This window comes from Shimia aestuarii, assembly GCF_900114635.1.
Taxonomy (GTDB): Bacteria; Pseudomonadota; Alphaproteobacteria; order Rhodobacterales; family Rhodobacteraceae; genus Shimia; species Shimia aestuarii.
Genome location: NZ_FOTQ01000001.1, coordinates 998,666 through 1,110,507, shown reverse-complemented (window position 1 = coordinate 1,110,507; position 111,842 = coordinate 998,666). Strand labels below are relative to the sequence as shown.

Annotated in this window: 111 protein-coding genes and 1 riboswitch (2 of these 112 running past the window's edge); of the genes, 55 read left to right on the top strand and 56 right to left on the bottom strand. The window is 61.5% G+C overall.

Annotated features, from left to right (window positions below):
• The 3 genes in view from thiB to thiQ are tightly spaced (each overlapping or abutting the next) and all read left to right on the top strand, a layout consistent with a single transcriptional unit that may run on beyond the window.
• A protein-coding gene (gene thiB / locus BMZ35_RS05590) for a thiamine ABC transporter substrate binding subunit (protein ID WP_093091664.1) crosses the window boundary here: on the top strand, positions 1-373 show its 3' portion. The gene continues 605 nt to the left of window position 1, outside the view; 373 of the gene's 978 nt are visible here — the last part of the coding sequence; its start codon lies off the left edge, out of view; it ends in the stop codon at positions 371-373.
• Positions 349-1,902 carry a thiamine/thiamine pyrophosphate ABC transporter permease ThiP gene (locus BMZ35_RS05585; protein ID WP_093091662.1) on the top strand — a complete coding sequence of 518 codons (1,554 nt, stop codon included), beginning with the start codon at positions 349-351 and terminating at the stop codon, positions 1,900-1,902. The genes thiB and BMZ35_RS05585 overlap by 25 nt, the downstream gene beginning before the upstream one ends.
• Complete coding sequence (gene thiQ, locus BMZ35_RS05580; RefSeq protein ID WP_093091660.1) at positions 1,889-2,581, top strand: thiamine ABC transporter ATP-binding protein; 693 nt, start codon at positions 1,889-1,891, stop codon at positions 2,579-2,581. Before BMZ35_RS05585 ends, thiQ begins: the two co-directional genes overlap by 14 nt.
• Here the strand turns inward: thiQ and BMZ35_RS05575 are convergent.
• A complete protein-coding gene (locus BMZ35_RS05575; protein WP_093091658.1) occupies positions 2,573-4,636 on the bottom strand; it encodes an FAD-dependent oxidoreductase in 2,064 nt (687 codons plus the stop codon). The genes thiQ and BMZ35_RS05575 overlap by 9 nt on opposite strands.
• 81 nt (positions 4,637-4,717) lie before the next feature.
• Here BMZ35_RS05575 and BMZ35_RS05570 point away from each other — a divergent pair, with 81 nt between their 5' ends.
• The gene (locus BMZ35_RS05570) at positions 4,718-5,503 is read left to right on the top strand and encodes an enoyl-CoA hydratase-related protein (RefSeq protein ID WP_093091656.1); all 786 of its coding nucleotides are present in this window, start codon (positions 4,718-4,720) and stop codon (positions 5,501-5,503) included.
• Positions 5,504-5,592: 89 nt separating this feature from the next.
• On the opposite strand, the gene BMZ35_RS05565 is transcribed toward BMZ35_RS05570, so the two are convergent.
• The 11 genes from BMZ35_RS05565 to BMZ35_RS20875 form a co-directional block, all read right to left on the bottom strand.
• Entirely contained in the window at positions 5,593-6,510 is a 918-nt protein-coding gene (locus BMZ35_RS05565) for a helix-turn-helix transcriptional regulator (RefSeq protein ID WP_093091654.1), read from the bottom strand.
• Between the two features lie 96 nt (positions 6,511-6,606).
• Positions 6,607-7,053: an acyl-CoA thioesterase gene (locus BMZ35_RS05560; protein WP_093091652.1), complete on the bottom strand. Its 447-nt coding sequence runs from the start codon at positions 7,051-7,053 to the stop codon at positions 6,607-6,609.
• A 2-nt stretch (positions 7,054-7,055) separates the two neighbouring features.
• Positions 7,056-8,243, bottom strand: coding sequence for a benzoyl-CoA 2,3-epoxidase subunit BoxA (gene boxA, locus BMZ35_RS05555; RefSeq protein ID WP_093091650.1), 1,188 nt, complete (start codon positions 8,241-8,243; stop codon positions 7,056-7,058).
• Between the two features lie 67 nt (positions 8,244-8,310).
• A complete protein-coding gene (locus tag BMZ35_RS20880) occupies positions 8,311-8,481 on the bottom strand; it encodes a hypothetical protein (protein ID WP_165610007.1) in 171 nt (56 codons plus the stop codon).
• Positions 8,482-8,535: 54 nt separating this feature from the next.
• A complete protein-coding gene (gene boxB, locus BMZ35_RS05550; RefSeq protein WP_093091648.1) occupies positions 8,536-9,987 on the bottom strand; it encodes a benzoyl-CoA 2,3-epoxidase subunit BoxB in 1,452 nt (483 codons plus the stop codon).
• 106 nt (positions 9,988-10,093) lie between these two features.
• A complete protein-coding gene (boxC, locus tag BMZ35_RS05545; protein ID WP_093091646.1) occupies positions 10,094-11,755 on the bottom strand; it encodes a 2,3-epoxybenzoyl-CoA dihydrolase in 1,662 nt (553 codons plus the stop codon).
• A 157-nt stretch (positions 11,756-11,912) separates the two neighbouring features.
• A complete protein-coding gene (locus tag BMZ35_RS05540; RefSeq protein WP_093091644.1) occupies positions 11,913-12,347 on the bottom strand; it encodes a DUF309 domain-containing protein in 435 nt (144 codons plus the stop codon).
• Positions 12,344-13,168: an alpha/beta fold hydrolase gene (locus BMZ35_RS05535; RefSeq protein WP_093091642.1), complete on the bottom strand. Its 825-nt coding sequence runs from the start codon at positions 13,166-13,168 to the stop codon at positions 12,344-12,346. Before BMZ35_RS05535 ends, BMZ35_RS05540 begins: the two co-directional genes overlap by 4 nt.
• Complete coding sequence (locus BMZ35_RS05530) at positions 13,165-14,703, bottom strand: benzoate-CoA ligase family protein (RefSeq protein ID WP_093091640.1); 1,539 nt, start codon at positions 14,701-14,703, stop codon at positions 13,165-13,167. Before BMZ35_RS05530 ends, BMZ35_RS05535 begins: the two co-directional genes overlap by 4 nt.
• A 295-nt stretch (positions 14,704-14,998) precedes the next feature.
• Positions 14,999-16,042: a TRAP transporter substrate-binding protein gene (locus tag BMZ35_RS05525; protein WP_093091638.1), complete on the bottom strand. Its 1,044-nt coding sequence runs from the start codon at positions 16,040-16,042 to the stop codon at positions 14,999-15,001.
• 39 nt (positions 16,043-16,081) lie between these two features.
• Positions 16,082-16,324, bottom strand: coding sequence for a hypothetical protein (locus BMZ35_RS20875; RefSeq protein WP_093091636.1), 243 nt, complete (start codon positions 16,322-16,324; stop codon positions 16,082-16,084).
• 522 nt (positions 16,325-16,846) lie between these two features.
• Between BMZ35_RS20875 and BMZ35_RS05515 the strand changes: the two genes are divergently transcribed.
• Complete coding sequence (locus tag BMZ35_RS05515) at positions 16,847-18,223, top strand: multicopper oxidase family protein (RefSeq protein ID WP_093091634.1); 1,377 nt, start codon at positions 16,847-16,849, stop codon at positions 18,221-18,223.
• 3 nt (positions 18,224-18,226) lie between these two features.
• Here the strand turns inward: BMZ35_RS05515 and BMZ35_RS05510 are convergent, their stop codons facing one another.
• The 3 genes from BMZ35_RS05510 to BMZ35_RS05500 all read right to left on the bottom strand — a co-directional run bounded on the left by BMZ35_RS05510 (position 18,227) and on the right by BMZ35_RS05500 (position 22,555).
• Positions 18,227-19,177 (bottom strand): GlxA family transcriptional regulator, encoded by a 951-nt coding sequence (locus BMZ35_RS05510; RefSeq protein WP_093091632.1) that lies wholly within the window; start codon positions 19,175-19,177, stop codon positions 18,227-18,229.
• An 86-nt stretch (positions 19,178-19,263) separates the two neighbouring features.
• Entirely contained in the window at positions 19,264-20,811 is a 1,548-nt protein-coding gene (locus tag BMZ35_RS05505) for a trimethylamine methyltransferase family protein (RefSeq protein ID WP_093091630.1), read from the bottom strand.
• Positions 20,812-20,911: 100 nt separating this feature from the next.
• Positions 20,912-22,555, bottom strand: a complete 1,644-nt coding sequence (locus BMZ35_RS05500) for a glucosamine inositolphosphorylceramide transferase family protein (protein WP_093091628.1) — start codon at positions 22,553-22,555, stop codon at positions 20,912-20,914.
• Between the two features lie 56 nt (positions 22,556-22,611).
• Here BMZ35_RS05500 and BMZ35_RS05495 point away from each other — a divergent pair, with 56 nt between their 5' ends.
• Genes BMZ35_RS05495 through BMZ35_RS05485 form a run of 3 tightly spaced genes read left to right on the top strand, consistent with a single transcriptional unit; the run spans position 22,612 to position 26,136 of the window.
• Positions 22,612-23,616: a hypothetical protein gene (locus tag BMZ35_RS05495; protein ID WP_131814332.1), complete on the top strand. Its 1,005-nt coding sequence runs from the start codon at positions 22,612-22,614 to the stop codon at positions 23,614-23,616.
• 7 nt (positions 23,617-23,623) lie between these two features.
• A complete protein-coding gene (locus tag BMZ35_RS05490; protein ID WP_165610006.1) occupies positions 23,624-25,381 on the top strand; it encodes a cyclic peptide export ABC transporter in 1,758 nt (585 codons plus the stop codon).
• Complete coding sequence (locus BMZ35_RS05485) at positions 25,378-26,136, top strand: Frag1/DRAM/Sfk1 family protein (protein ID WP_093091622.1); 759 nt, start codon at positions 25,378-25,380, stop codon at positions 26,134-26,136. The genes BMZ35_RS05490 and BMZ35_RS05485 overlap by 4 nt, the downstream gene beginning before the upstream one ends.
• Here the strand turns inward: BMZ35_RS05485 and BMZ35_RS05480 are convergent.
• Complete coding sequence (locus BMZ35_RS05480) at positions 26,121-26,729, bottom strand: CDP-alcohol phosphatidyltransferase family protein (protein ID WP_093091620.1); 609 nt, start codon at positions 26,727-26,729, stop codon at positions 26,121-26,123. The genes BMZ35_RS05485 and BMZ35_RS05480 overlap by 16 nt on opposite strands.
• A complete protein-coding gene (locus BMZ35_RS05475) occupies positions 26,726-28,360 on the bottom strand; it encodes a xylulokinase (protein WP_165610005.1) in 1,635 nt (544 codons plus the stop codon). The genes BMZ35_RS05480 and BMZ35_RS05475 overlap by 4 nt, the downstream gene beginning before the upstream one ends.
• A 78-nt stretch (positions 28,361-28,438) precedes the next feature.
• Between BMZ35_RS05475 and BMZ35_RS05470 the strand changes: the two genes are divergently transcribed.
• Positions 28,439-29,416 (top strand): hypothetical protein, encoded by a 978-nt coding sequence (locus tag BMZ35_RS05470; RefSeq protein WP_131814331.1) that lies wholly within the window; start codon positions 28,439-28,441, stop codon positions 29,414-29,416.
• Here BMZ35_RS05470 and BMZ35_RS05465 read toward each other — a convergent pair.
• Positions 29,413-30,522: a glycosyltransferase family 4 protein gene (locus tag BMZ35_RS05465; RefSeq protein ID WP_093091614.1), complete on the bottom strand. Its 1,110-nt coding sequence runs from the start codon at positions 30,520-30,522 to the stop codon at positions 29,413-29,415. The genes BMZ35_RS05470 and BMZ35_RS05465 overlap by 4 nt on opposite strands.
• Complete coding sequence (locus BMZ35_RS05460) at positions 30,519-31,181, bottom strand: CDP-alcohol phosphatidyltransferase family protein (RefSeq protein ID WP_093091612.1); 663 nt, start codon at positions 31,179-31,181, stop codon at positions 30,519-30,521. The genes BMZ35_RS05465 and BMZ35_RS05460 overlap by 4 nt, the downstream gene beginning before the upstream one ends.
• Positions 31,182-31,269: 88 nt before the next feature.
• Here BMZ35_RS05460 and BMZ35_RS05455 point away from each other — a divergent pair, with 88 nt between their 5' ends.
• Positions 31,270-32,022: a phosphocholine cytidylyltransferase family protein gene (locus BMZ35_RS05455; RefSeq protein ID WP_093091610.1), complete on the top strand. Its 753-nt coding sequence runs from the start codon at positions 31,270-31,272 to the stop codon at positions 32,020-32,022.
• Positions 32,023-32,026: 4 nt separating this feature from the next.
• On the opposite strand, the gene BMZ35_RS05450 is transcribed toward BMZ35_RS05455, so the two are convergent.
• The 8 genes from BMZ35_RS05450 to BMZ35_RS05415 all read right to left on the bottom strand — a co-directional run bounded on the left by BMZ35_RS05450 (position 32,027) and on the right by BMZ35_RS05415 (position 39,647).
• A complete protein-coding gene (locus BMZ35_RS05450; protein ID WP_093091609.1) occupies positions 32,027-33,157 on the bottom strand; it encodes an LptF/LptG family permease in 1,131 nt (376 codons plus the stop codon).
• Positions 33,154-34,269 carry an LptF/LptG family permease gene (locus BMZ35_RS05445; protein ID WP_093091607.1) on the bottom strand — a complete coding sequence of 372 codons (1,116 nt, stop codon included), beginning with the start codon at positions 34,267-34,269 and terminating at the stop codon, positions 33,154-33,156. The genes BMZ35_RS05450 and BMZ35_RS05445 overlap by 4 nt, the downstream gene beginning before the upstream one ends.
• A 39-nt stretch (positions 34,270-34,308) precedes the next feature.
• On the bottom strand, positions 34,309-35,193 hold the full coding sequence (locus BMZ35_RS05440) for a phosphatidate cytidylyltransferase (RefSeq protein ID WP_093091604.1): 885 nt from the start codon (positions 35,191-35,193) through the stop codon (positions 34,309-34,311).
• Positions 35,190-35,984: an SDR family oxidoreductase gene (locus BMZ35_RS05435; protein WP_093091602.1), complete on the bottom strand. Its 795-nt coding sequence runs from the start codon at positions 35,982-35,984 to the stop codon at positions 35,190-35,192. Before BMZ35_RS05435 ends, BMZ35_RS05440 begins: the two co-directional genes overlap by 4 nt.
• A complete protein-coding gene (locus BMZ35_RS05430) occupies positions 35,984-37,105 on the bottom strand; it encodes an inositol-3-phosphate synthase (protein ID WP_093091600.1) in 1,122 nt (373 codons plus the stop codon). Before BMZ35_RS05430 ends, BMZ35_RS05435 begins: the two co-directional genes overlap by 1 nt.
• Positions 37,102-37,734 (bottom strand): DUF4833 domain-containing protein, encoded by a 633-nt coding sequence (locus BMZ35_RS05425; protein ID WP_093091598.1) that lies wholly within the window; start codon positions 37,732-37,734, stop codon positions 37,102-37,104. The genes BMZ35_RS05430 and BMZ35_RS05425 overlap by 4 nt, the downstream gene beginning before the upstream one ends.
• 4 nt (positions 37,735-37,738) lie before the next feature.
• Entirely contained in the window at positions 37,739-38,965 is a 1,227-nt protein-coding gene (locus BMZ35_RS05420; RefSeq protein ID WP_093091596.1) for an aminotransferase class I/II-fold pyridoxal phosphate-dependent enzyme, read from the bottom strand.
• Between the two features lie 190 nt (positions 38,966-39,155).
• Positions 39,156-39,647, bottom strand: a complete 492-nt coding sequence (locus BMZ35_RS05415; protein WP_093091594.1) for a class I SAM-dependent methyltransferase — start codon at positions 39,645-39,647, stop codon at positions 39,156-39,158.
• 229 nt (positions 39,648-39,876) lie between these two features.
• On the opposite strand from BMZ35_RS05415, the gene BMZ35_RS05410 reads away from it, so the two are divergent.
• Genes BMZ35_RS05410 through BMZ35_RS05395 form a run of 4 tightly spaced genes read left to right on the top strand, consistent with a single transcriptional unit; the run spans position 39,877 to position 45,726 of the window.
• Positions 39,877-41,655 (top strand): ABC transporter ATP-binding protein, encoded by a 1,779-nt coding sequence (locus tag BMZ35_RS05410; protein WP_093091592.1) that lies wholly within the window; start codon positions 39,877-39,879, stop codon positions 41,653-41,655.
• Positions 41,648-43,540, top strand: a complete 1,893-nt coding sequence (locus tag BMZ35_RS05405) for an ABC transporter substrate-binding protein (protein ID WP_093091590.1) — start codon at positions 41,648-41,650, stop codon at positions 43,538-43,540. Before BMZ35_RS05410 ends, BMZ35_RS05405 begins: the two co-directional genes overlap by 8 nt.
• A gap of 9 nt (positions 43,541-43,549) precedes the next feature.
• Entirely contained in the window at positions 43,550-44,578 is a 1,029-nt protein-coding gene (locus BMZ35_RS05400) for an ABC transporter permease (protein WP_093091588.1), read from the top strand.
• Positions 44,575-45,726, top strand: a complete 1,152-nt coding sequence (locus BMZ35_RS05395) for an ABC transporter permease (protein WP_093091586.1) — start codon at positions 44,575-44,577, stop codon at positions 45,724-45,726. Before BMZ35_RS05400 ends, BMZ35_RS05395 begins: the two co-directional genes overlap by 4 nt.
• Before the next feature lie 229 nt (positions 45,727-45,955).
• Here BMZ35_RS05395 and BMZ35_RS05390 read toward each other — a convergent pair whose 3' ends face one another.
• Positions 45,956-48,319 carry a mechanosensitive ion channel family protein gene (locus BMZ35_RS05390; protein ID WP_093092598.1) on the bottom strand — a complete coding sequence of 788 codons (2,364 nt, stop codon included), beginning with the start codon at positions 48,317-48,319 and terminating at the stop codon, positions 45,956-45,958.
• Between the two features lie 232 nt (positions 48,320-48,551).
• Between BMZ35_RS05390 and BMZ35_RS05385 the strand changes: the two genes are divergently transcribed.
• Genes BMZ35_RS05385 through BMZ35_RS05350 form a run of 8 tightly spaced genes read left to right on the top strand, consistent with a single transcriptional unit; the run spans position 48,552 to position 55,462 of the window.
• Complete coding sequence (locus BMZ35_RS05385) at positions 48,552-48,944, top strand: UDP binding domain-containing protein (RefSeq protein ID WP_093091584.1); 393 nt, start codon at positions 48,552-48,554, stop codon at positions 48,942-48,944.
• A gap of 32 nt (positions 48,945-48,976) precedes the next feature.
• Positions 48,977-50,200 (top strand): glycosyltransferase family protein, encoded by a 1,224-nt coding sequence (locus BMZ35_RS05380; protein ID WP_242654697.1) that lies wholly within the window; start codon positions 48,977-48,979, stop codon positions 50,198-50,200.
• The gene (locus BMZ35_RS05375; RefSeq protein WP_093091582.1) at positions 50,197-51,438 is read left to right on the top strand and encodes a glycosyltransferase; all 1,242 of its coding nucleotides are present in this window, start codon (positions 50,197-50,199) and stop codon (positions 51,436-51,438) included. Before BMZ35_RS05380 ends, BMZ35_RS05375 begins: the two co-directional genes overlap by 4 nt.
• Complete coding sequence (locus BMZ35_RS05370; RefSeq protein ID WP_207502904.1) at positions 51,438-52,514, top strand: glycosyltransferase family 4 protein; 1,077 nt, start codon at positions 51,438-51,440, stop codon at positions 52,512-52,514. The genes BMZ35_RS05375 and BMZ35_RS05370 overlap by 1 nt, the downstream gene beginning before the upstream one ends.
• Positions 52,511-53,098, top strand: coding sequence for a histidine phosphatase family protein (locus BMZ35_RS05365; protein ID WP_093091580.1), 588 nt, complete (start codon positions 52,511-52,513; stop codon positions 53,096-53,098). Before BMZ35_RS05370 ends, BMZ35_RS05365 begins: the two co-directional genes overlap by 4 nt.
• Positions 53,095-54,237, top strand: a complete 1,143-nt coding sequence (locus BMZ35_RS05360) for a glycosyltransferase family protein (protein ID WP_093091578.1) — start codon at positions 53,095-53,097, stop codon at positions 54,235-54,237. Before BMZ35_RS05365 ends, BMZ35_RS05360 begins: the two co-directional genes overlap by 4 nt.
• Positions 54,234-54,989 (top strand): polysaccharide deacetylase family protein, encoded by a 756-nt coding sequence (locus tag BMZ35_RS05355; protein WP_093091576.1) that lies wholly within the window; start codon positions 54,234-54,236, stop codon positions 54,987-54,989. The genes BMZ35_RS05360 and BMZ35_RS05355 overlap by 4 nt, the downstream gene beginning before the upstream one ends.
• On the top strand, positions 54,986-55,462 hold the full coding sequence (locus tag BMZ35_RS05350) for a class I SAM-dependent methyltransferase (RefSeq protein ID WP_093091574.1): 477 nt from the start codon (positions 54,986-54,988) through the stop codon (positions 55,460-55,462). The genes BMZ35_RS05355 and BMZ35_RS05350 overlap by 4 nt, the downstream gene beginning before the upstream one ends.
• 33 nt (positions 55,463-55,495) lie before the next feature.
• On the opposite strand, the gene BMZ35_RS05345 is transcribed toward BMZ35_RS05350, so the two are convergent.
• On the bottom strand, positions 55,496-57,151 hold the full coding sequence (locus tag BMZ35_RS05345; protein WP_093092592.1) for a U32 family peptidase C-terminal domain-containing protein: 1,656 nt from the start codon (positions 57,149-57,151) through the stop codon (positions 55,496-55,498).
• A 378-nt stretch (positions 57,152-57,529) separates the two neighbouring features.
• Between BMZ35_RS05345 and BMZ35_RS05335 the strand changes: the two genes are divergently transcribed.
• The 3 genes from BMZ35_RS05335 (at position 57,530) to kynU (ending at position 60,569) form a co-directional block, all read left to right on the top strand.
• Positions 57,530-58,288 (top strand): SDR family NAD(P)-dependent oxidoreductase, encoded by a 759-nt coding sequence (locus BMZ35_RS05335; protein ID WP_093091570.1) that lies wholly within the window; start codon positions 57,530-57,532, stop codon positions 58,286-58,288.
• Between the two features lie 245 nt (positions 58,289-58,533).
• Positions 58,534-59,373, top strand: coding sequence for a tryptophan 2,3-dioxygenase (locus BMZ35_RS05330; RefSeq protein WP_093091568.1), 840 nt, complete (start codon positions 58,534-58,536; stop codon positions 59,371-59,373).
• 2 nt (positions 59,374-59,375) lie between these two features.
• The gene (kynU, locus tag BMZ35_RS05325; RefSeq protein ID WP_093091566.1) at positions 59,376-60,569 is read left to right on the top strand and encodes a kynureninase; all 1,194 of its coding nucleotides are present in this window, start codon (positions 59,376-59,378) and stop codon (positions 60,567-60,569) included.
• 101 nt (positions 60,570-60,670) lie between these two features.
• On the opposite strand, the gene BMZ35_RS05320 is transcribed toward kynU, so the two are convergent.
• Positions 60,671-61,780, bottom strand: a complete 1,110-nt coding sequence (locus tag BMZ35_RS05320; RefSeq protein WP_093091564.1) for a porin — start codon at positions 61,778-61,780, stop codon at positions 60,671-60,673.
• A 211-nt stretch (positions 61,781-61,991) separates the two neighbouring features.
• Between BMZ35_RS05320 and BMZ35_RS05315 the strand changes: the two genes are divergently transcribed.
• From BMZ35_RS05315 to BMZ35_RS05305, 3 genes are all read left to right on the top strand, one after another.
• The gene (locus tag BMZ35_RS05315; RefSeq protein ID WP_093091562.1) at positions 61,992-63,248 is read left to right on the top strand and encodes an aminotransferase class V-fold PLP-dependent enzyme; all 1,257 of its coding nucleotides are present in this window, start codon (positions 61,992-61,994) and stop codon (positions 63,246-63,248) included.
• Positions 63,249-63,356: 108 nt separating this feature from the next.
• Complete coding sequence (locus tag BMZ35_RS05310; RefSeq protein ID WP_207502902.1) at positions 63,357-64,913, top strand: PhoX family protein; 1,557 nt, start codon at positions 63,357-63,359, stop codon at positions 64,911-64,913.
• Positions 64,914-64,990: 77 nt separating this feature from the next.
• Entirely contained in the window at positions 64,991-66,613 is a 1,623-nt protein-coding gene (locus BMZ35_RS05305; RefSeq protein WP_131814330.1) for a hypothetical protein, read from the top strand.
• A gap of 72 nt (positions 66,614-66,685) precedes the next feature.
• Here the strand turns inward: BMZ35_RS05305 and BMZ35_RS05300 are convergent, their stop codons facing one another.
• Both BMZ35_RS05300 and BMZ35_RS05295 read right to left on the bottom strand, forming a co-directional pair.
• Positions 66,686-67,372, bottom strand: a complete 687-nt coding sequence (locus BMZ35_RS05300; protein WP_093091556.1) for a CbtA family protein — start codon at positions 67,370-67,372, stop codon at positions 66,686-66,688.
• Positions 67,373-67,393: 21 nt separating this feature from the next.
• Entirely contained in the window at positions 67,394-67,564 is a 171-nt protein-coding gene (locus tag BMZ35_RS05295) for a CbtB domain-containing protein (protein ID WP_093091554.1), read from the bottom strand.
• 39 nt (positions 67,565-67,603) lie between these two features.
• Positions 67,604-67,815, bottom strand: a riboswitch (cobalamin riboswitch).
• A gap of 201 nt (positions 67,816-68,016) precedes the next feature.
• Between BMZ35_RS05295 and smc the strand changes: the two genes are divergently transcribed.
• Both smc and BMZ35_RS05285 read left to right on the top strand, forming a co-directional pair.
• Positions 68,017-71,472 carry a chromosome segregation protein SMC gene (smc, locus tag BMZ35_RS05290; protein WP_093091552.1) on the top strand — a complete coding sequence of 1,152 codons (3,456 nt, stop codon included), beginning with the start codon at positions 68,017-68,019 and terminating at the stop codon, positions 71,470-71,472.
• Between the two features lie 144 nt (positions 71,473-71,616).
• Positions 71,617-71,967: a hypothetical protein gene (locus tag BMZ35_RS05285; protein WP_093091550.1), complete on the top strand. Its 351-nt coding sequence runs from the start codon at positions 71,617-71,619 to the stop codon at positions 71,965-71,967.
• A gap of 3 nt (positions 71,968-71,970) precedes the next feature.
• On the opposite strand, the gene BMZ35_RS05280 is transcribed toward BMZ35_RS05285, so the two are convergent.
• Genes BMZ35_RS05280 through BMZ35_RS05270 form a run of 3 tightly spaced genes read right to left on the bottom strand, consistent with a single transcriptional unit; the run spans position 71,971 to position 75,068 of the window.
• Positions 71,971-73,140 carry a lytic murein transglycosylase gene (locus tag BMZ35_RS05280; RefSeq protein ID WP_093091548.1) on the bottom strand — a complete coding sequence of 390 codons (1,170 nt, stop codon included), beginning with the start codon at positions 73,138-73,140 and terminating at the stop codon, positions 71,971-71,973.
• Between the two features lie 60 nt (positions 73,141-73,200).
• On the bottom strand, positions 73,201-74,109 hold the full coding sequence (gene cbiB / locus BMZ35_RS05275; RefSeq protein WP_093091546.1) for an adenosylcobinamide-phosphate synthase CbiB: 909 nt from the start codon (positions 74,107-74,109) through the stop codon (positions 73,201-73,203).
• On the bottom strand, positions 74,106-75,068 hold the full coding sequence (locus tag BMZ35_RS05270) for a threonine-phosphate decarboxylase (RefSeq protein ID WP_093091544.1): 963 nt from the start codon (positions 75,066-75,068) through the stop codon (positions 74,106-74,108). Before BMZ35_RS05270 ends, cbiB begins: the two co-directional genes overlap by 4 nt.
• A 169-nt stretch (positions 75,069-75,237) precedes the next feature.
• Here BMZ35_RS05270 and BMZ35_RS05265 point away from each other — a divergent pair, with 169 nt between their 5' ends.
• On the top strand, positions 75,238-75,624 hold the full coding sequence (locus tag BMZ35_RS05265) for a hypothetical protein (RefSeq protein ID WP_093091542.1): 387 nt from the start codon (positions 75,238-75,240) through the stop codon (positions 75,622-75,624).
• Here BMZ35_RS05265 and BMZ35_RS05260 read toward each other — a convergent pair.
• Positions 75,612-76,601, bottom strand: a complete 990-nt coding sequence (locus BMZ35_RS05260; RefSeq protein WP_093091540.1) for a glutathione S-transferase family protein — start codon at positions 76,599-76,601, stop codon at positions 75,612-75,614. The genes BMZ35_RS05265 and BMZ35_RS05260 overlap by 13 nt on opposite strands.
• 170 nt (positions 76,602-76,771) lie before the next feature.
• On the opposite strand from BMZ35_RS05260, the gene BMZ35_RS05255 reads away from it, so the two are divergent.
• Positions 76,772-77,122, top strand: a complete 351-nt coding sequence (locus tag BMZ35_RS05255; protein WP_093091538.1) for a hypothetical protein — start codon at positions 76,772-76,774, stop codon at positions 77,120-77,122.
• Between the two features lie 131 nt (positions 77,123-77,253).
• On the opposite strand, the gene BMZ35_RS05250 is transcribed toward BMZ35_RS05255, so the two are convergent.
• Positions 77,254-78,426 carry a MalY/PatB family protein gene (locus BMZ35_RS05250; RefSeq protein WP_093091536.1) on the bottom strand — a complete coding sequence of 391 codons (1,173 nt, stop codon included), beginning with the start codon at positions 78,424-78,426 and terminating at the stop codon, positions 77,254-77,256.
• Between the two features lie 101 nt (positions 78,427-78,527).
• Here BMZ35_RS05250 and def (BMZ35_RS05245) point away from each other — a divergent pair, with 101 nt between their 5' ends.
• From def (BMZ35_RS05245) to BMZ35_RS05215, 7 genes are all read left to right on the top strand, one after another.
• Positions 78,528-79,040, top strand: a complete 513-nt coding sequence (gene def / locus BMZ35_RS05245; RefSeq protein ID WP_093092590.1) for a peptide deformylase — start codon at positions 78,528-78,530, stop codon at positions 79,038-79,040.
• Positions 79,037-79,531 (top strand): peptide deformylase, encoded by a 495-nt coding sequence (gene def / locus BMZ35_RS05240; protein WP_093091534.1) that lies wholly within the window; start codon positions 79,037-79,039, stop codon positions 79,529-79,531. The genes def (BMZ35_RS05245) and def (BMZ35_RS05240) overlap by 4 nt, the downstream gene beginning before the upstream one ends.
• Positions 79,528-80,022, top strand: coding sequence for a peptide deformylase (gene def, locus BMZ35_RS05235; protein WP_093091532.1), 495 nt, complete (start codon positions 79,528-79,530; stop codon positions 80,020-80,022). Before def (BMZ35_RS05240) ends, def (BMZ35_RS05235) begins: the two co-directional genes overlap by 4 nt.
• Positions 80,019-80,924: a methionyl-tRNA formyltransferase gene (gene fmt / locus BMZ35_RS05230; protein WP_093091530.1), complete on the top strand. Its 906-nt coding sequence runs from the start codon at positions 80,019-80,021 to the stop codon at positions 80,922-80,924. Before def (BMZ35_RS05235) ends, fmt begins: the two co-directional genes overlap by 4 nt.
• Before the next feature lie 9 nt (positions 80,925-80,933).
• The gene (locus BMZ35_RS05225) at positions 80,934-81,170 is read left to right on the top strand and encodes a hypothetical protein (protein ID WP_093091528.1); all 237 of its coding nucleotides are present in this window, start codon (positions 80,934-80,936) and stop codon (positions 81,168-81,170) included.
• A 110-nt stretch (positions 81,171-81,280) separates the two neighbouring features.
• Positions 81,281-82,306, top strand: coding sequence for a glycosyltransferase family 2 protein (locus tag BMZ35_RS05220; RefSeq protein WP_093091526.1), 1,026 nt, complete (start codon positions 81,281-81,283; stop codon positions 82,304-82,306).
• 34 nt (positions 82,307-82,340) lie between these two features.
• Entirely contained in the window at positions 82,341-83,102 is a 762-nt protein-coding gene (locus BMZ35_RS05215) for a class I SAM-dependent methyltransferase (RefSeq protein ID WP_093091524.1), read from the top strand.
• A 3-nt stretch (positions 83,103-83,105) separates the two neighbouring features.
• Here BMZ35_RS05215 and rnhA read toward each other — a convergent pair whose 3' ends face one another.
• The 5 genes from rnhA to ispH are packed head-to-tail and all read right to left on the bottom strand — an operon-like array spanning position 83,106 to position 86,170.
• The gene (gene rnhA, locus BMZ35_RS05210) at positions 83,106-83,552 is read right to left on the bottom strand and encodes a ribonuclease HI (RefSeq protein ID WP_093091522.1); all 447 of its coding nucleotides are present in this window, start codon (positions 83,550-83,552) and stop codon (positions 83,106-83,108) included.
• A complete protein-coding gene (locus tag BMZ35_RS05205; protein ID WP_093091520.1) occupies positions 83,545-84,132 on the bottom strand; it encodes a class I SAM-dependent methyltransferase in 588 nt (195 codons plus the stop codon). The genes rnhA and BMZ35_RS05205 overlap by 8 nt, the downstream gene beginning before the upstream one ends.
• Positions 84,129-84,743, bottom strand: a complete 615-nt coding sequence (locus BMZ35_RS05200) for a LysE family translocator (protein WP_093091518.1) — start codon at positions 84,741-84,743, stop codon at positions 84,129-84,131. The genes BMZ35_RS05205 and BMZ35_RS05200 overlap by 4 nt, the downstream gene beginning before the upstream one ends.
• 24 nt (positions 84,744-84,767) lie before the next feature.
• Positions 84,768-85,220, bottom strand: coding sequence for a DUF3429 domain-containing protein (locus tag BMZ35_RS05195; protein WP_093091516.1), 453 nt, complete (start codon positions 85,218-85,220; stop codon positions 84,768-84,770).
• Positions 85,217-86,170, bottom strand: coding sequence for a 4-hydroxy-3-methylbut-2-enyl diphosphate reductase (gene ispH, locus BMZ35_RS05190; RefSeq protein ID WP_093091514.1), 954 nt, complete (start codon positions 86,168-86,170; stop codon positions 85,217-85,219). The genes BMZ35_RS05195 and ispH overlap by 4 nt, the downstream gene beginning before the upstream one ends.
• 119 nt (positions 86,171-86,289) lie before the next feature.
• On the opposite strand from ispH, the gene BMZ35_RS05185 reads away from it, so the two are divergent.
• On the top strand, positions 86,290-86,730 hold the full coding sequence (locus BMZ35_RS05185) for a c-type cytochrome (protein ID WP_093091512.1): 441 nt from the start codon (positions 86,290-86,292) through the stop codon (positions 86,728-86,730).
• A gap of 56 nt (positions 86,731-86,786) precedes the next feature.
• On the opposite strand, the gene BMZ35_RS05180 is transcribed toward BMZ35_RS05185, so the two are convergent.
• Complete coding sequence (locus BMZ35_RS05180) at positions 86,787-87,362, bottom strand: LabA-like NYN domain-containing protein (RefSeq protein ID WP_093091510.1); 576 nt, start codon at positions 87,360-87,362, stop codon at positions 86,787-86,789.
• 152 nt (positions 87,363-87,514) lie between these two features.
• Between BMZ35_RS05180 and folK the strand changes: the two genes are divergently transcribed.
• From folK to era, 9 genes are all read left to right on the top strand, one after another.
• On the top strand, positions 87,515-88,075 hold the full coding sequence (folK, locus tag BMZ35_RS05175) for a 2-amino-4-hydroxy-6-hydroxymethyldihydropteridine diphosphokinase (protein ID WP_093091508.1): 561 nt from the start codon (positions 87,515-87,517) through the stop codon (positions 88,073-88,075).
• A 75-nt stretch (positions 88,076-88,150) separates the two neighbouring features.
• Positions 88,151-88,504: a DNA-directed RNA polymerase subunit omega gene (gene rpoZ, locus BMZ35_RS05170; protein ID WP_093091506.1), complete on the top strand. Its 354-nt coding sequence runs from the start codon at positions 88,151-88,153 to the stop codon at positions 88,502-88,504.
• A gap of 29 nt (positions 88,505-88,533) precedes the next feature.
• A complete protein-coding gene (locus tag BMZ35_RS05165) occupies positions 88,534-90,669 on the top strand; it encodes a RelA/SpoT family protein (protein ID WP_093091504.1) in 2,136 nt (711 codons plus the stop codon).
• A 21-nt stretch (positions 90,670-90,690) separates the two neighbouring features.
• Positions 90,691-91,359 (top strand): DUF2062 domain-containing protein, encoded by a 669-nt coding sequence (locus BMZ35_RS05160; protein WP_093091502.1) that lies wholly within the window; start codon positions 90,691-90,693, stop codon positions 91,357-91,359.
• Positions 91,360-91,434: 75 nt separating this feature from the next.
• The gene (locus BMZ35_RS05155; protein WP_093091500.1) at positions 91,435-92,184 is read left to right on the top strand and encodes a pyridoxine 5'-phosphate synthase; all 750 of its coding nucleotides are present in this window, start codon (positions 91,435-91,437) and stop codon (positions 92,182-92,184) included.
• 7 nt (positions 92,185-92,191) lie between these two features.
• Positions 92,192-92,605, top strand: a complete 414-nt coding sequence (gene acpS / locus BMZ35_RS05150; RefSeq protein ID WP_093091498.1) for a holo-ACP synthase — start codon at positions 92,192-92,194, stop codon at positions 92,603-92,605.
• A 55-nt stretch (positions 92,606-92,660) separates the two neighbouring features.
• The gene (gene lepB, locus BMZ35_RS05145; RefSeq protein ID WP_093091496.1) at positions 92,661-93,500 is read left to right on the top strand and encodes a signal peptidase I; all 840 of its coding nucleotides are present in this window, start codon (positions 92,661-92,663) and stop codon (positions 93,498-93,500) included.
• On the top strand, positions 93,497-94,177 hold the full coding sequence (rnc, locus tag BMZ35_RS05140) for a ribonuclease III (RefSeq protein WP_093091494.1): 681 nt from the start codon (positions 93,497-93,499) through the stop codon (positions 94,175-94,177). Before lepB ends, rnc begins: the two co-directional genes overlap by 4 nt.
• Positions 94,178-94,290: 113 nt before the next feature.
• Entirely contained in the window at positions 94,291-95,199 is a 909-nt protein-coding gene (gene era, locus BMZ35_RS05135; RefSeq protein WP_093091492.1) for a GTPase Era, read from the top strand.
• Here the strand turns inward: era and BMZ35_RS05130 are convergent.
• A complete protein-coding gene (locus tag BMZ35_RS05130; protein ID WP_093091490.1) occupies positions 95,180-95,368 on the bottom strand; it encodes a hypothetical protein in 189 nt (62 codons plus the stop codon). The two genes, era and BMZ35_RS05130, sit on opposite strands and share 20 nt — an antisense overlap.
• 70 nt (positions 95,369-95,438) lie before the next feature.
• Here BMZ35_RS05130 and BMZ35_RS05125 point away from each other — a divergent pair, with 70 nt between their 5' ends.
• Positions 95,439-95,768, top strand: a complete 330-nt coding sequence (locus tag BMZ35_RS05125; protein ID WP_093092588.1) for a DUF1491 family protein — start codon at positions 95,439-95,441, stop codon at positions 95,766-95,768.
• Positions 95,769-95,819: 51 nt separating this feature from the next.
• On the top strand, positions 95,820-96,548 hold the full coding sequence (gene recO, locus BMZ35_RS05120; RefSeq protein WP_093091488.1) for a DNA repair protein RecO: 729 nt from the start codon (positions 95,820-95,822) through the stop codon (positions 96,546-96,548).
• On the opposite strand, the gene BMZ35_RS05115 is transcribed toward recO, so the two are convergent.
• From BMZ35_RS05115 to BMZ35_RS05105, 3 genes are all read right to left on the bottom strand, one after another.
• Entirely contained in the window at positions 96,526-96,924 is a 399-nt protein-coding gene (locus BMZ35_RS05115) for an META domain-containing protein (protein WP_093091486.1), read from the bottom strand. The two genes, recO and BMZ35_RS05115, sit on opposite strands and share 23 nt — an antisense overlap.
• A gap of 3 nt (positions 96,925-96,927) precedes the next feature.
• Complete coding sequence (locus BMZ35_RS05110; RefSeq protein WP_093092586.1) at positions 96,928-97,482, bottom strand: TetR/AcrR family transcriptional regulator; 555 nt, start codon at positions 97,480-97,482, stop codon at positions 96,928-96,930.
• Positions 97,483-97,823: 341 nt separating this feature from the next.
• On the bottom strand, positions 97,824-99,512 hold the full coding sequence (locus BMZ35_RS05105) for an acyl-CoA dehydrogenase family protein (protein WP_093091484.1): 1,689 nt from the start codon (positions 99,510-99,512) through the stop codon (positions 97,824-97,826).
• Positions 99,513-99,655: 143 nt separating this feature from the next.
• Here BMZ35_RS05105 and BMZ35_RS05100 point away from each other — a divergent pair, with 143 nt between their 5' ends.
• A complete protein-coding gene (locus BMZ35_RS05100; RefSeq protein WP_093091482.1) occupies positions 99,656-100,423 on the top strand; it encodes a sulfite exporter TauE/SafE family protein in 768 nt (255 codons plus the stop codon).
• A 66-nt stretch (positions 100,424-100,489) separates the two neighbouring features.
• On the top strand, positions 100,490-101,569 hold the full coding sequence (locus BMZ35_RS05095) for an AI-2E family transporter (RefSeq protein ID WP_131814329.1): 1,080 nt from the start codon (positions 100,490-100,492) through the stop codon (positions 101,567-101,569).
• Between the two features lie 8 nt (positions 101,570-101,577).
• Here BMZ35_RS05095 and BMZ35_RS05090 read toward each other — a convergent pair whose 3' ends face one another.
• From BMZ35_RS05090 to BMZ35_RS05050, 9 genes are all read right to left on the bottom strand, one after another.
• On the bottom strand, positions 101,578-102,087 hold the full coding sequence (locus BMZ35_RS05090) for a DUF2478 domain-containing protein (RefSeq protein WP_093091478.1): 510 nt from the start codon (positions 102,085-102,087) through the stop codon (positions 101,578-101,580).
• Positions 102,088-102,118: 31 nt separating this feature from the next.
• Positions 102,119-102,565 (bottom strand): potassium channel family protein, encoded by a 447-nt coding sequence (locus tag BMZ35_RS05085; RefSeq protein ID WP_093091476.1) that lies wholly within the window; start codon positions 102,563-102,565, stop codon positions 102,119-102,121.
• Positions 102,566-102,634: 69 nt separating this feature from the next.
• Positions 102,635-103,867 carry a Tm-1-like ATP-binding domain-containing protein gene (locus tag BMZ35_RS05080; protein ID WP_093091474.1) on the bottom strand — a complete coding sequence of 411 codons (1,233 nt, stop codon included), beginning with the start codon at positions 103,865-103,867 and terminating at the stop codon, positions 102,635-102,637.
• Positions 103,864-104,802: a phosphotransferase enzyme family protein gene (locus tag BMZ35_RS05075; RefSeq protein WP_093091472.1), complete on the bottom strand. Its 939-nt coding sequence runs from the start codon at positions 104,800-104,802 to the stop codon at positions 103,864-103,866. The genes BMZ35_RS05080 and BMZ35_RS05075 overlap by 4 nt, the downstream gene beginning before the upstream one ends.
• Complete coding sequence (locus BMZ35_RS05070; protein WP_093091470.1) at positions 104,799-106,091, bottom strand: aspartate aminotransferase family protein; 1,293 nt, start codon at positions 106,089-106,091, stop codon at positions 104,799-104,801. The genes BMZ35_RS05075 and BMZ35_RS05070 overlap by 4 nt, the downstream gene beginning before the upstream one ends.
• On the bottom strand, positions 106,088-107,455 hold the full coding sequence (locus tag BMZ35_RS05065; protein ID WP_093092584.1) for an aldehyde dehydrogenase: 1,368 nt from the start codon (positions 107,453-107,455) through the stop codon (positions 106,088-106,090). Before BMZ35_RS05065 ends, BMZ35_RS05070 begins: the two co-directional genes overlap by 4 nt.
• A complete protein-coding gene (locus BMZ35_RS05060) occupies positions 107,437-109,056 on the bottom strand; it encodes a tripartite tricarboxylate transporter permease (protein WP_093091468.1) in 1,620 nt (539 codons plus the stop codon). The genes BMZ35_RS05065 and BMZ35_RS05060 overlap by 19 nt, the downstream gene beginning before the upstream one ends.
• Before the next feature lie 9 nt (positions 109,057-109,065).
• Positions 109,066-109,596 carry a tripartite tricarboxylate transporter TctB family protein gene (locus BMZ35_RS05055; protein WP_093091466.1) on the bottom strand — a complete coding sequence of 177 codons (531 nt, stop codon included), beginning with the start codon at positions 109,594-109,596 and terminating at the stop codon, positions 109,066-109,068.
• A gap of 65 nt (positions 109,597-109,661) precedes the next feature.
• Positions 109,662-110,603, bottom strand: coding sequence for a tripartite tricarboxylate transporter substrate-binding protein (locus tag BMZ35_RS05050; RefSeq protein WP_093091464.1), 942 nt, complete (start codon positions 110,601-110,603; stop codon positions 109,662-109,664).
• Positions 110,604-110,774: 171 nt separating this feature from the next.
• Between BMZ35_RS05050 and BMZ35_RS05045 the strand changes: the two genes are divergently transcribed.
• Both BMZ35_RS05045 and BMZ35_RS05040 read left to right on the top strand, forming a co-directional pair.
• Positions 110,775-111,578 (top strand): IclR family transcriptional regulator, encoded by an 804-nt coding sequence (locus BMZ35_RS05045; RefSeq protein ID WP_093091462.1) that lies wholly within the window; start codon positions 110,775-110,777, stop codon positions 111,576-111,578.
• Positions 111,579-111,593: 15 nt separating this feature from the next.
• Positions 111,594-111,842 carry the start of an aminotransferase class III-fold pyridoxal phosphate-dependent enzyme gene (locus BMZ35_RS05040; RefSeq protein ID WP_093091460.1) on the top strand. The gene runs 1,110 nt beyond the window's last position, so only the first 249 of its 1,359 coding nucleotides appear in the window; the start codon lies at positions 111,594-111,596; its stop codon lies beyond the right edge, outside the window.

Here is a 111,842-nt window from a genome sequence, read left to right as displayed (position 1 = left end):
AGGCGAAGCCGACATGGTGCTGTCTTACACCACCTCGCCCGCCTATCATCTGATTGCCGAGGAAGACGCCTCCAAGGATGCGGTGAAGTTCGACGAAGGCCATTACATGCAGATCGAAGTGGCCGGCAAGCTGGCCAATACCGATCAGCCGGAACTGGCGGATCAGTTTCTGGCCTTCATGGTGTCGGACGCGTTCCAGTCGATCATTCCGACCACGAACTGGATGTACCCGGCCGTAACCCCGGCCGAGGGGCTGCCCAAAGGGTTTGAAACGCTTGTTGTCCCGGACAAGGGTCTGCTCGTGGCCTCTGACAAGGTGCAGGACATCCGCGAAGAAGCGCTGGCAGAATGGCTGAGCGCGCTGACGCAGTAACGTGCTGGCCCGGCAGGATCGCGGCGGCTTTGGTCGCCGTGCTCGTGCTGGGCACGCTGCTGGCCGTGGCCTTGCGGGCCGAGGCCGGGCGCGGGCTTGGCCCCGCCGAATGGTCTGCGATCCGCTTCACGCTGTTGCAGGCCACGCTCTCCGCCCTGATCAGCGCCGGGCTTGCCATTCCCGTGGCCCGCGCGCTGGCGCGGCGGCGGTTTTTCGGGCGGCGCCTGTTGATCACGCTCCTGGGCGCGCCCTTCATCCTGCCGGTGATCGTTGCGGTCATGGGGCTGATCGCGGTTTTTGGCCGCTCGGGACTGGTGAACGTCGTCCTGCGCTGGCTGGGCTGGCCCGAAGTCAGCGTCTATGGCCTGCATGGCGTGGTGCTGGCGCATGTGTTCTTCAACCTGCCGCTGGCCACGCGGCTGATCCTGCAGGGCTGGCAGGATATCCCTGCCGAACGCTTCCGGTTGGCCGCGCAACTGGGCTTTGGACCGCGTGATGTGTTTCGCACGCTGGAACGACCCATGCTGGCCCGCGTGCTTCCCGGCGCGGCGGCGGTGATCTTTGCAATCTGCCTGTCGAGCTTTGCCGTGGCGCTGACTCTTGGCGGTGGCCCCAAGGCGACCACCGTGGAACTCGCCATCTATCAGGCCTTCCGGTTTGATTTCGATCTGGGGCGGGCCGCGCTTTTGGCCTGTGTTCAGATCGTGCTGGTCGGCATGGCGGCGGTATTGGCGCTGCGCCTGTCGGGGCGCGACAGTTTCGGGGCGGGCATGGATCGCGCCTTGCGCCGTTGGGATGCGGAAACCCGTGCGCTTCGTATTGTCGATACGCTGTGGATCGCGCTGGCCGCATTGTTTCTTGTGTTACCGATCGCGCTTGTGTTGCTCGATGGATTGCCGGGGCTGGCCCAACTGCCGCTGTCGGTCTGGCGCGCGGCCGGGGTATCGCTGATCGTGGCGCTTGGCTCGACGGCGCTGATGCTGTGTCTTGCCCTACCGATCTGCCTCGCCGCCGCTTCTGGCCGGGGGCGGCTTGAAGCGGTGGGCTTGCTGGGAATTGCCGCCTCGCCTCTGGTCATTGGCACCGGGCTGTTCATCGTGATCTACCCGATTGCCGATCCGTTCCGTCTTGCCTTTCCGGTCACGGCGGTGGTGAACGCGGTAATGGCGCTGCCCTTTGCGTTGCGGATCATGGTGCCGCCCGTGCGCGACGTGGTGCAGGGGTATGGGCGGTTGAGCGCGACGCTGAACCTGCGCGGGGTGCCATGGGTGCGGATCGTGCTTTTGCCCCGTATCCGGGGCAGTCTTGGCTTTGCCTGTGGTCTGACGGCGGCGATGTCGATGGGGGACCTTGGCGTGATCGCGCTTTTTGCCGATCCCGAGACCGCCACTCTGCCGCTGCAGATGTATCGCCTGATGGGGGCCTACCGGATCGAAGCGGCGGCAGGCGCGGCGGTTTTGTTGCTTGCTCTGAGCTTTGGCCTGTTTTGGCTGTTTGACAAGGGAGGGCGCGGCCATGCTGACGCTTGAGGGGATTTCCATCGTTCAGGGTGACTTCCGCCTGTCCGCCGATTTTTCGGTAGAAGACAGCACCCGCGTGGCCGTGATCGGACCATCCGGGGCAGGCAAGTCGACGCTGTTGTCGCTGATCGCCGGTTTTTTGGAGCCGGTCGCTGGACGAGTGCTTTGGAACGATGAGGACATCACGGCAACGGCCCCGGGCGCGCGCCCGGCGGCGATGCTGTTTCAGGACAACAACCTGTTTCCGCACCTCTCAGCGGCGCAGAATGTCGGGCTTGGCCTGCGCCCCGATCTGCGGCTGAGCGGTGAAGACACCCGGCGGGTGGAAGAGGCGCTCGCCCGTGTTGGGCTGGCGGGGTATGGCGCACGCAAACCCTCTGCTTTGTCAGGAGGTCAACAAAGCCGGGTCGCATTGGCACGCGTGCTGGTGCAGGACCGCCCGTTGGTGTTGCTGGATGAGCCGTTCTCGGCGCTTGGCCCGGCACTCAAGGCAGAAATGCTCGACCTTTTGGCCGAGCTTCTCGACGAGACGGGCGCCACACTCCTCATGGTCAGCCATGACCCCGAGGATGCGCGGCGCGTGGCGCAACGGACCATTCTTGTGGCCGACGGCGCGGCGCTTGCTCCGCAAGACACCGCACCACTGCTTGATAATCCGCCCCCCGCGCTCAAGGCGTATCTAGGCTGAGCTTGCCTCGGCAAAGGAGATGCCGCGCTCGACACAGTCGCGGATCAGCGGACTGACTGTCCATGCCACGGGGTCATTTGCAGACAGGGCTTCGATGCCTTGCAGAACCGTTTTTGGCCCCAACACATCCGCGTAATGCATCAGCCCGCCGCGCCAGCGCGGGAAGCCATAGCCAAACAGCGTCACCAGATCGACATCGCGCGCCGATTGGGCAACGCCCTCGTGGATGATGTCGGCTGCTTCGTTGATCATCGCCAGAACCAGCGTGCGGCTGATTTCTTCTGCGCCGATCTCGCGCCGTTTCACGCCCGCCACTGCCGACTCTGCCGCGATGATCTCGGCCACCTTGGGATCGACCGTCTGACCATCGGAATAGTCATACCAACCGCTGCCGGTCTTGCGCCCCAGCCGCCCGGCCTCGACCATCTTGTCGCCAATCGCCACATAGCGCCGGTTGGGATCGCGGGTCGCGTCCTGGCGGCGGCGGTTGGCAAAGGCGATGTCCAGACCCGACAGGTCCTGAGCCTCGTAAGGGCCCATGGCATAGCCGAACCCGCGCATCGCGGCGTCCACGTCCTGAGGCAGCGCGCCATCCAGCAGCAGCGAATCCGCCGCCTCGCGATAGCGGGCGAGAATGCGGTTGCCGATAAACCCGTCACAGACTCCGGCCAGCACCGGCACTTTGCGCAACCGCTTGGCGAGATCAAACCCCAGCGCCAGAGCAGCGTCGGACGTGGCCTTGCCATTCACGATCTCCAGCAGCTTCATGATATGCGCCGGGGCAAAGAAATGCAGGCCGACCATGCGCGTCGGGTCTTCAAGAACGGCGGCGATTTCGTCGACATCAAGATACGATGTGTTGGTCGCCAGCACCGCGTCGGGGGCCATCACCGCCTGCAGCTTGGTAAAGACGTCTTTCTTGACCTCCATACTTTCAAACGCCGCCTCGATGGCCAGTTGGGCATCCGCTGCCTGTCCGTAATCATCGCTGCAGACCAGCCGCGCGCGGCGGTCTTCGGCGTTGGCGTCGTTGATCAGCCCGCGCTTGAGGCTGGCGGCGATGATCTTTTTCACATTGGCCTGCGCGCGTTCCACCCCTTCGGCGCTGGTCTCCAGAACCGTGACCCGCAGCCCGGCGTTCAGGAGCGCATAGGCGATGCCCGCGCCCATCGTGCCGCCACCGACAACCGCGACATGCGTCAGTTCCGGTGTGGGAACGGCCTTGAGACGCTCAGGCGCCTTGGCGGCGCGTTCGGCAAAGAACGCGTGGCGCAGGGCGCGTGCCTGATCGCCCTGGCGCAGGTCGAGGAACGTGGCCCGTTCCTTGAGCATGGCGGTCTCGAACGGTTCCGAGCAACTCGCGGCGATCAGGTCAATCGCCCGCTGCGGTGCGATCTGCTGCGCGGTCTTTTTCGAGGCGTTGACACGCGCGGCATTCACTGCGTTCGCGTCCATCTCCGGCCCCGGAAGATCAGCCAGCGCGGGCAGGGTGGTGAGCAGCTCGGCATTTACCTCTTCTGCGGCAAAGTTCACGTCTTCGGCGACTTCGTGCACAAGGCCAATTTCAAGGGCGCGTGCCGCGTTCACCGGTTTGCCCGTCGAAATCATCTGCAACGCGGTGTCCAATCCCACAAGACGCGGCAGGCGCTGGGTGCCGCCCGCGCCGGGGATCACACCCAGCGTCACTTCGGGCAGACCGATCAGCGCGCCGGGGGCCGCGATCCGGTAATGGCAGCCCAGCACCAGCTCGCATCCCCCGCCAAGTGCCACGCCATCCACGGCGGCAATCCACGGCACGTCGCATTGCTCCATGCGGCGGATCACGTCGGGCAGGTGCGGCGGCATGGGTGCGGCATCGAATTCACGTGCATCCGCGCCGGCGGCGAATGCGCGGCCCTTGCCGCTCAGGATCACCCGGTCCAGATGCGCCTCTTCGGCGATCCAATCAAGGGCATCCATCAACCCCTGCCGAATGCTCAGACCAATGGCATTGACCGGGGGGTTGTCCAGCTCGACATAGGCAACCGGGCCTTCGCGGCGAAATGTTACAGACATGCGCGCTCCTGTGGATTTCTGTAATTTGTGCTTTTTAATGCACAAAACGTGCTATATCGCAATCACCAAAAGGAGACGCCCATGACTGACCCCGTGCTGATGTCCTTAAGTGACGGAATCGCAACCATCACCCTGAACCGCCCGGAGCGCCTGAACGCGATCACGCGCGACCTGATCCTGATGCTGCGGGACAAGATCGACACGGCAGCGGCGGATGATTCGGTGCGGGTGGTCTGCCTGACCGGGGCGGGGCGGGGCTTTTGCGCGGGGCAGGATCTCTCGGAACGCGACCCGCGCGGACGCAGCGAACCTTTCGACCTCGAAGCCATTCAGGCCGAACTTTATCACCCCATCGTGCGGGCGATTGCCAATATGCCCAAGCCCGTGGTGGCCAGCGTGAACGGGGTCGCGGCGGGGGCCGGGTCGGGGCTGGCGCTGGCCTGTGATATCGTGATCGCAGGGCAATCGGCCAAGTTCATCCAGTCTTTTTCCAAGGTCGGCCTGTCGGTAGATGCCGGAGGTGGCCTCGCGCTGCTGCGCAGTCTCGGAATGCCCCGCGCCAAGGCGGCGCTGATGCTGGCCGAAGCGATCCCGGCAGACGATGCCGCCGATCTGGGCATGATCTGGAAATCGGTGCCGGATGAGGCGCTTCAGGCCGAAACCGAAGTTGTCGTGAGAAAACTCGCTTCCACCCCCCGCACGGCGCTGGCCTGCATCAAACAGGCGATGGCCGCCGCCGCCACGGCGCCCGGTCTCGGGGATTATCTCAAACAGGAAGCCGCCCTGCAGGGGATCGCCGGGTCACATCCCGACTACGGCGAAGGCGTTCTGTCCTTCCTCGAAAAGCGCAAACCGAACTTCGAATAAGGCGCTCCGGCCCCCTCTTTCTTTTTCCGGAAATACCCTGGGGGTGAATTGGGCCGCAGGACCAAGAGGGGGCAACGCCCCCTTGCATCCTATCCCAGGAACCCTTCGCTCTCGATCAGGGCCAAGAGGTCGCCCAGCGACTGTTCGAAATTGCGCCCCGTGGTATCCAGCCGCGCTTCGGCCCGGTCATACAGCGCCTCGCGGCTGACAAGCAGGGACCGCAATTGCTCCATGGCTTCGGGATTCCCGGCCATGGGCCGATCATCGCCCTGCGCCTGCACCCGGTTCATATGTTCTTCGGGGCTCGCCTTGACCCAGACAGTGTGGAAATTGCTCAGGAGCGTGTTGTAGGTCATCGGCTCGGCCACGATGCCGCCCGCCACGGCAAGGATGACCGAGTCATGTGTGGCGATCACCCGCTGCAACGCTTGGCTTTCGAGCTTGCGATAGCCTTCCTGACCATAAAGCGCCATCACCTCGGACACGGGCATGCCGCTGTGATCCTCGATCTCGCGGTTGAGTTCGAGGAACGGCAGGTCCAGCTTTTCACCCGCCGCCCGACCAAGCGTAGATTTGCCCGCCCCGCGCAATCCCAGCAGGCAGATGCGATGCGCCTTTTGCAATCCCGGTTCCGAGGGGCCAAGCATGCCCAGCACCGCCTGCTGCGTCGCCCGGTCGGCGGATTGAAACAGGGTGGCAACCTTTACCGAATCCGAAGTCCAGGGATCTTCCTCTCCGACAAACCATTCGATCCGGTGGTCGAGCGCAATCGCAACGCGTTCCAGAAGGCCAATCGAGATATTCCCGGCCCCGGCCTCGAGCTGTGCAAGGTAGCGCGGGCTGACGCCTGAGCGTTCCGAGAGCACGCGGCGCGGAATGCCCTTGCGTTCCCGCGCCTTGCGTACACGGTCGCCGACACGGACAATCAGCTGCTGCACGGCCCGGTCAATCGAGGACAATTGCTCGACGGGTTGCGTATCGCCCCTGAAATTCGTGATTTCCGCCATCGGACCACGCCTGTTGTGTATTTTAATGCAAAAATTAGCGCGGATTGGACGAGTGATCAATTGTTTAAGCGTGAACCAGCTGCAAAAGCTGCAATATCATGCTCCGACCGGACGCAGGAGCGGTTCGACAATTGTGCGAATATCGCTTGGGACGGGTTGCTTGGAGAAGCTGTCCGCCACGATGAACACACATACAAACTCTCCGGAGAAACACAAGACGCCATCCTGCCGCCCCAACACGCGAAAGCGGATGGAGCTGTTGCCGAGATCGATCGGATCGACCTGGCATATCAGCCGATGGCGCGGGGTGATCGGGGCGCTGAAATCCAGCGACATGTGAACGAAGGGGGTGCCGACATTGCGGTCCAGCTCCATCTGGAACCAGCCATCGCCGCCAAGGTGGGTCTCCCACCAGGCGTTGATCGCATCCAGCGCAAACCAGGGGATGCGCGCTGTATAGGCGATCTTTGCGGGATCGCAATCGCCCCATGTCACCCGGATTTCGTGTTCGAAATGCGGATGCCCGCCCGTCGTTCCGTCCATGCTCAGTAAGTCTCCACGTGATAGCGGCCTTCGTTGCGCATCACGTCGCGCAAGGCCGCCCATGGCGTGCCGATGCTCTCGGCGATGTTGGTCAGCGCCTTCTCGACCCCTTCCTCCATGCCGCGCAAGCCGCAGATGTAGATGTGTGTCTTGGGGTCGGCCAGAAGCTCGGCCACGGATTCCTCCTCGGCCATCATCCGGTCCTGCACGTATTCCTTGGGCTGGTCGGGCAGGCGGGAAAATACCATGTGCGTTTTCAGCAGCGACTCGGGCAGCTTCTTGAGCGGGCCGAAATAGGGCAGTTCCTCGGGCGAGCGGGCACCAAAGAACATGGTCATGCCGCCCGATTTGTTGCCCACGGTGCGCGCGCGCCGTTGGGTAAAGGCGCGCATCGGGGCCGAGCCGGTGCCGGTGCACACCATGAGCAGGCGTGCCTCGGGATCGTCCGGCATCAGGAAGGTCGAGCCGAAGGGACCCGTGACTTGCACTTCGTCGCCCGGTTTGAGGTCGCAGATGAAATTCGACGCGACCCCATGTTCTTCGCGTTTCACGGTCAGGGAAACGTTGCCGTAGTTTGGGCGTTCGCCATCACGCGGGCTCGACACGGAATAGAGGCGGGGCAGGTGTGGGTTGCCGTTCTCGTCCGTGCCGGGGGGGATGACGCCGATGGTCTGACCCTCAAGTACCGGAAAGGTTTGGCCATCGACATTCAGGATCACCAGCCGGATATCGGTTTCGGCCCCGGATGCGGTCAGGCGGAAATTGCCCTGAACGGTCGCGGTGGCGGGCTTGCCGATCGTGTACATGTTGATGGTCGGTTTGGCGGCGCTTTCGGGTGCGCGCGCCTTGCCGCCTGCGCCCTTGTGCGCGTCGTCGAGCAAAGCGGCAATCGCCGGGTCCAGCGCCTCGGCACCGCCATCGGCGCCTTCGCCGATCTCGGCCTGTTCGGGCAGTTCGTCCCAGCCATACTGGTCCTCAAGGGAATAGGGCGTCTCCACGACGCGCCATTCGTCGATCGAGCCGGTCGGGCAGACGGGGATGCAATCCAGGCAGAATTCGCAGCTGTCCGGATCCACCACGACATTGTTGTCGTCATGCTGGATGGCGCCGACGGGGCATGTCATCTCGCAGGTGTAACAGCGGATGCAGATTTCCGGGTCGATCAGATGTTGTTTGAGAGGCTGGTTCACGAGAGGCGCTCCAGTTCAAAGGAAAGTGTCATTTGAGGTGAAAGGCGGGAAAGGGGCGCCGAAGCGATCAGCCATCCCTGCCTTTGAGCACCATGTCGGGCAAGACCAGAACTTCGATCAGTTCCTGGCAAAGCCCCTTGCATTCCGTGCAGTCCACGCAGCGCATCGGGCTTTCCATCAGCTTTTGTCCGATGGCTTCGACGCGCGGGGCGTGTCCGATATTGCGATCGATTCTCATGTTGTCACCCTACATCGGAAAGGCGGGCGGGGATAGCCCCGCCCGGTCGGGACATTACGCCATGTGCAGTTTGACGTATTCGAAATCACCCGGCTTGTTGTCGATGCCGACTTTGGGCGGGTTGATCCAGCCGGCATATTTGCCCGGCTCGGTCACGGGTTTCATCAGCGACTGGATGAAATCGCCATCCGCGTGGGTGGGCAGCCACTTGGGCAGGCCCGCATCATATTCCGCGCCGCTGACAACCTTGCCATCCGGGTCGAAATTGTGCCCGGCGAAGACGCCGATCTTGCGGTTGAAGCTTTCGTGCGGAAGCTTGAGTTCGAACTCGATCCCCGCCTTGGCGATGATCTTGTTCCAACGGCCCACGCCACCCGCCGCGTCACGGGTATAATCGTCGCGCAGACGCATGTTGATCGCGGTCAGGGCAGGCACTTCGCGCTGTACCGCCTGGCCATCGACCATGTCCCAGACGACATAGGTGTCGTTGGTCAGCATGTGGTCGTCGTCGATGCGGTTTTCCTGATAACGGCCCTTGATCCCGGCGTTGAACGCGTTGGCAGCGTTGGTCGAAACTTCCTGACCAAACAGGTCGAGGCTCAGCGTGTAGTGCAGGTTGAGCTTCTTCTGGATGGTCGGCAGGTCGATGACACCCAGATCGCGGATCTTGTTGGTGTCGTAGGGGTCGGTGATGCCGTTTTCGTTCATCACCTGACAGGTGCGCTCGATGGTGCGGCCCACGCCGGTTTCGCCCACGAACATGTGGTGCGCTTCCTCGGTCAGCATGAAGCGGCAGGTGCGGCTGAGCGGGTCAAAGCCCGACTGTGCCAGCGATTCCAGCTGCATTTTGCCGTCGCGGTCGGTGAAATAGGTGAACATGAAGAACGACAGCCAATCGGGGGTCTCTTCGTTGAAGGCACCCAGCATGCGCGGGGCTTCTTCGGAACCCGATGAGCGGCGCAGCATGTCGTCGGCTTCTTCACGGCCATCGCGGCCAAAGTACTTCTGCAGCAGGTAAACCATCGCCCAGAGGTGACGGCCCTCTTCCACGTTCACCTGGAAGAGGTTGCGCATGTCATAAAGCGACGGGGCGGTCAGGCCCAGGAAACGCTGCTGTTCGACCGAACCCGGCTCGGTGTCGCCCTGAATGACGATCAGGCGTTTCATCAGGTTGCGGTATTCACCCGGCACTTCCTGCCACGCGGGCTGACCCTTGTGTTCGCCACAGGGAATGGTGCGCCCGTCGACTTGCGGCGCCAGAAGGACGCCCCAGCGGTATTCGGGCATCTTCACATAGTCGAACTTGGCCCAGCCTTTAGGGTCCACGCTCACGGCGGTGCGCAGGTAGACCATGGATTCCTGGAATTTCTGCGGGATCAGGTCATTCCACCAGTTGATGTAACCGGGGTGCCATTTCTCAAGCGCCTTCAGCACTTTCTTGTCCGACGACAGGCCGACATTGTTCGGGATCTGCGTGTCGTAGCTTACGTTGATCAAATCAAGCATTGGGTTTCCTCCGTTGTGCCGGCATCCGCGCGGCCTGCGTCTTGTCATCGGTACCGACATTCGCCGGGGTCCGTAGGCCGGGCCTTAGCCCGGCATCTGCGTCACGTTATACACGTTCCATGTTGTATTTGCCGCGCACCCCCGTGCCATAGCGCTGCAGCGCGCCTTCAGCCCCGACGGCGTTCGGACGGTTGAAGATCCAGTTCTGCCAAGCGGTCAGGCGGCCAAAGATACGGGTTTCCATGGTTTCCGGCCCGGCAAAGCGCAGGTTGGCCTCCATGCCGGTCATCGCGTCCGGGCTGAAGCTGGCGCGTTCTTCCATGAAGATGCGGATCTCGTCTTCCCAGTCGATATCGTCGAGGATTTCGGTCACCAGCCCCAGTTCGTCGGCGTCTTCGGCTTCCAAAGCCTCGCCGATCGCTGCTTTTGCCTTTTCCACACTTTCGGGTTCGCCAAGGAAGCGGGTTTCCAGCCGGGTCAGGTCATTGCCCATCGGCATGCGGCCAAAGTTGGCCTCGCTCAGCGTGACGGTCGCCAGCGGGCGATTATCACCCTCGAACTCGTCTTCCATCATGTAGGAGCGGTCCACCGAGAACAGCAGTTCCGCGAGGATACCGGCAAAGCACGACCCGTGCTCGACCAGCGCCACCATCGAGCGTGAGGTCACATCGACCCGCTTCAGTATGCGCTTCCAGTAATGTAGGACTTCGTTGGCCAGCCAGTGATCGGCATTGTTCAGCAGCAGGGCTTCGTGTGCGAGGAATTTCTCGGGATCGCCCTGCGTGCGCAGCACCAGCAGGCCGAGTTCCATTTCATTGAGCCGCAGGTGCAGGAAGGCATCATCCAGCTCGCGCGCCAGACGCAGCATGTAGGCCTGTGCGCCTTGCTCGGTGAAGGCGGCCATGTCCGCCGGGGCATCCTCTTCGGGGCCATGCAGGGTGATCGTTGCCGTGCGCGCGTCGCGGTCGACGGCCACCTCTACCAGCGAATAGGTGACGCTTCCGTCTGCGCCAATCTCGCGCTGCAGGGGGGTCAGCTCGATACCTTTTTCAACGTCGGCCTTGGTCGATGCCGCGGCAAATTCCTTGGCGCGCTCTTCGACGGCGGCGTCGAACTTGGCGTTCGAGATTACCTCGTCCACAAGGCGCCAGTCCTGGGCGCGCTTGCCGCGCACTCCTTCTTCGATGGTGCAGAAGATATCCGCGCGGTCCCGGCGCACCTTGCGCTTGTCGGTCACACGGGTCAGCCCGCCGGTGCCCGGCAGCACCGCCAGGAGCGGCACCTCTGGCAGCGCCACCGAGGACGCGCTGTCATCGGTCAGCATGATGTGGTTGCAGGCCAGCGCCAGCTCGTACCCGCCCCCGGCGCAGGCGCCCTTGACGGCGGCCACGTATTTCTGGCCCGAGTCCGCTTCGGCGGCCTCAAAGGTATTGCGGGTTTCGTTGGTGAACTTGCAGAAGTTGACCTTGTGGCTGTGTGCCGCGCCGCCCAGCATACGGATGTTCGCGCCAGCACAGAACACCTTTTCCTTGCCGGACTTCATCACCACGACCTTGACCTCGGGGTGTTCGAACCGCATCCGCTGCACGACATCGGCAAGTTCAATATCCACGCCCAGATCGTAGGAGTTGAGCTTGAGCTGGTACCCGTCGAACAGACCGGCGTTTTCATCCACATCCATGATCAGGTTGGCCACGGGGCCGTCATATTCAACCCGCCAGTGGCGATACTTGGAGGGGTCCGTCTGAAAGTCGATCAGCTTGGTCATGTCGCGTTTCCTCGTGCCTTTTGATGTATGCACGATAATGCCTATTTTGCTGTTGGTAAACCCCGTTAGTGCACAATAGTGCGCCAATTTGGCGGATTTCAACCTACATTTTCGTGAGTATTGGTCAAAATCAGCGAATAATATGCACTATAGTGCATCATATTGCTTGGGGGAGCCTGTGCAGTGCCGAACGCCACAGTGCTTCGATCTCCGAGTCGTTCAATCCGAGAATCGCTTTGCCCGGGTGGCCGCGCGCCCCGGCCAGCAAATCCTGTGCAATGGCTTCGAGCCGCGCCACGGCCTTGTCGCGCTTCATCCGCCGCTTCAAACCGGCATTGGCCATTTGGATCAGACCCTGCACAATCCGCCGTTCCGCGCTTTCCTCAGGCAAGGCGATCCAGATCGGTTCAAGCAGTTCATGGGCTTCCCAAAAATACCCGTCTCTGATGAAGGCAAGGGCCAGACCCCACCGGTCTGACCCTTTTATGTCGTCGATATCGAAGCCGAACCTGTCAAAAAGCCCGTCCGCGTGGCGCGGTGTTTGCCCCGGCACATAGGCATGGGGCGGGCGCCAGGCCGGCGGGGGCGTCATGCGGTTTCCACCTCTGCCGCTTCGATCCGCACCAACCGTGCCACGAACTCGGCGACCGCGGCCATCACCTGTTCCGGCTGATCTTGGTGGGGGGCGTGGCGACACTCCGCGAGAACCAGCGTGTCCACCGGCGCATAGGAGCGGGTCTCGACCTCTTCCACCTGCGCTAGCGTTCCGTATTGATCCATCTCACCCTGAATGACGAGTGTCGGAATGCGCAGGTAGTCGATTACCTCGCTCACGTCCCAATCCTGAAACGCGGGGTTCAGCCACGCATCATTCCACCCGCGAAACGCGTTGTCCGGGTTGGCGTGATACTTGCCCATCTTGGTGCGCAAGTCGGTGCTTTCATAGGCGACCTTGGCATCGGCAATTTCGGCCAGCCCCATGGGTTCGGTAAAGAAATGCGGGGCCATCAAAATCAGGCCGCGCACGCGGAAATCCTCGACCCGCCCGGCGTATTCGGCGGCAATAGTCGCCCCGTCCGAGTGGCCCAGCAGGATGAACTGCCCTGCACCGATTGCGTTCAATACTTCTGGCAGAACCCCGGTTGCTTCGCGGCTCATGTAATCGACCGGCCGGGGGAGGTCTGCGGGGTCCGACTGGCCATAACCCGCGCGCGAAAAGGCAAAGACCGGCAGGCCGGTTGCCTTGCTTAGCGCTTCGGGAAAGTTGCGCCAAAGTGCGACGCAGCCCAGCCCTTCATGCAGCATCACGATCACCGGGCCGTCCTTGGGCTCTGGTCCCCATGCCGCCCACTCCAGCGTTTTGCCGCCCGCCGTCAAGCGCCCCGAGCCGGTCTTCCAGTCCAGCGCGGTCATGCGCTGTCCCGCAGTTTGAAACGCTGGATCTTGCCCGTGGCTGTCTTGGGAAGCTCTTCGACAAAGGAGACCCAGCGCGGGTATTTCCACATGCCGATCTTGTCCTTGACGAAATCCTTGAGCGCCTGCCCATCCGGGGCGGTGGCGCCTTCCTTCATCACGATGAAAGCTGCGGGTTTGACAAGGTCCTCATCGTCCCGGCGTGCCACCACCGCGGCTTCCAGTACACCCGGAAACTCGATCAGCGCCTGTTCCACTTCGAACGGGCTGACCCAGATGCCCGAGACCTTGAACATGTCATCCGTTCGCCCGCAATAAATATACCGCCCCTCGGCGTCGCGTTCGTACTTGTCCCCGGTGCGGGTCCAGTGGCCTTCGAAGGTCGACTGGCTTTTGTGGCGGCGGTTCCAGTAACCCTCGGCGCTGGACGGGCCGCGCACGAGAAGTTCGCCAACTTCGCCCTCGGGCACGTCTTCGTCATGCTCGTCCACAAGGCGGACCTCATAGCCCGGCACAGCGCGCCCCGAAGTGCCATAGGCAATGTCGCCGGGACGGTTGGAGAGGAAGATATGCAGCATTTCGGTCGAACCGACGCCGTCGATGATCTCGCAACCCCAGAGTTTTTCCCAGCGCTCGCCGATCTCGCGGGGCAGGGCTTCGCCCGCGCTGGTGCTGATGCGGATGGCGTGATCCGGTGCATCACCCTTGGCCTCCTGTTCGGCGACCACCGCCGCGAATAGCGTCGGAACGCCACAGAAAACCGAGGGTTTTTCACGGGCCATGATCTCGAACACCCCGTCCGGCGTAGGGCGGCCCCCAAAGATGACCGTGGTGGCGCCGACGGACATCGGAAAGGACATGGCGTTGCCCAGCCCGTAGGCAAAAAACATCTTGGCGACCGAAAACACGGTGTCGTCTTCGCGGATGCCAAGCACCTGCGCGCCAAATGTATCGGCGGTGGCCTTGAGGCTGGAATGCACGTGGCGCACCCCCTTGGGCGTGCCGGTGGAGCCGGAGGAGTACAGCCAGAACGCCAACTCATCGCCATGTGCGTCGACCGTTTCGATGGGTTCCGCGCCCTTGGTGAAGGTGGTGTAGCTTTCAGTCCCTTCGGGGGCGTCGCCGATCACCAGAACCGCGCGCAACGCGGTGTTGTCGGCGATGGCCGGCTTCACGGTTTCCCAGAGTTGTTCCGACACCACGAGGATCGAGGCACGGCTGTCGCTCAGGATGGCTTCGTAGACCGGGGCCGACAACAGGGTATTGAGCGGCACCGGAATAGCCCCGGCTTTCATCGCGCCCCAGAAGACTACCGGGAATTCGATCTGGTCGCGCACGATCATCGCGATACGCTCTTCGCGCCGTACGCCATGACGGAGCAGCGCCCCGCCAAACCGCGCGGTTTCTTCTGCCAATTGTCCATAGGTCAGGCTGCGCCGTGCCCCGTCCGCTTCGCGAAAGGCAACCTTGTCCGCGCGTCCCTCGCTGATATGGCGGTCGACGAAATAGACCGCCGCGTTCTCGTTTCCTGACATGTCCTGTCCTCCCTCGCGCTTGGGTCGGCGCACCGTCCTCCTCGGTGCGCCGACTCGCCTATGCTTAATAGTGCACAAATGATCGCGGATTTGTAGCAAAATTTTGCCAAGATAGGCAAAATAATGCATCAAATGGCGTTGAGTGGTCGATTGAGGCCGGGAAAAGGCCTGTGCGAGTGGGCTTGCCCCGCGAATTGGAATTCGCGGGGCCGGGTGTTTTCAGGTGTCTTGAGCGAACACGAAAAAGGGCCGCAGCAGATGCTGCGGCCCCTTCAACAGGTGATCCGTATTCGGATTACATGTTGTTCTTCTTGTACTCTTCCATCAGCGCGCGCGCTTCGTCGATCATGGCCTGACCGTCAAGACCGCGCTTCGCCATGTCGGCGATCCAGGTGTCATAGATCGGCTGAACAACGGTTTTCCACTCCTGCGCATCGGCTTCGGAGACGGTGATGATGTTGTTGCCGCGGGCAACAGCCGCTTCACGCGCCGGGCCGTCCGAGTCGGCCTGGGTGCCACCGGCGAAGACCGAGAAGTCCAGACCCGAGTTCTTGTCGATTGCTGCTTTCAGATCGTCAGGCAGCGAATCGTAGCGGGGCTTGTTCATCGCCAGAACGAAGGTCAGGTTGTAGAGCGCTGGGCCTTCAAACTCGGTGTGGTTGTCCACCAGTTCCGGCACTTTCAGAGCGGCGGTCACTTCCCACGGAATGGTGGTGCCGTCGATCACGCCCTTGGAGAGACCTTCCGGCACGGCCGGAACCGGCATGCCCACCGGGGTTGCCCCGGTCAGAGTCAGCAGTTCGTTCACGAGGCGCGAACCGCCACGGATTTTCATGCCTTCCAGATCAGACGGTTTGGCAACCGGCTTGTTGGTGTGGAACATGCCCGGACCGTGTACCCAGGTTCCCAGGATGTGCACGTTCTTGAACTCGGTGTCCTTCATGTTCGCATCGAACATCTTCCAATAGGCATAGGACGCGGCGCGCGCATCTTCCACCATGAAGGGCAGTTCGAAAACTTCGGTCGACGGGTAACGACCGGGGGTGTAGCCCACAACCGTCCAAACGATGTCAGCCACGCCGTCAATCGCCTGATCCATCAGCTCTGGCGGTTTGCCGCCAAGCTGCATCGAGGGGTAGCGTTCGATCTTGATCTTGCCACCCGAGTCCTTTTCGACAGCGTCAGCCCAGACGTCCAGCACCAGCTTCGGTACGTTTGCCTGCGGCGGCAGGAACTGGTGCATGCGCAGGGTCACGTCCTGTGCCATGGCCGCGCCAGCGGTCAGCGCCGCGGCAGCCACGCCGCCGATGAGATTGAGAATTGTTCTGCGAGTGGTCATGTCTACCTCCCAAATGACCTTTGGCACTATAATGCCAAATTATTGCATGGTGTGCATAATAATGCCTAGCGTCACAATGCCAAGAACTATTTTACCGAGCGACACCGTGCCGATCCCCATTTCAAGGATGTCCACCTTAGCCTTTTTCTGAATTCTGCAAACGGGTTGTGCAGCATTCCAATCCCCTGAACGCAAATTCAATGAACAGGGGGGCTTCCAAGTGGAAACTTTTCCGTGGAAATCGGTAGTATTCGTGCTCCGTATTAGATGTTCGCGCATCATTGTTGCCAGACTTTTTCAAACCAGCAAAATGTAACCATCAAGGGCTAAATGTGCAGGAATCAGTAACATTTTGCACCATTGCCAATTTTGGGGCGGCCACATTGCCTGCCGCCCCCCGTTTTCCGGCGTGCTCTCCGGTGCATTGCGCTGCATTGCAACACATCGTCCAAACCATGTTCCGGCTTGAGCCTGCGCATTATCGTGCACGGTCGTCGGGACTGTGCCGCCGGTGGGCCATCGGCTCGAGCCAGCGGTGCCAGCATGCGGTTGGCATCGGCGGGATCCGGCGGGTGCACGGCCTCTTCGGTGCGACAAACCGCCTGTGGTCGGGCAAGGATCCCGAGGCAGAATCACCGCTTTGGTCTCTGACACTGTTGTCAAAAGAATCGAATCAAAGGCCGCCCTGTCGATTTTGTTCCGAAACGACCCCGCCACGGCTCCTGACACGGATTGTTGTATGGTTCCCCGGTCCATGTGCGGCTACCTTCGCGCTTGGATGTGTTGATTTCTCGAGGGATGCCAATGACTACACTCACTCGCCGGACCATTCTCAAGGGCGCTGCCGCAACGGCACTCCTCCCCGCCATGCTGCGGGCCAATCCCGGGGAAACCCTGCTTCGGGCGGGAGCCGCCAATGTGCAGCTTGTCGAGGCAGAATACCCCGCAACGCAGGTCTGGGGGTTCAACGACTCGGTGCCCGGACCGACGATCCGCGCCCCGCAAGGTGCGCAGACCCTCCTGCGTTTGCGCAACGATCTCGACCAGGCGACGGCGGTGCACTGGCACGGGCTGCGGATCGACAATGCCATGGACGGGGTGCCGGGCATGACGCAGGACGCGGTGCCAAGGGGCGGAGAATTCCTTTATGATCTGACCCTGCGCGATGCGGGCACGTATTGGTATCATTCCCACAACCGCTCCATGGAGCAGGTGGCGCGCGGGTTGTATGGCGTCATGGTGGTAGACGAACCCGAAGCGCCCGAGGTGGACCGCGATCTGACGGTGGTTCTGGAGGACTGGCGGCTCACATCCGAGGCGCAGGTGTCGGATGATTTCGACAACATGCATGATCTGAGCCATGCCGGGCGCATGGGCAACTTTATCCAGGCCGTGATTGATCCCGCTCCAACCGAATTTGCCCCCAACGAAAGGCTGCGGCTGCGGCTGATCAACGTGGCGACGGACCGGATCATGCCCGTTTCATTGCGCGGCGTCGAAGGCTGGATTGTTGCGCGTGACGGGATGCCGCTGCGCACGCCTGAGCCGCTCGAGATGGTGGTGCTCGGTCCGGCGGAGCGGGTGGACCTCATCGTTGATGTGACGGCCGAAACCGGCGGCGAGGTATTGGTCGTGTTTCATCAACGCGACACGGGTTACGTTCTCAACGAATACCCGGTCACGGGCCCGGGGACAGAGTCGCGCCGCCCCATGCTCCAGCCATTGCCACCCAACCCGATTGCCAACCTGACCTCCACAGATGATGCACGCAAAGTGCCGCTCTTGATGCAGGGCGGGGCCATGGGGGGGCTTCAAGAGGGGCGCTACAAGGGCAAGACCCTCTCGATGCGCGAGCTTGTGGCCGAGGGGCAGCTCTGGACCCTGAACGGTGAGGCCGGGTTGCCCGAAACACCGTTGATCGAGGTTTCACGCGGCGAAACCGTTGTGTTGTCGATGGGCAACGATACGGCTTTTCCCCACGCGATGCATATGCATGGCACCCATTTTCAGGAAGTTCTGGAGGATGGCACGTTCGGGCCGCACAAGGATACGGTGCTCGTCAATCCCGGCGAGGCGCGGGATTTTGCCTTTGTCGCGGACAATCCTGGCAAATGGCTGATCCATTGTCACATGCTGTCGCATCAGACGGCGGGCATGAAAACATGGTTCCGCGTGACCTGAAAGTCAGCTCAGCTTGGCCTGCTGCGCGGTGGGCGTGATGCCGAACTTCGTTCGATAGACACGCGCGAAATGTCCGGGGCTTTCAAAGCCGCAGGCCAGCGCTACTTCGGTCACGCTTTGATCCGTTTGCACCAGCAGGTTGCGGGCCCGTTGCAGGCGCAGGTCCATCAGGTATTTCTTGGGCGAGCAGTTCAGATGTCGCCCGAACAGGCGTTCCAGTTGACGTGCGGAGATGCCGATCTCTTCGGCGATGAACGATGGAGATTTCGGACGTTCGATACAGTCAGTCATGATCTGGATCGCCTTCACGAGATGTGGGTTGCGCATCCCGTGGCGTGATTGCAGGGAAACACGCTGTTCAGCTGATCCCTCGCGCACGGCGTTGTAGACCATCTGGTCCGCCACGGCGATGGCAAGGTCCGCGCCATGGGTTTCCTCGATCAGGTGAAGCATCAGATCCGCTGTCGCCGTTCCTCCCGACGCGGTTGTGATCGCTTCATCGGCGACAAACACGCTGCTGACAAGGTTCACCCCCGGAAAGTCTTCCATGAACCCGTCATGGAAATCCCAGTGGATCGCTGCGCGCATGCCCTCCAGCATCCCGGCCTTGGCCAGAAGATAGGCGGCGGAACACAAGGCGCCCAGTTTGGCCCCGCGCGCCCGTTCGCGGCGCATCGTGTTAAGGAGTTCCGCGTCCACGTGTTTGTGCACATGGATGCCGGACAGGGCGAACACCCGGTCACAGGCCGGCAGGTCGCGAAAGGTGCAATCCACCAGCGTCACGATCCCGTTCGATGCCGTGGCGCTTCCGCCTTCCTTGCTTGCCAGAACCCATTCATAAAGCGTCTTTCCGGCGATGAGGTTGGCAATGCGCAACGGTTCGATCGCGCAGGAAAACGCGATGTGCGTGAATTCGGGCACCAGGAGAAAGGCAAAGCGTTCGGGACGGTCCATGGGCGGCGGGTCTCGTGATCAGGCGCAGCGTGTCTGGCGACTTTGCGCGCCCGAATCTGATTTGGCAATCGCTGCTTGCGTCCGCTTCAAAAGTCCTGGTTCAGGGCGTCTGCCGCCGGGATTTCCCGTTCGCGCCGCGCAATGTAGTCCCGGAGCGCCTCGTCCCTGGCAGGATCCAGCAGAGGCTCTTCGTAGGCGTTGAGCAGATTGCGCGCATGGGTCAGCGCCCGTTCGGTGATTTCGACCGACCCTTCCGCGATCCATTGCTCGATCGAATTGTTGTCGAACATCTCGGGCATGAAGAACGCGGTTTGGAAATTCTCTTGTGTGTGCGGATGGCCAAGGTAATGCCCGCCCGGCCCGACATCCGGCACCGCGGCAAGCGCTTCTTCAAAATCGGCCCAGTTCACGCCCTCGGCCATGCGATAGGCCATCGCGCATTGCTCGGCATCGACGATGAACTTGGCGACCGAGCAATGCATGCCCGCTTCGTTCCACCCGGCGGAATGCCAGATGTAATTGGCGCCTGCATGCATCACCGCCGAAAGCGTGGTGGCGCTTTCGTATCCGGCCTGCGCGTCAAAGGTCTTGGCCCCGCCCAGCGTGTTCGACGTGCGCCACGGCACGCCGTAATGCCGCGCCATCTGGCCGATCATGAAATTCATGAGGGAGATCTCGGGCGTCCCGGCCATCGGCGCACCCGACTTCATGCTAACGGTCGACAGGTAATGCCCGTAAATCGCAGGCGCGCCCCTGCGGATCACCTGTGTATAGGCCAGCGCGCTCAGCGCTTCGGCATTGAGCTGTGCCACCGAGGCGGCGACAGAGGCAGGCGTATTGGCGCCGCCAAGCACGAAAGGCGAGCACAGCACCGGCTGGTTGCGGCGGCAAAAGGCACGCATCGCCCCGAGCATGGTCTCATCCCAGACAAGGGGACTGTTGCCGTTGCAGTTTCCGGTGGTGACGGGGTGCTCTTCCATAAACTCTTCGCCGAACAGGATAGCGCACATGTCCAGAACATCTTCGGCGTTCTTCGGGCTGGTGGTCATGCCCATGAAGGTCTTGTCCGAATACTTCATCGAAGAATAGGTAATGCGCAGGTGTCGCTGGCTGATCGGGTGATCATATGGCTCGACAATGTGATGGGCGCTGGAATGCAGGGCGGGCATCATGTGGCTCAGCTTGTGGAACATCGCCAGATCGTCCAGCGTCGGGTTGCGGCGCACATCGTCCAGATCGCGCAGGAACGGCGCGCCGGTCATCGGCACGAACATCGCATGCCGCCCGCCAAGCCGCACATTGTTGGCCGGGTTGCGCGCTTGATAGGTGAAATCCGACGGGATCGTCGCGATCAGCTCGCGCACCAGTCCACGATCAAGGAAAACGGTCTCACCCTCGACCCGTGCCCCGGCCTTGCGCCAATCGGCCAGCGCGATGTCATCGCGAAACACCACGCCGACATTTTCCAGAATATCCATCGAGGCCGCGTCGATCCATTCGACCTGCGCACCGTCCATGATTTCGCAGAGCGGCAGGGTATTGGTCAGACCAGGCAGCATCGTAAAATCATAGGCCGAACGCGCAGCACGACGGGCGGAGCGGCCGCCGGAACGGCGGCGGGAATCAAGAGCCATGAGGCATCTCCCGTTGAATGGAACGCCTTCAGCTTAGATCGGTGTTTCGCCGCTTTACTGACCGGAAACCGAACTGGGTTTGCAGGAAACGACGCCGCTGTCAGTGGCGTGTGCGCCGGTCCCAGACGATCCGCGTGCCGAGCTGTGCCATGTGATGCACGCCTTCGCCACGCGTCATCTCAAGGTGGGGCGGGGTCTCGATCACCTCTTCTTCGAAATGCTCGGGCGTCAGCGTCATCGCGCGCAGTTCCATGCCCTGACCATAATACTCGCGGCTCGATTGCACGGGTCTTATCAACTTGCCTTGCCATTCGAACACGGCCCCGGCATTGCGCCCAGTACCATGGCGCGCCGTGATTTCGCGCCCCTTTGCGTTGACAGGATGCGCCTTCCAATCGCCGTCAATCGGGTCATCCGTGTGGAAAATCGCCAGCGCGCGGTAAGCCCCGCCCGAAAACGGCGATTCCATCGACGTGATCAACCACCAGCGCCCACCATGTTCGAAAATCACGCTGTCCGCAGCGTTCACGCCGGTCAGGATCGAGCGGTGCAATCGCCAACCATCCGGGAAGGAGGTGCATTCATAAAGGTCCAGCCGCCCATTCTTGCAGGTCTCGGGCAGCATCCATAGCCGCCCGTCATAGCGGAACAGGAAGGGAAAGGATGCATGCACCCCCGGATCAAGGATCGGGACCGCCTTGCGATTACCGTGTAGCGGGATCGCGGCCAGCGTGGCGCGATCCTTCCAATAGTTCAGGTCTTCGACAAACACCCACGTCTCGCCGTTGTCTTCGATCGGAAACGGGTCGGCATAATAGTGGCCAAACGGGCAGGGGAGTTCCTCTGGCGCGCCCGCACCATCCCGCGTCATGACCACGAATTTCTCCCCCCACATGCGCCAGAAGGGATCGTGATCAAGATGGAACGCATCCAGCCGGTGCAGGAACTGGTCCACGATCTTGGAAATACGATAACGCGCCCTGATCCACGGGTCCTGCCAAAGCGGTGCATCCGGTTTGACCTTGTTGCGCGTTGACAGGAACCGCACCGGGCGGCCAGAGGAGATATCGACGTCCTCCTCTGGGAGCACGATCTCGCCCTTGCAAACCCGATCAGCAACCAGCGCGTTCAGCACCGCCTGATCGTGCATGTGCCGCTCGATGGACTCTTTCGGGCGCATGATCTCGGGCTGCTCGGCCAGCGCGCACCAGCGTTGCATGATCTCGCGCATCTCGGGATTGCCTGCATCCACGCCAACCAGCCCCGAAACGCATTCCCGCGTCCCCCATGTCCAGCGCGGCACATTCAGAGCCTCAAGAACCTTGGGATCGCACCGTTCCTGCAACGGGGCCTGTCCGCGCAAAAGATAAAGCCCATGCGCGCGGATATGGGCCAGCATCCCGTCGGGCGCCCGATGGGGCAGGTTGGCGCTGTCCATCCAGATCACCGGGCCGTCTGCGGCCTCGACCACCTCCCACATGATCTGCGGTTTCCACGCATAGCTGCCCTCGGCTGGCACGTAATGGCCGGGCAGGGCGGCAAGATCGAGCGTGCGGAACGTGACCCAGTCAAACTGCGTTTCAAGCATTTCGCGCTGCTCGGCGCGCATACCAAGGTCGTAGGCGATCCACGTCATGCCGCGGTTCCAGCCCTTGCGCGCCACCGCTCGCAAAAGCTGATACAAGGTCCGGGCATAGGTTGCATCCGCGCCCGTCACAAAAATTGCATCATTCGACCTTTGCATCACGGCGCACCCGGGGTTATTTGCACGTACAAGCATTTAACCGGGCCGGACCGGGAATGACCAGATTTCATTCCGGGTCAGAGCAAGCCGGGGCGACAAGGGGCAAGGTATTGATTTTTATCGCGGCAATCGTGGTGGCGCTGGGACTGGCCTATTGGCTGCATCACCTCTTTGAAGGGGAGCGTTTGTTGCCCGACCTTCTGCGCGAACGCCGCCTTTCGCGCCTGTCACTGCAGGAACTGGACCTGCGCTGGCAGGCGAACGAGACGTCGGACCTCATCGTGTCGCTGACCACCATCCCCAGCCGAATCTCTCGGTTGGAAACGGTGCTCAAGGGGCTGATCGACCAGTCGCGCCCGCCAAAAAAGATCGTGCTGAACGTGCCGGATGAATCTCTGCGCGAGGACGAACCTTATGTAATCCCCGAGGCGCTGAGCGGTCTGGCCTTTCTCGAAATTCGCAGGGGACGTGACTGGGGGCCGGCGACAAAGCTGATCCCGACCCTTCTGGATGCCGCGCCCGATCAGGTGATCGTGGTGGTGGATGATGATCGCATCTATCCGCGCGACTTTCTGGAGACGTTCGAAAAAGGCATGGCGGATCATCCCAACACGGCGCTGACCATGGCCGGTTGGGTGGTGCCCGAGGACTATCTGGACCGTCCGACCACCATCCTGAGCAACATCCTGCAGAAGCCTTCCGCCCCGGTGCGCGGCCATCGCCAGCGTCGTTTGTTTCCCGTTGACGTGTTCATGGGCGTTTTCGGCTATGCGGTGCAGCCCCGGTTCTTTGACCTCGAGGAGCTGACCGATTTCTCGGACACGCCGCGCGCCGCGTTTCTGGCGGATGACGTGCGCTCCAGCGCCCTGTGCCACGCGCCGCGCCGGGTGCTGCCTTGCAAGGGGCTGAGCTTTCTGCCCAAGGCCGATGCGGTGCATTACAAGGCCACCGCGCTGGGCAACCTGAACCGGGGCAACGGCGCGCTCGAGGATCGCAACAATTCCAAGGCCATCCGCCACTATGCCGACCGTTGGCAGGTCGGCGGCCCGGCCAAAAGGTGACTGGCACATGGCAGGCAAACCCGATAGCGTTCCGGCCATGACGTCCGAGGGTAACGTGTCGATCGAACTCAGGAAAATTCCCGGACCGGAAGAGCGCGGCCTCAAAGCCCTGTTCCGGCGCCGCATGACCGTGATCCGGTTCCTGACAGTCACCAGCGGCGTGGCCCGCGACCCGATCGTGCTTCTGACCCTGCTTGCCAGTATCAGCCGCTCGGGCATGATCTTTGCCATCAATGAAACCGCCCAGAATTTCGACGAGGGATTTGGCTGGAGCATCTGGCTTTTGATCGTGTCGGCGCTGACGATGCTCGTCGCCAGCTATTACCAACGACTGCGCGCCTTTGGCATCATTACCCGGATCATGGCCCGGCTGCGGATGCGCATGGCGCATCAACTGCTGCGGGCCAATGTCGATTTCCTGAGTTCCAGCCCGCGGGGCGAAGTCTATTCCGCGGCCACCCGCGAGGTCGGGGAACTTTCCGGCGCCGTGATCAACGTGATTGAGGCGATCGAGGCCGTGGTTGTCCTGCTCATTGCCGTGCCCTACCTGTTCTATGTGTCCTGGGCGGCCGGTCTTGCAGCGGTTTTCGCCGTCGTGATCGGCATCGCAGGGTATCTCCTTCTTGACCTGCCGGCGCGGCGCCACAACGCCAGCGCGTCCCAGACCTTTGCCAATTACTGCGACCGCATCGGGGACATGCTTTCGGGCTGGCGCGAATTGCGCCAGCGCCAGACCCGCCGTGAAGCGATTGAAGGCGTCACGATGCAGGCGATTTCGGACAATGTGGACAGCCATCGGAAGTCGGAAACGCTTTATTCCGCAAGCACGCTGGTGGGGCAATCCGCCATCGTGCTGTTGCTGTGTTTCGTGGTGATCGCCATTCCGCTGCTTCAGGGTGGGGACACGACCACGATGTTCCAGGTGCTGACCATCGTGTTCCTGACAAACGGTCCCATCGAACAGATGTTCAACATGATGCCCCGCCTGTCACGCGCCGAGAACGCCTATTACAAGATCCAGAATGTCGAGGAACGGCTGTCCGCAGCCCAGTCCAACGTTCTGTTCGGGGGCGGAGCAGTGCCGGACCGTTTTGAACGGATCGAACTGCGTGATGTGCAGGCCACGATCCGTGAACCCGGGAAACCGGATGCCGAACCCTTTCATCTCGGGCCGGTCAACCTTGCCTTTGAACCCGGTGAAACCGTGTTCATCTGCGGTGGTAACGGTTCAGGCAAGACCACGCTTCTCTCTCTGATCACCGGGTTGCGGCACCCGGACAAGGGCGAAATCCTGCTCGATGGGCAGGCGCTTGATGACGAGACCACGTCAGGCTATCGCGAGTTGTTCTGCGGTGTGTTCAGCGGATTTCACCTGTTTGACCGAGCCTATGGCATGGATGAAGGGGAGTTGGCGGAACTTGACCGACGGATTACGCAGCTGGGCCTGTCCGAGCGGGTCAAGCTTCGCGAAGACCGCTTTTCCTCGACCTCGTTGTCGGCCGGGCAAAGCCGTCGTCTTGCCTTGGCCGTGGCATTGGCGGAACAGCGCCCGATCATTGTGCTGGATGAATTCGCCGCCGATCAGGACCCGGCCAACCGGGCGTTCTTTTACGATGTGCTGGTGCCGGAACTGGCGGCCACCGGACAGCTTGTTCTGGCCATCACCCATGATGACCACCAGTTCGGCAAGTGTGACCGCCTGATCAAGATGGAAGGCGGGCGTGTGGTGTCGGATGAACGTCAGACCCGAAAGGCCGCATCATGACGTCCCTGCCGCTGCCCGCGCGCCGAGACAGTCTGCTTCTCTGGGTGGCCATCACCTGCAATCTGCTGGTCGTGACCATGGTGAACCAACAGATCTATACCTCGCGCTGGGCCTTTGCCGAGCTGCGCCCTGACTATATCGCGCATTCGCCCCCCACGATCAGCCGCGCGCTTGAAGAGCCGTCCGTCGGCGATCCGTTTGCGATCTGGATGCTGATCTGCGCCCCGGCGCTGTTCCTGTCCATCCTTTTGTTCACCAGCTATTTCCGCAACCGCCTTGCACGACAGCCCGGTGTCGATCCGCGCCAGCTGAAATGGATCACGGTTTTTTCCGTCGCGATTGTCGGCCTTCAGGCACTGGCCTCGACGGGCATGATCATGCTTAGCCAGTTCCGCTTTCCCGATCACCATGAAATGCACATGGTGGGCAGCTACCTGTTCTTCTTTTCACAGGCAGGGGTGGTGTTTGTCGGCTCGCACCTGTCGAACCTGCATGACAGAGTGGACGACGCGCAGCGGGTTCTTCCACGTTCGAGTTGCCGTTTCCGGCGATATTACGTGCTGGTGCCTTATACCCTGTCGGTGCTGTATCTGGGGCTGTTCATCGTTAAGGGGATCGACCTTTCGCCGTGGAATGACCTGCTTTATCACGCCTATGTCACGACTGAGCTGATCCTGATCTCGTCGTTCCTGTTCTTTTTGTTGAGCTGGGTATCGGATTGCCTGGCGACGCTGCGCGGTTACCGCCCGTCCTGATCCACCTGTCGCAACAACCCGGTCGCGCGCCGCGCGCGTTGCAACGCCGTGACATGGGACAGGATTGCGAACCCGGCAAGGCCGACCCAGATCACCCAAGCGCCCAGAACCCCGGCAAGGATCAGCATCGCGCAGAGGTAAATCACCCGCTCCAGCCGTTCGAAGAAATCGGGCCAGTCCTCGTTGCTGATCTTGATCTCGATGGCGGTGCGCGCCTTGGCATAAGAGGTGATCACGCTGCCCGAGAAACAGGCCAGCGCCAGCGGCCATTGGTCATAAACATGTGCAATCGTCGCCAGCACGGCGAGTTCCTGGTAGCGGTCGACCATGGCGTCGAAATAGCCCCCCGCCATCGAGCGCATGTCGCGCCGCCGTGCCACGGCCCCGTCCAGCGCGTCAAAGGCAAAGGCGACGGCAAGGCTCAGCCCGTAGATCAGTGGTGAGCCATGCAGCAGGAACGCACCCGACGCAAGCAGGATCAGGACCAGCCCGGCGAATGTCACCTGGTTCGGGGTCATTCCTGCCTTGACCAGCGGTGTCGACATGGATTCCCAGATCGGGTCGATCTTTGCTTTCAACAGCCCGTCAATCATGGCTCAAACGTCCCTTGTTCATCCCCGTGCCCACCGTTGCGCCGATAGCTGCGCACGATGTCCGGGCGTATCCGGTTCAGCCGCTCCGCGCGGAGTGCCATCAGGTCGACCCGGACCGGGTCGGGTGTATAGATCGCGTTGGCGCGCTGGCCAAGGCGGGCCGCGGCCTGCGTGGCGCTGTCGGCCCAGCCCATGACCGGCGCGGCCAGTGTGGCGGCCCCCAGCATCCCGGCATGGCGCGCCTCGCCCACGCGCACCTCGCGGTCAAGCGCATCGGCGAGCATCTGAGCAAAGGCCGGCGTGGCCGCCGCCCCCCCGACCAGCGAAACCGGCCCCCGCCGGTCTGCGCCTCGCTGGCGCGACACAAGGCCAAAGGCCCAGCGCAGGTTTTGCACGACGCCCTCCACGGCGGCGCGGCGCAGGGCATCCGTATCGTGATGCAGCCCGAGCCCGTGAAACGTGCCGCGCAGGCGGCGATCATCCACCGGGACCCGTTCCCCTGTCATCCAGGGCAGGAACATCGGGTCATCCGCCATGAGCGGGCCCATCGTTTGCAGCGCGTCCTGCATGTCGCCCCCGGTGTTTTCGACCACCCATTGCATGGCCGATCCGGCGTTTTCCTGTGAAGCGATCAGCAGCGGGCGATAATCAAGCCCCGAGGTGATCGTGGCAAAGGCATGTGGCACGCTGAGCCGTCGGCCCGGAAAGAACCCGGCGATCCATGCGCTTGTCGCCACGCTGATATGCAGCGCGCCGTCTTCGACTTCGCCCGCCCCCAGCGCGGCCGCGGTGACGTCAATCGTGCCGCCAAGAACATCCACATCGCGGTCCAGCCCAAGTTCGCCCGCCGCTTTTTTGGTCAGGCCACCAACGCATGCCTCGCCCTGTACGATGGGCGGCATCCGCTCGATCGGCACACCCACCATCTTGCACAGGCGTTCGGACCAGCCTTCGCGCCCGCGCCGGGTGTCCATCACCCATGTCAGGTTGGCGGATTCAGCGCAGGAGGTGATTTCCCCTGTCGCCCGCGCCACCAGCCAGTCACGCGCATCCAACAGCCAGCGTGTCCGTGCCCAGATCTCGGGTTCGTTCTCGCGCACCCAGACAAATTTGGCTGTCGGGTCCATGCCATTCTTGGCCGGGGCGCCGTTGGCCAATGCAAGCCAGATCAACCCCTTGTCGGCGCGATACCCATGAACGCTTGGAAATCCTCCAATCAACTTGTTGCCGACCGCCGCGCCGCGCTTGTCCATCCAGGTCAGGCAGGGGCGCAGGGGCGTGCCGTTCTCATCTGCACAGATCACGCTGCAGACCTGGCTGCAGAAAACGATGGCGCCGACGCGTTTCCTGAGATCAGGCAATTCCCTGTGAAGCGCAGCGACCGCGCGGGTAAACCCGGCCCACCAATCCTCGGGGTTCTGTTCGGCAAACCCGTTGCCTCCCAGCGCAAGTGGATAGGTTTCGGTCACGCGCGCAAGAATGTTCAGATCGCTGTCGACCACCCCGACCTTGACGCCCGAAGTGCCGAAATCCGCCGAAATCACCAGATCGCCATTGGCCAAGATGTCGTTCCCAATTGATGCCTGCCCACCGCCGAAAAAGGTCCTTGGCGGTGCTGTCCGGTCTGGCATGGTTCTCCCTGCCATTGCAACGGGACATTGCGGTGTTATTCGCTTGCCCCGGCGGCGGATGGGCGCAAATATGCAGAAATGACTGGTACGACCCCTCAATCTCCCTCAAATCCGGGCGAAAAAACCGACGTGGTGATCATGTGGGTCGATGACCAGTTCGATGGCTATCAGGCGCAATTGGCGCAATATGCGCGCACCACGCATGACACCAACCCCAACCGCACCCGCGACAATCTCGAACTGCTGCGCTATTGCCTGCGGTCGCTGGATGCGCACCTGCCCGAGATGCGCCATCTCTACCTTTTCACGCAGCGCCCGCAGGTGCCCCCATGGCTGAACGCCGAGCACCCGGATCTGCGGCTGGTGCATCATGACGCGGTCATGGACCCGGCCATTCAGCCGACCTTCAATTCCTTTTCGATCATGTCCCATGTGCATCTTTTGCCCGGATTGAGTGACCAGTACCTGTTTTTCGAAGATGACATGATGCTGGCGCGTCCCGGCCTGATGCAGGCCATGCAGCGCGACGGCATGCCGATCTCGTTTTTCAAGCAGAAGACGACAAAGAACGCCGATGCGCTTGATCCGGTCAAGGATGGACCGTGGAACCATGCGCTTGCCAATGCCAACCGGGTGCTCAACGACACGTGGGGAGACAAGCCGCGCGCCTATGCGATTCATGGTCCGCGCCTGTTCGACAAATCCGCCGTTGCCGGGTTGGTCGAGCAGTTTTCCGAAGATTTCGCCAAGACCCGCGCCACCCGCTTTCGCGACGGATCAAACCTGCCGCTGGAGTATTTCTATCCGCACGCCATGGTCGAACAGGGCGCGGCCGTGCCCTGCACGCCCGAGGAATCGGCGGCGATGGAAGGGTATGCCTCGCTGGAAAACGTGCTGCCATGGACATGGTTCCAGCTCTGGAACATGAAGCGCCGCGCGCCGTTCTGCTACACGCTGAACGACAGCTTTGGTCCTCGTCCCAACAAGCGGGTGGAACGATTGGTGCGGCGCTGGCTGGAGCGCGAGTTCCCGGCACCTTCACGGTTCGAGCGTTAACCGAGCGCCTCTGCCAAAAGCTGCTCATAGGCCGGTCCGACCGTGCGCACGTCGAATCGCTGTGCCTGGCTGAGCGCCCAGCGGCGCATCTGGGCAAGGCGCGCAGGGTTTTCGGCCATGTCCAGTATCTTGCGGGACAGTGCCCAGGTCTCTCCCGGAGGCACCAGCAACTCTTGTCCGGGGCCGCTTAGCACAGTGGCGTAGCCCGCATTTGCCGCTGCAATCGGCACGGTCCCCGCCGCCATCGCCTCGGCCAGAACTAGGCCGAAACTCTCGCCATGCAGGGCGGGTGCAATGAACAGGTCGGCCCCCGCCACAAGCGCGTGCGCGCCCGCCTGATCGGGAGGTGGGCAAAAGGTGACGCCGCCAATGTTGGAATGCTTGATCTGGTTGCGCAACAACCCCTCTTCGGGACCGGCTCCGGCCACGATCAGCTCTGCGTCGGGGCGCTCCTCATGCACGCGCTTCCAGGCTTCAAGCAGTACCGCCACGCCCTTACGCTCTTCAAGCCGCCCCATGTAGACCGCGCGCAGACCCTGTGCCAGCGGCGCTGCCTCTCCTGCGGCGCGCCATGCCGATAGATCCACCGCGGGTGGCAGGATGCGGGGCAGGGGGGCGACCTTGTTTGCCGCCCACTGGTCCTGCGGCGCTTTTGACGGCACGATCACCGTCTTAAGCCGCTTGTTGAAGTAATGCGCGCTGCGGCGCAGGAACCATGCCAGCGGGTCAAGCCCGGGTTTGGCGGGCAAGGTGGCGTGAAAAGTAGCAATTGCCGGGAGATCCAGTGCCTTCCAGACCTGCCAGGGCATCATGGGAGTCCATGGGGTGTGCAGGTGCACGACCTCGGCGCCCCAGTTGCGCAGCTCCTGAGCGCAGGTCGCCACCTCGTCGCGCCGCGCGCGGCTGATCTCGAAGCGGGTGCCGTGCACCGCGATATTGCGGAAATTGCCAAGGGTCTTCAGACCGGGCAGGTCGGCATGACCCGGGGGTGCCACGATTCGGACCTCGTGCCCCTGTTCTCGCAACCATGTGCTCAGGTCACGGATATGGCTCTGGACCCCGCCGGGCCGGTTCATGGCATAAGGTGTGATCTGGACAATTTTCATTCGATGACCCGCTTCAGCGCAAATACCACGTCCCCGATGCTGTAAATCAGGACCGCGATGACCGCGGCCGGCATCAGGGAACCGGACAGCAGACACAAGGGGATAAGCCCGCTCAACCCGTCAAGAAACCAAGTGGCGCTCCAGAAACGCGGTAGCGCGGAGGGCGCATCGGTCTCGGGGGCGCGGTCGTTGCAGACGCGGGCAAACAGGCGCAGCCAGGCCGCGGCGAAACCGATCATGGTCCAGAAGGTGCCGCCCTCGGCCATCCGGTCCGCCAGAATCCCCATGGAGGCGTAAAGAACGCCCCAGGTGAACATGTCGAGCAGGAAGTCGTACCGCGCCCCGGCGGCGGAACTCTGGCCACTGGCCCGCGCCATGGCTCCGTCCGCACAGTCCAGCGCGAAGATCAGAAGCGCCAGCGCGCAGGCCACGATCCCGGCCACGGACAACGGCAGGAACAGCGCGCTCAGCGGCAACAGTGCCACCGGGATCAACATCAGGCTCGTGACGCGGGTCGGGGTCAGCGGGATCAAGAGAAACAGCCAGGCCATGATCATGCCGGGCCAGCGGTAGAGCAGGAACACGGACCAGTTGGTGTGCCGCTCTTCGCGCGTTGTTTCACGGTTGCTTTCAAACACATGTCGCAGGGAATAGCGCATAGGACGGGTGCTCTTTTGCCTTCTTGCGGTTGGGGCGGACCTCACTTAGGGTCCGCCCCGTTCTTAGAGGGTTTTGAAAGCGGACAACATGGCTGATTTGAGCGCACTTATCCTTGCCGCTGGGCGCGGTGTTCGCATGGGACCGCGGGGCCGCCTGACCCCCAAGGGGTTGTTGGCAATTGACGGCGTGCCGTTGGTGGCGCGCTCGGTTGCGCTCTTGCAGGGGCGCGGGATTAAGTCCGTGCGGATCGTTACCGGGCATCTCGAAGACCAGTATCGCGCCGCGTTTGACGGCCATGCCGGGGTCGAGCTGATCCACAACCCGCTTTATGATCAGACCGGCAGCCTGCAATCGCTGATGACCGGGCTTGAAGGACTGGACGGGCATGTGGTGCTGCTTGAATCGGATGTGATCTACGAAGCGCGCGCCCTGTCACCCGTGGCCGCCGGGGAAACACGCCTGATCGTGTCGGGCGAGACCAACGCCACGGACGAGGTCTATGTCTGGTCGCGTCCCGGTGTGAACGGAACTCCGGCCTTTGACACAATGTCCAAGAACATCAACGCCCAGCCCCAGCCGCATTTTGGCGAGCTGATGGGCATCACCTGTTTCGCCGCGCCCGAGGTTGCGCGCCTGCGCGACGCGGGGAAGGCGGTGCTGGCGCAGGACCCCAAGGCGGATTACGAAGAAGCGGTGATCGAACTTGCGCGGGAAACGGACATCGAGGCGGTCCTTCTCGACGATCTGGCATGGACCGAGATCGACAACGAGACCATGTTCGCCCGCGCGATGAATACCGTTTGGCCCATTATCCTTGAACGGGACGGACAGGGCGGCTGACCCTCTATCGTCGCCGGATCTGCAGATAGCCTGCCTGCCGCAATTGCAGCAGCACGGCGAGAAGCACGGCGACCACCATCGGACCAAGCGCCGCCGGATAGGGCGGCAGGCGTCCGAAACTGCCCAAGGCCCAGAACACCTTGACCGACACCAGCGTGACATAGCCCAGCGTCGCCACCAGCAAGAGCCGGAACGGTGCCAGCCGCCGGACCTGTCGCGCGGCCATCGCAAGCGACATCCCCAAAAGTGCAAACACACCGGGCAGGAAAAACGCCGTGTAGCGAATGGCCAGTTCGGTCGCGGCGTCATCCGCCGCATCTGTGCCTTTGAGCCGGGCCACCTGTTTGAGCGCGCTGACCGGAACGTAATGCGCGCCAACCCCGTACCACTTCACTCGCTCCTGATTGAGCGGAAAGGCCAATTCCATCTCGTCCAGCACGGTTGTGGCATTGCCGATTCCCGCCGCCCGATCCCACAGTGTCACTCCCTGCAGGACCCAGATGCCATCCCGCGCCGTTGGCTCTGCGGCCTCGGCAGTCATCACTCGCGTCAGCGCGGGTTGATCAATGCCTTCGAACAGGTGCAGGTCGCGCAGCCCCGGTTCGCCGCCGCGCGTCACTTCGGCGCGGAGCGCGCGTCCGCCGTCCACGAACCAGCGGTGGCTGAGGTGCGTCTTGGAAAAGCGTGCGCCATAGCTGCCCAGCTCAAGCGCGACTTGTTGCTGGACCGCCCAGGGACGCAGCCAGGTCTGAAACGTGCCCTGCACGGCGCCGGTCAACAGCCCGGTGATCAGCAGTGCCCCCAATGTCAGCGACGGCCCCGACCCTGCGGCTGAGAGGACAACATCCTCCATGCGCTGATGGCGCAGCACTGTCGCCACGCCCGCACCGATCAGGGCCGCCATGCCCAGAAGCCGGGTGATGATATCCGCGGCGCGGTAGCCCGCATAGGGAAACAGCAGACGCCAAAGCGGTGTGTCGGTGTCATCGGCTCGCGTGCGGATCTGTTCCAGCGTATCGGTCAGGTCGATGGTCAGCGCGATGATCAGCAGCGTAAAGAGGACAAACCCGATCGCCACGAGATAGGCGCGCACCATCGCCCGCACGGCCAGCCCGGTATGTGCCCGCCAGTTCATGCGCCGCGCCCCTGCGGGATCATCAGAGTTTCCCCGCGATAGGCGAGATAGGCCAGCGGCGGTGCGAGATAGACGACAAAGGACAACAGCGCCGTGAGCGCAAGCCCGATATCCGCGCTGATGCCAACCACAACCGCGCGCGCCATGACATCCCCGCTCATCAGCAGGACCGCCGCCAGCGGCAGGGCCACGAATCGTGCCAGACCGCCCCCTCCGGCCACCACCGCCGCAAGCGCCAGCAAAGCGGCCGTCGGCACCATCAATGCCCGCGCCATGACCCGCGCAAGGCGCGGCGTTTCCTCGGTCGAGATGTCAAGTATGCGTTCCGCCCGGCTGCGTTCGCGTTTGGGCGGTGAGGTCACATCGGACATGCCAAAGGCAAAATCGGCGGAGCGGACGGCAAAGGTACTGATCGACCGCATCGGGCGTGCCGGGGCGGGATAGGCGCCTTCATAGGCGGACAGATCCTCGAGCTCGATCTTGCGCTGACCTGTGTCGTCCGGGTCGGTCACGACCCAGTTGCGCGCTTGCATGGCCCGCCACCGTCCGTCCACATCCGGCTGAAAGATGAACAGCTGACCATGCCGGGTCAGGCTGTCGGGCGGCGGGGTGGCGATGAAGGTCACGTCGCGGATGGTTTGCAGGCTTTCCAGAGGGCCGGCGTGTTCAATTCGCGATACGATATGATCACGGCGCAGTTCAGCCATCTTGATCCGGCTGGCATAGCGCGCCATGGGCGACAGAAAGCCGGCGGTGGCAAAGCTGACCGCGCCGCCCAGAAGGCCCAGGATCAGAACCAGTTGCACGATCCGGCTCCAACGCACGCCGGCCGAGGCGAGGATTACCAGCTCACCACGGCTCCGGGCATCCGACACCACGAAATAGACTGCGATCAACACGCCGATCGCCAATGCAAGATCGGCAATCCGGGGCATCCGCAATACCAGCAGCACCCCGACATCCGCCGCCATCGCGTCATTGCGAAGGGCCTCTTCCATCAGGGTCGTGAAACTCTCGGCCAGAAAAATGGCCTCCACCGCCGCAAGGATCAGCAACAGGCGGATCAAGATCGGCAGACCCAGAATGTGAAAGAGCGATGCGAACAGTCTCATGGCGCGAGTGTCCCCGTTGCAGCCATCCCAGACAACCCGTTACAGCAGGGTCAGGACGAAATGCAGCGCCACCAGCCCGCCGCCCGCGGCGATCCAGCTGTCCAGCGAGTCCAGAACGCCGCCTTGGCGGCGCAGCACCACCGGGTAATCCTTGACCCCGGCCATCCGCTTGAGCCGCGACGCGGCCAGATCCCCCGCGATGGCCAGAACGGCCACCATGGCGGCGGCCCCAACAGACAGGGTCAGCGGCAGCGACAGCATCGGCGCGACCAGCGCGGTGATCAGGCACAGGCTCACTGCCCCGCCGATGAGACCCTCGACCGTCTTGTTGGGTGAAAGCACCGGAAACGCCTTGCGCCGGCCAAAAAGCTTGCCCGACAAGAGCGCAAAACTGTCGAAAATCTCGACCATGGCATAGGCGGCAAACATCGTCACCCGCAGCTCGGGCTGTACTGTGCCATACGCCAGAAGCGTCATTGGCAGAACCGGGAAGACCATGAGGTCCACGATCCGGCGCGCGGCGCTGTCCGCGCCCTGCGCCATCAGCAGGCGCAGCAGCAGCAGCGGCCACAAACCCGCCATCGCCACGGCGGCCCAGGGCTCGACCATGGCTGCAAGGCAAAGCCCGAGCGCCAGAACGGCCATGCCTTTTGCGGCCATCCCCGCGCCAAGCCGTACCGTGCCCGCCTCATACCCGGCCCGCAACGCGACCAGCACCATCAGCACCACGACCCCCACAGTGCCAGCAAGGGCGGCACCGATCAGGATCGCTGCGATCAGCGTCGCGCTGGTGAACACCTTGAGAAGCTCGGCCCCCGTGGCACGGGTTCCGGGAAACAGCCAGACAAGGCCAAGCAGGACATAGCCCATGACCAAAAGCCCAGCCGCCGCCAGCGCCACCTGTTCAATCGACAAACCGCTCATGGGCCGTACTTGCGGATGATGCGCCGCTGATGCCAGCGCAGGAGAGGCGCGATCAGGCTCGTGAACCAGTGCAGCCCCGCCATCTGGAAACCGGGCGCGACGACCGGACGGCGGCGGGCCATGCCCTTGAGCATGCGAACGGCCACGGCGTCAGCGGTCCACAATCCGCCCCCTTCCGAGATTTTCACGGTGGCGGCGGGCTTGGTTTTCATTTCCTCTTCGAGCATCGGCGTGTCCGTATCGGGTGGATAACAGATCGTGACGCCGATCTTCTGCGCCTCAAGTTCGAGGTGCAGGATTTCCGCCAAAGCGCGTAGCGCGAATTTGGACGGCGCATAGGCGCCATAGCCGTAGATCCCGAAAAACGCCGCCCCCGACGAGACCAGCCCGATCTGGCCCCCACCGGCGGCGGCCATGGGCTCGGTCAGGGCGCGCACGAAATAGAGCGCACCGAAATAGTTCACGGCCATCTGCCGTTCATGCACGTCGAGGCTCTGGTCGCTGAACAACCCCGGCTGCGCGATCCCGGCGCTGGCAATCGCCACCTCGGGCGCGCCAAGTGCCGCGACGGCTTCACCCACCGCCGCCGTGATCGCGGCGCGGTCGCTGACATCAACAGGAAATTCGCGCACATCGCAGGTTGGCGCGACGTTCAGAATGGCCAAACGCGCCGCCGAAAGCTTGCTCGGGTCGCGTGCAAACAGCGCGATGTCGTGGCCTTTTTGCGCCAACCGGATCGCAGCGGCCAAACCAATGCCGCTGGACCCGCCGGTGATAAAGGCCGGGCGCATCAGGCGCCCGCCTCGCCCCCTTGGGCGAAATTCAGGATCACGTCATGGGCGTCGGTGTCTTCGATCTGTTCGGGCGGATGCTTGAACAGAAACGCGCTTGCGTCGGCGATGGGGCCGGCCATGGCGCGATCCTGCGCAATCTTGGCCAGTCTGATCGCGACCAGCGCCTCGGCGGCCGCGTTCGGGCTGTCCTCGACATCGAGACGTACTTCGATATTGGTGCGCGCCCCGCCGAACAGGCGGCCTTCCATGCGGACATAGGCGACCTTGCGGTCATTGAGCCACGGCACGTAATCGGAGGGACCAATGCGGATATCATCGTCCTGCAGGCGATTGTTGAGCACGGCCTGCACCGCTTCGGTCTTGCTCTCTCGCTTGTTGGTCAGGCGCTCCTGTTCGGTCATGTTCAGGAAGTCGGTGTTGCCCCCGACGTTAAGCTGATAGGTGCGGTCGATCTCGACGCCGCGCATCTTGGCCAGGTTGGCAAGCGTGCGGTGCACGATGGTCGCGCCGAACTGCGCCTTGAAATCGTCGCCAAGGATCGGCACGCCCGCGGCGCGGAATTTCTCGGCCCAGACCGGGTGCGAGGCGATGAAGACCGGAATGCCGTTCACAACGGCCACGCCCGCTTCCAGCGCGCATTCGACATAGAATTCCACGGCTTTCTGCGACCCGACGGGAAGGAAGATGATCATCACTTCCGCCTTGAGGTTGCGCAGCGTGTCGACCACCTCGGCCTGGCTCATCGCCGGTTCCGGCGACAGGCGGAACGACCGGTCCTCGGGGTTCTGCAGCATGTGCCAAGCAACCCCGTCGAGATCTGGCCCGCGATAGATTTGCGCGGTCTGATCATCGAGCTTGGTATAGAATTTCTCGGTGCAGTTGGGCTGGGCAAAGGCGGCCTCGCCAAGCGGCTTGCCGACCTTGCGCAGGTCAACATCAAAGCCCCCGACCAGTTCGATATCCTGCGGGCGATAACCGCCCAGATCGGGAAAGCTTACACCAACAGCGTCATCGCCCATGGCCTTGCAGTAGGATACGCCTTGAATCAGCGAGCTGGCACAGTTGCCAACACCCACGATCACGGTGCGGATGGGCGTAGGCGTCGTCTGAGAAGTCATTCGTGGTATTCTCCACCGGAAACGGCAATCAAGTGTGTGACATAACGGCCCGTTGCCGGATCCGTCGTATAAAGGCGCAGGCGCTCGACCCGGGGCAGAACACCGCCTTCATCAAGATCGAGAAACCCATAGATCAGCTCAAAATCACGATTGTTGCGCCGTGTCCATAGCGTGGCCTGAAAAGGTCCGGTCTGGCGCAGCTCGAGCGTCTCGTTGCGCATCGCGTTAAAGGAAACGACAAAGTCCCGCCCGTTGGCATGGCGCCGCGTGCGGACGCCGTATCCGAAGACACGTTCATACCAGCGCAGGGCCATGGTTTGCCCCTGTTCCTCGTAGCGGCGCCAATAGCCGACAATCGGTCGGCGCGCGTTCAGCATGCCGTCGGCATCGAACTTCGCGGCATAGACTACGGTATTGGCGTTCATCGTGCGTTGAACAAAAAACAGCTGGTAGCGGTCCTTGGGGTGCGGAAATCCCTTTTTTGCGACCGGCAGCTGGCTTGTCGTCTTGCTTTCGCCCCAGATCAGGCGAGGCTTTGCCTCGACCTCTTGCGGCACCAGCGCGCTCAACACCCATGTCAGGCCCAGAAACAGGGCCAATGACAATGAGAGGTGACGCAACCGGGGCATGCCGTTACTCCGCGCTCAGGCGAGCCCGCGCCGCATGGGCGCCGCCAGAGGCCTCGATCACGGCGTTGATCACCCGGTCGATGTCGGCCTCGGTGTGGCTTGCGGAAATGAAGAACCGGATACGCGGCAGATCCTTGGGAACGCCGATCTGGATGACGGGCGGGGCATATATCCCCTGATCCATCAGCTTCTTGGCAACTTGCAGGCATTCCATCGGCGTATCGAACATGATCGGCACAACCGCTTCACCCACGGCTGTTCCTGTGTTCAACCCGGCCTCGCGCGCCTTGTTCAGGAACATGACGGAGTTTTCGCGCAGGCGTGTGACCCGCTCGGGTTCGCGGCGCAGAATGCGCAGCGCCTGGTGCGAGCTGGCCACCGTCGCCGGTTGAAGGCCGACCGAATAGATAAAGCCCTGCACGCCGAAACGCATGACGTCGATCGCCGCCTTGTTGCCCGCGACAAACCCGCCAGCCGAGGCAAAGCTCTTGGAAAGCGTGCCCACCGACAATTCGATCCGCTCGGGGTCAACACCGAAATGCTCGCACGAACCGCGCCCCGTCGCGCCCAGCACACCATAGGAATGTGCCTCGTCCAGAAGAAGCCAGGCGTCGTGGCGTTCCTTGATCTCCAGAAGCTTCGGCAGGTCGGTGATGTCCCCGTCCATCGAGAACAGCCCCTCGGTACAGATCATCACCCGCGTATAGTTGCCGCGCTTTTCCTGCAGCAGCGCATCAAGTGCATCAAGGTCGTTATGCGGATAGGATACGACATCCGCCCGAACCCCCTGTGCACCCACCATGATCGAGTTATGCGCCAACTCGTCCACCACGATCAGGTCCTTGTGGTGCATGAAAAGCCCAATGACGCTCACATTGGTCAGATAGCCCGAGATCATCGTCATGACCCCGCCCACGCCAAGGAACTCGGCCATTTCCTCTTCAAAGGCGCGGTGCGCCATGCGTTCGCCCCCCACCAGACGCGACGCGCCCGCGCCGGTGCCGTGCCGATCGATGGCGGCCTTGGCGGCCTCGGTGGTCTCCGGGTGGTGCATCAGGCCAAGATAGTCGTAATGGGCCATCGACAGATAACCGTCGGGCCACTGGTCGCTCATGTCCTCGAGCATGTCCGTGGCAACGAAATACGGGTTGTCCTCTTCGATCAGGAAGCCACCGCCAAGGCGAAAAAACCGCTCGGTGAATTTCAAGAAGCTTGAGGTCTTGCTTTCCATGTACGTCCCCGTTCCGGAGTATTCAATCAATCTGGTGCGCGTGATCTGGTTCGCGCTCAATCGAACTGCCAAAAAACCCGCTAATTGCGGCAATCCCTAATCCGTTGCCGCGCGAATATGAAGTCCCAAGTGGCGGGAGGCCATAAAATTCATCGGCGTCAGGGGCAAAAACACCCGTTTTCCCACAAAGTCACTTATCTTTGCGATAGACGAAACACCGCCCTTCAACCGCGCCCGGCGGGGTTGGCAACTCGGTCAGGGTGTCAAAGTACATCCGGTCCGACGACACCATGAGCCCGCCCACGGCCAGCATCGGTTCGATGAGTGGTGAGATTTCGCGCGCGAAGCGGTCGTTTTTCTCAAGGTTGTGGCCGCCAAGATCGGCGTGGATCAGGCTGGCCGTCGCGCCAAACCGCTCCAGCGCCGCCGGAAGCGTTTCACGCACGTCGCCAAGAATGGTCATCTCTGGTTCTGGTGTCGAGGCCGGGTTGGATTCAACCTTGCGCTCGAACACGTAAATCGGTCGCCCCGACATGATTTCGCGCATGTGATCAAAGGTGCGCCCGTTGCCAAGGCCAAGCTCGAAAACCGGGCCGTCCATGTCCCCTGTCTGTTCAGCGGCATAGTTTAGGCAGGCGCGCTGTGACACCATTCTGTTGATAAAAACGTCCAGACGGCTCATGCGGGTCTCCTGATTTGCGGTCTTCAATCTCCTAGACCAGTTCCCGACCGGATGTCACCCCTACGTGGGTCCGACAAATCACCTCTGATCAAAAGTCATCAAACTGTCGCGCCCTTGCGTCCATCCGGGTGCTAGAAGCTTGCGACAAAGCGGATAATCATGTTCACTCGCAAAAAAGCGTCCACCTGCTTGTCAGGGCGAATATCCGGGCGCGTCAGGGGAAATTGGTGTGACCGCATTATTGACTGTTGAAAACCTGACCATCGGCTTTGATAACGCCGCACCTGTCGTGGACGATGTCAGTTTTTCGGTGAAACCCGGCGAGACGCTCGCGCTGGTTGGGGAAAGCGGCTCGGGCAAGACGTTGAGTTGTCGCGCGGCGCTGCGCATCCTGCCTGCGGCGGCCCAGGTGCGGTCGGGCAAGGTGTTGTTTGCCGGACCCGAGGGCGCGACCCCCATCGACCTGATGCAGCGTAGCGAACGGCAGATGTGCCGGGTGCGCGGCGAACGCATCTCGATGATCTTTCAAGAGCCGATGCGCTCCCTTTCGCCACTGCACAAGATCGGCAATCAGGTGACCGAGGTGCTGCGCCTGCACAAGCACATGGGCAAGGGCGAACAGCTCAAGCGCGTACTGGCCATGTTCGAACGGGTCGGCTTCAAAGACCCGGAGCGTGTGTACAACAGCTATCCTTTCGAGTTGTCTGGCGGGATGCGTCAGCGGGCCATGATCGCAATGGCCATGGTGGGCCGACCCGAACTGGTGATCGCCGACGAACCGACAACCGCGCTGGATGTGACCACGCAGGCGCAGGTGCTGGGTCTGATCAAGGACCTTCAGCAGGAATACGGCATGGCCGTGATCCTCGTGACTCATGACCTCGGGGTTGTGGCGAACATGGCCGACAGCGTGGTGGTGATGAACCGGGGCCGCGTGATGGAATCCGGCCCCGCGCCGTTGGTGTTGAGTGATCCCAAGCATGGCTATACCCGCGATCTGATGGCCGCCGCGCCCGAGATCCCGGCAACCCCGGTCGACAAGGGCAAGGAGACCGAGCGCGACTACATCCTCGAAATGCGCGATGTTTCCAAGACCTTCACGCTCAAGGGGTCGTCGCCGTGGAAGCCCAAGACAGTTGTTCACGCGGTGCGTGGCATCGAATTCGGTGTCGAGCGCGGCAAGACCCTTGCAGTCGTCGGTGAATCCGGCTCGGGCAAAACCACATGCGCCCGTATGGCGCTGGGCGCGGAACGTGCCGATCCCGGCGCGTCGATCCTGTTCCGCTCGGAAAAAGGCGCCGAACCTGTGGACCTGCAAAAGCTGAACAATGTCGAACGGCTTGCGTTCCAGCGCAAGGCGCAGATGGTGTTTCAGGATCCCTATTCCACGCTCAATCCCCGGATGCGGGTCAAGGATGCGCTGATGGAGCCGATGGAGATCCACGGCATCGGCAACACGTCCGAACGCATGGATCGCGCCGCCGAAATGCTGCGCTGGGTCGGGCTGTCCCAGAACATGCTGACCCGCTATCCGCACGCCTTTTCCGGCGGCCAGCGACAACGTCTTTCGATCGCGCGCGCCCTGATGCTGGGGCCGACGTTCCTTGTTTGTGACGAACCCACTTCGGCGCTCGATGTGTCGGTGCAGGAACAGGTGCTGACCCTGCTCGAAGAAATCCGCGACCGGCTCAACCTCAGCTACCTGTTCATTTCCCACGACCTTGCCGTCGTGGCGCGGATCGCCGACGAAGTTGCGGTGATGCGTTCGGGGTTGGTGGTCGAGCAGGGGCCGCCGGATCAATTGTTCTATAACCCCCAACACCCCTACACCAAGGCGCTGATCGCGGCTCAACCAGAGCCGGACATCAATCGCCCGATCAACCTCAGGATCGTGGCGCAGGGTGCCGGGGAACCCTCAACCTGGCCGGACGCGTTCCGCTTCGACGGTCTTGACGCGCCGCCGCTTACCGAGACGGGGCCAGGGCACAAGGTACGTTGCCATGTTTAAGAAACATCTCTTTGCCATTGCCATGTCGCTGTCCGCCACGCTGGCCGGGGCGACCGAGGTGCAGGAAAGCGCCTTCTGGAAAGCCGAGGTCGATCTTGGCAATCTGCCACCCGTCGCGGACCGCGTTCCGTCTGAACCGCTCATGGTCGATCTTGAGCGCAAGGGGCGCAGTTTTGGCCAGCAGGGCGGCACCCTGCGCACCATGGTCACGCGGGCCAAGGATGTGCGCCAGATGGTCGTCTACGGTTATGCCCGCCTCGTGGGTTATGATGCCCGCTACGAGATCGTACCAGATATTCTCCGGGCCATCGACATCGAGGATGACCGCAAGTTCACCATGCACCTGCGCGCGGGTCATCGCTGGTCGGACGGCCACCCGTTCACCTCCGAGGATTTCCGCTACTGGTGGGAGGATGTCGCCAACAACGAACTCCTGTCGCCCTCCGGCCCGGTCGATTTCCTGCGGGTTGAGGGCGAATTGCCCACCGTGACCTTCCCCGACGAAACCACCATCATCTATGAATGGTCCAAGCCGAACCCGCAATTCCTGCAATCCCTGGCCGAGGCGCGCCCGCCCTTCATCTATCGCCCGGCGCATTTTCTCAAGAAGCTGCACGCCAAATACGCCAACGAGGAAGAGCTTGACGAGCTGCTCTACGAGGCACGCGTGCGCAGCTGGCCCGCGCTGCACAATCGCAGCGACAACATGTACAAGTTCGACAACCCGGATCTGCCCACACTGCAACCGTGGATGCTGGCCACCAAGGACGGCAAGAGCCGCTTTCTTTTCGTGCGTAACCCCTATTATCACCGGGTCGACACCAACGGCGTTCACCTGCCCTATGTCGATGTCGTGGAAATGCAGGTCGTCGCGCCGGGACTGGTTGCCGCCAAGGCCAACGCAGGCGAAGTGGACCTTCAGGCGCGCGGGCTTGACTTCAAGGATACCGCGATCCTCAAGAAGGGCGAGGCCAACGGAAATTACACCACCCATCTCTGGGGCAACGGCACCGCCTCGCAAATCGCGATCTACCTCAACCTGAACTACAACGATGACGGCTGGCGCGAGATGATGCGCGATGTGCGCCTGCGCCGTGCCCTGTCGCTGGCGATCAACCGCAAGATCATCAACAAGGGGCTGTATTTCGGCCTCGCCAAGGAAGGCGCGATGACCGTGCTTCCGATCAGCCCCTTCTACAAGGAAGAAAACCGCAAGGCATGGGCAGATTACGATGTCGATCAGGCCAACGCGATCCTCGACGAAATGGGCCTGACTGAACGGGACAAGGACGGTTATCGCAAGCTGCCTGACGGGCGCCCGATGTGGATCGTGGTCGAAACTGCCGGTGAGCGGCAAGAGGTCGAAAACGCGCTCCAGATCATTATCGACAACTGGAAAGACATCGGGATCAAGCTGATCATGCGCCCGCTGGAACGCGATATTCTGCGCAACCGTGTCTATTCGGGGAACACCATGGCGGCGGTCTGGTTCGGCTGGGACAACGGCATCCCCCAGACCTACACATCGCCCTCCTACGTCGCCCCGCATCACCAGGAGTTCTTTGCCTGGCCGAAATGGGGGCAGTACCACCAGACCAACGGTGATGCGGGAGAGCCGCCCGACATGCCCGCTGCGATCCGGCTGAACGAACTGGCTGAAGCGTGGAACCGCGCCTATACCGCCGTCGAACGCGGGCAGGCATGGCAGGAGATGATCAACATCCACGCCGATCAGCTCTTTGCCATCGGTATCCTGAACTCCGCGCCCCAGCCGGTTGTTGTCTCAAACCGCCTGAAAAACGTGCCGGAAAAGGCAATCTGGGCGTGGTCGCCCGGCGCCCATTTCGGCATGCACCGCCCCGACGAATTCTATTTTGAGGACTAGGAACGAATAATGGCCATCCTGCGCTTTGCCATCTTCCGGTTCTTCACGATGCTGGCCACGTTGCTGGTGGTGTCGGTGATGATCTTCATCATCATCAACCTGCCGCCGGGGGATTACCTCTCCAACCAGATCAACGAACTGCGCGCCACCGGGCAATCCAACGGCATCGCCAAGGCGGAATTCCTGCGCACCGAGTATTCGCTCGATCAACCCTTGTGGAAGCAATACATGATCTGGATGGGCTTCATGCCCGGCCCGCACGGGTTTTTGGGCATTATTCAGGGCGAGTTTGGCTGGTCCTTCGAGTTTGACAAACCCGTGGCCGATCTTGTTGGCGGCGCGCTCTGGATGACCGTGCTGGTCAACCTTGCCGCCGTGCTCTTCATCTATGCCATCGCCCTGCCGCTGGGCGTGATCGCGGCAGCGCGTTCCAAGACTTGGATCGACTATACCTCGGCCTTTGTCGGCTATCTTGGCCTTGCCACGCCCAACTTCCTCTTGGCGCTGATCCTGTTCTATTACGGAAACCGCTATCTCAACCTGCCCATCGGCGGGCTGATGGACCCGAAATTCGAAGGCGAACCGATGTCGTTTGAGAAGATGAAATCGGTGCTGATCCACCTGATCATTCCGACCTTCGTGATCGGCACCTCCGGTGCGGCGGCCATGATGCAGCGCCTGCGCGCCAACCTCTTGGACGAGCTGGGTAAACCCTATGTGGAAACCGCCCGTGCCAAGGGGATGCGCGAAAGCGCGATGTTGGTCAAATACCCGCTGCGCGTTGCCTTCAACCCCTTCGTGGCCGACATCGGCACGCTGCTGCCTTCGCTGGTCTCCGGCTCGGTTCTGGTCTCGGTGGTGCTGGGCCTGCAAACCATCGGCCCCGTGCTGCTCACCGCGCTGAAATCACAGGACCTGTTCCTGTCGGCCTTCGTGCTGATGTTCGTGGCGCTTCTGACCCTGATCGGCACGCTGGTGTCTGACATCCTGCTGGCGCTGCTTGATCCCCGTATCCGCTTTGGAGGGCGTGAGAAATGACCATGACCCCCGACGGACGCTATGTTGACGACCAGCCCTATGAGCGCGACATTGGCGCAGAGGCGCGCCATGCCGATCTCGACATGTCCAATACGCGGCTTTTGTGGTTGCGCTTCAAGCAGCACAAGCTGGGGCTTATTTCGGCCCTGTTCCTTCTGCTCAGCTACCTGATGCTGCCTGTGGCGGGCTTCATCTCGCCCTACACGCCCAACGAGCGGCAGGAAGACTACCTCTACCACCCGCCGCAATGGATTCACTTCTTTCATGAAGGCAAGTTCATCGGACCGCATGTCTACGAGACAACAGCCCAGATGAACCTTGAAGAATTCGCGTGGGAATACGTGGCCGATGAAAGCAAACCCGCCAGGCTCGAATTCTTCTGCAAAGGCGGGCAATACCGCCTCGCCGGGCTGATCAAGACCGACACACACCTGTTCTGCGCCCCAGAAGGCGCCACCGTCTTCCTCTGGGGATCCGACCGATTGGGGCGCGACGTGTTCAGTCGCATCATGTACGGCGCGCAACTGTCGCTCACCGTGGGTCTCGTGGGCATCACCGTGTCTTTCGTGATCGGCATCGTGCTGGGGTCGATCGCGGGGTATTTCGGGGGCTTCCTAGACTGGATCATCAACCGCGTGATCGAAATCCTGCGTTCCCTGCCGGAATTGCCGCTCTGGCTTGCGCTTTCTGCAGCGGTGCCCTCGCACTGGGGCCCGGTTGCAGTGTTCTTCATCATCTCGATCATCCTCGGGATACTTGACTGGCCGGGATTGGCGCGCGCGGTGCGAAGTAAATTCCTGTCGCTGCGCGAAGAAGAATTTGTGCGCGCCGCCGAGATGATGGGGGCCAAACCAAGCCGCGTGATCCGCCGTCACTTGCTGCCCAACTTCCTCAGTCACCTGATTGCCTCGGCAACACTCTCGATCCCGGCCATGATTCTTGGTGAAACCGCGCTTTCGTTCCTCGGCCTCGGCCTGCGCGCGCCGGCGGTCAGTTGGGGAGTCATGCTGAATGATGCCCAGAACCTCGCCTCGATCGAGATCTATCCGTGGACCGCGATCCCGATGCTGCCCATCGTGGTGGTGGTGCTGGCCTTCAACTTCTTTGGGGACGGTCTGCGCGACGCGCTCGATCCCAACCGAAGCTAGGTCAAGTCGGGCGCGCTCCCCAAAAGGCGCCCACTCTTCATTTTGCCCAAAATACCTCCGGGGGGCGCCGCCAAAGGCGGCGGGGGGCTGGCCCCCCTAACAACGCAACGCCCGCCGCGTTAATCCCGGTGTCGACCGATCTGATACCGACGCAATACCGACGTGATACCGACGCAACGCCGAAGCCGGTTTTGCCAACAAACAAAGGCGTCAACCCCCGAGTCGCCCCCTAGCGGTCGTCACCGCCCCCGGCGTCCGGTCCGTCGTCATCGTCCATCGCGGCCTCCACCGCGCCGACAACCGCCTCGCGCTGCTTGGGCGTCAGGCCCTGCGCATCCTCATCCGCAATTCTGACCGTCACTTCGCGGTGGGCAAACTTGATGCCTTCGCGCTCGAACAGCTCGCGGATGTCCTGATAGACTTTCTTGCGCACCAGCCATTGGTCGCCCGGCTTGGTCATGAACTTGACGCGGATGATCATCGCGCTGTCCTGCATCTCGACCACGCCCTGAGACTTCAGGGGTTGGATGAAATTATGCCCGATCACCGGGTCATCCAGCAGCTCGATCCCAAGCTTCTTGACCAGCTTGCGCACCTTCTCGACATCCGTGTCATACGTCACGCGCAGCTTGAGTTTCATGATCACCCAATCCCTTGAGAAATTGGTCAGGTGCTGAATTTCGCCGAAGGGAATGGTGTGCAGCGGCCCAAGGTGGTGGCGCAGCTGAAACGAGCGGACCGAGATCTTCTCGACCGTGCCTTTGACGCTGCCGATGTCGATATACTCGCCCTTGCGGAACGCATCGTCGAACAAGAAGAACGCGCCGGAAAAGATGTCCCGCACAAGCGACTGCGCCCCGAACCCGATGGCCAGGCCAACCACACCGGCACCGGCAAAGAGCGGGCTGACATTCACGCCCAGTTCCATCAACACGATCAGCGCAATCGTGACGATGATCACCAGCAGGATCACGCTTCGGAACAGCGGAAGCAGGGTCGCAAGGCGGCTCGCACTGTTGGCGCCGCCCTCGTCGCCAAGCTCCGCCTCCTCGGATTCATCGCCCTGTTCTTCCTGAATTTTTGTGTCGATCCAGATCCGGAAGACATGGAACACGATATAGCCGATGAACACGATGACCGCGACGTCGAGGAAACGATCCGAAAGCGAGCTTTGCGACGACATGAGATCCTGTGCGCCAAAGATGCGCAGGGCTGCATAAAGCCCCGCCACCACGGCCAGAATCCCCGAAACCCGCCGCGCAAGGTCCTCGAATGTGCTGATCCGGCGGTGGTCGAGAAACCGTTGGATTTTCTCGAGTTCGTCTTCCTGCTGCGCGTCAAGCGGTGCGCCGTCTTCCGCACTTTCGCGCAGTGCGTCCGCCGCCTCGTTCATTTCCTGCAGGTTTCGGGACCGGGCGAAATAGCGCTCGATGGCAAAGTTGATCGTGGCATAGACCACCATGATCGAAGTGAAGATGAAATACGCCCCGGCGATCAGCGGGATCGAGGTCGGCTGTCCCAGCACGAGGTCGAAGGCCAGCTCGGCCGAGCCGTAGAGAATGTAGAGTATGAAAATCGGGGCCCAGAGAATGCTGGCCCAACGGGTCAGCAGCGTCACGTTTTCCGGCGCACGCCCATTGCGCATCGCGGTCGAAATTGCCCTCTTGTTGACGAGAACCATCGAGATGTTGGCCACTGCGATCACCACAGTCAGTGCAAGCAGCATCACCGCGTAGACGTCGTAGTTCAGGCCCAGTTCCTTGAGCCAGGCGCCGAACACCGTCGCGCAGATGTCCAGAATGGCAAGCGAAAACGCCCAGTGATGCAGGCGTTTGGAATCCTTCGTGGTCAGCGCGGGGATACGGTATTGCGCAAGGTAGGGTGACAGGATCATGCGCCATACCAGCGACACGACCCGGCACAGGGCATAGGCCGCATTGATCGAGACAATGGTGAACCGGATCGCGGTGTCATCTGCCGGGCCGTGAATGATCAGCCCCAGCAGGAAAGCGATGAACATCGAAATGGCCACGCCGATCACACCCGCAACAAAACGCACGACGAGGAATGGCAGCTTCTCTGAATAGCCCTGCGGGTTTTCCTTGATCATGGGAATGACAAACCGCGCAGCCAGTTTCGGCCCATAAACAAAGCGTTCAAACAGTATGCCGACGAAGAAAAAGCTCAGCATCCACAATAACGTGCGAACGAAGGCCATGATCGTTCCGTCCGGGCTGGACGCGCGCAGAATGAACAGAACTTCGTTGATAGCGGCCGGGAGCGCATCCAGACGGCTGTTCAGCACAGAGCGGAAATCGTCGACCTCGGATTGCACCTGCATCAGCGCACCCTTGCCCTGATCCTCGGATGCGTCTTCCACGTCGCCGCTGGACGGGGCAGCATCGGGACCGACGGGCTGCCCGCTGGCGTCGAGTATGATCACGCTCATCCCGTTGCGCGCCGCTTCCTCCACGATGCTTGCAATTGCCGGATTCTGTGGCGCATCCACTGTTTCCTGGGCATCAGCCATGTGCAGCGGGAGCAGCAAAGCCAGACAAAGAGTCACAATAATCGAGGTGAGTAACTGGCGCATGGTGGTTTCGCGATCCTCTTCTACACGTCCAATCTCTAGCGCGACTTGCAGGTGCGGGCAAATCGCAATGCCGTGCTGTTTGCCGCGCAACACAAACGCACTTTGGCATTGGTGTCCCACCTTTGTTTCCCTTGCGGGAGTTTTTCCCGCTTTGGGCGTGACAACAGGTGCCATTTTCTATAGCGCAGCACTGAACCTGTCAGACAATCGGATACTGTGAGGCAAGGAACTCGTGAGCCAAGCGAAACAGGACAAGATCGCCGTTTTGGGGCTGGACTATGTGGGCCTGCCTTTGTCGCAGTCCCGTGGACGGCCGGGGTTCGAGGTGATCGGCTTTGATCCCGACACCCGCAAAACGCGCGCATCCGATATTGTAGACGAGCTGGAAAGCTACTCGACAGAGGTTCATGTCCGGGACCCACATGTTCATGCAGATGACATCCGACATGAGTATGGAATATCTCCGGTTTCGGAGGCAGACGCGGGTACATATGATGGGATCGTCATCGCGGCGGCCCATGGCGTGTTCGCAAGCATTTGCGGAGCAGCAATCAGGGCACTCGGAAAGCCGGGCGCTTTGCTTTACGATATTGAGGGTTTTTGGCAAAATCCGAGTCGGATTTGAGGTTGTAACAAGGTGGAGAGCGGGGCGAGGGCGTGTCTGACGCGATTTCCATAAACTGCGAAAACGGGGCAGGAGACTCGCCGCGCGTGCTGTTCTACAGCCATGATACCTATGGCTTGGGGCATCTGCGCCGGTCGCGTGCGCTGGCCAGCGCGATCACGCAGGCGGACGAACGGATTTCTGCACTGATCCTGACCGGTTCGCCGGTGGCCGGGAGGTTTACCTTTCCCGAGCGCGTTGATCATATCCGTTTGCCCGGTGTGACCAAAACGCCGGATGGGGACTACAAGTCAGAGCGGCTTGGATTGCATATCGACGAAACCACGGCGTTGCGGGCCGGGTTGATCAAGTCGACGGTAGAGCATTTCGATCCCGACATCCTGATCGTCGACAAGGAGCCGACCGGGTTCCGGGGCGAGTTGTTGCCCGCGCTGGACTGGCTGAAAGAAAAGCGCAAGGCCCAGATCGTTCTTGGTTTGCGGGATGTGCTGGACGACCCAGAGGTGCTGGCCGCCGAATGGAACCGCAAGGAGGCGCTCGCCGCGGCGGAAAAGTACTATGATGAGACCTGGGTCTATGGCCTGCGCTCGATTTGCGACCCGACCGAGGGGTTGAGCCTGTCGACCTCGTTCCGGTCGCGCATGAAATTCACCGGCTATCTGCGCCGGGACGAACTGACCGAAGGAGAAATCCCGCTGGAACCCTATGTGCTGATCACGCCCGGCGGCGGTGGTGATGGGGCCAGCATGGTGGACCTTGTCCTGTCGGCCTATGAGCGCGCGCCGGATCTCGGGCCAAACGCGCTTTTGGTCTATGGGCCCTTCCTGTCGGGTGTTCAGCGGGCCGAGTTCGAAATGCGTGTCGCCGCGCTGAACGGACGGGTGCGGGCGGTGGGCTTTGAAAGTCGGATGGAGAACCTGTTTGCCGGGGCGCAGGGCATTGTGTGCATGGGGGGATACAACACGTTCTGCGAGGTTCTGTCCTTTGACAAACCCGCCGTGATCGTGCCACGGACCAAGCCGCGTCTCGAACAATATATCCGCGCCAGCCGGGCCGAAGGATTGGGGCTTGTCCGAGTGCTGGATGAATACCGTGACGGGCTGACGGCGGATGCGATGATCGCCGCCATTCGTGCCTTGCCGTCGCAGCCCAAGCCCAGCTCTGCATTTGTCCCCGGGCTTCTGGACGGGCTGGATTTCGTGTCCGGCCGTGTCCTGCAGATGCTCGGCCTGCAGAAGTCCCAAGGGGTCGCATGACGTCTGCAAAACGCAAGCTGGCGGTGGTCGTCAAGGGCTGGCCGCGGCTTTCCGAAACCTTCATCGCGCAGGAACTGGTCGCTCTGGAAGAGGCCGGTTACGCGCTCGATCTGTGGTCCCTGCGCTTTCCCACCGACAAGAAGCGCCACCCCTTGCATGACCGCCTTCAGGCCGAGGTGCGGTATCTGCCTGAATACCTGCATCAGGAACCGTTCCGGGTGCTGCGCGGCGTTGTGAAATGCGTGTTCCGCGATGGTTTTGCTCGGGCATTTGGGGCTTGGTGGCGCGACCTGCGGCGGGATCGGACCCGCAACCGCGTACGCCGTTTCGGACAGGCTTGCGTGATGGCCGCGGAAATGCCGTCAGAGACAGCGGCAATCTATGCCCATTTCATGCATACACCGGCTTCGGTCGCCCGCTATGCGGCGATCCTGCGAGGTATGCCCTGGGCCGTTTCGGCCCATGCCAAGGACATCTGGACTTCGCCCGAGTGGGAAAAGCGCGAGAAGCTGCAGGACGACACGTTTGGCGCGACTTTCCTGGCCACCTGCACCGGCGTAGGGGCGACACATTTGCAAGACCTGGCAGACCGGCCCGACCGGGTTGAACTGGTGTATCACGGGCTCGACATCGCCCGGTTTCCGCCGCCGCCCGAAAACCGCCTGGATGCCGACGCCACTCGGTTTCTGTCGGTTGGACGTCTGGTTGAGAAAAAGGGGTTTGATCGTCTTCTCGAAGCGTTCGCACGCCTGCCGGATGATCTGGAATGGCACTGGGAGCATATTGGCGGCGGTGGGTTGAGCAATGCTCTCAAGACGCAGGCCGACCGGCTGGGGTTGGCGGATCGGATCACTTGGCGCGGTGCGTGTGATCAGCCCGAGGTAATCGAGGCCATGCGCCGGTCCGACATTTTCGTGCTGCCCAGCCGGATCGCCGACGATGGCGACCGTGATGGTTTGCCCAATGTGCTCATGGAAGCGGCCTCGCAAAAACTGTGCCTTCTGTCCACGCCGGTTTCGGCCATTCCCGAATTCATCACCGACGGGGAACATGGCGTTCTGTCAAGCGATGCACCTTCGGACCTTGCCGCTGCGCTGGAACACCTGGCCCGCGCCCCGGCACGCCGCGAGGCACTGGCAGAGGCAGCCTATGATCGTCTTAACGCCCATTTCCTGATGGCACCGGGGATTGCGCAACTGGACAGGCGGTTGCAAAGCCTGTTTGCGGCGGCCTGCTGATGTCGCGGATCGCCTTTTACGCCCCTTTGAAATCGCCCGATCATCCGGTGCCCTCTGGCGAGCGTGAAGTGGCGCGCAACCTGCTCAAGGCACTTGCCCGCGATGGTCACCAAGTTGAACGGGTCTCCGAGTTTCGCAGCCTAGACAAGCAGGGGGATCCGGCCCGGCAGGCGGTGCTGATCACGCAGGCCGAAGCCGAGGTGCACCGACTTGTGGCGAAAGCTCCTTGGCAGGCCTGGGTGACGTATCACAGTTACTACAAGGCGCCCGACCTGCTTGGCCCGGCTGTCTGTGACGCGCTTGGCATTCCCTATCTCACCATCGAGGCAACCCGCGCGGCCAAGCGATTGTCCGGGCCATGGGCGATGTTCGAAGAAAGAGCCGCCGCAGCCTGTGACCGCGCCGACGTGCTGTTCCATTTCACCGCCCGCGACGCAGATGGGTTGCGCCCGTTCCTGCGGCGCGGTCAGCGCCTTGTGCATTTGGCCCCGTTTCTTGGGCAAGTGGCCTTGCCGGACATCGCCGCGCCATGCGATCCCCCGATCATCCTGCTTGCCGGCATGATGCGGCCCGGAGACAAGCTTGCCTCCTACGACATTGCTGCCAGAACCTTGGCGAAACTGCCCGATGGTCCATGGCGGGCCGAGATTGCCGGGGACGGTCCAATGAAGGACGAGGTCGCCGCGATGTTCGCGCCGTTGAGCCGGAAGGTTGCATTCCTCGGGCAGTTGGACAGCGACGGCATGGCTGCAGCCTATCGCCGGGCGCGGGCCTTTTTCTGGCCGGGGGTGAACGAGGCCTTTGGTATGGTGTATCTCGAAGCCCAGGCCGCCGGGGTGCCGGTGGTTGCCGAAAACCGCGAGGGGGTTCGCGATGTTGTCGCCCCCGGTGGCCTTGTGCCCGCGCAGGCGGAAGAAGCCCTTGCCGCCGAGTTGCATCACCTGTTGAATGACACCACCTATCACGCACGCCGTGCAAAAGAGGCGCGCACAAGGATCGCGGCGCACCACCTGATCGGCGCGGCGCGTGACACGCTTTGGGGCACACTTGCCCCGATGATACCGGAGGCCGAATGATCCGCTTTGCCATGATGCGCCACGGACACACTGACTGGAACCGCGCGGGCCGGATTCAGGGCCGCACAGATATACCGCTGGACGACATGGCGCGCGCGGATTTGGCGGGATACACGCTGCCGGATGGCTGGCGCGACGCCGACGTTTATGCGAGCCCCCTGACCCGTGCTTGTGACACGGCCCGGATCGTGGCCGGGCACACACCAACGCTGGTACCTGAACTGATCGAGATGGACTGGGGGACATGGGAAGGGCTCAGGGGCGTCGATCTCAAGGCGGACCCGTCCTCTGGTTTTCGCGATATTGAACATTGGGGCTGGGATTATCGCCCTCCCGGAGGGGAAAGCCCCCGCGACGTCTGGGCGCGGCTTGAGCCGTGGTTGATGTCGCTTGAACGCGACAGTATCGCGGTGTGCCATATCGGCACGATGCGTATCGTTCTTGCACGGGCCTATGGGTGGGATTTTGACGGCCCTGCGCCATATCGCATCAAACGAAATCGCCTGTTCGTGGTCGAGATTTCGGACGCGGGTGTACGTGTGGCGGACCCGGATATCGTGCGATTGGAGACGCGCCAGTCATGAAAGTTCTGATCGCGGTCACGCACCTGCTTGGGGCAGGCCACCTGTCGCGCGCGGTGACACTGGCGCGGGCATTTTCCGATGCAGGCCATGAGGTGACGGTGCTCTCGGGTGGTCGCGCGGCACCGCATCTTGACATGGATGGCCTGAACCTCGTCCAGTTACCGCCGCTCACCTCGGACGGCACCAATTTCACCCGTCTTCTGGATGAAGATGGGCAGGTGGTGGATGAAACCTATCTTGCGAAGCGGACGGAGGGCATGGTGAAAACGCTGCGCGCCCTGTCCCCTGATGTGCTCATCACCGAGCTTTTTCCCTTTGGCCGCCGTGCACTGTCGGCCGAGTTTCTCGCGCTGTTGCAGGCGGCAGGCCAGATGCGCCCCGAACCGCTGGTGCTGGCCTCGATCCGAGACATACTTGCGCCGCCTTCCAAGCCGTCCAAGGCTGACCGCGCACGGGAAATCCTGCTGGAACACTATGACGGGGTGCTCGTGCATTCCGACCCGAAAATCACCAGGCTGGAAGACAGTTGGCCGGTGGCCGAAGTGATCCAACCTTTGCTGCATTATACCGGGTATGTCGCGCCGCCACCCGCCGCGCCGCATCCGTCCGGAGTGGGGCAGGACGAGATCATCGTCAGCGCGGGTGGAGGGGCTGTGGGGCAGGCTTTGTTTGAATGTGCAGTCGAGGCGGCGCGGCAATCTCCATTGCCTTGGCGCCTGCTGGTGGGCGGCGCAGAGCGCAACGACCGGATCGCTGAACTTGCGGCGCGAGCGGGAGATCTTGAGATCACCATCGAACCCGTGCGCCCGGATTTTCGCGAGATGCTGACCGGTGCGGCGGCTTCGGTGAGCATGTGTGGATACAATACGGCGCTGGATCTGTTGCAGACCGGGCTTCCCGCTGTTCTGGTGCCATTTGATGACGGCGGTGAAGTCGAACAGAGCCTGCGCGCCTGCGCGCTCGCCGCGCTTCCGGCGGTGGATGTGATTCCGACCGTTGAGTTGACACCCGAAGCCATGGCGGCAGCAGTCGACTCCGTGATGGCAGAGGGGCGGCGCAGCGGCGATGGCCTTGCCATGCGGGGCGCACAAGAAACCGTAGAGATTGTGGAAGACCTTCTCGGGAAGATGCGCAAATGAGGGTCGATTTTGCCAGTTTGCGTGCCGAGTTGACTTTGTGGCGCGCGCAGGGGAAATCCTTTCCGCTCTGGTGGCGGGACGACGACGCGGTGGCGCCGACCGCCGCACTGGACCGTCTTGCCGTGCTCAGCCACGAGACCGGCGTCCCGGTGCATCTGGCGATCATCCCAAGCGAGGCGACGCCGGATCTGGCGCGGGCCCTTGACGACAGCTTTGTGCCGGTCGTGCATGGCTGGGCCCATGCCAACAACGCGCCGGAAGGGCAGAAGAAAGCCGAGTTCGGACCGGGCCGTCCAAAGGCCGAGATCGAGGCCGATTTGAAGGCGGGTCTGGCAAGGATGGAAGACCTGTTCGGCGCGCGTTTGGCGCGGATGTTCGTGCCGCCTTGGAACCGGTTGGACAATGGTGCGTTGCCTTTGTTGCAGTCGCTGGGATACGAGTCGGTTTCGACCTATTTGCCGCGCAAGTCGGTCGATGCTGTGCCGGGGCTGGAACAGATCAACACCCATATCGACCCGATCTTCTGGCGCGGCACACGTGGGCTTGTACCGCCAGAAGCTATTTTGGAACAGACGGTTGCCCTGTTGCGTGACAGGCGGGAGGGGCGGTCAGACAATGCCGAGCCCTTGGGGTATCTGACACATCACCTTGTACATGACGCGGATATCTGGGAGTTCTCGCGTCAATTCATTTTGGAACTTTGCGAGGGGCCCGTGACGCTCTTTCGGCAGAACGGAAAGGACAGGACATGAGCCGTTTGGACAGCATGATGCGGCGGCTGGCCGCCCAGCGGGACGGGCTGGAATGGGGGCACGCCTGTGTGGCTGGGGTCGAAGGCGATTACGTGGATATGGGGCTTGGCAATGGCCGCACCTATGACCACCTGCGCGAGATCGCGCCCGATCGCCGGATATGGGTCATCGACCGTGTATTGCAATGTCATCCTTCCTGCATTCCACCCGAGCAGGACTTCCTGCAAGGCGAAGCCGAAGACATGCTCAGGAAACTGGCCGCGAGCGGCGCCAAGATCGTGTTGGCGCATTATGACTTTGGCTTTGGCGAGAAAGACAAGGACGTGGCCGAAGCCGCGCGTCTGTCGCCCATGATTGCCGATATCATGGCGCCGGGCGGCGTTCTGATTTCAGGCCAGCCGCTGGTCGGTTTTGAGCAGGTGCGTGGCCCGGAAACCGTCGCGCCGGACCGCTACTGTTTCTACAGAACCTGACCCAAAGGCGTTGAAAAACGCTTTCCGTGCAGATCATTCCGCCGCCGGCAGCTTGAACGCGGCGGCTTCGGCCTTGGTCAACATCGCGCCTTGCTTGCGCTCTTTGAGCACTTCGCGGGCGTGGGCGTACATGTCGTCCTGCCAGAAGATCAGACAGCCGTTGCACCCCTTGCCGCAACAGCCTTCGGTGCCTTTGCGGTTGGTCTTGAAACGGCGCGTATTGGTGTCGGCCTCGATTGCCTCGACCAGCGCATCGCGGCGGCGTTTATAGGCGGTTTCGTTCGTGGAATCCTTGACCTCCATCGCCAGCGCCGTCTTGTCGAGTTGCAGCCGTTTCCACTGTTCCTCAGTCAGCGCGCGCTCCTTGCGCAGCACGGTCATCGGCGGGAAGTTGTGCCGCAGATCGTCCATATCTTCTTGTTCAAAAAGAGAAAACGGCAGGCGGATCACGGTTTTTGTCGAGCCGTGGATAACCTCTTTTTTCTCACCGGTCTCAGCCACTTCGTATTCGTAACCGCGCAGAAGAATCGTGTTGCGGGCCACCGGCGAGACAATCTCGATCACGTCGCCCGGCTCTAGTTTGTTCTTCACTTCGACAAAGAAGGCATCGTCCTTCACCTCGGTGACGAACCCGGCATATTCCCACTGGGCAATGGCCTGTGTCTGCTCATAGCCGTGGGCGAGGTTGGTCAGTCGGCCCTTGTGGAAGGCGAGCGTATAGCCGCGGTTTCCAACCGTTTCGAGCTCTTCCATATAGTCGGCCGCGTTCCAGTTTTCGGGGTCCGCGTAATAGTCATCAATCGCCATGCGATAAGCGCGGGCGACGATGGCGGCATAGTATTCCGACTTGCCACGCCCCTCGACCTTGAGACTATCCACGCCAATCCGCAGATAGTCGTCAAGCTTGGGCATCAAGCACAAGTCCTTGGAATTCAGGATATAACTGCCGCGTTCATCCTCTTGAATGGGGAGAAATTCACCGGGCCGCACGCCTTCTTCCAGCAGAAACTCGAACATGTGCAGGTTGTCTTCGTCGACGATCAGTTCCTGCACGGTGCCATCCTTGAGGCGCATGTGGAACTTGTAGTTCCAGCGGCAGGAGTTGGCACAGTTGCCCTGGTTCGCGCCACGCTCGGCCATGAAGTTCGACAACAGGCAGCGACCGGAATAGGTCATGCACATGGCGCCGTGGATGAAGGCTTCGAGCTTGATATCAGGACATTTTTCGCGGATTTCTTCCAGTTCCGGAAACGAGACTTCGCGTGCCAGAACCACCAGGTCGGCGCCTTGGGACTGCCAGAACTGTGTGGTCAGCCACGAGGCGATATTGGCCTGTGTCGAAACGTGCAGCGGGATTTCGGGGGCGCGTTCGCGCACGAACTGGAACACACCGGGATCGGAAATGATCAGCCCGTCAGGCTTCACCTTGCGTACCGTGTCGATATATTCGTCGAGCTTGGGTATATCTTTGTTATGACTAAACAAATTGAGCGTGAGGTAGGCGCGGCGGCCATGCGCGTGGCAGAACTCGACGCCCTCGATCACCTCTTCCAGAGAGAATTCCGACTTGGTCCTGAGCGACAGGTCAGGCGTGCCAAGATAGACGGCATCGGCACCGTAAAGCACCGCCATCTTGAGTTTTCGCAGGTTGCCCGCAGGCATCAGGAGTTCGGATTTTTTCTGGGTCATGAGTCGCGCATCCATGATAAGAGGGCCGTCTTACACGGGATCTGCCATTGGCGCAAATCGCAGTTTTGGGCGCGTCGGTGTTACGTCGGTATCATGTCGGTATTGCATCGGTATTGGAATCCAGCCTGTTCGGCTTGGGGATTTTCGGCATTTCAAATATTGAGCTTCAAGCCTGAAGCAAAATCTGGCTTGGCCTACCATGGCCACAAGTCAGGAAACCCCCTTTGTCATGTTTGTGAGGGCTTGTGTGACAAGAGTGTTCGGACAATGGTCCGAGGGGCAAGGTCCGGCGGGTCAACTCCAAATCAGGGCCGGGGTCGAACCCTGGGCAAGGGGTTTGGGTGCCCTTTTCAATCGTGAAGCGGAGGTGATCCGGATATGAGCATTGCCGACAAACATGCCATCGTAAGCGAGGGCGGTTCCGGGGCGGGGGCAGCAATCGCAGAGGTGCTGGCCCATGCCGGGGCGCGGGTGACGGTGTTGGGCAGGCGCGAAGCACCTTTGCGGGAGGTTGCGAAGCAGCACAAGGCCATTGGCTGGGTGACATGTGACGTGACCGACCGGGACGCCGTCGGGGATGCGTTTCGCCAGGCGCGGGGGCTGAACGGTACCGTTGAGATCGTGGTTGCCGCTCCCGAGGGCGGGGAGCGCGTGCCATTTGAGGAGATGACGAACGAGCAACTGGATGCTTCGCTAGCGGTCAATCTCAAGAGCGTGGTTCACTGCTGGCAGGCCGGGTTGGCCGACATGCGCCGGCATGACTGGGGGCGGCTGATCGCGGTGGCCTCGATGGCCGGGTTGAAGGGCTCCCCCTGTGTCAGCGGCGATTGCGCCGCCGGATTTGGGGTGGTCGGGCTGACGCTGGCAGTAGCGATTGAGCTGGATACGAGCGGGATCACGGTCAATGCGATTTGCCCCGGCTATGTGGAATCCCGGATCATGGACCTGTCGCGATCCGATATCGTGGAAAAAGCCGGGTTGGAGTTGGACAAGGCAAAGGCCGCCTTGCAGCAGATCAGCCCGCAGCGCCAATTCAATCGGACAGACGAAATTGCCGCTGCGGCGCTTTGGTTGTGTTCCGAAGAAGCGGGCGCGATTAACGGTCAAGTGCTCAGCCCGTCGGTGGGTGAAAATTGAGGAGCTCCGGCCGGAGGCAAGCTGCAGTGGCGGTCCTGTGGCACATTGTGGGACACCCGCAATCCTATGGTGTGCCGGGTTCTCAGCCAAGGGGAAGGGGGATCACCCGCCATGGCGTAACCCTTGCAAAACCATGTCAAAGCGGTCATCGAATCCCATAGTTATCCCCGGTCCATAGCCGCCATCGCGGTTCCGACCTTGGCCGAGACCGGGACATTCCAACCTTTTCGATTGCGGGAAGACACATGACCAAGCCCCCCTTTGACCCAAGCCGGGACGGCGCGAAGATGTCCTTTGTGGATGCGATGTCCTATGGCGACTATCTCCATCTGGACGCGTTGCTGGACCAGCAGTTCCCACTTTCCGGCGCCCATGACGAATTGCTGTTCATCATCCAGCACCAGACCAGCGAATTGTGGATGAAACTGGCCATACATGAACTGGGCGCGGCGCGGCAGGCGCTGGTCGACGGCGACATGGCGCATATGTTCAAGATGCTGGCCCGAGTGAGCCGGATTTTTGAACAGCTCAACAGCGCGTGGGATGTGCTTCGCACCATGACGCCTGCCGATTACACGCGGTTTCGCGAGGCCCTGGGGCCGTCGAGTGGGTTCCAGTCTTGGCAATACAGGATGATCGAGTATGTGCTGGGGAACCGGAACCCGAACCTTCTGAAGCCGCATGAGCATGTGCCGGACGTGCACCACGTTCTGTCGGCGGAACTGGCGCGTCCGAGTTTTTATGACGAGGTGATTGCCCTTTTGTACCGCGAACTGGACGGCCCGGATGCCACCCCGCCCGCGCCCCAGCTCAACGCGCCTCATGAGGCGATTCCAGAAGTTCAGGCGCGCTGGAAGATTGTTTATGAAGATGTCGATGCCCATTGGACCCTTTACGAACTGGGCGAGAAGCTTGTGGACCTTGAGGATTATTTCCGACGCTGGCGGTTCAACCATGTGACCACGGTGGAACGGGTGATCGGGTTCAAGCGCGGGACAGGGGGAACTTCGGGTGTGCAATATTTGCGTAAGATGTTAAGCGTCGAACTGTTTCCCGAACTTTGGCATCTGCGAGGAGAATTGTGATCATGGGTGTGACACTGCCAAGAAAAGAGCTGTTCGATATCCCCGAAGGGGTCATCTATCTTGATGGCAACTCGCTGGGTGTTCTGCCCAAAGGGGCAGCTGAGCGTGCCACGCGCGTGATCCGCGAGGAATGGGGGCAGCAGTTGATCCGGGCGTGGAACACAGCCGGGTGGATGGCCTTGCCGCAGGACTTGGGTGATACGCTGGCGGGGCTTCTGGGCGCGCCTGCCGGGTCGGTGGCTACTGGCGATACCCTCTCGATCAAGGTGTACCAGGCTCTTGCCGCCGCCCTGAAGATGCGCCCGGACCGTCGGGTGATCCTCTCGGACAACGGCAACTTCCCGTCTGACCTTTATATGGCCGAGGGGCTGATCGGGACCATCGACAAGGGGTACGAGCTGCGCACACCCGCGCCTGAAGACGTGATGGAGGCCATCACCGAAGAAGTGGCCGTGGTGATGCTCACGCAGGTCGACTATCGCTCGGGGCGGATGCATGACATGGCGGCGATCACGCAGCGCGCGCATGACATGGGCGCGGTGATGATCTGGGATCTGGCCCATTCGGCGGGCGCGGTGCCGGTGGATCTGACAGCCAGCAACGCGGAATTCGCAGTGGGCTGTACCTATAAATACCTCAACGGCGGGCCCGGCGCCCCGGCCTTTATCTATGTGCGCCCGGATCTTGCGACCAAGGTACAGCCAGCGTTGTCGGGGTGGCTTGGTCATGATGCGCCCTTTGCAATGGAGCGCAATTACCGCCCGGCCATGTCGACCGAACGCATGCGCGTCGGCACTCCTGCGATCCTGCAATTGTCGGTGCTACAAGAGGCGCTCAAGGTGTGGGAAGGCGTAGACATGGCCGATTTGCGCGCCGCGTCGATGCGCCTGTGTGATCTGTTCATCAAGGAAGTCGAGGCGCGCTGTCCGCGGCTGGAACTGGCCTCGCCGCGTGATGCCGCGCTGCGCGGTTCGCAGGTGTCGTTCGGGTTCGAGCACGGCTATGCGGCGATGCAGGCGCTCATTGATCGTGGCGTGATCGGCGATTTTCGCGCGCCCAACATCATGCGGTTTGGCTTCACACCCTTGTACATCGACGAGGGCGACGTGATCGCCGCAGCGAAAATCATTGAAGACGTGATCACGCAGGAGCTTTGGCGGGACCCAAAATACCAGACGGTTTCAAGGGTCACGTAACATCGGGCTGCCCGTTTCGGCGAGTTTGCCGGGTGGTCAAATTCGAGCATGCGCGCCCGGCTGCCTTTGCGCAGGCCGGGCGCGTTCTGTTCAGGGGTGCGTCAGAACTGCCAGCGTGCGCCGAACATCACGGACGATGCATCGCGATAGGTTACGCCGGTTTCGTTCAGGCTGTACTGACGATAGCCCAGATAGGCCTGCACACGGGCGCGGTCAAAGTTCTGAACTACGCCGATGCCCACCGAATCCGACTCGGACCCGGCAGAAGTCTTGTCCTGACCTGAATAATAGTCGATCGCAAGCGCGGTCTTGCCCGCCGCCAACCAGTCCGCCTGATAGCCGATCTTGCCATAGACATAGTGCCCCGTCTCGCGACGGTCGCCAGCGGCGACGGTGACGTTCCAACCCGAGTCATGCAGGGCACTGAACGAGCCGATCGTATCGCGGCGTTTGGTGCCGTTGCCAAACTCGTTGTGCGAATACGCCAAGCCGCCCGCAAGCTTGTAGGCGCCAATCTGGCGCGCATAGTGAATGCCCACATCCGTCACCTCCTGGTTGACGTTCTTGGCAAGCACTTCTTCGCCATAGCTCACCGACAGTTTGAAGCCCTTGTAGGCCGGGGTGTCATAGCGGATGCGGCCCTTGCGCCCGCCGTCAAAGCTGCCAAACGCCTGCGCGATGGTCTTCGTGGTCAGTGCGCCTGCAGTGGTGCGAAAGCGGAAGGCACCGGCGGTGTCGGGAATCGAGTTGTAGAGCACGAGCGTGGTGCCCGACAGATCCTTGTTTGCTGCGCTGTCGCTGGACATGCTGCCCTGGCCCAGGAAGAAGGTGCCGTACTGGTCGGATTTCCAGATCGCCTCGACCTTACGGATGTTCGTGCGGCGCCAGTTGGCGGCATCCGGGGTGAAGCCCTGGGTCATCCCCGCAGAGGGGCGCAGGCCAAACGAGGATTCAAGGTTGATGGCGAATTCGCCGTTGTCGGTGGGCTGGCGGAACCAGATGCCGACGCGGCTGTTCGAATTGGTGTTGTCGACGATGCCGTCCTTTGTTGAAACGCCGTCGTCAAAGGACAGGTAGGCCGGGTCGAACTGACCGTAAAACTGGAAACTGCCACCGCCCGAGGTCTCCCAGCGGTATTCTGCAAGGGCGGAGGTCGACGTGGCGGCAAGCAGTGCGGCGGCAATGAACGGGGCTTTGATCGGCGCGGACATGGCGTTGAATCTCTTCTGGTTGTGGGATGGGTCATGGGCGTCTTCCAATCAAGACGCGCGGCCCGTGCGCCTTCTAAACCTGATCGCTGGCCCGGGGACCAGAGACACGGGGATAATGCGCCAGAGATTGTCGCTTTGAGACAACAAATTCTGCTGCGCGTTGGCGGATTTTTGCGTAGGTCTGACTTACGAACGGCACAAGGAAACGCACATGACCCGGATCACCCCCGATCTTCTGTCCCAGATCCGCGCGCGATTTGCGCAGGTGGAGGCCTGTCCCGAACAGGGAGAGCGCGTCTTCTTCGAAAATGCCGGGGGCGCGCTGACGCTGAAATCGGTTGTGGAAACCTCGACCCGCTATGCCGCCATTCCCGACAACCAGGGGCGGGACAATCCGGGCAGTCATGCGCTGGTGCGCACCATTGCCAGCGCGCGCGAGGACATGGCCGCCTTCATGAACGCGCCGGGCGGACAGTTCTTCGTGGGCGAGAGTGGAACCGAACTTCTGTTCCGCCTCATCATGAATATCTGTCTCGGGGTCGGGCAGGGGAACGGCATCGTGCTTGGCACGACGCTGGAACACCCCGCAACACGCAGTGCGGCGGCGCGCTGGGCGCGGGTTGCCGGGCTGGAGCATGTGCTGGTGGCGCATGACGATGCCACGGGGACCGTGGGGGCCGAGGCCTATGCCGCCGCCGTGACTGCGGACACACGCGTGGCGACCATTGTGCACACATCGCCGGTGACGGGCATGGGCGTTGATGTGGCAAGCGTCGTAGACGCGATCCGTGCCGTGGCACCCGAGTGTTTCGTCATCATCGACGGAATCCAGCACGCCGCGCATGGCCGAATCGACCTGACGGCTTATGGCGCGGATGGCTACGTGATCTCGCCCTACAAGGTGTTCTCGCGGCATGGCTATGGCGTGGCGTGGATTTCGGACCGCCTGACGGCCTTGCCCCATGACAGCCTGATCGGCGGGCCGGAAGATAACTGGGAAATGGGCACGCGCGACACGGGCGCCTATGCCACCATGTCGGATGTGGTGGGATATTTCGAATGGCTTGGGGGGCAGGTGAGCGACGCCACGGACCGGCGCTCGAAATTCGTCGCAGCGGGAGAGGCGATCCATGCACAGGAGGCGGCCCTCTGCCACGCGATGATCCATGGCACCGGCAACCTGCCCGGTCTGGCCGAGATGGAGAAGGTCACGATCATTGGCGGTATCGACAACCCGGCGCGCGAGGGGCTGGCGTCGCTCGTTGTCGATGGGGTGCCATCGGTCGAGGTGGTTGCGCGGCTGAACGCCGAAGGCATCCGCACCCATCTGCGCAAGGACGATCATTATTCCGGCAATATCCTGACCCCGCTGGGATTGGACAGCTGTGTTCGGGTGTCGATGTGCCACTATAACTCTGTGCAGGAAGTGGCCAAGTTTCTTGAGGTGATGAAACGGATCACGGGCTAGTCGCGTCTGCGCCGGGTTTCATATCCCTGACAAGGCCCTGTCACAGAGCTGTAGTATACTCTGCCTAGGGTCCGCGCCAAATTGGACCGAATTTCAAGGATGCCTATTATGAAGCCGACCCATCTGATTGCTGTTCTGGCGACGTCGACTTGCCTGACCTCTGCGGCAATGGCCGACACGCTGACCCGCGTCGCCACCGTGCCTGTCGGCGGTGAAATCACCGGCATGTTCCTTCAGGGCGACGACCTCTTTTTCAACGTGCAGCACCCGGCGTCGGACCTGCCCAGCGACTTTGCCAAAGCCACGGTCGGTGTGATTGCCAATGCCGATTTTGCGGCGGGTGAACTGGCCGTGCCGACCAGCGATGACGACAAGGCCGTGGTCAAGAGCAGCATGGGGACGTACCAGATTCTCGTTCAGGAAGGCGATTTTGGTCGGATCGGGCATATCGTTGGAGCCGGTGGCGAGATCAAGATTTCCAACGATCCGGATTTCAATGCCTTTGTTCCGACCGGTGATGACGTCGGGTATCTCTTTACCAACTGGGAAGACCGCCCCGGCGGCATGTCCCGCGTCAAGATGAGCCGCGCCGCGGACGGGATGTGGCGCGTGGATGAAACCGACGCGAAGATGCTGGATTTCTCAGGGGTGCAGGGCACATGGGTGAACTGTTTCGGCACGCTCAGCCCGTGGGGCACGCCGCTCACCTCGGAAGAGCTCTATTTCGACACCACCGCCGACTGGAACAATCCCGAGTACAAATACATCGGCGGGGTCGAGGCGCTGGAGAGCTATGTCGGCGCCTATCCCAACCCCTATCGCTATGGCTATATAGTGGAGATCACCGACCCGGCGGGCACGGCCACTCCGGTCAAGCTTTTTGCCCAAGGGCGTTTCAGCCATGAGAACGCAGTGGTCATGCCGGATCAGCGCACCGTGTACCTGTCCGACGATGGCACGGACGTGGTGTTCTACAAGTTTGTGGCGGATACGGCAGGCGACATGAGCGCAGGCACGCTTTATGCGGCCAAGGCGACGCAGCTGGGCGAGCCGGGGGCAGATTCGGCCACCACCGGTTTCCAGATCAGCTGGATCGAACTGGCGCATGGCTCCAACACCGAAATCGAAAGCTGGATCGCGCAGTATGACGGGATCTCGCAGGATGATTATGTGGCCGGGGAAAACAGCTATATCTCCGACGCCGAGGTCGCGGAATGGGCCATTGGGGAAGCGCGGGACAACCGGGTGGCCTTCCTTGAATCGCGCAAAGCGGCGGTGGCCAAGGGCGCCACGGCCGAGTTCCGCAAGATGGAAGGCGTGAACATCAACCTTGACGCCGCCAAGAACGGCTCGGTGCCTTACATGTACATGGCCATGTCCGCCGTGGAAAAAGGTATGTCGGACGATGCGGGTGACATTCAGGTGTCCCAGAACAAATGCGGCGTGGTCTATGAGATGAAGCTCGATGCCAACTATAACGTCGGCATGATGGTGCCCGCCGTCGCCGGTGGTCCCTATGACAAGAACAACGGCGCCAACGCCTGTGCGCTCGACAATATCTCGAACCCCGACAACATTCTGGTTCTGGATAATGGTGACGTGCTGATCGGGGAAGACACCGGCAAGCACGAGAACAACGCCATGTGGCTGTGGCGTCGCGGCTAAGCCGTGGCTCAGGGGAAACGACCTGTCGGGGTGGCTCAGGCGAGCCGCCCCGTCTGCACAATCAAGGACGCGCCACGATGAGAGCTCTTTCAGTCCCTCTTTGCCTTCTGTTGACCGCGCCCGCGTGGGCGGGGTCCGACCTTGCCAGCATGGACAGCGCGGCCTTGATGCAGGCCCGGCCCGCCTCTGAGGAGCTGGCCGCTGTCGGGCGGCGCTACAACCCCGAAGCGCCGGTGCCGCCGATGTGTTACACGCGGATCGAGGGCAAGCATAACCCTTGTTACGTCTGCCATCAGAGCTATGAGGACAGCGCGCGACCCAACTATATGGGCGACGGGTCGCTGCAGCAGGAATACGCCTTTTCCGACGCAGCGCTGGTGAACCACTGGACCAACCTGTTTGTCGATCGCACCGAGGCGGTGGCGGCGATGCCGGATGAAGACGTCCTCGCCTATATCAATCAGGACAATTACGATGCGCTGCCTGCGCGCCTTGCCGCGCGGGACTGGCAGGGCTGGATGCCGGACCTTGCGGATTATGGAGCGGGTGCGGGGGCCTTTGATGAACATGGGCTGGCGCGGGACGGATCGTGGTGGGTGGCCTTTGTCTACAAACCTCAGCCATCGACCTTCTGGCCGTCAAACGGGTCGACCGATGATGTGCTGATCCGCCTGCCTGCGCCCTTCTACACCGATGAAAACGGCGCCGAGTCGCGGGACGTCTACATGGCCAATCTCGCGCTTTTGGAAATGGCGTTTCAGGACTTTGAAGACACCACCCTGCCGATGGTGGACGAGGGGGCGATTGGCGCGGATATCGACGGCGATGGCGTGCTGGGCAAGACCGGCAAAATCCTGCGGCGCGACAGGTTTCTGGGCGCGGCGTCGGATCAGCCTGTGCATCGGATGCTCTACCCCGAAGGTACCGAGTTCCTGCATTCCGTGCGTTATGTCGGTGTGGGCGAGAATGGGGCAATTCATGTGCCACGGCGCATGAAGGAGTTGCGCTACATGGTGAAGTCGCGGCTCTATACCGCCCCGGCGCTGGCCTCGCTTTATGGCAATGAAAATCAGGAGAAGCTGGACGAGAACCTGCCCCGATATATCGACCTTGGGGATCGCGGTATGGATACCGGGTTTGGCTGGACCCTGCTGGGCTTCATCGAGGATGCCAACGGGGATCTGCGGCCCCAAACCGACGAGGAACAGCTGTTTTGCCGGGGTTGTCATGCCTCGGTTGGGGCGACGCTGGATCAGACATGGGCCTTTCCGCGCAAGCTTCCCGGTGCCGAGGGCTGGGGCTATATCGACCTCAGATTGATGCAGGATGTGCCAAACCGGGGTCAGGCACGCGGAGAGATTGCGACCTATCTTGAGCGTGCGGGCGGGGCGGACGAGTTCCGCTCAAACGACGAGATGCGCGCGCGCTGGTTCGATGCGAATGGACAGGTCGATCACGCGGCGATGCAGGGGCGCAGTGTCTACGACCTGATCACGCCAAGCGCGGAGCGCGCGCTCGCGATGAACAAGGCCTATCGCGTGATTGTCCAAGAGCAGAGTTTTCTGTTCGGGCGCGATGCCACGATCAAGCCGCCGGTCAATGTGCATGCCGAGATCGACAGCTCGACCGCGCCGACCCTGCCGCCGGAGTTCCGCTATACGCATGACATCCGCTTGGATTGGCTCCGCCGCGCAGAGTAATCGGCGTGACAAAGAAAAAGCCCAACCGGGTTGCTCCGGTTGGGCTTTGTTCTTGGTTGTCTTGTGTGGTTCCTAGTCTTCGCCGCGGGCGAGGAAATAGGCGCTGAAATACCCCAGCAGGCACCAACCCACGGCAGCCACACCCAGCGAGATCGTGGCGAACTCGGCCGAAAGCTCGGGCGGGGCGATGCCGAAATAGGTGTCCAGATGCGGCGCGCCAAACAGGTGCGGCATCAGGATCAACAACAGGGCAACAGCGTGGACAAGAACACCCCTGCCAAAGGCAATCAGCGCAAGGCCAATCGCCGTGGCAAGGATCGTGCCGATCCACCAGACCTGTCGCGGGGCCACTTCGGCGGCGGGCGTACCGGGCAGTTCCGGCGGCAGGCCCATCGCCGGGGCCAGTTGCACGGCGATAAAGCCACACAGACCCCAGATCAGACCATTCTGCACGGTGATCTGCAGCCCGGTGCGTTCCCGGGCAAAGCCCATCGCCGCCACAAGCAAAAGGCCGTAGCCGGTATAGGTCACGACATTGAACGCCACGGTCATCAGGTGACGTCCCCATTCATTGCCAAGGCCGGGCCCGCCCTTTTCGGACTGGGTCATGCCGTCAACAAGGAAATGCACCCGTTGACCGGATTCATAAAGTTCGCCCTCCAGCAGAAGCGGGATGACAAAAACGAACTGAAGCAGGGCTGCGATCAGCCCTGCAATCAGGCCAGCGAACACGGCGCTGGATAACAGATTTTTGGTCATTGTCTTACGACAGGCGCCTGCTTAGTGGCAGGGGAATGCCATCGCGTGACGCTGATCGTGGGCGGCGTCATGCAGCACGGTGGCCTGCGCCATTCCCGAAACGGTCAGCAGGGCAACACCAACAGTCATCGCCAGGATGAAGGCGAGGCCGTGGGTTTTGGCGGCGGCGAAAGATGCGGTTTGGGTCGTCATGGTCCTAGTCTCCTTTCCCGTCACACCCGACGGGCGATTGGGGTTGCGTTGCGCACGGCTGGTCTCCTGGCTTGCGGGTCAACGCGGTGCATTCCCTTCCCAGAGCCGGGGCTCCAGTGGTATTGAACGCGCGCTCGCCGCTTACAGTCGCGGGGGCGGCTGCGGCTTGGGGCGTAAGCCCGTTTCCGCATTCCCATTTCATCCTTGGATGCCATTGAGCACCCGCAGAAACCGTACCCTTCCTGTTTGGACTGTCCTGCCCCTGCTGGTCAAGGCAGATTCCGACGCATGCATGCGCCAAAACGGCCTGTGGCGAAATTGCAATCTGGCGGCGTTCTTCAATATCTTGTGGATAACTGGCGGTCTGTCGCCACATTCAGTGGTTTGGCGTTGACTCGCGGGGGGGCGAGTTTGCAGACTTGCCGAACCCGGAATCAGGAGACGTCCGCCTTTTGCGCTTTTCGAAACTCAGACTCAACGGCTTCAAGAGCTTTGTCGATCCGACCGACCTGATCATTGCGGATGGTCTGACCGGGGTTGTCGGGCCGAACGGCTGTGGCAAATCCAACCTGTTGGAGGCGCTGCGCTGGGTCATGGGGGAAAACCGTCCGACGGCGATGCGGGGCGGCGGCATGGAGGACGTGATCTTTGCCGGGGCCGCAACCCGTCCGGCGCGTAACTTCGCCGAGGTGAACCTGCTTCTGGACAACTCGGAACGGCTCGCGCCTGCAGGATTCAACGACGAAGACAGCCTTGAGATCGTGCGCCGCATCACGCGGGACGTGGGCAGCGCCTACAAGGTCAACTCCAAGGACGTGCGCGCGCGCGATGTGCAGATGCTCTTTGCCGATGCCTCGACCGGGGCGCATTCTCCGGCGCTTGTCCGGCAGGGTCAGATCGCGGAGCTGATCAACGCCAAGCCCAAGAACCGCCGTCGCATCCTAGAGGAAGCGGCCGGGATCTCGGGCCTGTACCAACGTCGCCACGAGGCGGAGCTCAAGCTCAAGGGCGCCGAAACCAATCTGGCGCGCGTCGATGATGTGATCGAGCAGCTGGCCAACCAGCTGGCGCAACTTGCGCGGCAGGCCCGGCAGGCCGCCCGCTACCGCGCGATTGGCGAGGAACTGCGTCAGTCCGAGGGACTGTTGCTCTATCGTCGCTGGAAAGAAGCGGACGAGGCACGCGCCAGGGCGGATGACGAATTGCGCGAGCGCACCACCGCCGCCGCACAGGCCGAAGGCGCGGCGCGCGCCGCCGCCAAGGCACGGGTGGTGCGGGATGAAGCCCTGCCGCCCTTGCGCGAGGAAGAGGCTATCGCCGCCGCCGTTCTGCAGCGCCTGCAGGTACAGCGCGACACGCTCAACGATCAGGAAGCCCACGCGCTCCAGATCATCGAGACGCTGAAGAACCGTATCGTGCAACTGGCCCACGACATGGAACGCGAGGCCGGGTTGAACCGGGACGCGGGCGAGACCATCGAGCGGCTCGAATGGGAACAACGCGAACTCGCCAAGGCCGGGGAAGGCCACGCCGAGCGTCTCGAAGCGGCCGCGGACGAAGCGCGCGAGGCGGCGAGCGTGCTGCAGGAGCGCGAATCGGAACTGGCACAGCTGACCGAGGACGTGGCGCGGCTTGCTGCCCGGCACCAGTCGGCGCATCGTTTGCTGGAGGACAGCCGCAAGACCCAGGCCAAGAGCGAGACCGAAGCCGAAAAGGCGCGCGCCGCCGTGGCCGAGTCTCGGGAAGCGCTGGAGCGGTCTGCCAAGGAGCTTGAGCATGCGCGCGAGGCCGAGGAAGAGGCCATCGAGGCGGCGCAGGCTGCCGAGGAACGGCTGGCCGCGACCGAAGAGGAACGCGCCGAAACGCAGGCACGCGAGGCCGATGCCCGCGCCGAACGTTCGGAGGCCGAGGGCGAGCTGAACGCGCTTCGGGCCGAGACCACGGCGCTGGCCAAGCTGGTCGAGCGTGATACCGCCGAAGGCGGGCAGATTCTTGATCGGCTTCAGGTCCAGCAGGGCTTTGAGAAGGCGCTGGGTGCGGCGATGGCGGATGATCTGCGCGCGCCCGAGGTGGACGAGGATGGCCCCTCTGGCTGGTACGTGCTGCCGCCTTATCCCGAGGATCAACCCTTGCCAGACGGGGTCACGTCGCTGGTGCAGCACGTGTCGGTGCCCGAGGTTCTGGAACGGCGAATGAGTCAGATCGGACTGGCCTCAAGCGAAGACGCGCCGCGTTTGCAGCCCATGTTGAAGCCGGGGCAGCGACTGGTGTCGCTCGAAGGCGATTTGTGGCGCTGGGACGGGTATCGCGCATGGGCGGAAGACGCCCCAAGCGCTGCGGCGCTGCGCCTGCAACAGCTCAACCGTTTGGAAGAGTTGAAGCAGTCCATGGCACAGGCCACGGCCCGCGCGGATGGTGCCGTTCAGGCGCATGAGACCCTGCAGATGCGCCTACGTGATCTGGCCGAGGTCGACAAGGCCGCGCGTCTGGCCCGGCGCGAGGCGGACAAGGCGGTGGCCGATGCCAATCGCGCGCTGAGCCGTGCCGAAGCGGATCGCAACCTGGCCGAAGGGCGGCTCGAATCGCTGGGGCTGGCCGTGACCCGCCACGAAGAAGAGGCGATGTCGGCGCGTGCGCAGGTGCTTGAGGCCGAGCGCGGGCTGGACGATCTGGGGGATCTCGACAAGGCACGTCAGGACGTCGAGGACGTGAAGATGACGGTCGAGGCCGCGCGCATCATGATGATGTCGCGCCGCTCAGCCCATGACGAGGTGCGCCGCGAAGGCGAGGCCCGGCTCAAGCGGTCACAGGAGGTGACCAAGGAAATCAGCGGTTGGCGGCATCGTCTGGAAACGGCTGAAAAACGCATGGGTGAGCTGGCCGAGCGCAAGGAAACGTCGGAAGAGGAACTGGCCGAAGCCGGAAGCGCGCCCGAAGAGATTGCCGCCAAGCGCGAGGAGCTGACGGACGCGATCGAAGAGGCCGAAGCGCGCCGGCGCAAGGCGGCCGACACGCTGGCCGAGGCGGAAGCCGCGCTGCGGGAAGCGGAGCATGCCGAACGTGATGCCGAGCGCGCGGCCAGCGAAGCACGTGAGGCACGCGCCCGCTCCGAAGCGCGCGCAGATGCGGCGCGCGAAACCGTGGCTTATGCTGCTGAGCGGATCATGGAAGAGCAGGAGGTCGGCCCCGCCGCGCTTTTGGAACGGCTGGATGTCGATCCGGACCAGATGCCGGATTCAGCCAGCATCGAGGCGGATGTGAACCGGCTCAAACGGCAACGCGACAGCCTTGGTGCGGTGAACTTGCGCGCCGAGGAGGACGCCAAGGAAGTGCAGGAAGAGCACGATACGCTGGTCACTGAAAAAGCCGATCTGGAAGAGGCGATCCGCACCCTGCGCAACGGGATTGCCAGCCTGAACCGCGAAGGGCGGGAACGATTGCTGACAGCGTTTGAGCAGGTGAATTCGAACTTTGGCCTGTTGTTCCGCCACCTGTTTGGCGGCGGTGAGGCCAATCTTGTACTGGTGGAAAGCGACGACCCGCTTGAAGCCGGGCTTGAGATCATGTGTCAGCCGCCGGGCAAGAAACTGTCGACCCTGTCGCTGTTGTCGGGGGGGGAGCAGACCCTGACGGCGATGGCGCTGATCTTTGCGGTGTTCCTTGCCAACCCGGCGCCGATCTGTGTGCTTGACGAGGTGGACGCGCCGCTGGATGACGCGAACGTCACGCGGTTCTGCGACCTTCTGGACGAGATGTGTCGCCGCACCAACACGCGTTTCCTGATCATCACCCACCACGCGGTGACAATGGCGCGCATGGATCGTCTTTTCGGGGTGACCATGGCGGAGCAGGGTGTGTCACAGCTTGTGTCGGTCGATCTCAAAGCGGCGGAGACGCTGGTCGCCTGAGCGGGGTTGGGGGCGCTTCCCCATCGCGGCAGAGCCGCGATTCCCCGGGGTATTTTTGGAAAAAGAAAGTGCGGGGCGGGTCACTCTTTTGTGAGGCTTGTGTGTGCGTCTGTCGGGCTAGTCTGTCCGGCAGGAGGACGTGGCATGGTGAGATGGTTGCTTGTGGCGGCGCTGGGGGCAGGCCCGGTCATGGCGCAGAACTGGAAGATGCGCGATGGCGACGTCCTGTTTGATCAGGCTGGATTGCAGGCGCGGCTTTCCGGTCAGACGCTGGTCTTCTTTGACGACGGGAAATCCGTCTACGAGGCGGATGGCAAATACAACTACACCTATGGCGGTGGCGGTATCTGGTACGGCTATTGGAAGGCAGCGGCGGACAGCAAGGTCTGCGTGACCTTCGTGACCGGAGTCGAGCGCTGTGATCGGATTGTCGAGAATGGCGGGCGGCTGGTGGTGCTGACCGAAAACGGCGAACGGTTCCCGGTCAGACCGTGAGACTTAGAGCTTGTTGAGAAGCGCCGTGGTGGGCCAGGCGTCGGCGGGCAAGCCAAGGCGGATCTGTTCCTTTTGCACGGCGGCGCGGGTCAGCTTGCCGAGGATGCCGTCCACCTTGCCGACGTCATGGCCGCGCGCCTTGAGCTTCTTCTGAAGCTGTTTCATCTGGTTGCCTGAGAGCGCGGGGTCGGGATTGCCCGCATCATAGCGCGGCGCGCCTTCGAGCCGGGTCGCAAAATAGGCGGCGGTGGTCACGTAGACAAAGCTTTTGTTCCACTCGAAATAGACGCGGTAGTTGGGATAGGCGAGGAAGGCCGGACCCTTGCGCCCCTGTGGCAGCAATAGCGAGGCGGGCAGGTTCGGAAGGTTTCCATAGCGTGGTTTCACGCCCTGTTTCGCCCAGTCGCGGGCGTTCATCTGGTGATCAAGCCCGGATTTCGCCCAGTCGAGGTTTTGCGGAACGTCGACCTCCTGAAGCCACGGTTCGTTCTTGCGCCATCCGAGGTGGCTGAGCATCTGGGCACCAGACATCAGCGCATCCGGGGCGGAGGTCTTGAGATTGACTTCACCGTCGCCGTCGCCGTCCACACCGTTCTCGATAATGTCGGCCGGCAGCATCTGGACCATGCCGATTTCACCCGCCCAGGCGCCCGTGGTCTTGGTGGGGCTGAAATCGCCGCGTTCATAAAGTTCGAGCGCCGCAAACACCTGTGGGCGGAAAAGATCGGGTCGGCGGCAGTCATGCGACAGCGTCACCAGCGAGTTCAGCGTGTTGAAGTTGCCCTGAAACGCACCATAGTCGGTTTCGAACGCCCAGAACGCCAGAAGCACGCCGCGCGAGACACCGTATTGGCGTTCGATCTGGCGGAAAACAGCGTCATATTGTTTCGATTTGCGGCGCCCGTTGTCGATCCGGTTCTGGCTGATCAGGCGCTGCGAAAAATCGAGGAATGGCATCTGGAACACGCCCTGGGCGCGGTCCGCGTTGATGGTTTTCTGGTCAAAGCGTGCGCTGGCAAAGAACTTGTCCACCGTAGACTTGGAATGCCCCTTTGAAATGGCCTCTTTCTTGAGTCCGTCGACAAAGCTGTTGAATGACCCGCCGCAGGGCGCCTTGGCCGTGGCCGCACCCGCGCTCAGGACAAGCGCGGCGAGAAGGGGGAGAAATCGCATGGGGCAAACCTCTTAATGAATTTTCAAAGAGGTTAACAGGAAGCAGGCGCAGGGCAACACTCAGATCAAGGCGAGGCCGATCACGATTGCGAGGAATGCGCCCCATGAGCGCCAGAGCGCGGTGCAGGCGGCGTCGATATCATCTGGGCCAAGATCGTGGCGGCCATGTGGATTGACGAACGGAAAATCGCGCATCTCGCCGTCATAGGCGCGCGGCCCGGCGATGGCGGTATCGAGCGCGCGCGCCATGGCGGATTCAGGCCAGCCGGCATTGGGCGAGCGATGCAGGCGGGCATCGGCGCGAATGGCGCCCCAGTCGGAAAACCCGTGGTGCGTGGCGGCGATCAAGGCGGCCGTAAATCGGGCGGGTATCCAGTTGAGCACATCGTCAAGCCGTGCCGCCGCCCAGCCAAAGGCGGCAAAACGGTCCGTGCGATAGCCGATCATGCTGTCAGCCGTGTTGATGATCTTGTAGACAAGCAGTCCGGGCAACCCGGCGACAAGGTACCAGAAAGCGGGGGCAATCACGCCGTCGCTGAGGTTCTCGGCCGCGCTTTCGATTGCCGAGCGTGTAACCGCGCTCTGATCCATGTTGGCGGTGTCGCGGCTGACGATACGTGCAACGGCCCGGCGCCCGTCCCCGAGCGAGATCCGAAGCGCGTCCCCGACGGCGCGCACGTGATCGACAAGCGAGCGTTGCGCCATAAGGATAGCGGCAAGGACCATTTCCGGGAGCCAGCCGAGGAAAGACAGTCCCCGTCCCAGGGCCCACATGCCACCCACGAGGGTGAGCACGAGCAGGATGCCGTTCACCCGGCGAATTGGGCCTCGATTCAGGTGTGTTTCGGCCCAACCAATCAGGCGTCCCATCAGGACGGCAGGATGGGGCAGGCGGCGCCAGACCCAATCCGGTTCGCCGAAGATCGCGTCGATCAGTAGTGCCAGAGCGAGGAGGGCAGCGGTGCTCATAGCGCGTCCTCCAGTTGCGCCCAGCGATCTGGTGCGGGCAGACCAAGGCGCAGAAATGTCTTTGAGTACGGGAAGATACGGCTCCAGACATGGGCGCGGGCCAGCTTGTTTTGCCACGCGACAGCATCGTCAACGTCATAAAGCCGGAACAGCGGTGTTCCCCCGGCCAGTTGCGCCCCGGCTCCGGTCAACAACGTGTCGAGCCGGGATGCATCTTCGGAAAGGCGGTTGCGCGTGGCTTCGGCCCAGCCTGCATCCTGCAAGGCGGCAGTGCCTGTGACGAGGGCAGGGCCGGACACGGCCCACGGCCCGGACAGGTCGTTCAGCCGCGCGATCAGCGCCGGGTCTCCGATGGCAAACCCGAGCCGCATACCCGCGAGCCCCCAGAACTTTCCAAAGCTCTTGAGCACGATGCGCCCCGGTTTCGCGGCTTCGGCGATCAGGCTGTCGCTGGGGCAGATATCGCAGAAACTTTCGTCGATAATCGTCAGAGGCGCGGTGAGGTCCGCCGTCGACCAGAGCCGCCCGGTGGGGTTGTTCGGATGCACCAGAACCCGTGCGTCAGGCGCGGTCGTGCCGATCTGCCAGCCTTGTGCGCGGAACGCGGCGGCATGTTCATTATAGGTCGGAGCCGGGATGTCGACCGTCCCCGATGTGGCCAGTGCCGGTATCCGCGCGATCAGCGCCGAGGCGCCCGGAGCGGCGAGCACCGCTGCGGCCTCGGGCAAGTTCCAGAATTTGCGCGCCGCCGCGATCAACGCCGCCTGTGCTGCCCTGTCAGGCAGTTCCATCCAGGCGGACATCGGGATGGGGGGTATGGGATAGGCCACCGGGTTGATTCCCGTGGAGAGGTCCAGCCAGTCGGCGCGGGCGCCTCCCCACTGTGCCATGGCCGCGTCCAGCCCGCCCCCGTGATCGCGGGGGGTGTCGAACGGTTTTTTTTGTGTCGGGACAGTCATGATTGCGGCGTTCCTCTTGATCGGCGTTGAAGCGGAAAACCTGGCCTTTGGCAAGAGACCGCCGACGCAAGGGGCGTTAACAGTTCGTTAACCAATCGTTAGGAAAATCGTCGCATCAACGTTTAATTGAAAATTCGTAACGAATTGTCAGAAGTGGCAGGGGGTGTACATGCGCACGCTGATCGTAGAGGGCTGCGCCGATTTGGGGATCGTCTGGCAGCGACACTTGCTGCGATTGGGGGTCGAGGCTGACCTTGCCACGTCGCACGCAGATGCGGTTTCGGCGCTGGAAGACGCCACCTGCGCGGATGCCACCTACGAGGTGATGGTGCTCGACCTGATGCTGGAAGGGGGCGCTGCGCTGGCCCTTTCGGATTATGCCAGCTATCGCCATCCGTTGATGCAGGTGATCTTTGTCACCAACTCGGTGTTTTTCTCGGATGGCTCGATCTTCAACCATTGCGCAAACGCGCGGGCATTTTTGCCCACCGGAACCCCGCCTGAAGACCTTGCCGCGATGGTCGAGCACTATGGTACAAACCGTCAGGTGATTTGAGACGTGCCGCGCCCGTGCGGCGCGTCGTAGTCCAAAATCGGGTTGATCGGGACAATCCGGTTCGGATTGATGCTTTCGTGGCTGTAGTGATAGTGGCGCACGATATGATCAAGCTTCACCGTCTCGGCGATACCCGGCACCTGGTACAGTGCGCGGGTGTAGGCCCACAGGTTGGGATAATCCACGATGCGGCGTCGGTTGCATTTGAAGTGCAGATGATAGACCGGATCGAACCGGATCAGCGTGGTGAACAGGCGCCAGTCGGCTTCGGTCAGCGTGTCGCCGATCAGGAAGCGGTTTCTTGAGAGGCGGTCTTCGAGCCAGTCCAGCGTGTCGAACAGGGGGTATACCGCGTCCTCGTAGGCGTCCTGCGTTGAGGCGAAACCGGCGCGATAAACCCCATTGTTGAGCGTGTCATAGATGCGGGTGTTCACAACCTCGATCTCTTCGCGCAGCGCTTCGGGCCAGAAATCAAGGTCATTTCCGGTAATCCGGTCAAAGGCGCTGTTGAACATGCGGATGATCTCGGCGCTTTCATTTGAAACGATGGTGGCCTGTTCCTTGTCCCAGAGGATCGGGACCGTCGCCCGGCCCGAATACGCCGGGTCTGCACGGGTATAGAGATCGTGGGCGTGCCCGCTGTTGAAAAGCGCATCCCCCGTGGCGCCTGCGAAGTCGTCGTCAAAGCTCCAGCCCTCATCAAGCATGTCGGGATGCACTGCCGACACCGCGATATGATCGCTCAACCCCTTCAGGGATCTGAAAATCAGGGTGCGATGGGCCCATGGGCATGCGTAGGATACATAAAGATGATAGCGCCCGCTTGCGGCAGCAAACCCGCCGGCCCCGCTCGGCCCCGGTGCCCCGTCCGGTGTGATCCAGTTGCGGAACTGGGCCGCTGCGCGTTCGAATTTGCCGCCACTTGCCTTGGTGTCGATCGCTTCCGTCACCCAGCGTCCGTCCAGAAGGTGTCCCATCCTATGCTCCCGTTTTGCTCGTCTCCTACCTAAGTCTCGGTCGGTGCGGAGAAAACGCAACACTGCGCAAAGGAGTTGCGCGTATTTGCACAAGGGGCGGCAAATCGGAAATTCCTGTCTTGACCGAATCCGAATGTGGTTGAACCCTACGGGCAGGAATGGAGCGAACAATGTCGACCTATGTACCGCCGGAAGTGCAGAAAGGGCTGGATGCGGCCCGCAAGAAAGATCTCAAGCGCCGCAACAAGCTGCGGGTCGAGGCTGATGGGCGCAGCTTTCGCGTGCTGCGCTTTCAGGAAGACGGGTTCACCCTGGATGTCGAGGACGCACCGCACCTGCGCGGCCTCGTGGACCTGTACGACGGCGGGCGGCATTTCCTGCAATGCCTGATCGTCGCCTCCGAAGAAGAGGCTGGTGAAATGCGGTACGAGTTCAAGCGCGCCACCCAGGCAACCGACAAACCCCCGGTCGATTTCGAACAACCCGAGTTTGTTCCCGCAGGGCTGATCACCAACGGCTAGATATCCTGCCGCCCCCGGTTCTTCATTTTGCCAGAAATACTCAAACGCGCGCCAAAGGCGCGCCACGCCCAACGCTTTGCGGCGCAGCTTTGCTGCACCGACAAAGGGGCGGGAGCCTTTGTTTTTGACGCTTACTGAAGGTCCGAGAAAGCTGCCGTCAGGCGTTCAGCGGCCTCGCTCACACGCGCGCGGGGGGTCGCGATGTTGAAGCGTAGGAAGCTGTCGCCGCCCTTGCCAAAGGTCGGGCCGTGATTGACGGCGATGCGCGCGTCCTGTTCGACACGACGGGTGAACTCTTCGCGCGACATGCCCGTTCCCGAGAAATCCACCCAACTCAGATAGGTCGCTTCCAGCGGCATCGACTGCAGTCCCGGGATCGCCGCCACCGCGTCGTCAAGCACTTTGCGGTTGCCATCCAGGTAGGCCACGAGGTCGTCGACCCATGCCGCGCCTTCGGGGGAATAGGCGGCTTCGGCCATGTAGAGACCAAAGGAGTTGGGCGATTTCCCAAGTGCCGCCATGCGCGCTCCAAACCGTTTGCGCAGCTCCGGATCCTGAATAATCACGTTGCCGGAATGCCCGCCCGCAATGTTGAAGGTCTTGGTGGTCGCGGTCATCATCACCAGACGGTCCCGTATGCTTTCATCCACCAGCGCCATCGCGATATGGGTGTTGCCGGGATAGACGAGGTCGTGGTGAATCTCGTCCGACACAAGGATCAGGTCGTGGCGTTTGCAGAAATCGGCCACCCCCTGCAATTCCTCGAGGGTCCAGACACGGCCGCCCGGATTGTGCGGCGAACACAGGATCAGCATGGTCTCGTCACCGGTCATCTGCGCGTCCCAAGCGTCGAAATCCATTTCATAGCGCCCTTCGTTCAGGGCCAGTTCACATTCCACGACCTTGCGATCAGCTGCGCGGATCACCCTGTGAAACGCGTGGTAGACCGGCGTCATCAGCACCACGCCATCGCCCGGCTGGGTAAAGGCGTCGATGCACATGGCGGTGCCATTGACCAGACCGTGGGTGGTGAAAATCTCGTCCTGCTGCACGGTCCAGCCGTGGCGGGTTTCCATCCACCAGCAGATCGCCGCGTGATAGCCGGTATAGTCGCCGTAATAGCCAAAAACCCCGTGGTCGATCATGCCCTGCAATGCATCGCGCACGCATTGCGGCGGGCGGAAATCCATATCCGCCACCCACATGGAAATCCCGTCCTTGGCCGGCACCCCATAAAGCTCTTCCATCATGTCCCATTTCACGGAATGGGTGCCAAAGCGGTCGATGATTTCGTCAAAGCTCATGATGGGTCCTCTGCTCCTCTTGGGTCCGGGTGAAGCTACCGCTTTCCCCCCGCGTTGCAAGCCCCGTTGCACAGCGCGCGCGCATGGCCTAGATGAAGCCCATGATTAAGCCGATCCTGATCCACCCCGACCCGCGTTTGAAAAAGGTCTGTGCGCCCGTTGACGATCTCTCGGACGAGCTGCGCAGCCTCGCCAAAGACATGCTGGCGACGATGTATGACGCGCCCGGGATTGGCCTCGCCGCACCGCAGGTGGGCGTGCTGGAACGGCTGATCGTGATGGATTGCGTGAAAGAGGGCGATCCTGAGCCCATGGTGATGTTCAATCCTGAAATTCTGGCCAAGTCCGACGACCTCAACACCTACGAAGAAGGGTGCCTCTCGATCCCGGAACAGTTTGCCGAAGTCACCCGGCCGGCTGCGGTCCGGGTCGGCTGGATCGATGAGAACGGCAATCCGCAGGAAAAGGATTTCGACGGGCTTTGGGCAACTTGTGTCCAGCACGAGATCGACCACCTAAACGGCAAGCTTTTCATCGATTACCTCGGCCCGATGAAACGCCAGATGATGACCCGCAAATCCCAGAAGCTGAAACGCGAGCTGGCGCGCGGATGAGTGTGCTGCCGCTGGTGATCTGGCCTGATGAGCGCCTGTCGCAGGTCTGCGACCATGTGGGCGAGGACGATCACGAGGCGCTGGTGCAGGACATGTTTGACACGATGTATGCCGCCAATGGGCGCGGATTGGCCGCGCCGCAGGTGGGTGTCATGCGACGGATCTTCGTCATGGACGCGGGTTGGAAAGAGGGCGACCCCACGCCCGAGGCCTTTCTCGACCCGGTCATCATGGTGCGCGAAAAGCGTACCGAAGTGATGGAGGAAGGGTGCCTCTCCATTCCCGGTCTCATGGTTCCGGTGGAACGTCCCGTCGCTGTGACGTTGGCGTGGCGGGATGCGCGCGGCGACATGCATATGCGTGACTTTGACGGTTTCGAGGCGCGCTGCATCCAGCACGAGATCGACCATCTTGATGGGCGCGTGACGCTTGATCACCTGACCGAAGCCGACAAGGCCGATTTCATCGCGACATATGAGGCCCAGACATGACCGTTCGCCCCTGCCTGCAATGGCCCGACAAACGCCTGCGCACCCCTGCCGCCGAGGTGGAAGAGATCACCGATCATGTGCGGCAGGTCTGGGACGACCTGATCGACACGATGGAGGCCATGCCCGGTGTGGGTATGGGCGCCAACCAGATCGGTGAAATGCTGCGCCTGATCGTGGTCGATGCCAGCGATACCCGCGGACAGGCCGTACGCATGGCCAATCCGGAAATCCTGCATGCCTCGATCGAGGATCGCGAACACGACGAAGCCAGCCCGAACCTGCCCGGCGTGTCGGCCATGATCAAACGCCCGCGCGCAGTAACGGTGCGGTTTCTCAACGAGGACGGCATGATCCAGCGGCGCGATTTTGTCGGGCTTTGGGCCACGTCGGTGCAGCACCAGATCGACCATATCAACGGCAAGATGTATTTTGATCGCCTGAGCAAGGTAAAGCGCGACATGCTGATCAAGAAGGCGAGGAAGCTGCGATGAAAGTGGTCTTCATGGGCACGCCGGATTTCTCGGTGCCGGTTCTGGATGCGCTGGTCGAGGCGGGCCACGAGATCGCGGCTGTCTATTGCCAGCCGCCCCGCCCCGCAGGGCGCGGCAAGAAAGACCGCCCGACACCCGTGCATGCCCGCGCCCAAGCGCTTGGTCTTGAGGTCCGGCATCCGGTCTCGCTCAAGGGGGCGGAAGAACAGGCCGCCTTTGCCGCGCTGAATGCCGATGTGGCCGTTGTGGTCGCGTATGGGTTGATCCTGCCCCAGCCTATTCTTGATGCCCCCGCGCATGGGTGCCTCAATATTCACGCCAGCCTTTTGCCGCGCTGGCGCGGGGCCGCGCCGATCCACCGCGCTATCATGGCGGGCGATGAAAAAACCGGTGTCTGCATCATGCAGATGGAAGCCGGACTGGACACTGGTCCGGTGCTCATGGTTGACGAGACCGGGATCGGGGAAACCGAAACGACGGACCTGTTGCATGACAGGCTCTCGAAGATGGGGGCAAGGCTGATTGTGGCGGCTTTGAGCGACTTACCGGATCTGGTTCCGGTGCCCCAGCCCGACGATGGCGTCACCTACGCCCACAAGATCGACAAGTCCGAAGCCAAGATCGACTGGACCGCCCCGGCAGAAGACGTTGATCGCAAGATCCGCGGGCTTTCCCCGTTTCCCGGCGCGTGGACCGAGATCGACGGGCAGCGGATCAAACTGCTGGCATCCCGGCTGGGAGAAGGCGTAGGTGCCCCCGGCACGCTGCTGGATGACGCGCTGACTGTGGCGTGTGGCACAGGTGCGGTGCAGTTGTTGCGCTTGCAACGGGCGGGCAAAGGCGCGCAGGATGCAGAAACCTTCCTGCGGGGCTTTCCGCTGGAAAAAGGACGCCAGCTCTAGGAGCCGAACATGTTCTTTACCTTTTTCGGCACCGTGATCATTGCCGGTATCATCGGCTATGCGTCCGAGCGCAGCGGTTTCACGCGTAACGGCTATGTCCCCTCGATCATTATCTGCATCGGTGGGGCCTTCCTGTTTTACATGATTTCCCGCATGTTCCACATCGGCTTTGGCAGCCCCGGTCTCAACGCGATTATCTCGTCCATCGGGGCGTTGATCATCGTGCCAACCCATTGGCGTAAATAGAGTCGTCCAGGCCACACTCCGAACAAATAACGAAAAATTGTAGACGTTTCCCGTCGGTCCGCGTTAAGATTCTCTTCATAAACGCGGCCGCTTGAACGAGCCGCTTACATATGAGGCATATAGCAGTGGCTTTCTTCGGATTCGGAGGCGATACAGCCGCGCCGAAAGTGACCGTGGTAACCACCATGAAGGACGAGGGTGCCTACATCCTCGACTGGGTGGCGCATTACCGGGCACTGGGAGCGACGGATATCGTCGTGTTTACCAACGACTGCAGCGATCAGACGGACATGATCCTGCGCAATCTCAACCGCATGGGCGAAGTGCATCACCGGTTCAATCGCGTGATGCGCCGTGGGCCGCACAAGAGCGCCCTGATGTGGGGCGAACACGAGGCTGCAGTGCGCGAAGCCGACTGGATTTTCGTGGCGGATGTGGACGAGTACCTGCAGATCAACGTCGGTGACGGCACGTTCAAGGCGCTGATCGACGCCTTTCCGGGGGTCGATGCGATCTCTCTTGTCTGGCGCATCTTCGGCAACAACGGCGTAGAAGGGATCGAGGATACACCCGTCCCGCTGCAATTCACCCGCGCCCAACCCTTTGAGGGCCGCGAGGGTGAGCACCGCTTTTTCAAGACCCTGTTCAAGAATGACCGGACCAAGTTCAACCGCATGGGGGTGCACCGCCCCTTCGTGCAGCAGGACGCCGGGCCGATCAACTGGATCACGCCGGACGGCACCCGGTTCGACGACCGGCAGATCAAGGGCGCGCTGCATGTGAACACGGGCTATGGCTATGACGTGGCACAGCTCAACCACTATGCGCTGCGCTCGATGGGCGCCTTCCTGAACAAACAGCGGCGCGGGCGCGCGAACCACCAGAACGGCAAGATCGAATTCAGCTACTGGAACAAGTTCGACCGCAACGACGTCGAGGACCTTGGTCTTGTCCATCGCTTTGACAAGGCGCTTGCGATCAAGGAGCTGCTCCTGCGGGACGAGGCCGTGGCGCGTCAGCACGCCAAGGCAATTGACTGGGCGCAACGCATGGCCATCAAGGCCCGCCGTCAGCCCATGGCTAAGAAATTCCTTGCCAGGCTGGCCGAACGTATCGAACTGGATCAGGCCGCCTGACGGCCTGTCCGCTTTCTTCTTCGAGGATACCTCAATGGCTATTTCCGACACGCTCGCCGTCCGCATCATGGATGTCGTGACCGAGCATTCCCTTGGCGGCAATATCGTGATGCTGGGCCGCCAGCGCTGGATCGGGCGCCGCCGCAAACGATCGGCAGCGCTCTTTGACGAGACCCTTGAGAAGTATTTTCCGGGTCTCACCGAAGAGGATCTCAAGAACAGCGACAACCATTTCTGCGAGACCTTTTTCCAGAAGATCGGCTTTGATCAGGTCGACAGTATGGACGTGTCGGATTTTGAGGACGCCTCGATCGTGCAGGACCTTGCCGGGGAGCTTCCCGAAGAGCTGCACGAGCGCTTTGACGTGGTCTATGACGGGGGCACCTGCGAACACGTGTTCGACCTGCCCACCGCCTATCGCAACATCAACAGGATGCTCAAACCAGGTGGGGTTCTGATCGGCCATTCGCCCTGCAACAACTGGATCAACCATGGCTTTTACCAGATCACACCCGAGATGGTGTACGGCTTCTGGGAGAAAACGCTGGGCTACGAGGTGCTGCAATGCGCGCTCCAGCCGATGTTGCCGATGTTCGCGCGTCGTGTTGTGACCACGTCGAACCCGAACGAGACCGGCGTGCGCCCGCGCCTTCAGGGCAAGTTGCCCGAAGGTCCGGTGATCCTCACTTACGCCGTGCGCAAACCGCTCGAAGGGGCCGGGGACGGGAGCGAAAAAGTCTATCAGACTGATTATCAGAAACGCTGGGACGACAGCGCCGGGATCGCGGCGGAGTAATCCCTAGAGCTTGAAAGGCGCCATGCCCGCGCGGGCCAGCTCGTCCGCGCGCTCGTTCTCGGGGTGACCGGCATGGCCCTTGACCCATTCCCAGGTCACGTCGTGACGCGCCTGTGCCGCGTCAAGCCGTTGCCACAGGTCAACGTTCTTAAGCCCGCCCTTCTTTTTCCACCCGTTGCGCTTCCAGCCGTGGATCCACTTTGTGATCCCGTCTTTCACATAGGCGCTATCGGTGACGATGGTGATCGTGCTTGCCCGCTCCAGCGTTTCCAGCGCCGTGATCGCCGCCATCAGCTCCATGCGGTTGTTGGTGGTTTCCGGTTCACCGCCGGACAATTCTCGCTCTTTGAGCACGGTATCGCCGTCCATGGCGCGCATCAGCACGCCCCAGCCTCCGGGGCCGGGATTTCCGGAACAGGCTCCATCGGTATAGGCAAAAAGATCAGGCACGTGCAGTCATCAGGATATAAGGGTCAATGCTTCCAGACAGTCCCTTGCCCTCTCCAGTCACGGCTTGCAACAGCGAAAAACCGGCCTTTTCCAGATGTTTGCGCAATTCCGCTTCCGAGTAATAGGCATAGAAGCGACCCAGACTGTCGCGTGCTTCGCCTTCACCCAGTTTCAGGCCCAGAAAAAGGCATCCACCGGGGCGCAGCGCGCGTTTGATCGCGTCGAGGTGGCGCGGGAAATCAGCCTTGGGCGCGTGCAGCAGAGAAAAGCTGGCAAAGACCCCGTCATAGGCGTTGGTCTCTGTCAGGTCGTCAAATGTGCCCAGCCGCGCGTCGATCCCGTTGGCGCGTGCACGCTCCACGAATTCCGGTGTGGCATCCAGCGCGCTGACGCTCAGGCCGCGCTGCACGAGTTCCCTTGCTTGCAGGCCCGGACCGCAGCCCAGATCCAACACATGCGCTCCGGGGGAGAGCGCGGCACAGAACATGTTCAGCGCGTCGACTTGATCCTTTGACACGGGCAGAGCCGCATAGTCGTCGTGCTTGCGGGCATAGACGCCAAGGGTTTCCCTGTCGCTCATGCCCGCTCCAGTGCCAGCCGTCCGGCCAGGGCGACGAAGATGGCCGCAAAGCCCCGGTTCAGCCAGTGCATCACCGTTGCGCTGCCAAGCAAGAGGTCACGCGCGCTTGCCGCAAACAGGCCGTAAAGGACAAAGACACCAAAGGTCATCGCCATGAAGACCGCCCCGAGAAGGGACATCTCCATTGTCGCGGTTGTCGGGTTGCCCGACAGAAAGGGGGGTAGAAGCGCAAGAAAGAACACCGACAGTTTCGGGTTCAGGATATTTATGAGCGCGCCCCGGCGCGCGACGGCCGCTCCGGGCTGGGCCCGTGTTTCGGCGCTCACCGACAGTGCGCCGCCGCTGCGCAGGGCCTGCCAAGCCAGATAAAGCAGATAGGCGACACCGGCGAATTTCACGATGTTGAACAGCAGCGCGGATGTATGCAGCACTGCCGCCAGCCCCAGCGTGGCCGCCACCAGGTGCGGGACAATTCCGAAGGTACAGCCCAAAGCCGCCCAGAGCGCGGCGCGCCTGCCTTGTCCAAGCCCCATGGCAAGCGTGTAAATCACTCCGGTTCCGGGCGCGATCACCACCACAAGGGCGGTCAAGAGGAACTGGGCAGAGATCATGAAATGTCCTTTCGGGCAGCGACCCTAATAAACGATGGTAATCGCAAGGCAGGTCACGACAACCGCCGTGAGCAACAGGCGCAGCCGCATCCACCAGGGCGGGGTCAGACCCCATTGATAAAAAGCGTAGTCCAGAAGCAGCAATCCGGCAAAGCCGAACATAAGGTTGGTGGCGGCGCCAATCGGCCCGCCGCTAGTCATGAAAAACGCCCAAAGCGCCGGGATCGTCGACAGGACATAGCCGATGGCGGCGCGCGATCCCTCGACCTTGGTGGCAAAGCCCCAGAGTACGCCTGACATGAAGGCAAGGATCACCGAGCCATAAAAAAGCTGCACATACGGGCCGACAAAACGCGGCCCCAATGCCGAAGCGCCCCAGTCACGCCAGTCGGGCATCAAAATCGTCAACGCCCCCCAGACAAAGGGGATCAGCCCGGCAAGACCCAGAACAAGCGGTGCGGTTGGAATGCGGATCATGCGTCCAGATCCCTGAGCACGCGGGGCACCTTGAAATTCACCCGTTCAACCGCGGTTTCCACCTGTTCCACCGACACGTCGAACCGCTCGCGGAAGGCGTCGATCACCTCGTTCACCAGAACCTCGGGCGCGCTCGCCCCAGCGGTAATGCCGACAGACCCCACGCCCTCAAGAGCGCGCCAGTCGATCTCGGTGGCGCGCTGCACAAGCTGCGAATAGGCGCAACCATTGTTTGCACCAACCTCGACAAGTCGCCGCGAGTTCGAAGAGTTGGGCGCGCCCACGACAAGGATCGCATCCACCTTGGGCGCAATCGCCTTGACCGCCTCCTGCCGGTTGGTGGTGGCGTAACAGATGTCTTCCTTGTGCGGTCCGACAATATTGGGAAAGCGGTTCTGAAGCGCGGCGACGATGCCGATCGTGTCGTCCACCGACAGCGTGGTCTGGGTGACGAAGGCCAGCTTGTTCGGGTCGCGCACCGAAATCGTGGCGACGTCTTCTTCGGTTTCCACCAGCACAACCTCACCCTCGGGGAGCTGCCCCATGGTGCCGATGGTTTCCGGGTGGCCCGCATGGCCGATCATCACGATCTGCAAGCCATTGTCGGAATGGCGCTCGGCCTCGATATGGACTTTGCTAACCAGCGGGCAGGTGGCATCGACATAGATCATCTCGCGCCGCTCGGCTTCGGCTGGAACCGACTTGGCAACGCCATGGGCGGAAAAGATCACTGGACGGTCGTCGGGACAGTCGCCCAGTTCTTCGACGAATACCGCCCCCTTGGCGCGCAATCCGTCTACCACAAATTTATTGTGCACGATCTCGTGGCGGACATAGACCGGGGCGCCCCACTTCTGAAGCGCCATTTCGACGATCTTGATGGCGCGATCCACACCGGCGCAGAAGCCACGCGGGGCGGCGAGATGGATGGTCAGGGGGGGCTTCGTCATGGAACGTCCTCGCGGCTGTGCGTGAAAGACCTAGTGTCTCATCGCGCCCACGTCCAGAGGCTTGACCTTCCAGTGCGGGAAGGGCGTAACCGGAGAAGAAATATGCGAGGAGTTTGGCAATGAAACAGGCGGGCATGGCGGCGATTCTGGGAGGCGCCGCGTTGATAGCGACTGTCGGGGCAGGGGTGGCCGAGGGGTTTTTGCCCTATGAGAATACGGGCGCGGTGGCACGCGGCCAAGCGATCTATGTTGAGAATTGCGCAAGCTGTCATGGTGCAAACCTGGAAGGGGAAGACAATTGGCGCGACCGCGGCGCAGACGGGCTGATGCCGGCCCCGCCCCATGATGAAAGCGGGCACACGTGGCATCACCCGGATCAGGTGCTGTTCGCTATCACCAAGTATGGCACGGCCAAGGTGGTCGGGCAGGGTTATGAAAGCAACATGCCGGGCTTCGAGGACGTGCTGAGTGATGAACAGATCCTCGAAGTGCTTGCCTATATCAAAAGCACCTGGCCCGCGCGCGTGATCGACATGCACAACGCGCGCAACGGCGGCTAGACCAGCCCGCCACGAAACCACAAAAGAAAACCGGGGCACTTGGCCCCGGTCCGGTCTTACTTGGCGCTGAACTCGACCTCGCGGTCGCGGTCCGGCATCGGATCGCGCGGCGGGCGCCCGATCACTTCGCGAAGCCCTTCCAACTCGATGAAGTTGTCGGCCTGACGACGCAGCTCGTCCGAGATCATCGGCGGCTGGCTGCGAATGGTCGACACCACCGAAACACGCACACCCTGGCGCTGCAGGCTCTCCACCAGCGGCCGGAAATCCCCATCTCCGGAAAACAGCACGATATGATCTACGCGCGGCGCAAGCTCCATGGCATCCACAGCCAGCTCGATATCCATGTTCCCCTTGACCTTGCGACGGCCCTGGGAGTCTGTGTACTCCTTGGCCGGCTTGGTCACCATGGTGAAGCCGTTATAGTGCAACCAGTCCACCAGAGGGCGGATCGGCGAATACTCGTCATTCTCCAGCAAGGCTGTGTAGTAGAATGCCCGAAGCAATTTGCCACGTCGCATGAATTCCTGCCGCAGCAGTTTGTAGTCGATATCAAAGCCCAGCGATTTCGCTGCGGCATACAGATTCGACCCATCTATGAACAGCGCAAGCCGTTCGTCCTTATAAAACATCAATAATGTCCTTTCTGACTCTGCCGCGCCTTGAAAGTCCCGTGAGTAAAAAAGTGCAGGCACAACAGCAGTTATAAGGTAAAGAAATTTGGCTTGCCTTCAAGCCGTGGATCGCCTTTTTACATGCGTACGTTACAAAAGGTTAACAAAAAGTGAATGAATGCGCGCTCTTAGCTCTTGGCGGCAACCTGCCAACTGATCTCGGCACGCCTGCCGAAACCATCGCCGCAGCGCTCAAGCGGTTGAATGAGGGCCAAATTCGCCTTTGTGCGGTCAGCCGATTCTTCCAGACGCCGTGTTTTCCCGAAGGCGCCGGCCCTGATTACGTGAACGCGGCAGTATCGGTGCGCACATCGCTTTCGCCTAAGGCTCTGTTGCACGAGCTTCACGCCATCGAGGCTGATTTCGGGCGCGCGCGCGAGCAGCGCTGGGGCATGCGCACGCTGGATCTCGATCTGGTTGCCTATGGCGAAAAGGTGCTGCCTGACCCGGTGAGCCAAACGCATTGGCGCGACCTTCCGATCGAAGACCAGAAGAAGAAGGCTCCCGACGACCTGATTCTCCCGCACCCGCGTCTGCAGGACCGCGCATTCGTGCTCGGGCCGCTTTGTGACATCGCTCCGAACTGGATTCACCCCTTGTTGGGCAAGTCCTTGCGCGATTTCCTTGCGCAATTGCCGCAATCAGACCGGGATGCGCTGAAACCCCTGTGAATCAGTGCTTGTCAAGGGGGGAAAAGCCCCTTACATACACGGCTTCCTATCCGATCCAAGAGAGTGGAGTGCCCCATGGCCCGCGTTACCGTAGAAGATTGCGTCGACAAGGTTCAGAACCGCTTTGAGCTGGTGATGCTCGCGGCCCACCGCGCACGCGAGATTTCGGCCGGTGCCCCGATCACGCTGGATCGTGACAACGACAAGAACCCGGTCGTGGCCCTGCGCGAGATCGCAGAGGAAACCCAGACCGCGGAAGAGCTGCGCGAGCGCCTGATCGAGGAAAACCAGACCCAGATCGAGGTGGACGAGCCGGAAGACGACAAGATGGCTCTGCTGATGGGTGCCGAAAGCGATGCGCCTGCGGATGACGACATGTCCGAAGAAAAGCTGCTGCGCGCGCTGATGGAAGCACAGGGTCAGGGCTGACCCCCCAAGAGAACCACAGGTAGGCACGCATGATCCCGGCAGACGACCTTGTCGATCTCATTCGCGCCTACAACCCCCGCACCAATGAAGCGCTGATCCGCGCGGCCTATGACTATGGCCGCGACATGCACGAGGGGCAGTTTCGTCGCTCGGGCGAGCCTTATTTCACGCATCCCATCGAAGTGGCGATGATCCTGGCCGAACAGCATCTGGATGACGCGACGATCATCACCGCCCTATTGCACGACACGATCGAGGACACCCAGGCGTCTTATGATGAGGTTGCGGGCAAGTTCGGCAACGAGGTCGCAGTGCTCGTGGATGGTGTCACCAAGCTGACCAACCTACAGCTCAGCTCGACCGAGACCAAGCAGGCCGAGAATTTCCGCAAGCTGTTCATGGCCATGTCCAAGGACCTGCGGGTTATCCTCGTCAAGCTGGCCGACCGCCTGCACAACATGCGCACGATCAGGGCGATGAAGGCCGAGAAACAGGTCCAGAAAGCGCGTGAAACCATGGACATCTATGCCCCGCTTGCCGGGCGCATGGGGATGCAGTGGATGCGCGACGAGCTGGAAGACCTTGCCTTCAAGGTTCTCAACCCCGAGGGGCGCGCTTCGATCATGCGGCGGTTCATCACGCTGCAAAAGGAAACCGGTGATGTGATCGAACGGATCACCGCCGACATGAAAAAAGAACTGTATAACAACGACATCAATGCCGTTGTCGTCGGCCGCGCCAAGAAGCCCTATTCGATCTGGCGCAAGATGCAGATGAAGGAGCAGGGATTTTCGCGCCTGTCCGACATCTATGGATTTCGCGTCATCACGGATAACGAAAACGATTGTTACCGGGTACTTGGGGCGATTCACCAGCGCTGGCGGGCCGTGCCGGGGCGGTTCAAGGATTACATCAGTCAACCCAAGTCGAACGGCTATCGGTCCATCCATACGACGGTGTCGGGACGTGACGGGCGCCGGGTCGAGGTGCAGATACGCACGCACCAGATGCATGACGTGGCCGAATCCGGTGTTGCGGCGCACTGGTCCTACAAGGATGGCGTGCGGGGCGAAAACCCCTTTGCGGTCGACCCAGTGAAATGGATCAGCGGCCTGACCGAACAGTTTGACGCCGAGGAAGACCACGAGGATTTCCTCGAGGCGGTCAAGCTCGAGATGTATTCGGACCAGGTGTTCTGCTTCACGCCCAAGGGCGAGGTGGTGAAGCTGCCGCGCGGGGCGACCCCAATCGACTTTGCCTATGCCATTCACACCCGTATCGGTCATGCCTGTGTCGGCGCCAAGATCGACCACCAGCGGGTGCCGCTCTGGACGCGGATCAAGAACGGCCAATCGGTCGAGATCATCACTGCCGAGGGCCAGACGCCCCAGGCGACTTGGCTGGACATCGCAACCACCGGCAAGGCGCGTACCGCCATCCGCCGCGCCCTGCGCGAGATGGACCGCGAAAGGTTTGTCAGGCTGGGAGCGGAACTGGCCCGCGCCGCGTTCGAGCATGTCGGCAAGAAGTCGACCGACAAGGTGCTCGAGATCGCCGCCAAGAACCTGCGTTTCAAGGAAAAGGACGAGGTCCTTGCCCGGCTCGGCTCGGCCGAGCTGACGGCAGCCGAAGTGGTGCAAGCGGTCTATCCCGACCTGGCTCCAGAACAAAGCGACGAAGTGTCGGGTGAGCGCGCCGTGATCGGCCTGTCCCCGGATCAAAGCTTTCACCGGGCCCCCTGTTGCCAGCCGCTTCCGGGCGAGCGGATCGTGGGCATCACTTTCCGTGGCAAGGGGGTGGTGGTGCACGCCATCGATTGTGATTCTCTTGGCGATTACGAGGACCAGCCCCAGCGCTGGCTGGACCTGCATTGGCATGCGGGGCAGCACAAACCGATCTATACGGTTCAGATCTGGGTCACGATCGGCAATGACGCGGGCGTACTGGGACGTATTTGCACATTGATCGGAGAGCACGGGGCCAATATCTCGGATCTGGAGTTCGTGGACCGCAAGCCGGATTTCTATCGTCTTCTCGTCAGTGTCGATCTGAGCGATGCCAAGCATCTGCACAAATTGATGATGGCGCTCGAGGCGGAGTCGGATGTGGCAGAGATCGAACGCTATCGAAACCCCGAGAAGGCCCGCGCATCGTCCGAGGGCTGATCAGCAAAGGAAACGTCACCTGTGGTTTTCAAGCGCCGCGATAGAAGACCCCTCTACCAGGTGGTGGCGGAATTCTTCTATCCGCGTGGTGGTTGGACCCGGGCGTTCCACTATGTACGGCACCGTCTGCACCGTTTGCCGGGCACACCGGAATTCATCGCGCGCGGTATCTGGTGTGGGGTGTTCACCACGTTCACGCCGTTTTACGGATTGCACTTCGTGGTCGCTGCGATCCTTGCGCGTGTGCTGTCGGGGAACCTTCTGGCGGCCCTGCTGGCGACATTCTTCGGCAATCCGCTGACCTACCTGCCGATCGGGGTGATCTCGCTCAAGACCGGGCATTTCCTCCTGGGGACCGAGTTCCACGAGGGCGCGCATCAATCCCTGGCGGCGAAGTTCGCCAATGCCGGCGGGGACCTGTGGCACAATTTCTGGGCCATGTTCAACGATGACACCCCCGACTGGACCGGGCTCAGCATCTTCTATGACGAAGTGTTTTTCCCCTACATGATCGGCGGCATCCTTCCGGGCATCATCGCGGGCACGATCGCCTATTACCTTTCGGTGCCCGTGATCCGCGCCTATCAGAAACGGCGTGTGACGCGGCTTCGCAAGAAGATGGAAAAGGCGCGTGCCAGGGCCGCCGAACAGGCAGCCCGTGCTGCGGCTTCTGAAAAGGCCAAGCGGTAAAGAAAGCGGTTTTCTTGCGCGCCTTGGCGTCATAGGGTCCGCATCACTGACCAACAAACTACGAGGGCTGTCACCATGCTGCGTCTTGGGGTGAATATCGACCATGTGGCCACCGTGCGGAATGCGCGGGGCGGGGCCTATCCCGATCCTGTCCGCGCAGCGCGTATGGCGGAAGAGGCTGGCGCCGACGGTATTACCGCGCACCTGCGCGAAGATCGCCGCCACATCCTTGATGCCGACATCGACGCGCTGATGGAGCACCTGACCGTGCCGCTCAACTTCGAGATGGCCGCCACGGACGAGATGCAGCAGATTGCCCTGCGTCACAAACCCCACGCGGTCTGTATCGTGCCCGAAAAGCGCGAGGAGAAGACCACCGAAGGCGGTCTGGAAGTGGCGCGCGAGGAAAACAAGCTGGCCCATTTCATTGCGCCCCTGCGCGAGGCGGGTTGCCGGGTGTCGATCTTCATTGCCGCCGACCGGCCCCAGATCGAGGCCGCCAACCGGATCGGCGCCGAAGTGATCGAACTGCACACCGGTGCCTATTGCGACTATCATGCCGAGGGCCGCTTCGAAGAGCGTGAGGCCGAACTGGTCCGGCTGACCGAGATGGCAACTTTTGCCCACTCACTTGGATTGGAAGTGCACGCGGGCCACGGGCTGACCTTCGACACGGTCAAACCCATCGCGGCCTTGCCCGAGGTGATGGAACTCAATATCGGCCACTTCCTGATTTCCGAGGCGATCTTCTCGGGAATTACCCCCGTGATCCACGAAATGCGCCGCCTGATGGACGAGGCGCGGGCGGAAAGTGCAAAGGCATGAAGGGCGCATGATCCTCGGCGTGGGCACAGATCTGGCCAATATCGACCGTGTCGCGAACACGCTCGAACGGTTTGGCGACCGGTTCCGAAACCGGGTTTTCACCGACGTGGAGCAGGCCAAGGCTGAACGTCGCCGTGATACCGTGGGCACCTATGCCAAGCGATGGGCCGCCAAAGAGGCGTGTTCCAAGGCGCTGGGCACCGGCCTGCGCATGGGGATCAGCTGGAAGGACATGTATGTCTCGAACCTTCGCACCGGGCAGCCTGTCATGCACGTCACAGGCTGGGCCAAGACACGCCTCGACGACATGACACCGCCGGGGCACGAAGCCATCATCCACGTCACCCTGACCGACGATCACCCATGGGCACAGGCCTTTGTCGTGATCGAAGCCCGCCCGATCCAATCCACGCCGGGTTGACACCCAGCGCGCCGCCCCTCATGTAACGCGCCAAAGCGCAACCGGAGAGACAGACATGGCAGACAAGGCCAAGAAGAAAGACGGCGGCATCGTCGAGACGATCAAGACGATCGTCTATGCCCTGCTGATCGCGGGCGTCTTCCGCACTCTGTTCTTTCAGCCCTTCTGGATTCCCTCCGGGTCGATGAAGGACACGTTGCTGATCGGGGATTTCCTGTTCGTCAACAAAATGACCTATGGCTATTCCTACGCCTCCTGCCCATCGATCCGCATCCCCGCCGTGGGCATCAATATCGACGCCAAGAACCTCTGCGGCTGGCTGGATGGCGACAACACCCGCATTCTGGGCGGTGAACCCGAGCGCGGCGATGTCGTGGTTTTCCGCCACCCGGTCACCGGGTTTGACTTCATCAAACGCCTGATCGGCCTGCCCGGCGACAAGGTTCAGATCATCGCCGGCGTGGTGCATATCAACGGTGAAGCGGTGAAGCTTGAAGATGGCGGCCTGTTCGAAGAAACCGCAGGCCCGCAGGGCCCGCAACGCCTGCGCCCGCGCTGTGAAAACGGCCCCGTGGGCGATGGCGGTCTCTGCGTGAAGTCGCGCCAGATCGAGACACTGCCGGGCGGGGTCAGCCACGCGATCCTCAACATCACCAATCAGGGCTCGGACAATACCGGTGTCTACACCGTCCCCGAAGGCCATTATTTCTTCATGGGTGACAACCGGGACAACTCGACCGACAGCCGTGTGCCACAGGCCGCGCGCGGGGTGGGGTTCGTGCCTTATGAAAACCTGATCGGGCGCGCGGATCGCATCATGTTCTCTTCTGCGGGCAAGTCGATGTTTGCCTTCTGGACTTGGCGTTCGGACCGTTTCTTCAAGGGCATCTATTGAAGCTTTCCGCCGACCTCCAAGCGCTCGAAGCGCGGCTTGGCCACACGTTCTCCCGGCCAGACCTCCTCGTGCGCGCGGTGACGCATTCCTCGCGCTCCTCTACAACGCGCGAAGACAACCAACGCCTCGAATTTCTGGGCGACCGGGTGCTTGGCCTCGTGATGGCCGAGGCGCTTCTGGCCCATGACCGCGGCGCTTCCGAGGGCCAGCTTGCCCCGCGCTTCAACGCGCTGGTGCGCAAGGAAGCCTGTGCCGAAGTGGCCGCCGAGATCGACCTTGGCGCGGCGTTGAAACTGGGCCGCTCCGAGATGATGTCAGGTGGGCGACGCAAGCAGGCGCTCCTGGGCGATGCGATGGAGGCCGTGATTGCCGCCGTCTACAAGGATGCCGGGTTCGAGGTCGCGCGCGATCTGGTGCTGCGCCTGTGGGGCAAGCGCATTCAGACGGTCGAGGCTGATGCCCGCGACCCCAAGACCTCCCTTCAGGAATGGGCGCAAGGGCGGGGGTTAAACCCGCCAAGCTACATCATGCTGTCCCGCTCCGGCCCCGATCACGCACCCATTTTCACCATCGCCGTGCGGCTCGATACCGGACAGGAAGCCCAGGCGCGTGACGGCTCCAAGCGCAAGGCCGAACAGGCCGCTGCCAAGGCGCTGCTGGACAAGCTGACGGGCTGATCCCGGCGTTTCCAACCGTGCCCTGTGTCGGTCGGGTACCACCCTGCTCGAGGTACTGGCTCTTTTGCGGCAAATGCTCTAAATGCTCTGAGCTGCTAGTACAGGAACACCCCATGACCACACGTGCCGGATTCGTCGCCTTGATCGGAGAGCCCAACGCCGGGAAATCCACGCTCACCAACCAGATGGTGGGTGCCAAGGTGTCGATTGTGACCCACAAGGTTCAAACCACCCGCGCCCGCATTCGCGGCGTGGCGCTCGAAGGTGACAGCCAGATCGTGTTCGTGGACACGCCCGGCCTGTTCCGGCCGCGCCGCCGGCTGGACCGCGCGATGGTGGCCGCGGCATGGGGCGGGGCGGCGGATGCCGATATCATCGTCCTTATGGTCGAGGCGCATCGCGGCATCACGCAGGGCGTGGAAACCATCCTTGAACGGCTCGAAGAGATCAGCACCGGGCGCAAGATCGCGCTCGCCATCAACAAGATCGACCGCGTGAAATCCGAGGCGCTGCTCGCGCTGACCAAGGATCTGAACGAGCGCTTCTCCTTTGCGGAAACCTTCATGATCTCCGCCGAAAAGGGCCATGGCTGTGACACGTTGCGCAAGTGGCTGGCTGAGGAACTTCCCGAAGGGCCATGGCTCTATCCCGAGGACCAGATTGCCGATTTGCCCATGCGCATGATCGCGGCCGAGATGACCCGCGAAAAGCTGACCCTGCGCCTGCATCAGGAACTGCCCTACCAGTTGACGGTCGAAACCGAGAGCTGGGAAGAACGCAAAGACGGCTCGGCGCGCGTGGACCAGATCATCTATGTCATGCGCGACGGGCACAAGGGCATCGTGCTGGGCAACCGGGGCGAAACCATCAAGGCTGTGTCCAAGGCCGCGCGCGAAGAGCTCTCCGAGTTTCTGGGCCGCAAGGTGCACCTCTTTCTGCAGGTCAAGGTGCGGCCCAACTGGCTTGATGAAAAGGAACGCTATTCGGAAATGGGTCTGGACTTCAGCGACGGAAACGCATGACCGCCAAAAGGAACCATGTGACCGAAGCAATCGCACAGAGCACCATCGTGACACGGACCGGTGTCTTGAATGCCGGGTCTATGGCACCGCTAAAGTCCATGACCGCCAGCGCCAGCATGGTTAGCCCAAGAAACCGGGTTCCCTTGGGGGTTTGAAATTGCTCGTTCATCGGTCCTGTCGATCCTCTTGGCTCTTGCGGCCCCCTCGGTATCGGACAGTCTTGCCCAAGGATGGTTACCATGAAGTTAACGGCTGAGTTCTGGGTGCAGGCCTATCTCGCGCGGCTGCGCCTGAATGACATCCTGGCCTTTGTCGTGGCGCATGGCGATGACACGGCGGGTGCGGTTCTGGTCAAGCTCAACACGCTTGACGGACAGGCCAAGGTGTTCCAGCGCAGTTTTGACCTGATGACAGGGGAACGAAACTGGATGGTGCTGGCCGAAGGTGCCGAGGCCGAGGTTGACGCATCATTGGCCCGACAACGCAGCTTTGACACTGATGTCTGGGTGATCGAGGTCGAGGATCGCCGGGGCCGCCACCTGCTGGACGAGCAGGGGCTGTCGGATTGATTCACGGCCGGGCCCTGTTAGATTAACCTTCCGACATCAGGGATCTGACACATGGACTGGCGCGACCAAGGCATCGTTCTTTCCACCCGCAAGCACGGCGAAACTTCGGTCATTCTCGACATGTTCACCGCAGAACACGGGCGCCATGCGGGCGTCGTGCGTGGGGGGATCAGCCGCAAGATGACCCCGATCTTGCAACCGGGCGGGCAGCTTGACGTGGCATGGCGCGCCCGCCTCGAGGATCATATCGGCGCCTACACCGTCGAACCGCTGCGCTCGCGCGCTGCCGTGCTCTCGGATCGCATGGCGCTTGCCGGGCTGAATGCGGTCACGGCGTTGCTGACCTTCTGCCTGCCCGAACGCGAGCCCCATCCCCGGCTTTACGCGCGCACCGAACCGCTCATGGATCTCTTGGGACAGAACGAGATCTGGCCATTGGCCTACCTGCGCTGGGAACTGGCCCTGCTTGAAGAACTGGGGTTCGGGCTTGATCTCACCTCTTGCGCCGTGACGGGCACGACCGAAAGGTTGGTCTATGTTTCTCCGAAATCCGGGCGCGCGGTTTCCGCCCTAGGGGCCGGGGAGTGGGCAGATCGCTTGCTCCCTTTGCCCGATTGCCTGCGCGGCGCTGGCGAAGCGCCGGACACGCAAGTCATCCTGGCCCTGAAAACGACTGGTTACTTCCTCAAGGAAAAGCTGGCGCCCGAATTGGGCCACAAACCTCTGCCGGAAGCCCGCGATAGGTTTGTCGACCTCTTCAGCCGCCGGTCACAGCCGTGAACAGCATCTCGCGCTTGGCGTCATTGCTCAGGATCATCCGAGTTCCCGACACTTCGGATAAGCTCATCTCCTGAAGGGCCGCGAAAAAGCTCTGCTCATCGGCAAGCTTGTCGCAATACATCTCGGTTGCCACAAACCGTTCCAGCGTGAACCACGGGTAGGGCGCGCTCTGGCGGGCCGCAAATTCGTTGCACGGCCCCGTCCCGGCCACTTTGCCATCCGTCGCAAACGAAAGCGTCGCGACATAGGATACGGGCACGCCGTCAATGCGGCTCAACTGCCAGACATGATCCGCGCCCCCATAGGCGGCAACGGTTTCATTGCGCGTACAGGCAGCAGCAAGCAAAAGGGCAGAAAACGTCAGGAACAGGCGCATGGCCTATTCGTAAAGCGCGAGGATCAGGTCGACCAGAGTTCCAAGCGGAGCGTCATTCACTTCTCCGTCACGACGGCTCAGTTCCGCCATGCCAAGATTGGCGGCATAGAGAATGCGCGACAGTTCCGGGTTCGAGAGACCATTTTCGCTGAGCGCGGCGGTCAGCTGGGTCAGGCGCAGATCATCCACCCGCGCCACGGCTTCGGCCACAAAGTCATTGTCATGTGCCCAGGCCCGGATCGCAGGCTCAAGCCGCATGCCATTTGCCGAATCGCCATTGCCGATCGTCGCAATCTGGCTCAGGTGGCGCAGCTTCTGCGCGGCGGTCGAGTCTTCGACCAAAGCGGCCTCAATATCGAGCAGCGCCTGACGTTCCCACTGTTCCAGCATGGCAGCATGGAAAGCCGGTACATCCTTGAAATGCCAGTAAAACGATCCCTTGGTCGTTTTCAGCCGACGTGCCAATGACTCTGCCTTGAGCGCAGCCGGACCCTGCTCCAGCAGGGCGTCGAACCCGGCGGCAATCCAAAGGTCAGGAGAAAGGCGCGTTGCAGTCATGCCCCAAGGGTTACGTTGCGCCAAGTTGTTTTGCAAGTGCAGCATTGTCGCGCTGCATCGCAGCATTTCGCCGGAGCGGCTTTCCTGCATCACCTGTGCGCGCCTGCCTGCGGCACCAATTCCTAACGTGAACTTAAGCGCGCTGAGTTCATTTTGTGATTTACTGCCGAATCCCGGCAGGACACCGACGCAATACCGACGTGATACCGACGCGTTACCGAACCGGGGAAACCGCACGTTTTCAGGAATTTACCCTTTTACATCACAGCAAAACGCATTCGCCCCGCGCAACACCTGTCGGCATCACGCGGGGCGGCATCTTCACTTCCTGTTAGGGAGGCTTAGCCCAGCAGGCGGCGGGCAATCACCTGTGCCTGAATTTCCGCCGCACCTTCAAAGATATTGAGGATACGCGCGTCACACAGGATCCGGCTGATCTGGTATTCCAGCGCGAATCCGTTGCCGCCATGGATCTGCAGCGCGTTGTCCGCGCTGGCCCATGCCACGCGGGCCCCCAACAGCTTCGCCATACCCGCTTCAAGGTCACAGCGCTGGCCGTGGTCTTTTTCCCAGGCGCTGAAATAGGTCAGCTGACGCGCCACCATGATCTCGACTGCCATCATCGCCAGCTTGCCCGCAACCCGCGGGAAGTGGATCAGTGATTTGCCGAATTGCTTGCGGTCATTGGCATACTGCATGCCGACCTCAAGCGCGTTTTGTGCCACGCCGATGGCGCGGGCGGCGGTCTGGATACGCGCCGCTTCAAACGTCTTCATCAGCTGTTTGAAGCCCTGACCTTCGACGCCGCCCAAAAGGTTTTCACCCTTGACCTTGAACCCGTCAAAGCCAAGCTCGTATTCCTTCATACCGCGATAGCCCAGAACCTCGATTTCGCCACCGGTCATGCCTTCGGTGGGGAAGGGGTTCTCGTCGGTGCCCGGCGTCTTTTCGGCAAGGAACATCGACAGGCCGCGGTGGTCGGTCGTGTTGGGATCAGTGCGCGCCAAAAGGGTCATTACATGGGTCCGCGCGGCGTGGGTGATCCACGTCTTGTTGCCCGTAACCTCCCAGTCACCCTCGGCATTTTTGACCGCGCGGGTGCGCAGGCTGCCAAGGTCCGACCCGGTGTTCGGTTCGGTGAATACGGCGGTCGGCAGGATCTCGGCGCTGGCCAGTTTCGGCAGCCACTGCTGTTTCTGTTCCTCGGTGCCGCCCGCTTCGACCAGCTCGGCCGCGATCTCGGAACGGGTGCCCAGCGAGCCCACACCGATATAGCCGCGCGACAGTTCTTCGGATACCACAACCATCGACGCTTTGGAGAGGCCAAGCCCACCATATTCCTCGGGAATGGTCAGGCCAAACACGCCCATCTCGCCCAGTTCCTCGATGATTTCCATCGGGATCAGCTCGTCATTCAGGTGCCATTCATGAGCGTTGGGAATCACCCGTTCGTCGGCATAACGGCGGAACTGTTCTCGGATCATTTCCAGCTCTTCGTCCAGACCGGTCGCGCCAAAGGTCGCGTGGCCCGCGTTGTCCTGCATCAGGTCGACAAGACGCATACGTGCGGCCTGGCTGTTGCCCTGTTGGCATAGGGTCATGATTTCGGGCGCCATCAGGCCGCGGGTCTCGTCCTGCGTAAGACCCAGATCCTGCAGGCGCACGATCTCGTTCTGGCTCATCGGGATGCCGCCATAGATCTGCCAGAGGTATTCACCAAAGGCGATCTGGTGGATCAGCTGTTCCATTTCGCCGAACTTGCCGTCCGACTGAAGGCGTTCGGCCCAGGCCTGCATCTGTTGCAGCGACTGCACGTAGGTTGCCAGCCATGCAAGACCATGCGCGGCCGACTGATTTTCTTCGATCAGCTTTCCGGAAACTTTACCATTTTCGGATACGGTCTCACGTACGCGGTTTTTGGCGGTTTCCAGAATCGCTTCCACCGGGGCTACCGCCGCACCGGTCAGGGAAAGCAAATCGGGGAGAATTACGGCTTTTGTCATCGTCAGGTCCTGTCCATCATGGGCCATGAATCATGTTCCTCTTTTTCTGCAGTGTGACATATTTCTTTTGCAGGTGCAGCGCAACATAAATACGAATGCTGCGCTGGTTTTGTTCGTTTGTTGCGCGTTAAAGATTTTGCGCCCATGGGGTTTACGCCCTATAGCAAACCATGGATGCAATTCTGACCCACCTTGGCCCAGTGCTTCTGGTCTCGTCCCTTCTGATCGCGGTTTTTGCCGGGATCATCAAGGGGATGGTGGGGTTCGGAATGCCCATGGTTCTGGTTTCTGCCCTGTCAACCTTCCTGACCCCTGACTGGGCCCTTGCCGGGTTGATCCTGCCGACGGTGGTGACAAACGGCATGCAGGCCCTGCGTCAGGGACCGCGGGCCGCGCTGCACTCGGTCGTGAGGTTCCGCACCTTTCTTCTGGTCGGCGCGGTGGCGCTGGTGATCTCGGCCCAGTTCGTGCGGGTGCTGCCACAGAACGCCTTCCTGCTGCTTATCGGTCTGCCCGTGACCGCGTTTGCCGCCATGCAATTGTTCGGCGTGACCATCGCCCTGTCCAAACCGTCCCGTCGGGTCGAGGCGGTGATTGCCGCGATCGCTGGCGGGATCGGGGGGGTGTCCGGTGTCTGGGGGCCACCCACAGTGGCGTATCTGACCGCGTTGGGCACCGAAAAGGCCGAGCAAATCCGCGTGCAAGGCGTAATCTACGGGCTGGGCGCGGTGCTCTTGTTCTTTGCCCACATCGGTTCGGGAGTACTGCGCGGTGACACGGCGTTGTTCTCGCTGATGCTGGTGCCCCCTGCGATCCTGGGAATGTGGCTTGGCGGGCGGATCCATGACCGCATCGACCAGGCGACGTTTCGCAAGGCCACGCTTCTGGTGCTCACCATTGCGGGACTGAACCTGATCCGGCGCGCGCTGATTGGCTAGAGCGATCCCCCTTGCCCGCCCTGTGCCACGCGATAGGATGGCGCAACGCCAGAGGAAGGACCGCCTGTGAAACGGATCGAGACATCTATGCGTATCTCGGCGGTCAGCCTCGCGGTGATCGCCACGATTGCCATCGGGTGGGTGCTGAAAGAAGCCCAGCCAATCCTGGTGCCCATCGTGCTTGGGGCGCTGGTCGCGTTTCTCATGGATGGTATTTCCAACTTGCTCTCGCGCATCCCGCTCTATTCCCGGGTCATCCCGGCCTGGCTGCGCATGACCATGGCAACATTCGTGTTGTTTGTCGTGCTGACCGTTGGCGTGGCGTTCTTTGCCCGCAACCTTGAACCGGTCGTGCGCGCCATCCCACAATACGCAGAGTCCCTGTCCGGCATTCTCTCGGCCTTCGCGGCGCGCTTCGACTATGAGCTTGAGGTGACATGGCAATCGCTTGACCGGCTGGTTTTCGACAATGTCGACCTGCAGGCGCTCATTCGCTACACGGTCAATTCGCTCAGCTATTCCGCCGGCTACTTGGCGCTGGTGTTTCTTTATGCCATCCTGTTCCTGATCGAACGTGAAAGCATTGCCACCAAGCTTCAGGTTGTCGTGCCCGATGCGGAAAGCCGCCAGACGGTCTGGCGCACGATCGACCTGATCACGGATCAGATCGGCACCTATTTCACCACCAAAACGCTGATCAATGCCGTGCTTGGCGTGATCTGCTACGTTATCTTCCTGTTGTTCGGGGTCGAGTTCGCGGCCTTTTTTGCCGTGCTGACAGCGGTGTTCAACTATATTCCCTATGTTGGAAGCTGGATCGCGATGGCCCTGCCCATGCTGTTTGCAATCGGCGATTTCGGGTTGGGTCTGAAGGCGGTACTGTTGTTTGGCGCCCTGAGCGTCACGCAATTCGGGGTGGGGTATTTCTGGGAGCCCCGTTTGATGGGGCGTTCCATGAACCTGTCTCCGGTCATCGTGATGGTGTCCCTTGCTGCATGGACCGCGATCTGGGGGCCGATCGGTGCAATCCTTTCGGTGATCCTGACCTCGGGGGTCATGACGATCATGTCGTTCTTCCAAACGACGCGGCCATTGGCGGTTTTGCTGACCAACAACGGTCAGGTTCCCAGCGAAGTGGACGATTGAAACACGCGTCAGGCGGCGTTTACCTTGTCATACCACGCCAGAAGCGCGTCGATATCCGGGGCGACACAGCTCGCTTCACCATCCGAAAACTCTTCAAAAACGGGTGCGTTAAGTGGGTTTGTCCCGGCAATGACCGTGGCGCCGCTGGCCGCAGCTTCGGCCAGAAGGTCGCGAAACCCGCGCCCCTCGGCCTCTTGCTTGCCGAATTTATTGAGCAGGAAAACGTCGTATGACGTTGCCATAGAGCGCTCGACCTCGGCCACCGCTGCGGCCATGGCGTTTGGGTCAAGCCGGCATCCGCGCGCCTCTTTGCCAAGGAACTGCGAAATGCGGATCATGGGACCGTCCGGCAGGACCTGCACATCCATGTCACATTTCTGATCGGTTTCGCAGCCGCTGTTGATCTGGACAATGCCGCGGGTTCTAAGGCCGCGCGCCTCGAGCCGTTGCGCGAGATCGGCCAGCAACAGATCCAGTTCGCCGCGCCCGTGCGCCATGGTGTAAGCAATTTTTAGCATATGTCGTAGATAACCTTGGGTGCTGCCGTGTTCAATCGCGCTTTAACCCCGTGAGCGAACGCGGCAACAGGCGCCCAAGCAGGGCAACAAGAAAGGCGGTGCTGACACCGAAACACAAAATCCCCGTAACGCCGCCAAATGCGCCGAACACGCGGAATGCGATGGGCAGAACAATGTCCCCGTATCCCACGGTCGTATATGTCACCAGGGAAAAGTATATGGCGTCAAACCAATAGGTGATCGCCCCCATGCGCATCAGCGTCCCGGCCCAGATCCACACATGGATCGTATGCGACAGCACGATCATGCCGAACGCGAACAGCACGATGATCGACACGCGCAACGAGGGCAGCCGTTCTTCGAGGGCAACGCCCAGCCGTTCGAGAAGCCGAATGCTCAGAGACAGCATTCCCACGTGAATGACGGCACAGATCCCGAGCAGGACCGATCCCCAAAACAGTTGGTCGATTTGTCCCACGGCCCGCCCCTCTCACCTGATCGTTGACACACAGTAGAGGTGCGGGCGGCAGGGCTTCAAGCCGTGATTTCAGCGTTTCACCGTGCCATCTGCGACCCAACCGTCAAAGATACGCAGGACCGTTTCACAGAATTGGGCGTCATTGATATGTCCGTCTAGCGACACGTAATCGACCGTTTCGGGCATCGCGGCTTCGATCTCTTCCACAAAGGCGGCAAGACCCGCCGCGTCGTGAAGGTCAGCACCGGGCCTATCCCATTCGTTGCAACCGCCCTTGGGCATTATGAAGCTCGTCGGCCCCTTGGCCGTGGCCAGTTTCTCGCAAAGCGCCCGCGCCACGGCGCGGCGCTCTTCGTTATCCAGCACCACAGACTTCAAAAGCCTGTTGTGGTCATGCGCGGGCTTTTCGCTCATCTGGTCGGGGAGCGGTTTCCAGCCCACAAGGTCAACCAGGTCATAACAGGCAGGGGCCACGATCTGCGGAGTGGCGCTGGCCCCGGCATTTGTCAGCCGGTCGGCCCCGGCAGACAGTCCACCCATCAGGTGGTTGCCCACCTCCTGCGTCGCAAAATCCATGACACAGGCAAAGGCCCCCTCTGCAGCCAAGGACTCAAAGGCCCTCCCGCCCATTCCTGTGGCGTGGAATACGGCCACCTCAAACCCACGCTCTTCCAGCGCGGGTTTGAGTGTGACCATATAGTGTAGAATGGTCTTTCCAAACGAAGTCATGCCGATCAAGGGCTTGTCCCCTTTGGGTTTTTCCACGGCGCGGGCCGCGCCCAAAACGGCACCCGCCGCCTGTGACAGTGACGATTTGCAGACCGAGTTAAGCCCGTAGAGACCTCCGGCCCACAGGATCATCTGTATATCCGCCGCAAGTCGTTCCGGCGGCAGAAGCTGTGAGAAGCTTACCGTCGAGACCACGTACTTCGGGACACCTAGCGGCAGCGCCTGGCACACGTCCAGCGCCAGGTCGGTCCCCATGGTGCCGCCAAGCACGACAACGCCATCCACCTTGCCTTCGTGATAGAGCCGCAGAGCGAGGAGCGACGCGCCTTGTGCCATGATCTGCATGGCGATGTTTTCGTCGCCCGAGTCGATTGCGGCCTGGATCGAGCTGTCGCCCTCTTCGGCGACATCATGTTTCGAATAATCCGTCGGCTGCGAGGGATCGCCCAGCACGCTCACATCCATCGACAGCACGTTGCCGCCCTGACTCCGGATACAGTCGCACATATAGTTCAATTCATCGTCCTTGGTATCGTAGGTGCCGACAACGAGAATGGTTTTTTCCTGGCTCATGATGGTCTCCCTTCCAGGTATGTATTGGCCAAGCCCGTGGCCCTGGCGATCATTCTTTTCGAGCGGGTCTCGCCGCCGGGTTCATTCAGGCGCGGGATGATCCAGCCCACGTAAGTCAAGGCGCGCAATAGAAGCATGAGATCAAGCTCCTCCGCCGAGATGGCACGACGCGCGGCGTATCCGTCTAGCAAGGCGTTGCGCAAATCGGGAAAATCCCGGCGTTCGAGGTAGCGCAGCAGAAATGTCGCAAGTTCGAAAGAGCGGTATCCGATCGCGCAATCGTCAAAGTCGAGAATGCCAAGACCATCGTTCCACAGCAGGATGTTCTCGGTCAAAAGGTCCGCATGGATCAGGCCTTCATCGGCTTCCAGAGCATGAAGGTCTCGAGAGGCGCGGGAGCGGGTCTTCAGCAGGAGGTTTTTTTGGTCTGGTGAAAGGTGCGGGTGTTCCCAGAAGCGCCCCCAAAGAGGATTTTCCCCTAATAGGGCGTCCGCGGTCCAGTTGGGGCGGACAAAGGCATTGGGACAGCCCCAGTTGTCGGTGAGATCGTGAAGGCGCGCCATTTCTCGCCCCACCATCCGGGCGATCTGTGTGGGGGAACCCTCACTAATCTCCGAGCCCTCTCCGATTGGCGTGCCGTCGAGCCATGTCAACAGGCTGGCGTGGATGGTCCCAAGTTTCGCCAGGTATGAGCCGTCGTGGGTCGGGATTGGTGCAGGGACGTGCAGGCCTTGACGGGACAGGTACATCATCCAATCGAGTTCCGAGACCAGTTCGGGCGTCGTGCGATAACCCGGGCGGTGCAGGCGTAGTGCGTATTTCGTTGTGCCCTGTCGCACAGCGTAGACATGGTTCTCGCGTTGCGCGAGCAGTGAGAAGTCTGCCCCCTGCAAACCCCAGAGAGGCAGGGCCTGTTGCACGACGGGATCGGTCATGGAGCAAGCGGCGTTTCGGTCAGCGCCTCGTCCAGACGCTCCAGCATCAGATCCGCGTTCTCTCGTGAAAACGGAAGCGGCGGGCGGATTTTGAGAGCATTATAGTGGATGCCAAGAAAGTTCAGCAGAACGCCTTTGCGGCGCATCGCGTTAGCAATTTGTTTGGTGAAGGCTGTGGCAGGTGCGCGCGACTCTCGGTCGAGGACCAATTCAGCGCCGAAGAACAATCCCGAACCACGCACATCCCCTATGCAGGAGTGGGTTTCCGCCAATTTGCGCAACCCGTCGCGGGCATAGTCGCCGACGGCGCGCGCGTTTTCCATCAGGCCTTCGTCGTGCACGATACGCAAAGTTGCCCGGGCGGCGGCGGCAGAAACGGGGTTGCCGCCAAAGGTGTTGAAATATCGAAAGTTCTTCCGGAATGCCGCCATGATTTCAGGGCTGGTGACGACGCCGCCAACCGGGTGTCCGTTCGCCATGGGTTTGCCCAAGGCGACGACATCAGGCAGGAACCCTGCCTTCTGGTGCCCCCAGAAATCAGTGCCGAGACGGCCAAAACCGGGCTGGACTTCGTCAGCGATGATGATGCCCCCCGCCTTGCGCACGGCGTCAATCGCAGGCCGTAGAAAGCCCTTTTCCAGTGTTGGGAAACCTTCATTGGCGAAGTAGGGACAAATAATGAGGGCCGACAGTTGATGCCCGCGCTCCTGAAGCTCCGCAATGGCGCGCTCGATTTCTGCGGCAAAAGCTTGCGCGTGGGCCTGTCCACCTTCGCCGCCCAAGGGGCGATAGCTGTCAGGTGCTGGGACAAAGGCGACATTGTTCCAGCGATCGGGTGGCGGATTGGTGCATGAGAGTTGCGACACCGCCATGGTATTGCCGTGATAGGTGTGATCGGTGGCAATCACACCGGTGTTGCCGGTGATGCCCTGCGCCATGCGCAGAGCAATGTCGTTTGCCTCGGACCCCGTGCAGGTCATGATGGCGGTGTTGAGCGGGTCGTCGAATGTGTCGGTCAGGTCCTCGACATAGTCCAGAATGCCTTCGTGCAGATAGCGTGTGTGGGTATTGAGGGTGGAGGCCTGTTTGCAGATTGCCTCGACAACTTTCGGATGGCAGTGCCCCACATGGGGGACGTTGTTATAGCAATCGAGGTACTGTCGCCCGTCTGCGTCCCAGACCCAAACGCCTTCGCCGCGCACGATATGAACGGGGTCGTCGTAGAATGTACTGACATTGGGGCCGAGCAGTTTCGCGCGGCGGTCAACCAGTGTTTGCGTCGCGGTCATAGCTTGATCCAGGCGGTTTTCAGGTCGAGGTATTTGTCCATCGCATGCAGGGACTTGTCGTGCCCGTTGCCCGATTGCTTCATCCCCCCCAGCGGCACGGTCGCGTCTGCGCCTCCGTAAGTGTTCACGTGCACCACGCCCGACCGGATGCCCGCAACCATGTTGTGCGCGCGGCTGAGATTGCTGGTCCAGACTCCGGCGGCAAGACCATAATCGGTGCCATTGGCAAGGGCGAGGGCCTCGGCGTCGGTTTCGAAGGTCTGCACGCTCAGTACCGGGCCGAAGACCTCGTTCCGCGCGATCCGGTCTTGCGGCCCCACATCGGTGACAATGGTGGGTTCCATGTAATAGCCACCGGTTTCCTCAAGGATGCGGTTGCCGCCAAGCGCGATGGTGTTGCCCTCGCTGCGGGCACTGTCGATGAAGCCAAGGTTGCCCTCCAACTGTCGCAGGGAGTTTACGGCCCCGACATTGGTCGTGAGGTCAAGCGGATCGCCAACCTTGAGTTGACGGGCATGATGCGCGACGCGTTCGACAAAGGTGTCATGAATGCTCTCTTCGACCAGAAGACGCGACCCGGCGACACAGACCTGTCCCGAGTTTCGGAAAATCCCCCCGGCAGACACCATGGCAGCCTCTTCGAGGTCCGGGGCGTCGGCAAAAACGATATTGGGGGACTTTCCCCCAAGCTCCAGATAGACCCGCTTGAGATTGGACCGGGCGGAGTATTCCAAAAGGCGGCGCCCCACCGGGCCGGAGCCGGTGAAGACCAGCACATCGACATCCATCGACATGGCGAGGGCTTCACCCGCGACGGCGCCAGAGCCGGTCACCACGTTGAGAACTCCTTCAGGCACCCCGGCTTCGGCGGCCAGTTCGGCCAGTTTCAGAAGCGAAAGCGACGCAGTTTCGGCGGGCTTGAGCACAACGGAGTTGCCTGCAGCCAAGGCCGGGGCCAGCTTCCACGCGCCGATCATCAGCGGGAAATTCCAGGGCACAATGGCACCGACCACGCCCACGGGTTCCTTGTGGACGAGGCCCAGAGTTCCAGGCGCCGTTGGGGCGATCTCACCGTATATCTTGTCTATCGCTTCAGCGTAGTAACGGAATGTGCCCGCGGCTGATCCAGGCTCCGCCTTGAGCGCCATATTAAGTTCGGTGCCATTGTCACGCACACCCAGTACCGCCAGTTCCAGCGCGTGTTTCTCAATCAGGTCCGCCAGCCGGTGCAGAACCCTTTTGCGCGCGGCAGGGGCAATGCGCGACCAGCGGCCATCTTCAAAAGCCGAGCGGGCGGCGGCAACAGCGCGATCCACATCGGATGTCGAAGCGCCCGCAAGCGTTGTCAGCGTTTGTCCGTCGATCGGGGATTGTACTTCAAGTGTTTCTCCCGAACCTTCCTGCCACGTTCCCGCAACAAAAAGCTTTTGCGGCGGAAGAGGTGCATGCCGAAGTTCGTCGATGCGTGCTTGGTCGACCATTTGGCCTCCTTGAGGTCTTTGCGGTCCTTCAGGACGCGTATGAAATGCAGAATGAGAACGCCCACAATCATCAGGAACAGGATCATGGCGATGGGGCGATCAATGAAGTCGAACGGAGTTTTGACCCGTGCCATGCCGGCGCGTAGCTTCACCTCCATGATGCCGCCCAGAACCATGCCGAGGATGATCGGGACTGCCGGAAGTGACAGGCGTTTCAGGACAAATCCGAAGATGCCGAATGCCGAGGCAATCAGGCAATCCGTAACCGAGTTGCGCAAGGAATAGACCCCGACAAAGCTGAGCACGAGGATGCAGGCGCCGAGGAAACGGTTGGGGATTTTTACGACCTTGATCAGGTGGTTTGTGGCAAAGAGCAGAAAAACCAGCACCAGCACGTTGAGCAGAAGAAGCGCAATATAGAGCGCGACGACAAAGTCCATCTGGTTCTGGAACAGTTGCGGGCCGGGCACCACGTTGTGCACGTAGAATACGCTGAGCATCATCGCCGTGAGCGCTTCGCCCGGGATGCCAAGCGCAAGCAGCGGAACCATGGCGGCGGCCGGTACTGCGTTGTTGGCCGTTTCGGCAGCAATCAGGCCCTCGGAAGAGCCGTGGCCGAAATCCTGCGGGCGTTTTGAGGTTTTCTGGGCGTAGGTGTAACTCAGGAACTGTGCCGTGAACTCACCGACGCCGGGGATCATGCCCATGAGGACGCCAAACGTGCCCGAAACGCCTGCGACACGGGGGTGGCGGGCCAGTTCCCGTAAGCCTTGGAACAGCCCGCCGCGCAGTTTTGTGATGCGGGTTTTTTCGTCCTCGCCCTGTAAGAGATAGAAGGCCTGGGACAGGGCGAAAAGGCCGAGTACGACCACGATCAGGTTGACGCCGGAAGACAGGAATGACTGATCAAATGTGTAGCGTTTAGAGTATTTGACCGCTTCGAGTCCAACTGTGTTGAGGAAGATGCCGAAACAGGCCAGCGCGGCGGCGATCAACGATTGGCCGCGATGGGCAATGACCACAAGGATGATGCCAAGGAGCGCGGCGAGAAAGATCTCGCGGCTGCCGAACATGGGGGCGATCTTTGCAAGGATCGGGGCAAACAGGATCAGGCAGACTACCGAGAAAACACCGCCGAAAAAGGATGCGGAATAGGCCAGTGACAGGGCACGGCGGGCTTCGCCGCGCGCTGTCATGGGGTAGCCGTCATAGGTGGTCAGGGCGTTGACGGCCGTGCCGGGGGTGTTGATCAGGATCGCGGGGATCGAGCCGCCATACATCGAGCTGCCATAGATGCCAAGTAGCACGGTCAGACCGACGATCGGGTCCATCGAAAACGTCGCAGGCAGCAGGATCGCAATGGCAACGGCCGGGCCGACACCGGGGATAGCGCCAATCAGAACGCCGCCCACGGATCCCGCAAGCAGGGCAAGCAGAACGTCCCAGCGGGCAAGAATGTCGATGGAGGAAAGAATGAGGTCCATGGCGCGCCTTTACAGGTTCAGGATAAAGAAGCTGCGCAGCGCGCTGGGCAGGTATTCATAGATCAGGCCACCGGGGATCTTGACCTGAAGCAAGGATTTGAACAGCACCACGACGAGTGTTCCGAAGGTCGCCGCCACCCACAGCATGCGCTTGTCACGATAGCCAAGGCGCCAAGTGATAATGGGCATGAAGATCATCGTTGTTGGTAGGTAGCCGATGATAGGGACCAGCAGAACATAGAGCAGGAACCAGCCAACCCATTCAATCGCAAGGAACCAGATGCGCCATTCGCGGTAGTCCATCCGGTCAAACCGGCGGCGTGGCAGCTTCCAGAGATGCAGCCCTCCGAACACGACCATGCCGATCAGTCCGACCGCAGGCCAGAAACGGGGCTGGGCAAAGAACTTGGTCCGTTTGACCCACTTTGTCTGCTCGCCGATCTGGGACAGCAGAAGCAGGGCCACGACAAAGAACACGATGGCAAATATCAACTGGCCACGTAGCGGGCCGGGGAAGCGTTTTTCCTCGAGTGAACTCATGTCGGCGGTCCCTTGGATGCAAAGAGGGCCGGGGTTTTCTCAAATCCCGGCCCTGAAAAGGTGTTTTATTCCAGAAGCTTGCCGATGTGTGCGACAGTCGCCTTGTCCTTGGCGATGATGTCGGCCGACGCGGCGGCATCGGCCCAGTAAACCAACGCACCGGTTTCCTTCGCTACGGCCTGAGCGCGGTCGCTCATCACGGTTTTCGCCGCGACGGCTGCGATCTTGTCACGGGCGTCCTGGGGGGTGTCCTTGTGCACGAACAGCCCGTTCCAAAGAGCGATGTCGAGCGTGCTGTCCAGCTCACCAATGGTCGGTGCATCCGGCACCAGAGAAATGCGCTCGCCGGTGATCGAGGTCAGAACCTTGACGCTGTCGAGGCAGGGCAGGATCAGTTGCAGCGTCGTGTTGATCACATCGGCGTCGCCCGAAGCCAGCGTGTTGCAGTCGAGCGCGTCAAAGGCCGCATCCGATCCCCATTCAAAACCGGCATTCACTGCGAATGCCTTGGTTACCTGGGTCGGCGTCAGCACATCACCGAAATGGCCAAGCGCCACGTCGTTGGATTTTGCATACTCGGCCAACTCGGCCATGGACGAATAAGGTGCGTCTCCTGCAGTGGCAATCACGAACGGGTAGGTAAGGAAAATGCCAATCGGTTCAAAGACTTCGTCGGCGAGTTCGTCGATGCCGATTTCGTGGCCGATCACCGGGACGGCGGGTACGAAGGAACCAATGGTGTAGCCGTCAGCCGGCGCCGTTGCGACGCCAATCGCGCCGGGGAAGGGGCCACCGCCGCCGCCGGGTTTATTCACCACGGCTGCTGCCACGCCGTATTCGGCCTGGAAGTCTTCGGCAATCATGCGAGTCAGCACGTCTTCGAGATCACCGGGAGGCCACGGCACAACGAAGCTGACGGGTTTTTCGGGGTATTCGGCAAGGGCTGCGCCGCCCATGGCCGTCATGGCAAGCGCAAGGGCGCCGCCGAGTATCTGGGTCGTTTTCATTCTGGTCTCCCTGTTTTCTGATCGCACTTGTGTGCGGTTCATTATTCAAACCAAAGGTTCGAAAATAGATTGACAGGTTAACTATTAATCTGTCAACACTTTTAGAAACCGTGATCACGGGAAAATTTTGAAACCGCCTGACCCAGGGGCAGCTTAAACCGGGAGGACATTATGGGAACAGTATCCAAGGCATTGTCTTTGCTTGGATTTTTCTCTCGGGACCGGCAGGAGATCGGGCTTTCCGAGATGACGAGGCTGACCGGGCTGAACAAGGCGACGGTGTTTCGTCTGCTCACTGAACTGGCAGAAAACGGATTCGTTGAGCAGGTTGGATCGGGGCGTGCCTATCGCTTGGGACCAGTTTTCCTGCGTCTTGCGAGTCTGCGGGAAGCGGCTGTGCCCATGCGCGAGATGGCCCAGCAGGTGCTGGACCGGCTGAGCGCGGCCACCGGTGAAACGACGCATATGTCCATCCTGCAGGGCGACCAGTTGTGCACGCTGGCCTATAGCTACAGTGTTCAGCACGGCACGCGGGTGACGATGGATGACGCGGAGGTCATCACCTTCCATTCGACCAGCTCGGGATTGGCTGTTCTGGCGCATAGCGACACGGCCTTTGTTACACAGGTTCTGGCCCAACCGCTTGAACGACGCACCCCCATGTCCGTGACCGACCCGGAGGTGATTCTCGGGCAGTTGGAGGATGTGCGCCGGTCGGGCATTGCCGAAAACGTCAGCGGTTTTGAAGAGGATGTGCATTCGCATGCCGCCCCCGTGTTTGATGCGCAGCAGCGTTGTTATGGCGCGGTGGCTGTTGCGGCGCCCGTCGCCCGGATGAGCGATGCGCTTCGTGCCGTGATTCGCGCCGAAGTACCGCGCGCCGCTTTGGAGATGACTCGACTTCTTGGCGGGTTCCCACCGGCCTCCTTCAAAACAAAATTCGAAACGATGCCCGGGCATGCGCCCGCGGCCTGAAACAGAGGTTAAACCATGAAAGACAGCAATTTTCTTAAGGAAAAGAACGCCCGGTCGCTTTGGCATCCGATGGCGCATCCGGCCGACAGTCTGAACAACCCGCCCACCATCGTGACCGGCGCTGAAGGTGTGCGCATCCGGGATGTGGATGGGCATGAGGTGGTCGACGGGGTCGGCGGCCTCTGGAACGTGAACCTCGGGTTTTCGTGCCAGCCGGTGAAGGATGCAATTGCGCGCCAGCTGGACGTGTTGCCCTATTATTCG

Coding starts and splice junctions, on each gene's coding strand:
- BMZ35_RS05470 (WP_131814331.1), top strand. CDS start 28,439: ATGACTGGTACGACCCCTCAATCTCCCTCAAATCCGGGCGAAAAAACC.
- BMZ35_RS05540 (WP_093091644.1), bottom strand. CDS start 12,347: ATGACGCCCCCGCCGGCCTGGCGCCCGCCCCATGCCTATGTGCCGGGG.
- BMZ35_RS05165 (WP_093091504.1), top strand. CDS start 88,534: ATGATCCCGGCAGACGACCTTGTCGATCTCATTCGCGCCTACAACCCC.
- BMZ35_RS05440 (WP_093091604.1), bottom strand. CDS start 35,193: ATGAGCGGTTTGTCGATTGAACAGGTGGCGCTGGCGGCGGCTGGGCTT.
- BMZ35_RS05585 (WP_093091662.1), top strand. CDS start 349: ATGGCTGAGCGCGCTGACGCAGTAACGTGCTGGCCCGGCAGGATCGCG.
- BMZ35_RS05080 (WP_093091474.1), bottom strand. CDS start 103,867: ATGAGCCAGGAAAAAACCATTCTCGTTGTCGGCACCTACGATACCAAG.
- BMZ35_RS05500 (WP_093091628.1), bottom strand. CDS start 22,555: ATGCAAAGGTCGAATGATGCAATTTTTGTGACGGGCGCGGATGCAACC.
- BMZ35_RS05430 (WP_093091600.1), bottom strand. CDS start 37,105: ATGACTTCTCAGACGACGCCTACGCCCATCCGCACCGTGATCGTGGGT.
- cbiB (WP_093091546.1), bottom strand. CDS start 74,109: ATGAGCACCGCTGCCCTCCTCGCTCTGGCACTACTGATCGACGCGATC.
- BMZ35_RS20880 (WP_165610007.1), bottom strand. CDS start 8,481: ATGAGAATCGATCGCAATATCGGACACGCCCCGCGCGTCGAAGCCATC.
- BMZ35_RS05570 (WP_093091656.1), top strand. CDS start 4,718: ATGACTGACCCCGTGCTGATGTCCTTAAGTGACGGAATCGCAACCATC.
- thiQ (WP_093091660.1), top strand. CDS start 1,889: ATGCTGACGCTTGAGGGGATTTCCATCGTTCAGGGTGACTTCCGCCTG.
- BMZ35_RS05055 (WP_093091466.1), bottom strand. CDS start 109,596: ATGAGTTCACTCGAGGAAAAACGCTTCCCCGGCCCGCTACGTGGCCAG.
- lepB (WP_093091496.1), top strand. CDS start 92,661: ATGGCAGACAAGGCCAAGAAGAAAGACGGCGGCATCGTCGAGACGATC.
- BMZ35_RS05115 (WP_093091486.1), bottom strand. CDS start 96,924: ATGCGCCTGTTCCTGACGTTTTCTGCCCTTTTGCTTGCTGCTGCCTGT.
- BMZ35_RS05435 (WP_093091602.1), bottom strand. CDS start 35,984: ATGCGCCCGGCCTTTATCACCGGCGGGTCCAGCGGCATTGGTTTGGCC.
- BMZ35_RS05335 (WP_093091570.1), top strand. CDS start 57,530: ATGAGCATTGCCGACAAACATGCCATCGTAAGCGAGGGCGGTTCCGGG.
- BMZ35_RS05265 (WP_093091542.1), top strand. CDS start 75,238: ATGCGCACGCTGATCGTAGAGGGCTGCGCCGATTTGGGGATCGTCTGG.
- BMZ35_RS05415 (WP_093091594.1), bottom strand. CDS start 39,647: ATGAGCCGTCTGGACGTTTTTATCAACAGAATGGTGTCACAGCGCGCC.
- boxB (WP_093091648.1), bottom strand. CDS start 9,987: ATGCTTGATTTGATCAACGTAAGCTACGACACGCAGATCCCGAACAAT.
- BMZ35_RS05495 (WP_131814332.1), top strand. CDS start 22,612: ATGACCAGATTTCATTCCGGGTCAGAGCAAGCCGGGGCGACAAGGGGC.
- BMZ35_RS05485 (WP_093091622.1), top strand. CDS start 25,378: ATGACGTCCCTGCCGCTGCCCGCGCGCCGAGACAGTCTGCTTCTCTGG.
- BMZ35_RS05450 (WP_093091609.1), bottom strand. CDS start 33,157: ATGAACTGGCGGGCACATACCGGGCTGGCCGTGCGGGCGATGGTGCGC.
- BMZ35_RS05205 (WP_093091520.1), bottom strand. CDS start 84,132: ATGAGCGACAGGGAAACCCTTGGCGTCTATGCCCGCAAGCACGACGAC.
- BMZ35_RS05225 (WP_093091528.1), top strand. CDS start 80,934: ATGTTCTTTACCTTTTTCGGCACCGTGATCATTGCCGGTATCATCGGC.
- BMZ35_RS05365 (WP_093091580.1), top strand. CDS start 52,511: ATGATCCGCTTTGCCATGATGCGCCACGGACACACTGACTGGAACCGC.
- BMZ35_RS05425 (WP_093091598.1), bottom strand. CDS start 37,734: ATGCCCCGGTTGCGTCACCTCTCATTGTCATTGGCCCTGTTTCTGGGC.
- BMZ35_RS05125 (WP_093092588.1), top strand. CDS start 95,439: ATGAAGTTAACGGCTGAGTTCTGGGTGCAGGCCTATCTCGCGCGGCTG.
- BMZ35_RS05370 (WP_207502904.1), top strand. CDS start 51,438: ATGTCGCGGATCGCCTTTTACGCCCCTTTGAAATCGCCCGATCATCCG.
- BMZ35_RS05530 (WP_093091640.1), bottom strand. CDS start 14,703: ATGTCAGGAAACGAGAACGCGGCGGTCTATTTCGTCGACCGCCATATC.
- BMZ35_RS05260 (WP_093091540.1), bottom strand. CDS start 76,601: ATGGGACACCTTCTGGACGGACGCTGGGTGACGGAAGCGATCGACACC.
- BMZ35_RS05310 (WP_207502902.1), top strand. CDS start 63,357: ATGAAGCCGACCCATCTGATTGCTGTTCTGGCGACGTCGACTTGCCTG.
- BMZ35_RS05300 (WP_093091556.1), bottom strand. CDS start 67,372: ATGACCAAAAATCTGTTATCCAGCGCCGTGTTCGCTGGCCTGATTGCA.
- BMZ35_RS05445 (WP_093091607.1), bottom strand. CDS start 34,269: ATGAGACTGTTCGCATCGCTCTTTCACATTCTGGGTCTGCCGATCTTG.
- BMZ35_RS20875 (WP_093091636.1), bottom strand. CDS start 16,324: ATGATGCGCGAACATCTAATACGGAGCACGAATACTACCGATTTCCAC.
- ispH (WP_093091514.1), bottom strand. CDS start 86,170: ATGACGAAGCCCCCCCTGACCATCCATCTCGCCGCCCCGCGTGGCTTC.
- boxC (WP_093091646.1), bottom strand. CDS start 11,755: ATGACCAAGCTGATCGACTTTCAGACGGACCCCTCCAAGTATCGCCAC.
- BMZ35_RS05320 (WP_093091564.1), bottom strand. CDS start 61,780: ATGTCCGCGCCGATCAAAGCCCCGTTCATTGCCGCCGCACTGCTTGCC.
- BMZ35_RS05060 (WP_093091468.1), bottom strand. CDS start 109,056: ATGGACCTCATTCTTTCCTCCATCGACATTCTTGCCCGCTGGGACGTT.
- BMZ35_RS05455 (WP_093091610.1), top strand. CDS start 31,270: ATGGCTGATTTGAGCGCACTTATCCTTGCCGCTGGGCGCGGTGTTCGC.
- BMZ35_RS05395 (WP_093091586.1), top strand. CDS start 44,575: ATGACCATGACCCCCGACGGACGCTATGTTGACGACCAGCCCTATGAG.
- BMZ35_RS05270 (WP_093091544.1), bottom strand. CDS start 75,068: ATGACTGTCCCGACACAAAAAAAACCGTTCGACACCCCCCGCGATCAC.
- BMZ35_RS05525 (WP_093091638.1), bottom strand. CDS start 16,042: ATGACCACTCGCAGAACAATTCTCAATCTCATCGGCGGCGTGGCTGCC.
- def (WP_093092590.1), top strand. CDS start 78,528: ATGATTAAGCCGATCCTGATCCACCCCGACCCGCGTTTGAAAAAGGTC.
- BMZ35_RS05305 (WP_131814330.1), top strand. CDS start 64,991: ATGAGAGCTCTTTCAGTCCCTCTTTGCCTTCTGTTGACCGCGCCCGCG.
- BMZ35_RS05535 (WP_093091642.1), bottom strand. CDS start 13,168: ATGACCGCGCTGGACTGGAAGACCGGCTCGGGGCGCTTGACGGCGGGC.
- BMZ35_RS05070 (WP_093091470.1), bottom strand. CDS start 106,091: ATGACCGCGACGCAAACACTGGTTGACCGCCGCGCGAAACTGCTCGGC.
- BMZ35_RS05490 (WP_165610006.1), top strand. CDS start 23,624: ATGGCAGGCAAACCCGATAGCGTTCCGGCCATGACGTCCGAGGGTAAC.
- BMZ35_RS05215 (WP_093091524.1), top strand. CDS start 82,341: ATGGCTATTTCCGACACGCTCGCCGTCCGCATCATGGATGTCGTGACC.
- BMZ35_RS05375 (WP_093091582.1), top strand. CDS start 50,197: ATGACGTCTGCAAAACGCAAGCTGGCGGTGGTCGTCAAGGGCTGGCCG.
- BMZ35_RS05405 (WP_093091590.1), top strand. CDS start 41,648: ATGTTTAAGAAACATCTCTTTGCCATTGCCATGTCGCTGTCCGCCACG.
- BMZ35_RS05350 (WP_093091574.1), top strand. CDS start 54,986: ATGAGCCGTTTGGACAGCATGATGCGGCGGCTGGCCGCCCAGCGGGAC.
- BMZ35_RS05510 (WP_093091632.1), bottom strand. CDS start 19,177: ATGGACCGTCCCGAACGCTTTGCCTTTCTCCTGGTGCCCGAATTCACG.
- rpoZ (WP_093091506.1), top strand. CDS start 88,151: ATGGCCCGCGTTACCGTAGAAGATTGCGTCGACAAGGTTCAGAACCGC.
- BMZ35_RS05400 (WP_093091588.1), top strand. CDS start 43,550: ATGGCCATCCTGCGCTTTGCCATCTTCCGGTTCTTCACGATGCTGGCC.
- BMZ35_RS05195 (WP_093091516.1), bottom strand. CDS start 85,220: ATGATCCGCATTCCAACCGCACCGCTTGTTCTGGGTCTTGCCGGGCTG.
- BMZ35_RS05285 (WP_093091550.1), top strand. CDS start 71,617: ATGGTGAGATGGTTGCTTGTGGCGGCGCTGGGGGCAGGCCCGGTCATG.
- BMZ35_RS05355 (WP_093091576.1), top strand. CDS start 54,234: ATGAGGGTCGATTTTGCCAGTTTGCGTGCCGAGTTGACTTTGTGGCGC.
- BMZ35_RS05390 (WP_093092598.1), bottom strand. CDS start 48,319: ATGCGCCAGTTACTCACCTCGATTATTGTGACTCTTTGTCTGGCTTTG.
- era (WP_093091492.1), top strand. CDS start 94,291: ATGACCACACGTGCCGGATTCGTCGCCTTGATCGGAGAGCCCAACGCC.
- BMZ35_RS05280 (WP_093091548.1), bottom strand. CDS start 73,140: ATGCGATTTCTCCCCCTTCTCGCCGCGCTTGTCCTGAGCGCGGGTGCG.
- BMZ35_RS05295 (WP_093091554.1), bottom strand. CDS start 67,564: ATGACGACCCAAACCGCATCTTTCGCCGCCGCCAAAACCCACGGCCTC.
- BMZ35_RS05220 (WP_093091526.1), top strand. CDS start 81,281: ATGAGGCATATAGCAGTGGCTTTCTTCGGATTCGGAGGCGATACAGCC.
- BMZ35_RS05420 (WP_093091596.1), bottom strand. CDS start 38,965: ATGGAAAGCAAGACCTCAAGCTTCTTGAAATTCACCGAGCGGTTTTTT.
- def (WP_093091534.1), top strand. CDS start 79,037: ATGAGTGTGCTGCCGCTGGTGATCTGGCCTGATGAGCGCCTGTCGCAG.
- BMZ35_RS05480 (WP_093091620.1), bottom strand. CDS start 26,729: ATGATTGACGGGCTGTTGAAAGCAAAGATCGACCCGATCTGGGAATCC.
- BMZ35_RS05075 (WP_093091472.1), bottom strand. CDS start 104,802: ATGACCGATCCCGTCGTGCAACAGGCCCTGCCTCTCTGGGGTTTGCAG.
- BMZ35_RS05575 (WP_093091658.1), bottom strand. CDS start 4,636: ATGTCTGTAACATTTCGCCGCGAAGGCCCGGTTGCCTATGTCGAGCTG.
- BMZ35_RS05315 (WP_093091562.1), top strand. CDS start 61,992: ATGACCCGGATCACCCCCGATCTTCTGTCCCAGATCCGCGCGCGATTT.
- BMZ35_RS05045 (WP_093091462.1), top strand. CDS start 110,775: ATGGGAACAGTATCCAAGGCATTGTCTTTGCTTGGATTTTTCTCTCGG.
- BMZ35_RS05155 (WP_093091500.1), top strand. CDS start 91,435: ATGCTGCGTCTTGGGGTGAATATCGACCATGTGGCCACCGTGCGGAAT.
- kynU (WP_093091566.1), top strand. CDS start 59,376: ATGGGTGTGACACTGCCAAGAAAAGAGCTGTTCGATATCCCCGAAGGG.
- def (WP_093091532.1), top strand. CDS start 79,528: ATGACCGTTCGCCCCTGCCTGCAATGGCCCGACAAACGCCTGCGCACC.
- BMZ35_RS05475 (WP_165610005.1), bottom strand. CDS start 28,360: ATGCCAGACCGGACAGCACCGCCAAGGACCTTTTTCGGCGGTGGGCAG.
- BMZ35_RS05330 (WP_093091568.1), top strand. CDS start 58,534: ATGACCAAGCCCCCCTTTGACCCAAGCCGGGACGGCGCGAAGATGTCC.
- BMZ35_RS05465 (WP_093091614.1), bottom strand. CDS start 30,522: ATGAAAATTGTCCAGATCACACCTTATGCCATGAACCGGCCCGGCGGG.
- BMZ35_RS05505 (WP_093091630.1), bottom strand. CDS start 20,811: ATGGCTCTTGATTCCCGCCGCCGTTCCGGCGGCCGCTCCGCCCGTCGT.
- BMZ35_RS05560 (WP_093091652.1), bottom strand. CDS start 7,053: ATGGACGGAACGACGGGCGGGCATCCGCATTTCGAACACGAAATCCGG.
- BMZ35_RS05180 (WP_093091510.1), bottom strand. CDS start 87,362: ATGTTTTATAAGGACGAACGGCTTGCGCTGTTCATAGATGGGTCGAAT.
- recO (WP_093091488.1), top strand. CDS start 95,820: ATGGACTGGCGCGACCAAGGCATCGTTCTTTCCACCCGCAAGCACGGC.
- BMZ35_RS05360 (WP_093091578.1), top strand. CDS start 53,095: ATGAAAGTTCTGATCGCGGTCACGCACCTGCTTGGGGCAGGCCACCTG.
- BMZ35_RS05460 (WP_093091612.1), bottom strand. CDS start 31,181: ATGCGCTATTCCCTGCGACATGTGTTTGAAAGCAACCGTGAAACAACG.
- BMZ35_RS05345 (WP_093092592.1), bottom strand. CDS start 57,151: ATGACCCAGAAAAAATCCGAACTCCTGATGCCTGCGGGCAACCTGCGA.
- BMZ35_RS05100 (WP_093091482.1), top strand. CDS start 99,656: ATGGATGCAATTCTGACCCACCTTGGCCCAGTGCTTCTGGTCTCGTCC.
- BMZ35_RS05110 (WP_093092586.1), bottom strand. CDS start 97,482: ATGACTGCAACGCGCCTTTCTCCTGACCTTTGGATTGCCGCCGGGTTC.
- BMZ35_RS05565 (WP_093091654.1), bottom strand. CDS start 6,510: ATGGCGGAAATCACGAATTTCAGGGGCGATACGCAACCCGTCGAGCAA.
- BMZ35_RS05130 (WP_093091490.1), bottom strand. CDS start 95,368: ATGAACGAGCAATTTCAAACCCCCAAGGGAACCCGGTTTCTTGGGCTA.
- BMZ35_RS05090 (WP_093091478.1), bottom strand. CDS start 102,087: ATGCTAAAAATTGCTTACACCATGGCGCACGGGCGCGGCGAACTGGAT.
- BMZ35_RS05200 (WP_093091518.1), bottom strand. CDS start 84,743: ATGATCTCTGCCCAGTTCCTCTTGACCGCCCTTGTGGTGGTGATCGCG.
- acpS (WP_093091498.1), top strand. CDS start 92,192: ATGATCCTCGGCGTGGGCACAGATCTGGCCAATATCGACCGTGTCGCG.
- fmt (WP_093091530.1), top strand. CDS start 80,019: ATGAAAGTGGTCTTCATGGGCACGCCGGATTTCTCGGTGCCGGTTCTG.
- BMZ35_RS05250 (WP_093091536.1), bottom strand. CDS start 78,426: ATGAGCTTTGACGAAATCATCGACCGCTTTGGCACCCATTCCGTGAAA.
- BMZ35_RS05105 (WP_093091484.1), bottom strand. CDS start 99,512: ATGGCCCATGATGGACAGGACCTGACGATGACAAAAGCCGTAATTCTC.
- BMZ35_RS05185 (WP_093091512.1), top strand. CDS start 86,290: ATGAAACAGGCGGGCATGGCGGCGATTCTGGGAGGCGCCGCGTTGATA.
- BMZ35_RS05050 (WP_093091464.1), bottom strand. CDS start 110,603: ATGAAAACGACCCAGATACTCGGCGGCGCCCTTGCGCTTGCCATGACG.
- BMZ35_RS05515 (WP_093091634.1), top strand. CDS start 16,847: ATGACTACACTCACTCGCCGGACCATTCTCAAGGGCGCTGCCGCAACG.
- BMZ35_RS05255 (WP_093091538.1), top strand. CDS start 76,772: ATGTCGACCTATGTACCGCCGGAAGTGCAGAAAGGGCTGGATGCGGCC.